Origin of the sequence: Salinicola avicenniae (assembly GCF_023736115.1) — a bacterium.
Taxonomy (GTDB): domain Bacteria; phylum Pseudomonadota; class Gammaproteobacteria; order Pseudomonadales; family Halomonadaceae; genus Salinicola; species Salinicola avicenniae.
Genome location: NZ_JAKQZC010000005.1, coordinates 1 through 114530 on the forward strand (window position 1 = coordinate 1; position 114530 = coordinate 114530).

The 114530-nt window shown below is 62.4% G+C and carries 111 protein-coding genes and 1 tRNA gene; 68 read left to right on the forward strand and 44 right to left on the reverse strand.

Going from position 1 to position 114530, the window contains the following annotated elements; genetic code table 11:
* The 12 genes from MC381_RS12075 to MC381_RS12130 form a co-directional block, all read left to right on the forward strand.
* Positions 1-923: elongation factor 1-alpha C-terminal domain-related protein (locus MC381_RS12075; RefSeq protein ID WP_445380966.1), on the forward strand; the 923-nt coding region annotated here is incomplete at its 5' end.
* Between the two features lie 90 nt (positions 924-1013).
* Positions 1014-1739 (forward strand): sulfotransferase family 2 domain-containing protein, encoded by a 726-nt coding sequence (locus tag MC381_RS12080; protein WP_251978008.1) that lies wholly within the window; start codon positions 1014-1016, stop codon positions 1737-1739.
* 90 nt (positions 1740-1829) lie between these two features.
* Positions 1830-2771, forward strand: coding sequence for a hypothetical protein (locus MC381_RS12085; protein ID WP_251978009.1), 942 nt, complete (start codon positions 1830-1832; stop codon positions 2769-2771).
* A 38-nt stretch (positions 2772-2809) separates the two neighbouring features.
* The gene (locus MC381_RS12090; RefSeq protein WP_251978010.1) at positions 2810-3967 is read left to right on the forward strand and encodes a hypothetical protein; all 1158 of its coding nucleotides are present in this window, start codon (positions 2810-2812) and stop codon (positions 3965-3967) included.
* 4 nt (positions 3968-3971) lie between these two features.
* A complete protein-coding gene (locus tag MC381_RS12095) occupies positions 3972-5057 on the forward strand; it encodes a glycosyltransferase family 4 protein (RefSeq protein ID WP_251978011.1) in 1086 nt (361 codons plus the stop codon).
* The gene (locus MC381_RS12100; RefSeq protein ID WP_251978012.1) at positions 5050-6267 is read left to right on the forward strand and encodes a capsular polysaccharide export protein, LipB/KpsS family; all 1218 of its coding nucleotides are present in this window, start codon (positions 5050-5052) and stop codon (positions 6265-6267) included. Before MC381_RS12095 ends, MC381_RS12100 begins: the two co-directional genes overlap by 8 nt.
* Before the next feature lie 19 nt (positions 6268-6286).
* Positions 6287-7132 carry a 3-deoxy-8-phosphooctulonate synthase gene (gene kdsA / locus MC381_RS12105; RefSeq protein ID WP_251978013.1) on the forward strand — a complete coding sequence of 282 codons (846 nt, stop codon included), beginning with the start codon at positions 6287-6289 and terminating at the stop codon, positions 7130-7132.
* Positions 7129-7686 (forward strand): KdsC family phosphatase, encoded by a 558-nt coding sequence (locus MC381_RS12110; RefSeq protein ID WP_251978014.1) that lies wholly within the window; start codon positions 7129-7131, stop codon positions 7684-7686. Before kdsA ends, MC381_RS12110 begins: the two co-directional genes overlap by 4 nt.
* A gap of 414 nt (positions 7687-8100) precedes the next feature.
* Positions 8101-9033: a KpsF/GutQ family sugar-phosphate isomerase gene (locus MC381_RS12115; protein ID WP_251978015.1), complete on the forward strand. Its 933-nt coding sequence runs from the start codon at positions 8101-8103 to the stop codon at positions 9031-9033.
* A 75-nt stretch (positions 9034-9108) separates the two neighbouring features.
* Positions 9109-9705: an adenylyl-sulfate kinase gene (cysC, locus tag MC381_RS12120; protein WP_251978016.1), complete on the forward strand. Its 597-nt coding sequence runs from the start codon at positions 9109-9111 to the stop codon at positions 9703-9705.
* 62 nt (positions 9706-9767) lie between these two features.
* Positions 9768-11129, forward strand: coding sequence for an undecaprenyl-phosphate glucose phosphotransferase (locus MC381_RS12125; protein ID WP_251978017.1), 1362 nt, complete (start codon positions 9768-9770; stop codon positions 11127-11129).
* A gap of 114 nt (positions 11130-11243) precedes the next feature.
* Entirely contained in the window at positions 11244-11417 is a 174-nt protein-coding gene (locus MC381_RS12130) for a hypothetical protein (RefSeq protein ID WP_251978018.1), read from the forward strand.
* A 235-nt stretch (positions 11418-11652) separates the two neighbouring features.
* Here the strand turns inward: MC381_RS12130 and MC381_RS12135 are convergent, their stop codons facing one another.
* From MC381_RS12135 to MC381_RS12150, 4 genes are all read right to left on the reverse strand, one after another.
* Positions 11653-14022, reverse strand: coding sequence for a hypothetical protein (locus MC381_RS12135; protein ID WP_251978019.1), 2370 nt, complete (start codon positions 14020-14022; stop codon positions 11653-11655).
* Positions 14023-14184: 162 nt separating this feature from the next.
* Entirely contained in the window at positions 14185-14544 is a 360-nt protein-coding gene (locus MC381_RS12140) for a VanZ family protein (protein ID WP_251978020.1), read from the reverse strand.
* Between the two features lie 147 nt (positions 14545-14691).
* Positions 14692-15420: an LrgB family protein gene (locus tag MC381_RS12145; protein ID WP_251978021.1), complete on the reverse strand. Its 729-nt coding sequence runs from the start codon at positions 15418-15420 to the stop codon at positions 14692-14694.
* Positions 15417-15785: a CidA/LrgA family protein gene (locus MC381_RS12150; RefSeq protein ID WP_251978022.1), complete on the reverse strand. Its 369-nt coding sequence runs from the start codon at positions 15783-15785 to the stop codon at positions 15417-15419. Before MC381_RS12150 ends, MC381_RS12145 begins: the two co-directional genes overlap by 4 nt.
* A 224-nt stretch (positions 15786-16009) precedes the next feature.
* Here MC381_RS12150 and MC381_RS12155 point away from each other — a divergent pair.
* Positions 16010-16086 (forward strand) — tRNA-Pro (locus tag MC381_RS12155).
* A gap of 205 nt (positions 16087-16291) precedes the next feature.
* On the opposite strand, the gene MC381_RS12160 is transcribed toward MC381_RS12155, so the two are convergent.
* Both MC381_RS12160 and MC381_RS12165 read right to left on the reverse strand, forming a co-directional pair.
* Complete coding sequence (locus MC381_RS12160; RefSeq protein ID WP_251978023.1) at positions 16292-16657, reverse strand: hypothetical protein; 366 nt, start codon at positions 16655-16657, stop codon at positions 16292-16294.
* A gap of 279 nt (positions 16658-16936) precedes the next feature.
* Complete coding sequence (locus MC381_RS12165) at positions 16937-18391, reverse strand: SLC13 family permease (protein WP_251978024.1); 1455 nt, start codon at positions 18389-18391, stop codon at positions 16937-16939.
* A gap of 220 nt (positions 18392-18611) precedes the next feature.
* Here MC381_RS12165 and cysQ point away from each other — a divergent pair, with 220 nt between their 5' ends.
* The 12 genes from cysQ to MC381_RS12225 all read left to right on the forward strand — a co-directional run bounded on the left by cysQ (position 18612) and on the right by MC381_RS12225 (position 29687).
* Positions 18612-19427: a 3'(2'),5'-bisphosphate nucleotidase CysQ gene (gene cysQ / locus MC381_RS12170; protein ID WP_251978025.1), complete on the forward strand. Its 816-nt coding sequence runs from the start codon at positions 18612-18614 to the stop codon at positions 19425-19427.
* Positions 19428-19487: 60 nt separating this feature from the next.
* Positions 19488-19970 (forward strand): DUF2489 domain-containing protein, encoded by a 483-nt coding sequence (locus tag MC381_RS12175; RefSeq protein ID WP_251978026.1) that lies wholly within the window; start codon positions 19488-19490, stop codon positions 19968-19970.
* Positions 19971-20369: 399 nt separating this feature from the next.
* Positions 20370-21251, forward strand: coding sequence for an OmpA family protein (locus MC381_RS12180; RefSeq protein WP_251978027.1), 882 nt, complete (start codon positions 20370-20372; stop codon positions 21249-21251).
* A 355-nt stretch (positions 21252-21606) separates the two neighbouring features.
* Positions 21607-23517, forward strand: a complete 1911-nt coding sequence (gene thrS, locus MC381_RS12185) for a threonine--tRNA ligase (RefSeq protein ID WP_251978028.1) — start codon at positions 21607-21609, stop codon at positions 23515-23517.
* 34 nt (positions 23518-23551) lie between these two features.
* Positions 23552-24091: a translation initiation factor IF-3 gene (gene infC, locus MC381_RS12190; protein ID WP_264297444.1), complete on the forward strand. Its 540-nt coding sequence runs from the start codon at positions 23552-23554 to the stop codon at positions 24089-24091.
* Between the two features lie 91 nt (positions 24092-24182).
* Positions 24183-24377 carry a 50S ribosomal protein L35 gene (gene rpmI / locus MC381_RS12195; RefSeq protein ID WP_251978029.1) on the forward strand — a complete coding sequence of 65 codons (195 nt, stop codon included), beginning with the start codon at positions 24183-24185 and terminating at the stop codon, positions 24375-24377.
* A gap of 37 nt (positions 24378-24414) precedes the next feature.
* Complete coding sequence (gene rplT, locus MC381_RS12200; protein WP_251978030.1) at positions 24415-24765, forward strand: 50S ribosomal protein L20; 351 nt, start codon at positions 24415-24417, stop codon at positions 24763-24765.
* A 147-nt stretch (positions 24766-24912) separates the two neighbouring features.
* Complete coding sequence (pheS, locus tag MC381_RS12205; RefSeq protein ID WP_251978031.1) at positions 24913-25932, forward strand: phenylalanine--tRNA ligase subunit alpha; 1020 nt, start codon at positions 24913-24915, stop codon at positions 25930-25932.
* A gap of 28 nt (positions 25933-25960) precedes the next feature.
* Positions 25961-28345, forward strand: a complete 2385-nt coding sequence (pheT, locus tag MC381_RS12210; RefSeq protein WP_251978032.1) for a phenylalanine--tRNA ligase subunit beta — start codon at positions 25961-25963, stop codon at positions 28343-28345.
* Between the two features lie 28 nt (positions 28346-28373).
* Positions 28374-28682, forward strand: a complete 309-nt coding sequence (gene ihfA / locus MC381_RS12215) for an integration host factor subunit alpha (protein ID WP_251978033.1) — start codon at positions 28374-28376, stop codon at positions 28680-28682.
* Positions 28683-28842: 160 nt separating this feature from the next.
* Positions 28843-29304, forward strand: a complete 462-nt coding sequence (locus MC381_RS12220; protein WP_251978034.1) for a flavodoxin — start codon at positions 28843-28845, stop codon at positions 29302-29304.
* Complete coding sequence (locus MC381_RS12225) at positions 29301-29687, forward strand: hypothetical protein (protein WP_251978035.1); 387 nt, start codon at positions 29301-29303, stop codon at positions 29685-29687. The genes MC381_RS12220 and MC381_RS12225 overlap by 4 nt, the downstream gene beginning before the upstream one ends.
* A 95-nt stretch (positions 29688-29782) precedes the next feature.
* Here the strand turns inward: MC381_RS12225 and ppnN are convergent, their stop codons facing one another.
* A complete protein-coding gene (ppnN, locus tag MC381_RS12230) occupies positions 29783-31147 on the reverse strand; it encodes a nucleotide 5'-monophosphate nucleosidase PpnN (protein WP_251978036.1) in 1365 nt (454 codons plus the stop codon).
* 53 nt (positions 31148-31200) lie between these two features.
* The gene (locus MC381_RS12235; protein WP_251978037.1) at positions 31201-31488 is read right to left on the reverse strand and encodes a YfcL family protein; all 288 of its coding nucleotides are present in this window, start codon (positions 31486-31488) and stop codon (positions 31201-31203) included.
* Between the two features lie 300 nt (positions 31489-31788).
* On the opposite strand from MC381_RS12235, the gene MC381_RS12240 reads away from it, so the two are divergent.
* The gene (locus MC381_RS12240) at positions 31789-32709 is read left to right on the forward strand and encodes a LysR family transcriptional regulator (RefSeq protein ID WP_251978038.1); all 921 of its coding nucleotides are present in this window, start codon (positions 31789-31791) and stop codon (positions 32707-32709) included.
* Between the two features lie 120 nt (positions 32710-32829).
* Here the strand turns inward: MC381_RS12240 and gcvP are convergent, their stop codons facing one another.
* Both gcvP and gcvH read right to left on the reverse strand, forming a co-directional pair.
* Positions 32830-35730: an aminomethyl-transferring glycine dehydrogenase gene (gene gcvP / locus MC381_RS12245; protein WP_251978039.1), complete on the reverse strand. Its 2901-nt coding sequence runs from the start codon at positions 35728-35730 to the stop codon at positions 32830-32832.
* An 85-nt stretch (positions 35731-35815) separates the two neighbouring features.
* Positions 35816-36217 carry a glycine cleavage system protein GcvH gene (gene gcvH / locus MC381_RS12250; RefSeq protein ID WP_251978040.1) on the reverse strand — a complete coding sequence of 134 codons (402 nt, stop codon included), beginning with the start codon at positions 36215-36217 and terminating at the stop codon, positions 35816-35818.
* Between the two features lie 606 nt (positions 36218-36823).
* Between gcvH and MC381_RS12255 the strand changes: the two genes are divergently transcribed.
* Together MC381_RS12255 and gcvT are read left to right on the forward strand one after the other, a co-directional pair.
* Positions 36824-38221: an alanine/glycine:cation symporter family protein gene (locus MC381_RS12255; RefSeq protein ID WP_286009743.1), complete on the forward strand. Its 1398-nt coding sequence runs from the start codon at positions 36824-36826 to the stop codon at positions 38219-38221.
* A gap of 41 nt (positions 38222-38262) precedes the next feature.
* Positions 38263-39375, forward strand: coding sequence for a glycine cleavage system aminomethyltransferase GcvT (gene gcvT, locus MC381_RS12260; RefSeq protein ID WP_251978042.1), 1113 nt, complete (start codon positions 38263-38265; stop codon positions 39373-39375).
* Between the two features lie 264 nt (positions 39376-39639).
* Here gcvT and MC381_RS12265 read toward each other — a convergent pair whose 3' ends face one another.
* The 5 genes from MC381_RS12265 to yihG form a co-directional block, all read right to left on the reverse strand.
* On the reverse strand, positions 39640-40293 hold the full coding sequence (locus tag MC381_RS12265; protein ID WP_251978043.1) for an alpha-ketoglutarate-dependent dioxygenase AlkB family protein: 654 nt from the start codon (positions 40291-40293) through the stop codon (positions 39640-39642).
* Positions 40290-40841 (reverse strand): phosphatase PAP2 family protein, encoded by a 552-nt coding sequence (locus tag MC381_RS12270; protein WP_251978044.1) that lies wholly within the window; start codon positions 40839-40841, stop codon positions 40290-40292. Before MC381_RS12270 ends, MC381_RS12265 begins: the two co-directional genes overlap by 4 nt.
* Positions 40810-41967 (reverse strand): glycosyltransferase family 4 protein, encoded by a 1158-nt coding sequence (locus tag MC381_RS12275; RefSeq protein WP_251978045.1) that lies wholly within the window; start codon positions 41965-41967, stop codon positions 40810-40812. The genes MC381_RS12270 and MC381_RS12275 overlap by 32 nt, the downstream gene beginning before the upstream one ends.
* Before the next feature lie 136 nt (positions 41968-42103).
* The gene (locus MC381_RS12280; protein ID WP_251978046.1) at positions 42104-42925 is read right to left on the reverse strand and encodes a murein hydrolase activator EnvC family protein; all 822 of its coding nucleotides are present in this window, start codon (positions 42923-42925) and stop codon (positions 42104-42106) included.
* The gene (gene yihG / locus MC381_RS12285; protein ID WP_251978047.1) at positions 42925-43800 is read right to left on the reverse strand and encodes a 1-acylglycerol-3-phosphate O-acyltransferase, YihG family; all 876 of its coding nucleotides are present in this window, start codon (positions 43798-43800) and stop codon (positions 42925-42927) included. Before yihG ends, MC381_RS12280 begins: the two co-directional genes overlap by 1 nt.
* On the opposite strand from yihG, the gene MC381_RS12290 reads away from it, so the two are divergent.
* Complete coding sequence (locus tag MC381_RS12290; protein WP_251978048.1) at positions 43799-44080, forward strand: hypothetical protein; 282 nt, start codon at positions 43799-43801, stop codon at positions 44078-44080. The two genes, yihG and MC381_RS12290, sit on opposite strands and share 2 nt — an antisense overlap.
* A 126-nt stretch (positions 44081-44206) precedes the next feature.
* Positions 44207-45535, forward strand: coding sequence for an MFS transporter (locus tag MC381_RS12295; protein WP_251978049.1), 1329 nt, complete (start codon positions 44207-44209; stop codon positions 45533-45535).
* Between the two features lie 143 nt (positions 45536-45678).
* Here the strand turns inward: MC381_RS12295 and MC381_RS12300 are convergent, their stop codons facing one another.
* From MC381_RS12300 to MC381_RS12320, 5 genes are all read right to left on the reverse strand, one after another.
* Positions 45679-45948 (reverse strand): GrxA family glutaredoxin, encoded by a 270-nt coding sequence (locus MC381_RS12300; RefSeq protein WP_251978050.1) that lies wholly within the window; start codon positions 45946-45948, stop codon positions 45679-45681.
* A 163-nt stretch (positions 45949-46111) separates the two neighbouring features.
* Positions 46112-46936 (reverse strand): inositol monophosphatase family protein, encoded by an 825-nt coding sequence (locus MC381_RS12305; RefSeq protein WP_251978051.1) that lies wholly within the window; start codon positions 46934-46936, stop codon positions 46112-46114.
* A 290-nt stretch (positions 46937-47226) separates the two neighbouring features.
* The gene (locus MC381_RS12310) at positions 47227-47763 is read right to left on the reverse strand and encodes a response regulator transcription factor (protein ID WP_374708173.1); all 537 of its coding nucleotides are present in this window, start codon (positions 47761-47763) and stop codon (positions 47227-47229) included.
* 37 nt (positions 47764-47800) lie between these two features.
* The gene (locus MC381_RS12315; protein ID WP_251978052.1) at positions 47801-49072 is read right to left on the reverse strand and encodes an ATP-binding protein; all 1272 of its coding nucleotides are present in this window, start codon (positions 49070-49072) and stop codon (positions 47801-47803) included.
* A gap of 290 nt (positions 49073-49362) precedes the next feature.
* Positions 49363-49572, reverse strand: coding sequence for a hypothetical protein (locus MC381_RS12320; protein WP_251978053.1), 210 nt, complete (start codon positions 49570-49572; stop codon positions 49363-49365).
* 295 nt (positions 49573-49867) lie between these two features.
* On the opposite strand from MC381_RS12320, the gene MC381_RS12325 reads away from it, so the two are divergent.
* The 3 genes from MC381_RS12325 (at position 49868) to MC381_RS12335 (ending at position 52891) form a co-directional block, all read left to right on the forward strand.
* The gene (locus MC381_RS12325; protein ID WP_251978054.1) at positions 49868-51457 is read left to right on the forward strand and encodes a peptide chain release factor 3; all 1590 of its coding nucleotides are present in this window, start codon (positions 49868-49870) and stop codon (positions 51455-51457) included.
* 162 nt (positions 51458-51619) lie between these two features.
* Positions 51620-52105: a large-conductance mechanosensitive channel protein MscL gene (mscL, locus tag MC381_RS12330; RefSeq protein ID WP_251978055.1), complete on the forward strand. Its 486-nt coding sequence runs from the start codon at positions 51620-51622 to the stop codon at positions 52103-52105.
* A gap of 3 nt (positions 52106-52108) precedes the next feature.
* Positions 52109-52891, forward strand: coding sequence for a TatD family hydrolase (locus MC381_RS12335; protein WP_264297437.1), 783 nt, complete (start codon positions 52109-52111; stop codon positions 52889-52891).
* Between the two features lie 89 nt (positions 52892-52980).
* Here MC381_RS12335 and ygfZ read toward each other — a convergent pair whose 3' ends face one another.
* A complete protein-coding gene (gene ygfZ, locus MC381_RS12340; protein ID WP_251978056.1) occupies positions 52981-54012 on the reverse strand; it encodes a CAF17-like 4Fe-4S cluster assembly/insertion protein YgfZ in 1032 nt (343 codons plus the stop codon).
* 145 nt (positions 54013-54157) lie between these two features.
* Here ygfZ and MC381_RS12345 point away from each other — a divergent pair, with 145 nt between their 5' ends.
* The 8 genes from MC381_RS12345 (at position 54158) to MC381_RS12380 (ending at position 62952) form a co-directional block, all read left to right on the forward strand.
* Complete coding sequence (locus MC381_RS12345) at positions 54158-54355, forward strand: hypothetical protein (protein ID WP_251978057.1); 198 nt, start codon at positions 54158-54160, stop codon at positions 54353-54355.
* 48 nt (positions 54356-54403) lie between these two features.
* Positions 54404-56434: an excinuclease ABC subunit UvrB gene (gene uvrB, locus MC381_RS12350; protein WP_251978058.1), complete on the forward strand. Its 2031-nt coding sequence runs from the start codon at positions 54404-54406 to the stop codon at positions 56432-56434.
* 32 nt (positions 56435-56466) lie between these two features.
* Positions 56467-57294 (forward strand): endonuclease VIII, encoded by an 828-nt coding sequence (gene nei / locus MC381_RS12355; RefSeq protein WP_251978059.1) that lies wholly within the window; start codon positions 56467-56469, stop codon positions 57292-57294.
* A 194-nt stretch (positions 57295-57488) separates the two neighbouring features.
* Entirely contained in the window at positions 57489-58994 is a 1506-nt protein-coding gene (locus tag MC381_RS12360; protein WP_251978060.1) for a fumarate hydratase, read from the forward strand.
* Positions 58995-59227: 233 nt separating this feature from the next.
* Complete coding sequence (gene cls / locus MC381_RS12365) at positions 59228-60649, forward strand: cardiolipin synthase (RefSeq protein ID WP_251978061.1); 1422 nt, start codon at positions 59228-59230, stop codon at positions 60647-60649.
* A 91-nt stretch (positions 60650-60740) separates the two neighbouring features.
* A complete protein-coding gene (locus MC381_RS12370) occupies positions 60741-61658 on the forward strand; it encodes a LysR family transcriptional regulator (RefSeq protein ID WP_251978062.1) in 918 nt (305 codons plus the stop codon).
* A 108-nt stretch (positions 61659-61766) separates the two neighbouring features.
* Positions 61767-62741: a YihY/virulence factor BrkB family protein gene (locus tag MC381_RS12375; RefSeq protein ID WP_251978476.1), complete on the forward strand. Its 975-nt coding sequence runs from the start codon at positions 61767-61769 to the stop codon at positions 62739-62741.
* Positions 62680-62952, forward strand: coding sequence for an acylphosphatase (locus MC381_RS12380; RefSeq protein WP_251978063.1), 273 nt, complete (start codon positions 62680-62682; stop codon positions 62950-62952). Before MC381_RS12375 ends, MC381_RS12380 begins: the two co-directional genes overlap by 62 nt.
* A 20-nt stretch (positions 62953-62972) precedes the next feature.
* Here MC381_RS12380 and MC381_RS12385 read toward each other — a convergent pair whose 3' ends face one another.
* The 3 genes from MC381_RS12385 to MC381_RS12395 are packed head-to-tail and all read right to left on the reverse strand — an operon-like array spanning position 62973 to position 65866.
* Positions 62973-63920 carry a nucleoside hydrolase gene (locus MC381_RS12385; RefSeq protein ID WP_251978064.1) on the reverse strand — a complete coding sequence of 316 codons (948 nt, stop codon included), beginning with the start codon at positions 63918-63920 and terminating at the stop codon, positions 62973-62975.
* Positions 63921-63978: 58 nt separating this feature from the next.
* A complete protein-coding gene (locus MC381_RS12390) occupies positions 63979-64932 on the reverse strand; it encodes a ribokinase (protein WP_251978065.1) in 954 nt (317 codons plus the stop codon).
* Complete coding sequence (locus MC381_RS12395; protein WP_251978066.1) at positions 64916-65866, reverse strand: D-2-hydroxyacid dehydrogenase; 951 nt, start codon at positions 65864-65866, stop codon at positions 64916-64918. The genes MC381_RS12390 and MC381_RS12395 overlap by 17 nt, the downstream gene beginning before the upstream one ends.
* A 361-nt stretch (positions 65867-66227) precedes the next feature.
* Between MC381_RS12395 and MC381_RS12400 the strand changes: the two genes are divergently transcribed.
* From MC381_RS12400 to MC381_RS12460, 13 genes are all read left to right on the forward strand, one after another.
* On the forward strand, positions 66228-66506 hold the full coding sequence (locus MC381_RS12400) for an FmdB family zinc ribbon protein (protein ID WP_251978067.1): 279 nt from the start codon (positions 66228-66230) through the stop codon (positions 66504-66506).
* A gap of 158 nt (positions 66507-66664) precedes the next feature.
* On the forward strand, positions 66665-68446 hold the full coding sequence (gene aspS / locus MC381_RS12405) for an aspartate--tRNA ligase (RefSeq protein ID WP_251978068.1): 1782 nt from the start codon (positions 66665-66667) through the stop codon (positions 68444-68446).
* Positions 68447-68824: 378 nt separating this feature from the next.
* Positions 68825-69364: a crossover junction endodeoxyribonuclease RuvC gene (gene ruvC / locus MC381_RS12410; protein ID WP_251978069.1), complete on the forward strand. Its 540-nt coding sequence runs from the start codon at positions 68825-68827 to the stop codon at positions 69362-69364.
* 61 nt (positions 69365-69425) lie between these two features.
* The gene (gene ruvA / locus MC381_RS12415) at positions 69426-70028 is read left to right on the forward strand and encodes a Holliday junction branch migration protein RuvA (protein ID WP_251978070.1); all 603 of its coding nucleotides are present in this window, start codon (positions 69426-69428) and stop codon (positions 70026-70028) included.
* 6 nt (positions 70029-70034) lie between these two features.
* Entirely contained in the window at positions 70035-71069 is a 1035-nt protein-coding gene (ruvB, locus tag MC381_RS12420; RefSeq protein ID WP_251978071.1) for a Holliday junction branch migration DNA helicase RuvB, read from the forward strand.
* Positions 71066-71476 carry a tol-pal system-associated acyl-CoA thioesterase gene (ybgC, locus tag MC381_RS12425; protein WP_251978072.1) on the forward strand — a complete coding sequence of 137 codons (411 nt, stop codon included), beginning with the start codon at positions 71066-71068 and terminating at the stop codon, positions 71474-71476. The genes ruvB and ybgC overlap by 4 nt, the downstream gene beginning before the upstream one ends.
* Positions 71477-71501: 25 nt before the next feature.
* The gene (tolQ, locus tag MC381_RS12430; protein ID WP_251978073.1) at positions 71502-72179 is read left to right on the forward strand and encodes a protein TolQ; all 678 of its coding nucleotides are present in this window, start codon (positions 71502-71504) and stop codon (positions 72177-72179) included.
* A gap of 14 nt (positions 72180-72193) precedes the next feature.
* Positions 72194-72634: a protein TolR gene (gene tolR, locus MC381_RS12435; RefSeq protein ID WP_251978074.1), complete on the forward strand. Its 441-nt coding sequence runs from the start codon at positions 72194-72196 to the stop codon at positions 72632-72634.
* Positions 72635-72643: 9 nt separating this feature from the next.
* The gene (gene tolA, locus MC381_RS12440; RefSeq protein WP_251978075.1) at positions 72644-73729 is read left to right on the forward strand and encodes a cell envelope integrity protein TolA; all 1086 of its coding nucleotides are present in this window, start codon (positions 72644-72646) and stop codon (positions 73727-73729) included.
* Complete coding sequence (tolB, locus tag MC381_RS12445; protein WP_251978076.1) at positions 73729-75054, forward strand: Tol-Pal system beta propeller repeat protein TolB; 1326 nt, start codon at positions 73729-73731, stop codon at positions 75052-75054. The genes tolA and tolB overlap by 1 nt, the downstream gene beginning before the upstream one ends.
* A 48-nt stretch (positions 75055-75102) precedes the next feature.
* Positions 75103-75615, forward strand: a complete 513-nt coding sequence (pal, locus tag MC381_RS12450) for a peptidoglycan-associated lipoprotein Pal (RefSeq protein WP_251978077.1) — start codon at positions 75103-75105, stop codon at positions 75613-75615.
* Between the two features lie 18 nt (positions 75616-75633).
* Positions 75634-76455, forward strand: coding sequence for a tol-pal system protein YbgF (gene ybgF, locus MC381_RS12455; RefSeq protein WP_251978078.1), 822 nt, complete (start codon positions 75634-75636; stop codon positions 76453-76455).
* Positions 76456-76514: 59 nt separating this feature from the next.
* Complete coding sequence (locus tag MC381_RS12460) at positions 76515-77273, forward strand: YciK family oxidoreductase (RefSeq protein ID WP_251978079.1); 759 nt, start codon at positions 76515-76517, stop codon at positions 77271-77273.
* Positions 77274-77334: 61 nt separating this feature from the next.
* Here the strand turns inward: MC381_RS12460 and MC381_RS12465 are convergent, their stop codons facing one another.
* On the reverse strand, positions 77335-78042 hold the full coding sequence (locus tag MC381_RS12465) for an HAD-IA family hydrolase (protein ID WP_251978080.1): 708 nt from the start codon (positions 78040-78042) through the stop codon (positions 77335-77337).
* Complete coding sequence (gene ubiG, locus MC381_RS12470; protein WP_251978081.1) at positions 78039-78779, reverse strand: bifunctional 2-polyprenyl-6-hydroxyphenol methylase/3-demethylubiquinol 3-O-methyltransferase UbiG; 741 nt, start codon at positions 78777-78779, stop codon at positions 78039-78041. The genes MC381_RS12465 and ubiG overlap by 4 nt, the downstream gene beginning before the upstream one ends.
* A gap of 354 nt (positions 78780-79133) precedes the next feature.
* Between ubiG and galU the strand changes: the two genes are divergently transcribed.
* Positions 79134-80021 carry a UTP--glucose-1-phosphate uridylyltransferase GalU gene (gene galU / locus MC381_RS12475; protein WP_251978082.1) on the forward strand — a complete coding sequence of 296 codons (888 nt, stop codon included), beginning with the start codon at positions 79134-79136 and terminating at the stop codon, positions 80019-80021.
* A 4-nt stretch (positions 80022-80025) separates the two neighbouring features.
* Positions 80026-81306 (forward strand): nucleotide sugar dehydrogenase, encoded by a 1281-nt coding sequence (locus MC381_RS12480; protein ID WP_251978083.1) that lies wholly within the window; start codon positions 80026-80028, stop codon positions 81304-81306.
* A gap of 31 nt (positions 81307-81337) precedes the next feature.
* Here MC381_RS12480 and MC381_RS12485 read toward each other — a convergent pair whose 3' ends face one another.
* Positions 81338-81928: a Fe-Mn family superoxide dismutase gene (locus MC381_RS12485; RefSeq protein WP_251978084.1), complete on the reverse strand. Its 591-nt coding sequence runs from the start codon at positions 81926-81928 to the stop codon at positions 81338-81340.
* A 264-nt stretch (positions 81929-82192) separates the two neighbouring features.
* Here MC381_RS12485 and MC381_RS12490 point away from each other — a divergent pair, with 264 nt between their 5' ends.
* From MC381_RS12490 to msrA, 4 genes are read left to right on the forward strand one after another with little or no spacing between them, the layout of a single operon-like run.
* Complete coding sequence (locus MC381_RS12490; RefSeq protein ID WP_251978085.1) at positions 82193-83209, forward strand: hypothetical protein; 1017 nt, start codon at positions 82193-82195, stop codon at positions 83207-83209.
* Between the two features lie 4 nt (positions 83210-83213).
* Complete coding sequence (gene tamA / locus MC381_RS12495) at positions 83214-85052, forward strand: autotransporter assembly complex protein TamA (RefSeq protein ID WP_251978086.1); 1839 nt, start codon at positions 83214-83216, stop codon at positions 85050-85052.
* Positions 85016-89215, forward strand: a complete 4200-nt coding sequence (gene tamB, locus MC381_RS12500; RefSeq protein WP_445380967.1) for an autotransporter assembly complex protein TamB — start codon at positions 85016-85018, stop codon at positions 89213-89215. Before tamA ends, tamB begins: the two co-directional genes overlap by 37 nt.
* Before the next feature lie 54 nt (positions 89216-89269).
* The gene (gene msrA, locus MC381_RS12505; RefSeq protein ID WP_251978088.1) at positions 89270-89908 is read left to right on the forward strand and encodes a peptide-methionine (S)-S-oxide reductase MsrA; all 639 of its coding nucleotides are present in this window, start codon (positions 89270-89272) and stop codon (positions 89906-89908) included.
* 73 nt (positions 89909-89981) lie between these two features.
* On the opposite strand, the gene MC381_RS12510 is transcribed toward msrA, so the two are convergent.
* From MC381_RS12510 to can, 9 genes are all read right to left on the reverse strand, one after another.
* Entirely contained in the window at positions 89982-91001 is a 1020-nt protein-coding gene (locus MC381_RS12510) for a hydrolase (protein WP_251978089.1), read from the reverse strand.
* A gap of 11 nt (positions 91002-91012) precedes the next feature.
* Positions 91013-92347: a Xaa-Pro dipeptidase gene (pepQ, locus tag MC381_RS12515; RefSeq protein WP_251978090.1), complete on the reverse strand. Its 1335-nt coding sequence runs from the start codon at positions 92345-92347 to the stop codon at positions 91013-91015.
* Complete coding sequence (locus MC381_RS12520) at positions 92331-93257, reverse strand: LysR family transcriptional regulator (protein ID WP_251978091.1); 927 nt, start codon at positions 93255-93257, stop codon at positions 92331-92333. Before MC381_RS12520 ends, pepQ begins: the two co-directional genes overlap by 17 nt.
* 71 nt (positions 93258-93328) lie before the next feature.
* Positions 93329-94378: an ABC transporter ATP-binding protein gene (locus tag MC381_RS12525; RefSeq protein ID WP_251978092.1), complete on the reverse strand. Its 1050-nt coding sequence runs from the start codon at positions 94376-94378 to the stop codon at positions 93329-93331.
* Between the two features lie 12 nt (positions 94379-94390).
* Positions 94391-95407: an ABC transporter ATP-binding protein gene (locus tag MC381_RS12530; RefSeq protein ID WP_251978093.1), complete on the reverse strand. Its 1017-nt coding sequence runs from the start codon at positions 95405-95407 to the stop codon at positions 94391-94393.
* A gap of 4 nt (positions 95408-95411) precedes the next feature.
* Complete coding sequence (locus MC381_RS12535) at positions 95412-96356, reverse strand: ABC transporter permease (protein ID WP_251978094.1); 945 nt, start codon at positions 96354-96356, stop codon at positions 95412-95414.
* A complete protein-coding gene (locus MC381_RS12540) occupies positions 96353-97339 on the reverse strand; it encodes an ABC transporter permease (RefSeq protein WP_251978095.1) in 987 nt (328 codons plus the stop codon). The genes MC381_RS12535 and MC381_RS12540 overlap by 4 nt, the downstream gene beginning before the upstream one ends.
* 16 nt (positions 97340-97355) lie before the next feature.
* On the reverse strand, positions 97356-98942 hold the full coding sequence (locus tag MC381_RS12545) for an ABC transporter substrate-binding protein (protein WP_251978096.1): 1587 nt from the start codon (positions 98940-98942) through the stop codon (positions 97356-97358).
* Positions 98943-99170: 228 nt separating this feature from the next.
* Positions 99171-99812 carry a carbonate dehydratase gene (gene can / locus MC381_RS12550; RefSeq protein ID WP_251978097.1) on the reverse strand — a complete coding sequence of 214 codons (642 nt, stop codon included), beginning with the start codon at positions 99810-99812 and terminating at the stop codon, positions 99171-99173.
* Positions 99813-100032: 220 nt separating this feature from the next.
* Here can and gorA point away from each other — a divergent pair, with 220 nt between their 5' ends.
* The 4 genes from gorA (at position 100033) to MC381_RS12570 (ending at position 104179) form a co-directional block, all read left to right on the forward strand.
* Positions 100033-101415 (forward strand): glutathione-disulfide reductase, encoded by a 1383-nt coding sequence (gene gorA, locus MC381_RS12555; RefSeq protein ID WP_251978098.1) that lies wholly within the window; start codon positions 100033-100035, stop codon positions 101413-101415.
* A 375-nt stretch (positions 101416-101790) separates the two neighbouring features.
* Entirely contained in the window at positions 101791-102369 is a 579-nt protein-coding gene (gene ectA / locus MC381_RS12560) for a diaminobutyrate acetyltransferase (RefSeq protein ID WP_251978099.1), read from the forward strand.
* 53 nt (positions 102370-102422) lie between these two features.
* Complete coding sequence (gene ectB / locus MC381_RS12565) at positions 102423-103688, forward strand: diaminobutyrate--2-oxoglutarate transaminase (RefSeq protein ID WP_251978100.1); 1266 nt, start codon at positions 102423-102425, stop codon at positions 103686-103688.
* Positions 103689-103783: 95 nt separating this feature from the next.
* Complete coding sequence (locus MC381_RS12570) at positions 103784-104179, forward strand: ectoine synthase (RefSeq protein WP_251978101.1); 396 nt, start codon at positions 103784-103786, stop codon at positions 104177-104179.
* 110 nt (positions 104180-104289) lie between these two features.
* Here the strand turns inward: MC381_RS12570 and cyoE are convergent, their stop codons facing one another.
* From cyoE to cyoA, 5 genes are read right to left on the reverse strand one after another with little or no spacing between them, the layout of a single operon-like run.
* Entirely contained in the window at positions 104290-105183 is an 894-nt protein-coding gene (cyoE, locus tag MC381_RS12575) for a heme o synthase (protein WP_251978102.1), read from the reverse strand.
* Between the two features lie 8 nt (positions 105184-105191).
* Positions 105192-105527, reverse strand: a complete 336-nt coding sequence (gene cyoD, locus MC381_RS12580; RefSeq protein WP_251978103.1) for a cytochrome o ubiquinol oxidase subunit IV — start codon at positions 105525-105527, stop codon at positions 105192-105194.
* 1 nt (position 105528) lies between these two features.
* Positions 105529-106146, reverse strand: coding sequence for a cytochrome o ubiquinol oxidase subunit III (gene cyoC, locus MC381_RS12585; protein ID WP_251978104.1), 618 nt, complete (start codon positions 106144-106146; stop codon positions 105529-105531).
* A 2-nt stretch (positions 106147-106148) separates the two neighbouring features.
* Positions 106149-108131, reverse strand: a complete 1983-nt coding sequence (cyoB, locus tag MC381_RS12590; RefSeq protein ID WP_251978105.1) for a cytochrome o ubiquinol oxidase subunit I — start codon at positions 108129-108131, stop codon at positions 106149-106151.
* Between the two features lie 4 nt (positions 108132-108135).
* Positions 108136-109254 carry a ubiquinol oxidase subunit II gene (gene cyoA, locus MC381_RS12595; RefSeq protein WP_319022844.1) on the reverse strand — a complete coding sequence of 373 codons (1119 nt, stop codon included), beginning with the start codon at positions 109252-109254 and terminating at the stop codon, positions 108136-108138.
* Between the two features lie 528 nt (positions 109255-109782).
* On the opposite strand from cyoA, the gene MC381_RS12600 reads away from it, so the two are divergent.
* Genes MC381_RS12600 through yidD form a run of 3 tightly spaced genes read left to right on the forward strand, consistent with a single transcriptional unit; the run spans position 109783 to position 110983 of the window.
* On the forward strand, positions 109783-110226 hold the full coding sequence (locus tag MC381_RS12600) for a transcriptional repressor (protein ID WP_251978106.1): 444 nt from the start codon (positions 109783-109785) through the stop codon (positions 110224-110226).
* A gap of 49 nt (positions 110227-110275) precedes the next feature.
* A complete protein-coding gene (hisI, locus tag MC381_RS12605; RefSeq protein ID WP_251978107.1) occupies positions 110276-110719 on the forward strand; it encodes a phosphoribosyl-AMP cyclohydrolase in 444 nt (147 codons plus the stop codon).
* 9 nt (positions 110720-110728) lie between these two features.
* Positions 110729-110983, forward strand: a complete 255-nt coding sequence (gene yidD, locus MC381_RS12610; RefSeq protein ID WP_251978108.1) for a membrane protein insertion efficiency factor YidD — start codon at positions 110729-110731, stop codon at positions 110981-110983.
* A 9-nt stretch (positions 110984-110992) separates the two neighbouring features.
* Here yidD and MC381_RS12615 read toward each other — a convergent pair whose 3' ends face one another.
* A complete protein-coding gene (locus MC381_RS12615) occupies positions 110993-111421 on the reverse strand; it encodes a SufE family protein (RefSeq protein ID WP_251978109.1) in 429 nt (142 codons plus the stop codon).
* Positions 111422-111605: 184 nt separating this feature from the next.
* On the opposite strand from MC381_RS12615, the gene MC381_RS12620 reads away from it, so the two are divergent.
* A complete protein-coding gene (locus MC381_RS12620) occupies positions 111606-112577 on the forward strand; it encodes a DNA-binding protein (protein ID WP_251978110.1) in 972 nt (323 codons plus the stop codon).
* 27 nt (positions 112578-112604) lie between these two features.
* On the opposite strand, the gene MC381_RS12625 is transcribed toward MC381_RS12620, so the two are convergent.
* Positions 112605-113591 carry a TAXI family TRAP transporter solute-binding subunit gene (locus MC381_RS12625; RefSeq protein ID WP_251978111.1) on the reverse strand — a complete coding sequence of 329 codons (987 nt, stop codon included), beginning with the start codon at positions 113589-113591 and terminating at the stop codon, positions 112605-112607.
* Positions 113592-113761: 170 nt separating this feature from the next.
* Entirely contained in the window at positions 113762-114349 is a 588-nt protein-coding gene (gene nfuA, locus MC381_RS12630) for a Fe-S biogenesis protein NfuA (RefSeq protein WP_251978112.1), read from the reverse strand.
* Positions 114350-114530: the final 181 nt, after the last annotated feature.

Below are 114530 nucleotides of genomic sequence, written 5' to 3' on the forward strand. Positions count from 1 at the left end.
TGGATCTGGTCGATTATTCCGAGGCTCGGTTCAACGAGATCGTCGCCGAGTACCGTGAATTCGCCGAGAAGCTCGACGCGAAGGACATCCGCTTCGTGCCGATGTCGGCGCTGGAGGGCGACAACGTCGTCAACAAGAGTGAGCATCTGTCGTGGTATGCCGGTCCCGCGTTGCTCGAATTGCTCGAGACGGTCGAAGTGGCCCACGACGCCAATCTTTCCGACCTGCGCCTGCCGGTGCAGTACGTCAACCGCCCGAACCTCGACTTCCGTGGCTACTGCGGTACGCTGGAAGCGGGCATCCTGCGGCCGGGGCAAACGGTCAAGGCGTTGCCGTCGGGCAAGCAGTCGACCGTCGAGCGAATCGTGACCTACGACGGTGATCTCGAGGAGGCCTACCCCGGGCAGGCGATCACCGTGACGCTGACGGACGAGATCGATATCTCTCGCGGCGACTGGCTGGTCGCGGCGGATGCCGAAGTCGCTCAGTCGAGCGCGTTGGAGGCGGATATCGTCTGGATGCACGACACCGCCCTGGAGCCAGGGCGGCTCTACGACTTCAAGATCGGTACCCAGGAGATCGCCGGTAAGGTGGCGAGTATCGACTATCAGATCGACGTCAATACGCTCGAGCAGCGCGAGGCGGACCAACTGCCGCTCAACGGCATCGGGCGCTGCCGTGTGGAGCTGACGGCGAGCGTGCCGCTGGATGACTACCGCAAGAGCCCGGGGACCGGCAGCTTTGTGGTGATCGACCGCCTGACCAACATTACCGTGGGGGCGGGTCTGATTCGCGGGGCGGCAGAAGGCGCCGCGATCAGCGGTGAGGTCGACTGGCAGGCCTTCGAACTCGAGTTCAATGCCTTGATCCGCAAACATTTCCCGCACTGGGAAGCCAAGGACATGCGCGCCTTCCTCAAGTGATCGCGAGGCCGGCCGCACGGCGGCCGGCCTTTGAATGACTCGCTTTCGATCTCGTCATCGGCTAGCGCCGCTTTCTCAAGGAGGGAACCCATGAGCCTGCTGATCCAGTCTCGCTACTATCTGAAGAAGAATCGCCTGGCTCGCTCGCTGATTCTTGGCATCAATGATCGCCTGCCGCTGGAAGTGAAGGACAAGCTCTTTCGCAATCTGGTCAATCCCTATTCGGAGCAAGAGACGCGTAACAAGGTCATTTTCGTCCACGTGCCGAAGACCGCCGGCAACAGCATCTTCCAGGCGCTGTTCGGGGTACCTGCCCACGGCCACGATGAGGCCATGAAGTACCGTCGCTATGACGCCGCCAAGTTCGACGAATACTACAAGTTCGGCTTCGTACGGCATCCGCTGGACCGGCTGGTGTCGGCCTTTGTCTATCTGCAGAAGGGCGGTATCGGCCGCTACGACGCGGCCTTTCGCGACAAGTATCTGTCGCGTGTCGAGAACTTCGAGCAGTTCCTGAAACTGATGGCGCGCGACAAGCGCTATCGCCGCAAAGTCATGCAGTGGATTCACTTCCGCCCGCAGGTCGCCTTCCTATGCGATGCGCAGGGACAGCCCGCGGTCGATTTTGTCGGTCGCTACGAGAACATCGAACAGGATTATCAGCGTATCGCCGCGGATCTCGAGCTGGGTGAGGTATCGCCGCTGCAGGTGGTCAACCGGACCGAACGCCAGGATTTCCGCCAGTACTACAACGATGAGCTGGAGGCGATCGCCGGCGATCTCTACGCCGACGACCTGCGCACCTTCGGCTACTGAGGTTTCCGTCAGGGAAACCCCGGCGCCGGCACCCCCTCGCCGTGCGCCTTTCGCTCTGGATTCTTCGGCCACGAAGGCAAGATTTCTCGCATGAAATGCTATCTCCATCTCGGCGTCCACAAGACGGCGACTTCCAGCCTGCAGAAGAACGTACTGGAAACCCTGCCGGAACAGTACGCTTACCTGGGGGTTCGTTACCCCCGCGCGACGCGCCAGTGGCCGCTCTACACGTCGCTGATCCATGCCGTCTGCCGGGCCGGCGTCGATGAGTTTCTGCATGACGCACCGGCACTGCGTGAGCAGCTCGAAGCGGCCGGCCGCGAAGTTTCCGGTGACGAAGCTTCCGGTGGCGTGGTGATCTCCGATGAACTGCTGTCTACCGGCGGGGAGGAGTTCTTCGGCGGCCAGACGACGGTGCGCGAACGGCTGCAGCGGCTGGGGCATCTGCTGGCCGGCTTCGAGCTGCGCGTGCTGGTCACGATCCGCCGTCAGCCGGACGCCATCTATTCGCTGTTCGTGCAGAAGTACAACTATCTGCCGTCGCGCTATCGCGTCTTCGAAACCTTCTATCAGGCATCGGATCTGCTGGCCTACGACTATGCCGCCTATGCCGAGGCCATCGCCGAGGACCTCGGCACGCGCGCCATCTTCCTGGCCGATTTTCACGATATCCGCTCGGGCCGCTATCTCGCTACCGTTGCCCGTTGGCTGGAGCGCGACGCCGTCGCGACCCAATCGCTGACGCAGGAGAAGAAGCGGGAGAAACGCGGTGGCGGCGTCGAGATCGATCGCGTCTCGCTGGGCTATCGTCTGAAACGCCTGCTGCCGACCGGTCTGGTGCATCTGCTGGCACGCTCGCGACTGGGTCAGGCCGCGCTCAAGCCGCTCTATCGCCGGCTCGAGCGCGTGAAGACCTCGCGTACCACCACGTTGCCGGCGTTGTCGCCGGACATGGCGGCGCGTATCGATCGCGACTTCGAGGCCTCCAATCGGCGTCTGCACGACCGCTACGACATCCGCTGGCACAGCTGAGCCGGTGGTATCGCGCTAACGGAATAGCGAGTGACATCTTGGTAATCAATGCAAAACGGCTGTTCGTGGCGGTGCTGATCATCTTCGCCATTGCGTTGCCGAAGTCGGGTGTCGCCGTCGGTGGGATCCCGCTCAATACCATCTATCTGATGATCGCCATGTCGTTCCCGGTGCTCTTCATCAAGGCGATGCTGGGGACCGGGCAGCTGGCGCGACAGGACCGCTACTCGATCTACATCTGGCTGCTGGTGCCGTTCTGGCTGCTGTTTCTGGCGGTGACGCTGATCAACGGGATCGCCAATATCGGCGTCTATGTCGGCTATGTCATGGCACTGATCATGGTGCCGATCTTCTTCTACATCTGGTCGAAGCGGCTATCGCCGGAAAATCTGCAGTATCTGCTGGTCTGCCTGCGCAACTGCATCCGCTTCGCGATCGGCTTCGGGTTGTTCCTGTTCGTCTACAAGATCGGTACCGGTCAGTATCTGTCCGTGCCGCTGCTGACCACGACGCTCGGTGCCGAGAAGACGCTGGAAGCGAAGATGAACGACCGCGGGGGCATCTTCAAACTGTTCTCGACCTACAACAACGGCAACATCTACGCGGTCTGCATGATCATGCTGCTGCCCGTCTACACGGCGATCGAGAAGAGTCGAGTCTGGGTGCTGCTGCTAATGCTGACGATCATGCTGACGCTATCGCGTACCGCCTGGGCGCTGCTGCTGGTCTACTGCGTGTTCGAGTATCTGGTGTTCAACAAGGCGATCTCGGTCAAGAAGTTGATTCTGATCTGTTTCGCGCTGTGCCTGGTGGTGCCGGGGATCATTGGCCTGCTGGGGCTGATGGGACGGGATATCACTTTCCTGTTCGACAGCAAGCTTGGGGGGCGGGCGGCGTATCTGGAGTATTTCTTCAATGCGGGACTCATCTCGCAGACGCCGCTCTACTGGTCTTACGAGATCCCCTACGTCTCCATCGCCGAATTCGTCGGGTTGATCGGCCTGCTGCCGTTCCTGATGTTCTTCTCCAACATCGTGATGGCTCGCAGCCTGTTCGACGTGAGCCGACCAGTCAGTCGAGCGGCTTCCATCGGCTGCGTCATGTACTGGGTGGCGACGTTCTCGGACGCCGCCCTGGTGCTGGTACCGACCTTCATCATCTATTGCCTTCTGGTAATGCTCTCCTTCAGTGAGTGATCCCATGAAAATCATGCATGTCTGCGAGACGGTGACGGGCGGTATCGCCACGTACCTGAACAACGTCGTGGCCGAGCAGGCGAGTCGCCCCGAGGTGCAGGCGGTATCCGTGCTGCTGCCCGGCGATCAACTTGAGGAGATCGTGCTACCGCGCAGTCCGGCGCTGGACGACAAGGTGCGGCTGCATGCCTTCGCCGGCGAGAAGCGACTGCAGCGGCTGCGTCACCTGGCGATGCGCCTGCCGCGTGCCATCGCCGAAGATGGCCCGGACGTGGTTCACGTGCACAGCACGTTCGCCGGATTTATGTGCCGGGCGTTGCCGGTATCGTTGCGCGGGGCGCGTCTGATCTACCAGCCGCATGGCGTCGCGTTCGACCCGCACCGAATCACCGGCGCGAAGCGCCATGTGATCCAGTGGGTCGAGCGCGCGCTCTACGCGCGGACCGACGGCGTGGTCGCGATCTCGGCCTACGAACAGGCGCTGCTTGCCGGGGCCGGCATGGGCGAGAGAACGCAGCTGATCAAGAACTGCGTACGCGATACGCAGGAGCCGGTCGCCGAGGGGTCTAAGGAGGATTTCTATCTGTTCGTCGGGCGTTTCGATCGTCAGAAAGGATTCGATCAGCTCTACGCCTGCTGGGGCGAGGATCGCCCCATGCTCAAGGTCGTCGGTGGCAACGTCGTCGATGCCGACACGAGCTTCGCACCACGCGACAACATGGCGTTTCTCGGCTGGCTCGATAACGCCACGCTGGACGGGTTGATCGCCCGCGCCAAGGCGCTGATCGTGCCGAGCCGCTGGGAAGGCTTCGGGCTGGTGGTTCTCGAGGCCTATCGCAATGCGACGCCGGTGATCTGCTCGAATCGCGGCGCGCTGCCTGAGCTGGTCCGCGACGGCGAGACCGGATTCGTGTTCGATTTCGACGATTTTTCGGCGTCGCTCGCCTCGGTGATGGAGCGCTTCGATGCGAGTGATCAAGCGGCCATGGGCCAGCGCTGCCGCACCTGCTACGAGCGGGAATTCTCGCCGGCCAGCATGAATACCGAGCTTCTCAAACTCTATCAGGACAATGGACAGGTCTATGTATAGCCACGTGCTCATCAATATTTCGAACCCCGAAGACTATCGCTTCTTCAAGCGGGTCTTCGCGGCGCCGAATGCCAAGGGCTGCCGGATCGACTTCGTGGCCAACAACCTCATCATGTATGTCTATCTCAAGCTGAAGCGCGAGACTGTGTTCATGCCGCGCCGCCGTCAGGGGCGTACCTGCCGAGAGAACAATTTCAGCATCCTGACCGGGCGGTTGACGCCGGCACAGGCCAACCGGGTCTACTCCGGATTCTTTGAGTTCATCGAACGCGAGCAGCCGAAACACGGCTGGGATCTCTATATCCTGCCGAGCGGGCGTCTGGCATCGCAGTCGGCGCTGGCCGACTTCGCACGCGTCCACGGCATCGACCTGCTCTACACCGGGTACGGCAATATCGGCAACAAGACTTTTGCCGATCCGCAGGGCACCGACATGCAGTCCTATCTTTATGATCATGTCGAGGTACTGGATACGTACCCGGTCGATCTGGAAGCGTTCCGTCATTGGAAGCGGGAGTACACCACGGCACGGATGAAGAAGCATGTGATCGGCCAGGCGCGAAAGCTGGATTTCAAGACGGTCCTGCAGAAGTTCGTGCAGGTCGTGGGTTGTCGCCTCGAGGCGCTTCTCGGCTACGCCGGTGAAAACGCCTACGGTTTCGACGAACTGAGCAAGCTGCGCAAGGCCGACGACGTGGCGCTCGACAGCATGGCGTGGGATACCCCGTACCTGTTTTTCCCGATGCAGGTGAGCACCGATGCGCAGATCATTCTCAACTACCACAAGGAGAGCGTGATCGACGGGCTGAAGGACGCCATCGCCATGGCGCGGGAAAAGGGGCTCAAGCTGGTGATCAAGCCGCATCCGGCGGAGATCAACCAGGCGATTCCGTCGATTCTTTCCCGACTTCGCGACGAGCACGGCTTTCTGATCGTCAACGAGAACACCTTCCAGCTGCTAGACAAGGCGGCCGAAGTGGTAACGATCAATTCCACGGTCGGTCTGGAAGCGCGCCTGCTCGACAAGCCGGTTACCTTCCTCGGCAATACCTTCTATGCCCAGTTCAGCGAGTCGCGGCTGGCCGCCTATATCGATCACTATCTGGTGAACGAAGACTATTTTCAGGATACTCCTTTCAGCGAGGCAAACTTCGCCAAGCTGATGGAGCGCGCAAGATTGCATGTTCTAGACCGCAGTAAAGTGGCCTGATGAAAAGCGAGGTAGCTTGATGAAAACCGTTCCGATTGCCGGACTCGAGGTGGCGAATGACGCCCCGTTCACGCTGTTCGGCGGCGTCAACGTGCTGGAGGATCTGGAGAGCACGCTCAAGGCCTGCGAGGCCTATGTCGAGGCGACGAACAAACTCGGCATTCCGTATGTGTTCAAGGCTTCCTTCGACAAGGCCAACCGCTCGTCGATCCACTCCTTTCGCGGGGTCGGACTCGATGAAGGACTGAGAATCTTCGAGACGCTCAAGCGCGAATTCGGTGTGCCCGTGATTACCGATGTACACGAGATCGAGCAGGCCAAGCCGGTGGCGGAAGTGGCCGATGTTCTGCAGTTGCCCGCTTTCCTGGCCCGTCAGACCGACCTGGTCGTGGCGATGGCGCAGACCGGTAAGCCGATCAATATCAAGAAGCCCCAGTTCCTGAGCCCCGGCCAGGTGAAGAACATCGTCGCCAAGTGCGCGGAAGCCGGTAACGAGCAGGTCCTGCTGTGCGAGCGGGGCAGCTGCTTCGGTTACGACAATCTGGTCGTCGACATGCTCGGCTTCCGCGAGATGATGGATGCCAGCAGCAACGCCCCGGTCATTTTCGACGTGACCCATAGCCTGCAGCGCCGAGAGGCGAGCAGCGAGGCTTCCGGTGGGCGCCGCCGTCAGGTACTGGAGCTGGCGCGTTCGGGCATGGCGGTCGGGCTGGCAGGGCTGTTCCTCGAGGCGCATCCGGATCCCGATCACGCGCGCTGCGACGGCCCTAGCGCGCTGCCGCTGGACAAGCTCGAGCCCTTCCTTGCCCAGATCAAGGCCATCGATGATCTGGTCAAGGGGCTGCCGGCGCTCGAGATCGAATGATGACCGACGTGGATCCTCGCGCCAGCGTCGAGCTGGTACTTTTCGATGTCGACGGCGTTCTCACTGACGGCACCCTGTTGATCGGCCCCGAAGGCGAAGCGCTCAAGCCGTTCAACGTGCGCGACGGTGTCGCCGTCGGGCTGCTGCGTCAGCACGGCATCCAGAGTGGCGTGCTGTCGGCCAAGGCGAGCCAGCCGTTGAAGACACGGGCTTCTCAGCTCGGCATGGATGTCGTCAAGGTCGGTTTTCACCACAAGCTCGAGGCGATTCGCGAGATTGCCGAGGAGACCGGGATCGCTGCGGAGGCCATCGCCTTCGTCGGCGATGACATCATCGACATTCCGGTGATGAACGTGGTCGCCGTGGCCTACGCGCCGGCCGATGCGCACCCGCTGGTGCTGGAGTCTGCCGATCACGTGACCGAAGCCTGCGGCGGGCGCGGTGTCGCGCGCGAAGTCGCCGAGTCGCTGCTGGCCGCTCGCGGGCTGTCGCTGGGCGAAATGTACGCCCACCTGCTGGGCGACCCCGACTCGCTGCGCGGCGTCGTGCAGTAACCAACCGCAGGGCGCGTCTTCCGCGACGCGCCCTGGACCGGGCCTTGCCCGGTCGCTGTCGCCGTGACCCGCCCTGGGTGACGGCGTTTATCTCATCGTCATAGTTCCAGGAACTGGCGGCGTCATCGGCCGGCCCCGTGCCGCATCTGCCGGACGTGCCGCCGGCGTCGTTGTCTTTCCGTGATCCCCGTGGTCAAGCGACCGATATCGGCAGCCCGCCTTGGGCAGCCGGCGTGCACGCTCCCGCCTCGATCACGCCATACGCGCAATCCCGGTCGTTTGGCGACCGCTTGCGTCCGCGGGGCTTGTCTCGGCTTGGCCCGGGGATCACGTCGCGGCCGGTACCGTGTTGCTCTCGGTACTCCGTCGCTTGGCATCACTTCGACCTCGAACGTCAGCGCAAGGGAGGGAATCATGAACCTGGAATATCTCGAAACGGCCCGGCAGGTCTTCGTCAAGGAAGCGGAGTCGCTGCTGGATGTCTCGCGCAAGCTGGACAACGACTTCGCGACGGCCGTCGAAACCATTCTGAAAACGCCTGGCCGCGTGATTATCTGCGGTATGGGCAAGTCCGGCATTGTCGGGCGCAAGATCGCGGCCACGTTGGCCAGTACCGGAACGCCGAGCTTCTTCATGCACCCGGGAGAGGCGTATCACGGTGATCTCGGCATGGTGACCGAGCACGACGTCTTTCTGGCAATCTCGAACTCCGGCGAAACGGAAGAAGTGCTCAAGCTGATTCCCTATCTCAAGGACAACGGCAACTATCTGGTCGGCATGACCGGCAACCGCGATTCGACGCTCGCCCGAGCGTCCCACAGCCATCTGGATATCGGGGTGGTCGAGGAGGCGTGTCCGCTGCAGCTGGCACCCACGTCATCGACAACCGCGACGCTGGCGATGGGCGATGCGCTGGCGGTCACCCTGATGAAGGCGCGCGACTTCCAGCCGGAGAACTTTGCCCGTTTTCATCCCGGGGGCTCGCTGGGACGACGACTGCTCAGTCGCGTCGAACACGAGATGCGCAGCGAAAACCTGCCAGTCGTCGACTCCGACGCCGAGGTGCTGGATGTGATTCAGGCGATGTCCCGTGGCCAGCTGGGCATGGCGATCGTTCGGCACAACGACAGCTGGGGGATCATCACCGACGGCGATCTGCGCCGCGCCGTGGAGAAGTACGGTGAGTACGTCTTCTCGCGCAAGGCCTACGACTTCATGACGCCTCAGGCCTCGCGGATTTCTCCGCTGGCGCGGGTCGAGGACGCGCTGGCCCAGATGGAGTCGAGGCAGATCAACGCACTGCTGGTATTCGACCAGGACAAGCTGGTCGGCGTATTCAAGAAATAAGTGGCCGGAAGCCGCCGGGGCATGGGTCCCGGCGAGATCCTCCGAGCCAGCTATCACATGGACGAGAGAACACGCATGAGTGACAACACCGTTTGGCATGCCCATAAGATCTGCCGGCAACATCGAGAGTCCCTGAACGGGCAGCGGTCCTGTCTGCTCTGGTTCACCGGGTTGAGTGGGTCAGGCAAATCGACCATCGCCGGGGTGGTGGAAGAGCGACTGCATGCGCTGGGCAAGCTCACCTATCTGCTCGACGGCGACAACGTGCGCAAGGGGATGAACGGCGATCTGGGCTTTTCCGACGCCGATCGGATCGAAAACATCCGACGTATCGGCGAGATGTCCCGACTGTTCGTCGATGCTGGCGTGATCACGCTGTCTGCTTTCATCTCTCCGTTTCGTTCGGAGCGCGCGGCCGTGCGCCAGCTTCTCCAAGATGGCGATTTCATCGAGGTCTTCATCGATGCGCCGCTGGACACCTGCGAGAGCCGCGATCCCAAGGGCCTCTACCAGCGCGCGCGTAGCGGCGAGATCAGGAATTTCACCGGCATCGATTCTCCCTATGAGGTGCCTGAATCGCCCGAGCTTCACGTGATCAACGATGGCACACGATCGCCGTCTGAAGTCGCGGCGACGGTGGTGGACTACCTGCGCGACCGGCGTTTCATCTGAGTCGTGCGCGCGTCCTTCGAAGATGATTCAAGGGTTACCGGTAGGGTAACGGGAGAACGAGAGTGAAAAGCCTGAATCCTGTCAGACGGCTGGCCCCACTGATCGATGTGATCGCGATCGTGCTGGCCGGTATCCTGGCCAACGAAATTCGCTTTCAGACCTCGCGGCTCGATAGCGTCAATGCGCTGGTGCTGATCGTCATGGCGCTGGCGGTGGTACTGATGAACCTGTTCGGCGGCGGCTACAGCAAGTGGCGGTCCACGCGGCTGCGCAGCCGCATCTATCGTCTCCTCTGGGTCTGGGCGGCGGTCTTTGCCGCGGTCAGCGTGCTGATGTATCTGCTCAAGCTGTCGGAGTCGGTCTCGCGCCAGTGGCTGGTCTTCACCTTCATGCTGTCGTTCTGTCTGGTGGCGGCGTCACGGGCGCTACTGATGATGCTGGCGCTCTATCACCACAGCAGCATCAAGCATCGGCGCAAGGTGTTCCTGGTCGGACCGGAGGAGAATCTGCTGGATGTTGCGCGCTCGCTGCGCCAGAACCAGGAGCAGGGCTACGCCATCGCCGGGGTCTGCCGCGGGCGGGTGCTGCGTGCGGAGAAAGCGCCGCGCAACCTGGCGCGGCGTGTGGAGAATTCCGGTGCGGACGAGGTCTGGATCTGTCTGCCGGTCTCCGAGGGCGAGCACGTCAAGGCGATCATGTACAACCTGCGCCATCTGCCGCTCGAGATCCGGTTCATTCCGCACTTCGCGGATATTCCGTTGCTCAATCATCGCGTCAGCCACATCGCGGGCACGCACGCGATCGATCTCAGCGTCAGCCCGATCTCGGGCAGCGCGCTCTGGATCAAGCGTCTGGAAGATATCGTGATTGGTGGTCTGATCCTGCTGCTGATCGCGCCGGTCTGTCTGGCCTGTGCGCTGGCGGTCAAGCTATCGTCGCCGGGGCCGGTGCTGTTCAAGCAGCTACGCACGGGCGCCAACGGCCACGATGTGCAGGTCTACAAGTTCCGCTCGATGAAGGTCCACGAGGAGTCTTCGGGGCAGGTCTCTCAGGCAACTCGTCGGGATCCGCGTATTACTCGCGTCGGTGCTTTTCTGCGGCGTACGTCGCTGGACGAGCTGCCGCAGTTCATCAACGTGATTCAGGGGCGCATGTCGATCGTCGGCCCGCGCCCCCACGCGCTGGCGCACAATGAGTACTACAAGGATCTGGTCGAGTCCTACATGCAGCGTCACATGGTCAAGCCGGGTATCACCGGTTGGGCCCAGGTGCGCGGTTTCCGCGGTGAAACCGATACGCTTGACAAGATGCAGGCCCGGGTGGAGCACGATCTCTGGTACATCAATAACTGGTCGCTGCTGCTGGATCTGAAGATCATCTTTCTGACGGTCTTCAAGGGCTTCACAGGTAACAACGCCTACTGATGGCCGGCCCGACGAAAACGAGCGACCGGCAATTCGCCGGTCGGCACCTTGCCACGAAAAGCGGTTATGCCTGATCGGGTCTGATCACCGCAACCGTCAAGTAAGGAGACAGAGATGGCACTGACGCGTCGCCAGTTTCTGCGTACCAGTGGCAGCACCTCACTGCTGCTGATGTTCCCGTCGCTCGCCGCGGCACGTCCGGCGTCGACGAGTGCCAACGGCCCCGCGACTCGGCCGCCGAGCGGCCTGCGGGTGCCAAGCGAGATGGGGCCGGTCGTGCTCCGCTAGGCAAGGGCCCGCTACGTGAGCGCCGCGAGTCGCGCGGCTTTTCAGCCTACATCTTTTCCTCCCCCCGACACTGCCCGCCTGATTTCACGCTTCACGGATAACTGCCGGTCTTCTCGACCGGCTTACCCTCACCATCGTTATTCCCTCACCATCGTTCTTTACCCTGCCGCTCCGCCCAGATGATCCTCATGCGGGGACCGCACCTTCCTGTTCTTTTCTCGCCGGCCGTCCGGCTTCACGAGCGTTCCGCTTTGGCGACCTCAATACCGAAGCGCAGTGCCGCATAGTCGGTATCGCTGCTATCGCCCCATGACTCAACGTCGACTGCCTGGAAGCGCAGGTCGCGATTGTCTCTCGCATCGAGCTGGATCGGGTCGCCGCCGGCGATCTGGTTAACATTGAAATCGACGATTCGGCTGCCGGGTGCCACCAGATTTCGGGTCAAACGGAAGGCGTGGCCGGGATGCCTGCCGGACTGACGTGCGTCGCAGAGCGCTAGCGAGACATCCACGCCCGGCGTCTCGATGCGCAGATCGTCGAGGTCGAAGATCGATACGCCTCCGTACGCGCGCAGCTGAACAAGCAGGGGGATCACGCCCGCGGGCTGTTCCACCTTCGACTGGATGGTGCCGCCTTTCCAGCAGGCGTAATTGGCACTGTTGGCCCCCAGGGCCACCAGCACATCGCCGTCGCTGGCCTGGCGTGTGAAAGTAAAGCGGTTGTCCTGGAAGTATTGCGCCTTGGCATTGCTGTGATCGCGCATATCGACGACCACGTCATCGTGCGTGATATTGCGGTAGGTGACATCGGCCCAGGAGTCGACGATAACGGCACCGAAGCCATCGCCGTCATAGAGGAACGCGCCAGTGTCGAGCGTGACGTCCTGGTCATAGTCCGGGTCCTCGAAACCGGCGAGGCGGCGGAACATCGTCTTGCCCAGGCCAGGGTCGAACTTGGGCTCGGCGAATCGGGCATGAATCGATGATGAGTGGCGTGTCTGGCGGGCGACGAAGTTCTTGATCACGTTGCCGCGGGTGGCATAGAAGATGGAGATGTTGAAGTTGGCGGCGTTCTCTGAATAGATGCCGTCGAACAGGCAGTAGGTGCAGCCTTCGAAGTCGAAGGCGGTGTCGCTGACCTCCTTGGCGCTGCAGCCGAATACCTTGACGTTGTGCGCGTTGTTGAAATAGATCGCGCCGTTGGTCCAGCGGCAGTGGACATCGCTGATGTAGCCGTCACGCAGGCGGCGCATCCAGCGCAGTTCGCCGCCCTTGCCGGGGCGCGCCGAGCCGCCCCAGCCGGAGACGTTGCAGTAGTCCATGTGGACATGGGTGGCGGAGAAATCGCGCACGAAGTTAAGCCGAATCGCATTGGCGCGCTTGCTGTCGCCCGGGCGGTAGGTATAGCGACCGGCACCGCCGGAGAGATGACTGATCCGGATGTTTTCGCTCAGATCGTCCGGCACGTCGGGATTGAAGCCGGCGAGGACCGCGTTGTCGGTCTCCGGATCATCCTTGGCGTCGCGAATCGCGTAGCGGCCATTGATCTCCAGCTCGTGAAAGATCTTGAGGCCGCCGCAGCGCACATGATGAATATCGGTATAGGTGACGTTGCGGACGTTGACCATGGCAACCGCCCCGCGCGCGAAATCGGTCGCCTCGAAGACCAGCCCGCCGAGGTGAATGTCGCGACTGAAAGCCGCGCCGAGGTCGCCTTCGGGGCGGCCATTGGCCCAGGCATCGACCACATGGGGCTCACGTAGCCAGAACAAGCCGTCGTTGAAGGCTTCGGCGACGTAGTCGCTGACGATACGGCTGTTCGATTGGGCACCGTCGCCAATCAGCTTGGTGCCGCTACGGAGGCGCAGGCGGGTGGCGCCGACGTAGAGGCCGCCGCCATAGGGCAGGTCGGGCAGGTACTTGGTCCGGTAGGGCGTGCGATCGAGTGTTTCCTGCAGCCAGGCGGATTCGTCGGTCGCGGTGGCGGAGTCGCCGCGATAATCGGCGCGAAAGCCGACTTTCAACAGATTGATATCGTGACTGTCCTGGGTGTAGGCGGCACCGTCGTCGGCCCACACCGTCAGGGCATGATAGTTGTCGTCCAACTCATGGGGGCGGGCGACCCAGGCGGTTTCGCCGGCCCGTGCCGGATCGTCCAGCGCCACTCGGCGGCAGAAATCGATATTCAGCTCGTAAGGCAGGTCGCGGTGGAAGCGGCGGCAGATCAGATGGCAGCCGTCGGGGATTCGGTCTCCTGCCTGTGCCCGCAGCGCGTTGACGGAGTCGAGCACCATCAGACGCTGGTCGAGCGCTTGTGCCAATGACTGCACACCACTGGCAGAACTCACCGCATCCTGATCGAAGAACTGCACACCGAGGCGCTGTTCACCGGCGGCGCTGACGACTTCCAGCCGGTAGTGGCCATTGGGAGCGCCGAACTGTATCTGGCCTTCGGGGCCTGCCTGAAACGGGTTGGCGAGCGGTTCGCCGCTGGCGTCCTGCAGCGTCGGCGCGAGCGTTTCGCCGTCCTCGCTAAAGACACGCACCGTGGCGCCAGGTATGACCTGACCATCCTGGCCCTGAGCGAACAGGGTTTTTACTTCCATGTCGACCGTCTCCTGTGAAGCGCGAGTGCTGGATCGATTATCCGAATCCGCACGCGGGTTGGGAGTGGAGAGTTGTTGGCGTTTTGTTAGGTAATGTCCCTAGTGCGTTGGTACCGTGCCTGGGCGGGGGAATGACGGGAGAGGGCGCGGTTGGCGAGGAGATCAGTCGGTGCGGCGCGATGAGAGCAGGGCCAGCGTCCAGCCGCACGTGGCGCCCAGCATGTCGATGCCGACATCGCTCAAGCGCGGATGGCGTAATGGGGAAAACTGTTGCAGAAATTCGGTGGCGAGCGCCGGCACCAGGCAGATCAACAGCGGCAGCCAGATCGGCAATCGTCGCAGGCGCTGGCTCAGAAGGAACGCGAGCCCGACGAACAGCGTGAAGTGCGCGACCGGCTGGATCAGGTTGCCTAGCCCCAGGCCTCGCTGGATGGCTGCCTTGGCATCGCCTGGCATCAGGGTGCCTACGATCAGGATGAGTCCCAGCCCGGCCAGGGCGCTCGTCGTCTTTGAAACTCTCATGACGCTACCTCGTTGATTCTCAGCCCTTGTCGGGCCAACCATGGACCGCTGGCCTGCTGGCACGGTTCCGTTGCCGAGTGTTGCGAAGCGTCAGGTTTTGACAATCCAGGGCTGGAGAATCAGCGTCAGACAGTCGGAATCCGACAATCAAAGTCCAAAAAGATGTATCAGTGGCGGAAGCAGGAACGCCGTTACCAGGCCCGATAGCCCCATTGCGAGCCCCGAGAAGGCACCGGCCACTGCGCCGAGCGAGGCGAAACAGTGGGCCGTGCCGAAGCCGTGCGCAGCGAGACCCATCGAGTAGCCCTGGACCGTCGGGTCGTTCACGCCGGTCAGCCGGAAGATCCAGGGGCCCACGATGCAGCCGACAACGCCTGTCAGCAGGACAAGGCCGGCGGTCAGCGAGGGGATGCCGCCGATCTTCTCCGCGATGCCCATGGCGATCGGCGAGGTAACCGATTTCGGCGCCAGTGACAGCACGGTTTCCGGCGTGGCGCCGAACAGCAACGATATGCCGACGGCCGAGACGACAGCCGTCACAATACCGACGCCAGTGCCGATCGCGATGGGCCACAGCATGCGCCGGACGCGCTCGCGATGGTCATAGAGGGGAATGGCCAGCGCCACGGTCGCTGGGCCGAGCAGGAAATGCAGGAATTGGGCCCCCTCGAAGTAAGTCGCATAATCGGTGCCCGTGAGAACGAGGAAGCCGATCAACAGGGCGATGGCGACGATAACCGGATGCAGCAGCGGTGAGCCGCCGGCCAGCCGATTGATGCGCGTCGCGACATAGAAGGCGACCAGTGTCGCGAACAGGTTGAGCAGCGGACTGGCCGAGAGATAGACCCAGATCTGGGTGAGGCCAAGATCACTCATGTATCGGACTCCCCGGTGGTCTTGCCGCGGCGTGTCAGCCGGTGGAGTGTCTGGCTGGTGACCAGCAGGGTAACGGCAGTCGAAACCACCAGTGTGATGGCCAACACGCCGAGTTCGCGGCTGATCAGTCCGAAATGCTGTATCAGCCCAACGCCAGCCGGTACGAACAGCAGCGTCAGATACTTGAGCAGGCCTTCGCCCATGGTGCGCAGGCTATCCGGCACGCTGCCGCGCACGATCAAGCCGATCAGGAGAATCAGCATGCCCAGTACCGGACCGGGGATCGGAAGGCTCAGGGCGCGGCTGATGACCTCGCCGCAGAATTGGCAGCCAAGCAGGAGGCTCATCCCGATGATCAGCGACATATGGAGATCCTTGAAGACTTTAGTCTTAGAGCAGGCATTGTACGCGTTGGGACCTGCAGGCGACGAGATGGAAGGGGCGGTTTCGTGGCGGTGTGACTGCACCATCGTGAGACGTGCACGCAACCATTTGAAAAAAAAGCCTAATGAACCGCTTTTCATTTTCCGAAACGCAAGGTAGTATACGCTGCGTTTCGCGGATGACCGTTACGGAAAGCGCGAAAAGTCGGAGCGTGGCGCAGCTTGGTAGCGCGCTGCAATGGGGTTGCAGAGGTCGCAGGTTCGAATCCTGTCGCTCCGACCAGATATCGAAAAAACCGCCATTCGGCTTCGTCGGATGGCGGTTTTTTTTGGCGCCTCGCACGCGCAGATGCTTTCCCTTGTCTATCGTCTATCGCTTGCCTGGCACCTCACGTCCGATCTTGCTGGCTTGGTAGCCGCCACCGTCGTAGTCCGGTGGCGTAGGGCGACTCACGCCAGCCAGCGGCGGGGCGACTGCGAAGGCGTGTTCATTGCGGATGCGTGTTCATATAGACGCGCACCGCATCCATGGTCGTGCGCAGATCGTCGCAGAAGGCCTGTGACGGGTCGAATTCGGCGCCGCTCGCCAGCTGCTTCATCTCGTCGCTGTGATCGGCAACCTGTCCGGACTCTCTCAGGCCGCGGGCCATGCTCGCCATCTGGTTTTGCGTAGTTTGCGGGTTGTCGCTGGCCGAAAGGTAGCTGTCGATCTGGCGAGTCTGCTGCTGGATCTGCTGTCTGAGCGTTGCCGAGCTGCAGTCGTCGGCAGCCCAGACGGGCAGGGCGAAAAGTGGCAGGGCGAAAAGTGACAGGTTGCAGATCGTCAGCCAGCGGAGAGAGCGGGAAGTGAACACGGCGGGATGGCCTCGCGACAGTGGACTAGTGATGGGAGTCCGGCCGACCCTATCGGTCGGGTGGTCTGGATCGGGTGCGCGCCACTATGCCAGCTCGGCAAGGCGGGAGGCCAGTTCGATGCGGTTCTGGGCTTGGTCGGCTTCGTGAGGTGTGTAATCAGCCGTCGACGCGGTGGTTGAGCGCCAGGATCTCGTACGGCAGGGGGCGCTGGTGGGAGATTTGCCGGAGGCGGCCTCGACCGCGCGTCAAGCGCGGGCCGAGGCCGGCGTGCCGGTAAGCTACAGCCAGAAGAGTTCGATCAGGCCCAGGCAGATCAGCGTGACCAGAACGGTGCCGACGACGTTGAGCAGGAAACCGGCGCGAATCATCGATTGAATCTTCATGTGCCCGGTGGCGAAGACGATGGCGTTCGGCGGCGTGGCAACCGGCATCATGAAGGCACAGCTGGCCGCGATGGCGGCCGGTACCGTGATCAGCAGCGGGTCGACGTCCAGCGACATGGCGAGCGCGCCGAGCAAGGGGAGAAAGGCGGCGGCGGTTGCGGTATTCGACGTCAGTTCGGTAAGGAAGATGATCACCACGACGATCGCGCCGATCAGCAGCAGTAGCGGCAGGACGCCGAAAACGCCGAGCTGATTGGCGATCCAGTCGGCCAGCCCCGAGCCGCTGATATTGCCGGCGAGCGCCAGGCCGCCACCGAACAGCAGCAGAATGCCCCAGGGCAGGCCGGATGCGTCTTCCCATGCCAGTAGCGGACGATGTCGCTCGTTGCCGCTCGGGATCAGGAACAAGGCGACGCCGGCAAACAGCGCGACGGAGGTGTCGGATAGCCAGTCGATGCCGAGATCGTTGAGCAGGGGGCGTGTCACCCAGGCCAGCGCGGCCAGCAGAAAGACGATGCCGACACGCGCCTCGGCGGCGCTCAAGGGACCGAGTTTGCTCAGCTCGTCACGAATGACGTTGCCGTCACCGTCGTCAAGCTTGAGCTGGAAGCCACCACGAGTCAGCCACCACCAGGCCGCTGCCATCATGGCGATGCTGACCGGTAGGCCAATCACCATCCATTGGGCAAAGCCGAGCTCGATGTTCTGCTCGCTGGACAGATAGCCGGCCAGAATCGCGTTGGGCGGGGTGCCGATCAGCGTGGCAATACCACCGATGCTCGCTGAATAGGCGATTGCCAGCAACAGCGCGGTCGCGTAGCGCGAGACTTCGGCGCGGTCGGCGCCGGTAAAGAGAGAGACCACCGACATGCCGATCGGCAGCATCATGATCGCGGTCGCCGTGTTCGAGACCCACATGCTGATGAAGCCGGTGGCCAGCATGAAGCCGGCAATCTGCTGTTTGGGCTTCTGGCCGACCACGTTGAGAATGCGCAACGCGATGCGTCGATGCAGGTTCCAGCGCTGCATGGCGATGCCGAGCAGAAAGCCACCGAGAAACAGGAAGATTGTCGGGTTGGCGTAGCTGGTGGCCGTGCTCTTGAGATCGGCGATGCCCAGTGCTGGTGCCAAGGGGATCGGCAGCAGCGAGGTGGCCGGGATGGGAATGGGCTCGGTCGCCCACCAGGTGGCCAGCAGCAGTGCCAGGCCGACGCAGTGCCAGGCGGCAGGTTCCATGCCGGCCGGGGCCGGCAAGAACTGTGTCAGGAGGATCCAGATCGGTCCTAGCACCAGACCGATTCGCGCGGGTAGTGCCGGGGCACTGGCCGTCTGGGCCGATGTCTCCGTCATCGTGAATTCCTTTTCTCTGCGGCAGGATGTCGTTTTATTCTACTTAAGCCGTAGGGGCTGCCGCTGTCAGTTGTGCTTAGCCTTTGGTCTAATGATGTCGGTCGCGTTCGTGTCTCGAGTCATGTCGAAGCCTCGGCGGCGATGGGAAATGAACCTGTGCAGGAGTCGCGGTGATGCGGGAAGTTCTGACAACAAGAGCGGTGCCGGTCGTGGGGGCGTCATGACGCCGTCATGGGAAGCGCTGGTCGCTCCGCTTGTGGCACTGTGCCGCGAGGCCGGCGACGCCATCGAGGCCGCGCGCCGTGGTGGAGTGGAGACTCGCTGGAAGGCGGATGAGAGTCCCGTCACCGCTGCGGATCTCGCCGCGCACCGCGTGCTGATACAAGGTCTCCCGGCACTGGGGGAGGCGTGGCCGATCCTGTCAGAGGAATCCGCGGCGATCCCCTGGGAGACACGGCATCGTTGGACGACCTACTGGCTGGTCGACCCGCTGGACGGCACCAAGGAATTTCTGCGTGGGTCCGATGAATACACCGTCAACGTGGCGCTGGTTCACCGTCAGCGTTCGATACTCGGTGTCATTGTCAAAGCCGCGACTGCCGAGGTCTGGGTCGGGGAGCCCGAGAGGGGGGCCTGGTATCAGGCGTCGGCCGGTGCGGATTGGCGGGCCTTGAGAGTGCGGGCTGCCACGCCTCCTCGATTGGTCGTGAGTCGCTTTCATCGGGGGCGTCATACGCAGGCGCTGATCGAGGCGCTCGACGGGGCAAGTGTCGAGCCGCTTGGCAGCTCGCTCAAGTGCTGTCGTATCGCCGCGGGCGAGGCCGATCTCTATCCGCGCTTCGGGCCAACCAGCGAGTGGGACACCGCCGCCGCGCAGGCGGTTCTGGAAGGTGCCGGCGGCTCGCTGGTTGATATGCGGACCTGGCGGCCGTTGCGCTACAACACGCGTGAAACCTTGCTGAATCCGCCTTTTGTTGCCTGTGCCTCCTTGTCGGCCGAGTGGCGGCTGCAGTTGCCGATACCGGATCAGCCGTAGTGAAGCCAAGGCCTGCTTCCTGTTACTCTCTGAGCCCCTTTCAACGCGGCGCTATACGCTATGTCGTCTTTTTTAGCCTGGATTTTACTGACGCTCGCGGTACTGGTTGTCGCCGGTCTCGCGCTCTATGCCTGGCGACTGTGGCGCGAGGTCGATCGCCGTAAAACATTTCGGCAGGCGGAGATCGCGCGAGCCAATCGCAATTGTGTCGAGAGCCTGGATGCGCTCTCCCAGGCCATGATCGGGCGCCAGATCGACCTGGTCGAGGGGGCGCTGCGTTGTCGCGTGCTGCTCGACATCATCGACGGTGACCTGATCGAGCGGGAGCCCTGGCAGGTGCTGGCCGAAGTGCATCAAGAGGCGGCCCACCTGAAGACGCATCAGTCGCGTCGCGAGCTGACGCCCCGTCAACGTCACCGGGAAGACCTCGAGCGCGAGGCGATTGCTTCGCGTCATGAAGTTCGCTTGCACGAGGCGGCTCGCGAACTGCAATCTTTCTGTCGCGAACAGCAGGGAACCCCGCGCTTTCATGAAGTGAAGTAGCAAATTGCGACTTTCGTTTTAAGCAGGAAAGTCTCGCCTGACCCTGGCTGACTTTCGCCGGCGATGGCCGGTTGTCACCTGGCTCATCGGGGCGGAATTTCGCGCCTCAATCCTAGGTTTCCCTTTGCCAAACCGATAAATAGTGCTAAAAAAGAACAGTGTTTCCCGACGCGGGTTTGCATCCCGACGCGGAATCGACAATCTTGTTACGGAGCTGCAAAGAATGGGGACAATGGGAACATTGACTCCTGCTGGAATCGGTCGGAGGGCAGGCCGATGACAGCTTTCTTTGTCATTGCGAGAAAGATCCACTTTCTCTCGATGAAATCGGCTTCTATACTCGAAGCCGCTGGGTAACGCCCGTTACAACTAGCGCTGTGTGTTAAGAAGGAGTCTTACATGAAAAAATCAACGACTGGCTTGCTGCTGGGCTCTGCTCTGGTAGTCGGTCTTTCTGGTTGTGCCAGTTCCGGCATGGAATCCACCAGCAGCTCTTCCGATCAGGCTTGGTACCAGTCGCCGTTCGTCTGCGGCCTGGCCGGCGGTCTGATCGGTGGTGGTATCGGCTACGCCTCTAGCGGCGATTCCGACGAAGATACCGGTGCGGCCATTGGCGGCGTTGCCGGCGCAACGGCGGGTGCACTGCTGTGCGCCGACTACTCGTCCGACGTGATGGACAGCGACGGCGACGGCGTGCCCGACGACCGTGACCAGTGCCCGAACACGCCGGCTGGCGTGGCCGTGGACGCAGTCGGCTGCCCGCTCGACACCGACGGTGACGGCGTGCCGGACTACATGGACCAGTGCCCGGGTACCCCGGCCGGCGTTGAAGTCAACGCACAAGGCTGCCCGCTGGACTCCGACGGTGACGGCGTGCCGGACTACCAGGACCAGTGCCCGAACACCCCGGCCGGTGCGGAAGTCAACTCGCTGGGCTGCCAGGAAGACCTCGTGCTGCGCGACGTGAACTTCGAGTTCGACTCCGCCACGCTGACGTCCACCGCCGAGTCCATCCTGGACGACATCTCCGAGAAGCTGAACGCCAACGATACCCTGCGTATTCGTCTGGAAGGCCACACCGATTCCGTCGGTCCGGCAGCTTACAACAAGGAGCTGTCCCAGCGTCGCGCCGACTCGGTCAAGGATTACCTGGTCGAGAAAGGCTTCAACGCTGACAACATCACCACTATCGGTTACGGCGAAGAACAGCCGGTCGCCAGCAATGAAACTGCTGAAGGCCGTGCCGAAAACCGTCGCGTTGAACTGGGCGAGTGGGAATAAGTTTCCGCTAGCACACTTCGATGTTGAAAAGGGGCGCCTTCGGGCGCCCCTTTTTTCGTTGGCGCGCTTTTTCGTAGGTGCGCTTGCCGTGCCGTGTCTAGCTGGCAGAGACCTGTTTCAGGTATGCGGCCCTGCCTGCCGCCGAAGTCGCCATGTTGGGCGGGCGTGGCAAAGCGCGTGGCGCGCTGTTAGGCTACGTGCCGGCATTCCGATAGGAGCGCCAGTCATATCACGATCCTGCGCGCGCGAGGTCGCTGGCCAGTATGCCGGCGTATCGTGGCAGGATTGTCCCCGCTTTCTCGACGAGTTCACGTGATCCTTGGTGTGGACCACCACTGAACGTAAGGACGTTTTCATGCCCATAGTAAGTCTGCCGGACGGCAGCCAGAGAACCTTCGATCAACCGCTCACCGTGATGGAGTTGGCCGAATCGATCGGACCGGGGCTGGCCAAGGCCTGCATTGCCGGCAAGATCGACGGTGTCGAGGTGGATGCCGCCGATGTCATCGAACGTGATGCCGAGGTCGCTATTCTGACCGCGCGTGACGATGAAGGTGTCGCGATTATTCGTCACTCCTGCGCGCATCTGTTGGGGCACGCCATCAAGCAGCTCTATCCGACGGCAAAGATGGCCATCGGTCCGGTGATCGATGATGGCTTCTACTACGACATCGACTTCGAGGAGACAATCTCTTCCGAAGATCTTGAGGCGATCGAGGCGCGCATGAAGGCGCTGATCGAGCAGGATTATGACGTCGTCCGTGAGTACGTCGATCAATCGAAGGCGCTGGAAACGTTCGTGGCGCGGGAAGAGCCGTACAAGCAGGAGATCGTCGAGAGTATTCCCGAAGGCGAGACGATTCGTCTCTACCATCATCAGGAATATATCGATATGTGTCGTGGGCCGCACGTGCCCAACACGCGCCATCTGAAGGCTTTCAAGCTGACCAAGCTGGCTGGCGCTTACTGGCGCGGCGATTCGACCAAGCCAATGCTGACACGGATCTACGGGACGGCCTGGGCTGACAAGAAAGCGCTCAAGGCCTATCTGCAGCGACTGGAGGAGGCCGAGAAACGCGACCATCGCAAGCTGGCGCGCCGCTTCGATTTCTTCCATATGCAGGAAGAGGCGCCGGGCATGGTGTTCTGGCATCCGCGCGGCTGGACGCTGTGGCAGGCGGTCGAGCAGTACATGCGGGGCGTCTACCGTAGTAGCGGCTATCAGGAGATCAAGTGTCCGCAGGTGATGGATGTGTCACTGTGGAAAAAGTCCGGGCACTGGGACAATTACGCCGAGAACATGTTCTTTACCGAGTCGGAGAAGCGTGAGTACGCGCTCAAGCCGATGAACTGTCCTGGCCATGTGCAGGTCTTCAATTCTGGTCTACGCAGCTACCGCGAATTGCCCATTCGCTACGGCGAGTTCGGGGGGTGCCATCGTAACGAACCCTCCGGTGCGCTTCACGGCATCATGCGAGTGCGTGCCTTTACGCAGGACGACGGCCATGTGTTCTGTACCGAAGAGCAGATCGAGCCGGAAGTCACGGCTTTCCATCGTCAGGCATTGAAGGTCTACGAAGACTTCGGCTTCGAGGATATCGCGGTCAAGATCGCGCTGCGTCCAGAGAAGCGCCTGGGGAGCGACGATACATGGGACCGCGCCGAGGGGGCGTTGCGAGCGGCGCTGGGCAACTGTCAGGTCGAGTGGCAGGAGCTACCCGGTGAAGGTGCGTTCTACGGTCCCAAGATCGAGTACCACATGAAGGACTGCCTCGGTCGCGAGTGGCAGGTCGGTACGATGCAGGTCGATTTCATGATGCCGGGGCGCCTCGGCGCACAGTACGTCGCCGAAGACGGCTCTCGCCAGGTACCGGTCATGCTGCACCGTGCCATCGTCGGCTCGATGGAACGTTTTGTTGGCATCCTGATCGAACACTATGCTGGTGCCTTGCCGCTTTGGCTCGCGCCGGTGCAGGCCGTCGTACTCAATATCACGGATGCGCAGCGCGATTATGTCGAAAAAGTCGCGAAACGCTTGCGCGAAGCCGGATTCCGGGTCGACTCGGACTTGAGGAATGAGAAGATCGGCTTTAAAATTCGCGAGCATACGCTGCAGAAGATTCCTTATCTGCTGGTTGTTGGCGATAAGGAAGTTGAATCGGGTGCTGTTGCGGTGCGTACTCGATCCGGTGAGGATCTGGGTTCCCTGTCCATCGATGCGCTGTTGGTGCATCTGCAACAGGCAAGCCAGCCGGATTCCCATTGAGCAGCAACGTTAATCGCCACACGGAGATCTAACGATCAAGCGTAATAATCAGCGCGGGCGCCCCCAGGAAAAGCGCGCGCCCATCAATGACCGTATTCGCGCAGACGAAGTTCGACTCATCGACGCAGAGGGTGAGCAGGTGGGGGTTGTCCCCATGAACGAGGCGCTCGAGCGCGCCGAGGAAGCCGGTATGGATCTCGTACAGATTTCCAACGCCGATCCGATCGTCTGCAAGATCATGGATTACGGTAAATTCCTCTTCGAGCAGAAGAAACAGAAGTCTGCGCAGAAGAAGAAAACCAAACAGATTCAGGTCAAGGAAGTGAAATTCCGGCCTGGCACGGATGAGGGCGACTATCAGGTTAAGCTCAAGAACCTGATTCGTTTCCTCGAAGGCGGTGACAAGGGTAAGGTCACGCTGCGTTTCCGTGGTCGTGAAATGGCACACCAGGACATCGGCCGCAAGCTGATGGAGCGGATTGCCAACGACCTCGAGGAACTGGCGACCGTCGAATCCTTCCCCAAGATGGAAGGCCGACAGATGATCATGATCCTCGCACCCAAGAAGAAGTGATCCGACGGCGTTTCGAACGGGAAGCGGCGAGCTTAAGGGCTTGCCGCTTTCGGCCTCGGGTTTTCTAAAAAATCGGACCGGAGTTCTACTCATGCCGAAAATCAAGACCAACAGTGGCGCTGCCAAGCGCTTCAAGAAGACTGGTAACGGCTTCAAGCACAAGCAGTCTTTCCGTAGTCACATCCTGACCAAGAAGTCCACCAAGCGTAAGCGTCAGCTGCGTGGCATGAAGCAGGTTCACGCTGCCGACAAGCAGCTCGTCAACCGCATGCTGCCCAATCTGTAAACACTTGGTCGTCAGTCTTTAACGTCAGGAGAGTACTATGTCCCGCGTCAAGCGTGGTGTCGTCGCACGTCGCCGTCACAAGAAAGTTATGAAGCAGGCCAAGGGTTACTACGGTGCGCGTTCGCGCGTGTTCCGCGTAGCCAAGCAGGCCGTTATCAAGGCCGGTCAGTATGCATATCGCGACCGTCGCCAGCGCAAGCGTCAGTTCCGCGCGCTGTGGATTACGCGTATCAACGCTGCCGCTCGCAACAACGGCATGTCCTACAGCCGTTTCGTGGCGGGCCTGAAGAAAGCGGGCATCGAGATCGACCGTAAGGTCCTGGCCGATCTGGCCGTTCACGAAAAAGCGGCCTTCACGGCACTCGTCGAGAAAGCCAAGGCTGCGTGAGCAGGTCGTCCCGCGTCTCTGAGAGGCAGCGGATAGCCTGACCGATCAGGGGAAGAGCAGCCGCTCTTCCCCTGTTTTTTTATCTCGCATCGCCACTTCGGCAAGACCGAGGGCGCTGCGCAACGAATGACAAGCGGAGCTTGACGGATGGATCATCTTCCTGCCCTGGTCAGCGAGGCGAGCGCGGCAATCGCCGCGGCCGATAACGCCCAAGCGCTCGACCAGGTGCGCGTGCGTTTTCTGGGCAAGAAAGGCGAGATCACGGCCTTGCTCAAAGGGTTGGGGCAGTTGCCGGCGGAAGAACGTCCCGCTGCTGGCGAGCGGATCAACGAGGCCAAGCAGGCGCTCCAGGACGAGCTCGAACAGCGCAGGCAGGTGATCGAGCAGGCCGCCATGCAGGCCAAGCTCGAGGCAGAGCGAATCGACGTGACGCTACCCGGCCGTGGTGAGGTCAATGGGGGCCTGCATCCGGTGACGCAAACACTGGAGCGCATCGAGTCGCTATTTCAGCGTATCGGTTTCGATGTGGCGGTTGGCCCCGAGATTGAGGACGACTTCCATAACTTCGAAGCCCTCAATATTCCAGCGCATCACCCGGCACGGGGAATGGCCGATACGTTCTATTTCGATGCCACCCGTCTGCTGCGTACGCACACCTCGCCGGTCCAGGTGCGAACGATGCAGTCACAGGAGCCGCCGATCCGGATCGTCTGTCCGGGGCGAGTCTATCGTAGCGACTCCGATCTGACCCATACGCCGATGTTTCATCAGGTCGAAGGACTGCTGGTTGACGAGAATGTCAGTTTTGCCGACCTGAAAGGTACGATCGCCGATTTTCTGCAGGCATTCTTCGAGCGTGATGATCTCGAAGTCCGTTTCCGCCCCTCCTACTTCCCCTTCACCGAGCCCTCCGCCGAGGTCGATATCCAGTGCGTGATGTGTCACGGCGACGGCTGCCGCGTCTGCTCGCAGAGCGGTTGGCTCGAGGTGCTGGGCTGCGGCATGGTGCATCCGGAAGTCTTTCGTCATTCCGGTATCGACGCCGAACGCTACACCGGCTTCGCCTTCGGCATGGGGGCGGAGCGCTTGGCCATGCTGCGCTACGGCGTCAACGATCTGCGACTGTTCTTCGAGAACGATCTGCGTTTCCTGCGTCAGTTCCATTGAGCCCCAGCCCCAGTCAAGGAGTATCAAGATGAAGTTTTCCGAAGCGTGGCTGCGCGAGTGGGTCTCTCCCGAGCTCGACACGCAGGCCTTGGCCGATGCGGTGACGATGGCCGGGCTCGAGGTAGATGCGGTCGAGCCGGTAGGCGCCGTCTTCGATGGTGTCGTCGTAGCGGAGGTGATGGCCAAGGCGCCCCATCCGGATGCCGACAAGCTCAACGTTTGTCAGGTCGAGGACGGTAGTGGCGAGCAGGTGCAAGTCGTCTGCGGCGCCCCCAATGTCGACGTCGGTCAGAAGATTCCTTTCGCGCGTGTCGGTGCAGTACTGCCGGACGATTTCAAGATCAAGAAAGCAAAACTGCGCGGAGTCGAATCGCGCGGCATGATCTGTTCAGCCTCCGAGTTGGGGCTGGAGGAAGAGCGCTCCGAAGGGATTCACGTGTTGCCCGCGGATGCCCCGGTCGGCCAGGATTTCCGCGCCTGGCTGCAGCTCGACGACCACACGATCGAAGTCGACCTGACGCCCAATCGCGGGGACTGTCTTAGCCTTCGCGGCATGGCGCGCGAGGTGGGGGTGCTGACTCGGGAGGCTGTGACGCCACCCGCCATGCAGGCGGTTGCGCCGCAGCATGACGAGCGCTTTCCGGTGGACATCCAGGCCACCGAACAGTGTCCGCGCTACCTCGGTCGCGTGCTGCGCAATGTCGACTTGAGTGCGCCGACGCCGCTATGGATGGTAGAGCGGCTGCGGCGTAGCGGTATTCGCAGCATCGATGCCGCGGTCGACGTGACCAACTACGTGATGCTCGAGCTCGGCCAGCCGATGCATGCCTTCGACCTGGACCGGCTCAGTGACGGTGTGGTCGTGCGCCAGGCATCGGAAGGGGAGTCTCTGACGCTGCTCGATGGCCAGACGGTGGCGCTCTCCACGGAAACGCTGGTCATTGCCGACGGCACCGGCCCCCTGGCGCTTGCCGGTATCATGGGTGGCGAGAATTCCGGCGTCGCTGCTGGCACGCGCCATCTCTTCCTGGAAGCCGCGTTTTTCACGCCGCTTGCGGTAGCTGGCAAGGCACGTGAGTACGGTCTTCACACGGATGCGTCGCACCGCTTCGAGCGCGGCGTCGATCCGGCGCTGACGGCGATGGCGATGGAGCGCGCAACGACACTGCTGATGGAGATCGTCGGCGGTGAGCCCGGCCCGGTCATCGAAGCCGGTGTCGATGGCATCCCGTCGGCGATGCGCGCCAACGTACGGTTGCGTCGAGCGCGTCTCGATGCCTGCCTGGGGGTGTCGCTGCCAGCGGATGAGGTCGCGGATATCCTGACGCGTCTCGGAATGGTGGTCGAGACTGGCGAGTCCGGTTGGCAGGTGGACGTGCCGAGTTGGCGTTTCGATGTGGCCATCGAAGAAGATCTGATCGAGGAGCTGGCGCGCATCCATGGCTACAATCGCCTGCCGGTTCGCCGCACGCAGGCGCTCCTGGCACTCAAGGCCGATAACGAGGCCGAACAGCCCTTGCGTCGTCTACGCCGTCATCTGGTGTCGCGCGGTTATCAGGAGGCGGTGACCTATAGCTTCGTCTCGCCTGATCTGCAGGCCCTGCTGATGCCTGACGCGATCTCGCCGACACTGGCTAACCCGATCTCCAGTGACATGTCGGTCATGCGGTATTCGCTCTTCCCGGGATTGATCAAGGCCCTTCAGCACAACCTCAATCGCCAGCAGCAGCGGGTGCGCCTATTCGAGACGGGGTTGGTCTTTCAAGGGGAGCTGGATGCGCTGGTTCAGACATCGATGCTCGGTGGCCTGATCTGCGGGCCGCGCGCTGTCGAGGGCTGGTCGGCCGGGCGGGAGGCGGTCGATTTCTTCGATCTCAAGGGTGACCTGGAGAGCCTGCTATCGATCGGCGGTGGTCTGGACGAATGGTCGTTCGTCGCGGACACGCATCCCGCACTGCATCCGGGACGCAGCGCCCGTCTGTATCGTGGCGAGCAGGCGGTGGGCTGGATCGGTGCGCTGCATCCGGCGGTTCGCTCGCAGCTCGGGATCAAGCCGGAGGTCTATCTCTTCGAGGTAGACCAGGACGCGGTGATGGCAGGCCAGATTCCTCGTTTCCAGCCGCTCTCTCGCTATCCGGAAGTCCGTCGTGATCTGGCATTCGTGATGCGCGATGAGGTGGCGGTCGAGTCGTTGATGCAATCGATCCGCCAGCAGGCGGGCGAATGGCTGGTTCGGTGGCAGTTGTTTGACGTTTATCAGGGGCAGGGTGTGCCCGAGGGGCACAAGAGCGTTGCCTTGGGCTTGACCTGGCAGCATCCTTCGCGCACTCTCAATGACGAGGAAATCAATCAGTTAATCGCAGACGTGGTGGAAACGGCCCAGTCGCGTTTCGGGGCTACGCTGCGGAGTTGATCTGTCATCCTGCGCGAAGGGAGCCACCATGGGAGCGCTGACGAAAGCTGAACTGGCGGAGCATCTTCACACCGAGCTGGGTTTCTCCAAGCGGGAAGCCAAGTATATGGTGGAAACGTTCTTCGAGGAGATTCGTGGCTGTCTGCGCGAAAACGAGCAGGTGAAGCTCTCCGGGTTCGGCAATTTCGACCTTCGGGACAAACGGGAGCGTCCCGGACGCAACCCGAAGACCGGAGAAGAGATTCCAATCTCGGCGCGCCGTGTCGTGACCTTCCGACCCGGTCAGAAGCTCAAGGCCAAGGTCGAGAGTTTCGATGGTGAGCTGCAGGAGGAGTAGTGCTTCCTGGTGGCTGATCTGACCGCCCGTCAGCATCCGCTGGCGGGCGGTTCTGTTTTCGGCCAGGGAAGGCCTAGGCAGTAGGGGCCGGGAGGCGTAGGGCCGGGCGGGGCAGATATGCTAAGCTCCGGCGCACATGATGAACTGGCGAATGTGCGCTATGCCCAAGCTGAAAATCTACGTTGGTACCGTCTACGGCGGTGCGCTCGATGTGGCCGAACAGGTCGCCCCGCTCTTCGAGCAGACCGGCTACGAGGTAGCCGTGGTCGAACAGCCTTCCTTGCAGGATCTGGTCGACGACATGCCCGATCTGGCGCTGTTCTGCGTCTCCACCACCGGTAGCGGTGACTTTCCCGGCGATATCGTGCCTTTTATCCGCGAGCTCAAGGCGAAGACGCCGGCGCTGACCTCGCTGCGTTATGGGCTCATCGCCCTGGGTGACAGCTCCTACGCCGAGACGTTCTGTGGCTCCGGCAGGGCGCTCGATGCCTTGCTCGAGGATCTTGGCGCGCAGCGCCTGGGCGAACGTCTGGAAGTCGATGCCATGGAGACTTTCATGGCGGACGATGCGGCGCTGCCCTGGGCCGAATCGTGGATTGAAGCGCACGGGTTGCGCGCATGAGTCGCGAGGAGTCGCCTGCGACCAAGGCGCTCAATGCGACGCGCTGGAGCACCCTGTTCGGGCTATGGCTCGTCATGCTGCTGTCGCTGCCGCGCTATTGGCTGGCCGGCGACACCACGCGTCTGACGCTGCTCGCTGGTCTGCTGGTTGCCGTCGCCGTGGCGCTATTCGGATTCTGGCGGGTGATGGCGCAGGCGCAGCGTCAGCGATGTCCGGCAGCCTTGCGCCACCTGCTGGTCTGCCTGGTCATCGGTGAAGGGTTGATGCTGGCCTGGCACGTGACCGATGCGGCCGCCTCGCACTGGGCCGTCGTACTCTCCCAGGGGGCAGCGCTGGGGTTGCTGTTGCACGTGGTCGTCCGCCTGTGGCGCCGGCGTCGATAGTGCGGCTCTGGCGTGCAAAACTGGCGTGAAAAAAGAGAACGGCGAGCCTATTGGCTCGCCGTTCGCGTTTTCGCTTGGCAGTATCGTGCGGCGTATTACCCCAGCGTATAGCAGGGCACGTACTCACTGCCTGGTAGCTTCATGCGGCCTTGGGCGACGAACGAGGTTAACAGATCGTCGAGCTGGCTCATCAGCGCCGGCTCCGCATGCAGACGGAAGGGGCCGCGTGCTGCAATGGCACGCACGCCGGGCTCCTTGACGTTACCGGCCACGATGCCAGAGAAGGCGCGACGCAGGTTGGCGGCCAGTTCGTGGACGGGCTGGTCGTGGTGTAGCGCCAAGTCCGCCATGGCTTCGTGTGTCGGCTCGAACGGTTGCTGAAAACCGCGCTCGATGGTCAGCCGCCAGTTGAAGTAGAAGGCGTCGTTCTGTTCGCGACGAAATTCCGCGACTTCATTGATACCTTCGCGCATCAGGCGTGCAACGGTGATCGGATCGTCGATGACGATCCGGTAGTGGCGGCGGACTTCCTCGCCGAGCGTGTAGCGCAGGAACTCATCGATGCGATGGAAATAGTCGCGGGCGCTGGCGGGACCGGAAAAGATGACTGGAAAAGGGATATCCCGGTTGTCCGGATGCATCAAGATGCCGAGGAGATAGAGAATTTCCTCCGCTGTCCCTACGCCGCCGGGAAACACCACGATGCCATGACCGACGCGCACGAATGCCTCGAGGCGCTTCTCGATATCCGGCATGACCACCAGTTCGTTGACGATCGGGTTGGGCGACTCGGCGGCGATGATGCCCGGTTCAGAGATCCCCAGATAGCGGCTGCCCAGGCGGCGCTGTTTGGCATGCGCGAGGTTGGCGCCTTTCATTGGCCCCTTCATGGCGCCGGGGCCACAGCCGGTGCAGATGTCCAGTCCGCGCAGCCCCATGTGGTAACCCACGCCCTTGGTATAGTTGTACTCTTCCCGCGTGATCGAATGTCCGCCCCAGCACACCACCATGCTCGGTTCCTGCGCGGTCCGCAGCGTGCTGGCATTGCGCAGGATATGAAAGACGGCGTTGGTGGCGCCTTCGTTGGTGTCGAGATCGAATTTCGGATTGTTCTGGATCTCGTTATAGACGTAGACGATATCGCGCAGTACCGCCGAGAGCTGCTCGCGCACCCCGCGGATCATGCGGCCGTCGACGAAAGCGCAGGCCGGGGCATTGGAAAGCTTCAGGCGGATGCCGCGATCCTGCTGCAGCACTTCGATATCGAAATCCTTGTAGGCTTCCATCACGGCGAGCCCGTCATCCGTCGGGGTGTCGCAGTTGAGTATCGCCAGCGCGCAACGTCGAAGCAGATCATGCAGGCCGCTGGCTGAGGTGTCTCGCAGGCGGTTGACTTCGGACTGCGACAGGACTTCCAGACTTCCCTCGGGAGAGACGATGGTCGATAGCGTCTCTGGCATGGGCGACATCCTCGTGCGGCAAAGAGTACGGATAGGAAGGGTAGAGCGGGATCTCAGCGGCCGGTCCGGGCGACCGCGGTCTGCCACAAGGCGGCGATCTGGTCGCGGTCGGCCTCGCTCATGTTGTCCTGAGCGAAGGTGCTCTCCAGCCACTGCCAATAGGTGGCATCGAAGTCTTCGGGGGTGACATCGGCGGGATCGTACTCCGCCATTTCCTGCACCAGACCGATCTGGGGAATCATGTAGCCCAGCGCGAAAAGGTCCTGGTCATCGGCGTTGGCTTCCATCGCCAGGAGCGTTTCCTGGACCGATCTGGCGCGCTGTGCAAAGGGATCAGACATAAGTTTTACTATCCAACGGTTGAGGCTCGAACATGCTAGCACGTGCGGTCGGTGGACGCAGTCTGCCGCGCCTCCTCTGTGTGCGGCTCTGTAAACGGAGAAGCTCATGGGGGGGGGGGCGCCGGGCGGGCGCTATCGACCAGCCAGCAATGGGTCCATCGCACGAGGCGGTGCGTCACGCGCCATAAATTGCTATAATAATGACTCCCCGAGGTCACAATAAGGCGTTATCGGAAAGCGAGCTATCCGATAGCCTTGCCGCGTCCCGATTGACATATCCCTTGAGCGATCCGCGTCTTCATGTTCAACGCCCAATATTTTCGAACCTACATGATGCTCGTCGAGACGGGCAGCTTTACGCAGACGGCCCGTAAGCTGGACATGACTCAGCCCGGTGTCAGTCAGCATGTGAGAAAACTCGAGGAATATCTCGGGCGCTCGTTGTTGAACCGTCACGGCCGGCGCTTTTCGCTCACGGATGCCGGGCGTCGGGCCTACGATTACGCGGTCAAGCTATTCGCCGAGCATGAGCATTTCCGCCACTCGCTCGACGATGATTCGCCCGATAGCGGCGAATGCCGTATTGCCTCGCCGGGCAGCGTCGGCCTGATGTTCTATCCGTTTCTGCTCGGCTACCAGCAGATGCATCCGGGGCTGACCGTCAACTACAGCTTCGCCTTCAATCATGAGATCGCGCAGGATGTCGTGGCCGGTCGCTATGACGTGGGTGTAGTTACCGAGGTCAGCAAGCATCCCGACCTCAGCTACGAGGCGTGGCATCAAGAACCGCTCTGCCTGGTCGTGCCGGCGGATTTCGCCGGCACAAGCTTCAGCGAGCTACTGGCACTGGGGTTCGTCAACTATACCGACGGCAACAACAATGCCAGCCTGCTGCTGCGTAGCAATTTCGGCGGTGAGTTCCGCAGCATGAATCATTTTCCACGCCAGGGTTTTACCAACGAGGTTGGTCAAGTGCTCGACGCGGTTGCACGTGGGCTCGGCTTTACGGTCGTTCCGCGCCCGGTGCTGGAGACGTCTCCCTGGCAGCGTCAGGTCAAGGAGCTAACGCTGGATCAACCGGTCTACGAGACGCTGCATCTGGTGTCGCGTTCCGATGTCGAACTGCCCAAGCGCTATCGTCAGCTGCTGGACACCTTTCGCCAGCAGCGTCTCAATTCGCTTTACGGCTACAGCGAACTGCCGGCGATGGGTCCGGTCTGACGGGCGACAGGCCAGCGCCAGTGCATCGTCGACCGGGTATGTCCTAACGCCAACGGCCGCTCGAGGAGCGGCCGTTGGCGTTTCTGTCGGCGTGTGGATGCCACGCTTGAGGCCGGTGGCTCAGGAGAGCTCGCGGTAGGCATCGATCGGCGGGCAGCTGCAGATCAGGTTGCGGTCGCCGAAGACGTTGTCGACCCGGTTGACTGCCGGCCAGTACTTGGCTTCGCGTACCGCTTCCGTCGGGAAGGCTGCCAGCTCGCGAGAGTAGGGTCGTTTCCAGTCATCCGCCATGATATCCGCCATGGTGTGCGGTGCGAGGGTCAACGGATTGGCGTCCTGCGGCCATTCACCGGCTTCGACGCGGGCGACTTCGGCGCGAATGGCGATCATCGCCTCGCAGAAGCGATCGAGCTCGTAGCGCGACTCGGACTCGGTCGGCTCGACCATCAAGGTCCCGGCGACCGGGAACGACATGGTCGGGGCGTGGAAGCCATAGTCCATCAGGCGCTTGGCGATATCCTCTTCGCTGATACCGGAAGCGGCTTTCAGCGGGCGCATGTCGAGGATGCATTCATGGGCGACGGTGCCATTGGCGCCCTGGTAGAGCACCGGAAAGTGGCTCTCGAGGCGACGCGCGATGTAGTTGGCATTGAGGATGGCCAGTTCCGTGGCCTCACGCAGCCCGCGCGCGCCCATCATCTTGATGTAGGCCCAGGAGATCGGCAGGATCGAGGCGCTGCCATAGGCTGCGGCGGAGACCGCGCTGGCGCTTTTTTCGATACCTTCCTGCGGCGTCATGACGTGGTTGGGCAGATGGGCGGCCAGATGCGCCTTGACGCCAATCGGCCCCATGCCCGGGCCGCCACCGCCATGTGGAATGCAGAACGTCTTGTGCAGATTCAGGTGCGAGACGTCACCGCCGTAGTCGCCGGGGCGACAGAGACCGACCTGGGCGTTCATGTTGGCGCCGTCGATGTAGACCTGGCCGCCGTTGTCGTGGACCAGCTGGCAGGCTTCGCGAACGTTCTCCTCGAAGACGCCGTGCGTCGACGGGTAGGTCAGCATGATCGCCGAGAGGCGGTCGCGGTGCTGACTGGCCTTGGCTGCCAGGTCATCGATGTCGATATTGCCGTCGCGGTCGCACTCGACCACCACCACCTTCATCTGCGCCATCGCGGCCGAGGCCGGATTGGTGCCGTGGGCAGAGCTGGGGATCAGGCAGATATCGCGATGCCCCTCACCGATGGCGTCCTGGTAGCGGCGAATGGCGACCAGGCCGGCATACTCGCCCTGAGCCCCGGAGTTGGGCTGCATCGAGATCGAGTCATAGCCGGTAATTTCGACCAGGAAATCGCTCAGCTCGGTGATCATCTGGCGATAGCCTGTCACCTGCTCGTTCGGCGCAAACGGATGGATGTTGGCGAATTCGGGCCAGGTGATGGGGATCATCTCGCTGGTGGCATTGAGCTTCATGGTGCAGGAGCCCAGCGGGATCATCGCGTGGGTCAGCGACAGATCGCGATTCTCCAGGCGCTTGAGATAGCGCAGCATCTCGGTTTCGCTACGGAAACGCTCGAAGTTCGGGTGAGACAGGAACGGTGTCTGGCGACGGTAAGTCACTGGGATGCCACTCTGGTTCTCCGCGACCGCCTGGCGGTCCAGCTCGCTGACCGAGAGGCCATGCTCCTCGCCGATGAGGACATCGAACAGCTCGCCAAGGTCGGCGGCCGTCGTGGTCTCGTTGAGGCTGACGCCGACTTCACCGTCCCGTGGGTAGCGAAGATTGATTTCGCGGGTCAGCGCGCGGCCCTGAATGCGATGGCTGTCGACGCCGGTCAGCGTCAGAGTATCGAACCAGCTGTCGTGCTTGAGGGCGATGCCGTGCTGCTTCAGGCCCTGCGCCAGCAGCGTGGTCAGGCGATGAATGCGCGTTGCGATGGTGCGCAGCCCTTCGGCGCCATGATAGACGGCGTAGAAACCGGCGATATTGGCCAGCAGGGCTTGCGCGGTACAGATATTGGAAGTCGCCTTCTCGCGGCGGATGTGCTGCTCGCGGGTCTGCATGGCCATGCGCAGCGCGGGGCGGCCGCGACTGTCCTTCGATACGCCGATGACGCGACCGGGGAGTGAGCGCTTGAGCGCTTCACTGGTGGCGAAGAACGCCGCGTGCGGGCCGCCATAGCCCATCGGCACGCCGAAGCGCTGGGAGTTGCCAAGCACGATATCGACGCCCATGGCGCCGGGTTCCTTGAGCATCACGAGGCTCATCAGGTCGGCGGCGACACACGTCATGATCTGGCGCGAGCGGGCATTCTCGACGAGCTGTTCGATCGCCTTGATATCGCCGTCGGTGCCAGGGTACTGCAGCAGGGCGCCGAAGACTTCCTCGTCGGCGAGCTGGCCAGCTGGCGCCACCACGAGCTCGAAGCCCAGGTAGGCGGCACGGGTGCGCAGTACATCCAGGGTTTGCGGCAGCACGTCGTCGGCGACGAAGAAGCGCGAGGTCTTCTGCTTCTTGTTGGCACGGCGACACAGTGCCATCGCCTCGGCCGCCGCGGTCGCCTCGTCGAGCAACGAGGCGTTGGCGATCGCCATGCCAGTCAGATCCATGACCATTTGCTGGAAATTGAGCAGCCCTTCGAGACGCCCTTGCGCGATTTCCGGCTGGTAGGGCGTGTAGGCCGTGTACCAGCCAGGGTTTTCCAGCACGTTGCGCTGAATAATGGCCGGCAGATGCGTGGGGTGATAGCCCTGCCCGATATAGCTCTTGAAGACCTTGTTCTGACGGGCAAGCCCGCGCAGGTAGTCAAGGGCTTCCGACTCGCCGCGGGGGCCGTCCAGATCGAGCTCGCCATCGAGGCGGATGCCGCGTGGAAGGGTGCGATCGATCAGCGTTGCCAGGGAGGTCATGTCGAGCGTGGCAAGCATCTCGGTGACGTCGTCCCGGGTCGGCCCGTTGTGGCGCTGGATGAAGTCGCCGTGGTTGGCCAGGTCGGTCAGCGGGAGGGTATCGGTGGGCATAATCAGTCCAGCAAGGTGGCAATAGGAGAAGTAGGCCGCCGTCACATCAGCGACGGGCGGCCTGGCTGGTGATGATGACGTGCGATCAGCCGTCGTCTTCTTCGGCGGCTACCAGATCCTTGTAGGCGTCGGCCGACATCAGCGATTCCAGATCACCCTGGTCGGCAAGCTGCAGCTTGAGAATCCAGCCCTCGCCGTAGGGAGAGTCATTGACGGTTTCGGGGGTATCTTCGAGCGTTTCGTTGACCTCGACGATTTCGCCTGCCAGCGGGGCATAGAGATCGGAAGCCGCCTTGACGGACTCGATCACGCCGAACTCGTCGCCGGCGTCCAGCTCGCGGCCCGCCTCCGGCAGCTCGACGAAGACCACGTCGCCCAGTGCTTCCTGCGCATGGTCGGTAATGCCAACGGTAACGGTTCCGTCGCCGTTGTCCTGAACCCACTCATGGCTATCGGTATAGAACAGGTTGTCGGGAATTTCGCTCATGGGGTTTCCTATAAGAAACGTTTTTTCTGTGGAAGATATTGTGTGGGCATTATGCCTCAATCCGATGGCGATTGGCATAGGCTCACGTCTCACACTGGCTAAGACACGCGCGCGACCTGAATAGGTTGAGCCTAGATTACGCCGTCGTCCAGCCCTGCGTCGAGTGTCACTGATGCCGTCGCCAGCGTAAGGGTACGGCCGCGGTCCAGAGCCCTGGCCATGGGGTTGGCGAGCAGCCTCCGGTAGCTTGCCGCTATGGTCATCGTAGGCGTGAATGGGAGAAATGTGTTTCGTATTGGAAACACAGAGGCTTTTCGTTATCGTACTTGGCTTCGGATGCTCGCCATCGGTTGGCGCTAGCCAGGTCGTCCGGAGGCCAAGTGATTTGACCGCCAGCCAGTCAAGTCAGACGGACAGGCTCGAGATGTCGATGGTTGGCCGGTAGCCAAACCGAGAATGAGCATAAGAGAAAAAGAGAAAGAGACCATGGGCTCATTGTGAATCTTCAGTCGAATCCTCTATCGTTCCTCCGCTTTACCCGAAGAAGGCCACTTCGAGGGGCCTCACAAGGGCGCTTCGGCAGGTGGCAGGAACAATAATGCGACGATGGAGTGTGATGTGAACGAGCTCAATGCCATTTTTGGCGTCATCAACGGGGTCGTCTGGGGCCCGCTGATGCTTATCCTGCTGTTTGGCGTGGGGATCTATCTACAGGTCGGATTGAAGTTGATGCCGATTCGCAAGCTGAGGCTGGGGTTCAGCCTGCTCTGGCAGGGGCGCCGCGGTAGCGCGGAGGCTCGCGAAGACGGCGAAATCTCGCCCTTCAATGCGCTGATGACCGCCTTATCGGCTACGATCGGTACCGGCAATATTGCAGGTGTTGCTACGGCGATCGTGCTTGGCGGGCCTGGCGCCGTATTTTGGATGTGGCTGACGGCGCTGGTCGGGATGGCGACCAAATTTGCCGAAGCGGTGTTGGCGGTACGCTACCGTGAGACCGACTCTCGCGGCGATCACGTCGGCGGGCCGATGTATTACATTCGTAACGGCTTGGGCAGGCGTTGGGCATGGCTGGGCGGTTTGTTCGCGTTCTTCGGGGCAGTGGCCGCCTTCGGCATCGGTAACACCGTGCAGGCCAACTCGGTCGCCGATGCCATGGCGACATCGTTTGGCGTGCCGACCTGGTTGACCGGTCTGGTGATCATGCTGCTGGCCGGTGCCGTTATCCTTGGCGGTATCAAGCGTATCTCGCAGGTCGCCGGCAAGCTGGTTCCGTTGATGGCCGTGGCCTATATTCTCAGCAGTCTTGTCATCCTGTTCGTCAACGTCGACCAGATCGGTGGGGCGCTGTCGCTGATCTTCTCCCATGCCTTCCAGCCGATTGCTGCCAGCGGTGGTTTCGCCGGTGCCGCGGTGGCCGCCGCGATTCGCTTCGGGGTGGCACGAGGCATCTTTTCCAACGAAGCGGGGCTGGGTAGCGCTCCCATCGCGCACGCCGCGGCGCAGACGCGCAACCCAGTGCGTCAGGGGCTGATCGCGATGCTGGGCACCTTCATCGACACGCTGGTTGTCTGCACCATGACGGCGTTGGTGATCCTGACCTCGACGCATTGGCTCGAGGGGGAGAGCGGTGCCGGCCTGACCGCACTCTCCTTCGATAGTGGCATGCCAGGGGTGGGACAACATGTCGTGGCGATTGCGCTGTCGGTCTTCGCCTTTACCACGATCCTCGGGTGGTCCTTCTACGGCGAGAAGTGCTTCCAGTATCTTTTCGGTGACAAGGCGATCGTCGCCTACCGCCTTATCTTCGTGCTGGCGGTGCCGGTGGGCGCGATGGCCAAGCTCGATTTCATCTGGCTGGTAGCGGACACTTTCAATGCGATGATGGCCATTCCCAATCTGATCGCGCTGGCGCTGTTGTCGCCGGTGGTATTCAAACTCACTCGTGATCACTTCGCTGGCAGGCCAGTGCTGCCGGGCGAGGATCTGCAGCGGCGCGAGTGACAAGCGCTGCGGCGACCTATTCCATTCGAACGGAGAGACCGATGACCGACCTCAAGCAGACGCCCTTGCATGCCCTTCACCAGGAGCTCGGTGGCAAGATGGTCCCCTTTGCCGGTTACAGCATGCCGGTGCAGTTTCCGCTGGGGGTCAAGAAGGAACACGAGCACACGCGTCGGGCGTGCGGACTGTTCGACGTCTCGCACATGGGGCAGGTTCGGATTACCGGCCCGGCGCCCGCTGCGGCCATGGAGACCCTGGTCAGCGCCGATGTCGTCGGCCTGGCCGAGGGCGGGCAGCGCTATGCGCTATTCACCAACAGCGAGGGTGGCATCACGGACGACCTCATGATCGTCAATCACGGCGATTCGCTCTATGTCGTCGTCAATGCGGCTTGCAAGGAGCAGGACGTCGCGTTGATGCGTACCGGGTTGGGCGCGGATCACGAGGTGGAGGTGCTTGACCGTGGATTGCTGGCGCTGCAGGGGCCGCAGGCTGCTGACGTAATGCGCAGGCTCTGCCCGGCAGCCTGCGAGCTGGTTTTCATGCAGCATGCGCGTTTTTCGATTCTGGACAGCGATGTCTGGATCAGTCGCAGCGGCTATACCGGGGAAGACGGCTTCGAGATCTCTGTGCCGGCAGAGGATTCGGATGCGCTAGCGCGTTGGTTCCTGGCGCAACCGGAAGTCGAGCCGATTGGTCTGGGCGCTCGGGATTCGCTGCGCCTGGAGGCCGGTTTGTGTCTTTACGGCCATGATATCGACGATACCACGACGCCCGTCGAGGCAAGTCTTGTCTGGGCCATCGGCAAGGCGCGCCGCGTCGGTGGGGAGCGCGAAGCCGGGTTCCCCGGGGCGGATCGCGTGTTGCACCAGCTTCAGGCGCGCGATCATCGCCGGCGCCGTGTCGGGCTCTTGGGTGAAGGGCGTGCCCCGGTGCGCGAGGGTACCCGACTGCTCGATGTCGAGGGTCGCCAGGTCGGACAGGTGACCTCCGGCAGCTTTGGTCCCAGCGTAGGTGCGCCGGTGGCCATGGCATATGTGGATGTCGACTCGGCCGACAAAGGGACGACGGTCTATGCCGACGTGCGTGGCAAGCAGCTGCCCATGAGGGTTAGCGCCATGCCATTTGTCGAGGCGAACTACTACCGCGGGTAAGCGCCCTTTTTTGTAGTTTATACCGTTATCCATTGCGGCCTCATTCGACGAATGAGGCCGTTTTCTTTTCTTGTCAGCATGACCGTACCAGTGCGCGTCGATCGTGCCGGCGCAGGCTCTGCTGTTGAGGATCAGAGACTGGCCGGGGCGTACCGACACGCCAGGTCTCGGTCAGACTGGCGTGAATTCATCTCGGTGGCGAAAGGACAAGGCTTGGCGAGTTGGCCGAGCCGAAGAGACGCGAGGTATCCCGCCGATGGGCAATCAGCGTACGCAGCGGAAAGTCAGGTTGATTCGGACGCCGTCGATGGCGCGGGGCGCAAGCGCGTGCTGCCAGCGGGCCTGACAGCCGGGCCCCATAAGCAGGAGGCTGCCGGTGGGCAGCCAGACATTGAAGGCGTTGCCCGGGCGCCTGTCTTTTTCGCGAAACCGCAGAGGCCGCTCGCTGCCCAACGAGATCGAGGCCACGATCGGATCGTTGCCCAGTTCCGGCTCGTCGTCGCTGTGCCAGCCCATGCGCTGCTCACCGCCGTCGTAGCGGTTGATCAGCACGCTGTTAAACCCGTCGCGCGGCAGGCCAGCGGCGCGTAGGGCCTCATCGATCCGTGGGCGGAGTGCATCGATTTCCGGGTGCCAGCTCTCGGGTTCCAGTGTCCTGCCGGAATAGCGGTATCGCGCATCGGTATCCCCCATCCAGCACTGCGAGCGCGGAATGCGATGTGCTTTGCCATAAAGGCGGATGGTTGGCGAGGTCCACGGAATCTCCTGTTCCAGGCGTTGCTGCAGCGTCGTCGCGAGTGCGGGGGATAGAAATCCAGGCAGCAGTGCCAGCAGGGGATCAGCGTTGATACGTTGCCAGCCGCCGCACTGGCCCTGGGGCGATGACGCCGAGGTGGGTCCTGAGCGCCTTGAGGTCACAGCCATTCCGGCATCAAGGCGAGGCTGGCCCAGGCGAGTAGGGCGCCGATAACGCCGCCGACCATGACGTCGCTGAGGTAGTGGAGCCCGAGAACAACCCGTGAGGCGGCGATCAGGCAGGCTAGAGGAAAGACGATAGGCAGCAGGACGGGCGTCGTGGCCGTGGTCAGCAGGGTGAACAGTACGGCATGGAGCGTATGGCCACTGGGAAAGCTGTAGCGATCCACCGGAGGTACGCTACATGGGATCGTCGTGAACGTGACGAAGGGGCGCTCGCGGCAGAGTCGCGTCTTGAGCAAGCGATAAAGCAGGGCGGAAATGCTCGCGGTGAGGCCCCACCAGGCAGCGACGAGCCAGCCACGGGGCCCGAGAAAAATCGGGTGGACCAGCGCCACCACGACCCAGGCCGGCCAGTCGCCGAGACGGCTGGCCCAGCGGAACAGCCATAGCGTTGGTGGATGCCCGGAGAACGCCGCCAGACGATGACTCAGTCGGCTTTCGTAGCGGTCTAAGCGTTCAAACGTGAGACGTGGAGTGCGCTGCGACATGCTGGGGCCTCTGAACCTGGATCAGTTGAGCAAGGAAGCGGTCGCCGACACGTGCCCAGTCGAGCGTGGCCGCCCGCTCTCGGGCTTGCCTGCCGAGCCGTGCGTAGGTGGCCGGCTGCCGGCATAGTTCGCTGGCGGCGTCGAGAAAAGCCTGGTTGTCGCCCGGGGGGATCAGGCGGCCGTTTCGTTGGTCGACAATCAGCTCGCCGGCGGCGGCGTGTTCGAAGGCGACAACGGCGAGGCCACTGGCCATGGCTTCCGGTACCACGTTGCCGAAGGTCTCCGAGAGTGACGGGAAAACGAAGATGTCTGCGCTGGCATAGTGACGAGCTAGCGCGTCGCCGTTCTGGAAGCCGGTGAAGATTGCCTCCGGCAGTCGCCGAGTCAGTGTCTTGCGTGCCGGACCATCGCCGACCAGCACCTGTACCAGCGAAGGATTGCTGCGCTGCATGGCAGCCATGGTGTCGGCCAGCAGGTCGATGTTTTTCTCCGACGCGAGACGCCCCACGTAGAGCGCTACCGGCTGATGGGGGCCAACTCCCCAGGTCCGACGCAGGTCGTCGTCGCGATGGGCCGGGGCATAGCGCGCCGCATCGACGCCGCGCGCCATGATCGAAACTTGGTGATAGCCGCTGCGCTCCAGCGACTGTTTCTGGGCGGCCGTGGGCACCAGCGTAGCGTCGCAGCGATTGTGGAAGTACCGCAGTCCGGCGCGCGCGATCGGTACGCTCCAGCCGAGGTGATAGTTGGCTGCGTACTGGTCGAAATTGGTATGAAACCCACTGACGACAGGCAGCTTGAGGCGGCGAGCGGCACTGAGCGCAGACCAGCCCAGCGGTCCCTCGGTCGCAATGTACACGGCGTCCGGCCGTTCCTCGCGCCACAGTTTGGTCAGTCGACGGCGACAGGGCAGGCCGACGTGAACGTCGGCGTAGATGGGAAGGGCCACGCCGGGTACCTGAACATCGCGCTCGACGAGGCTGTCACGTGCCCCATCCGCAGGCGTCGGTCGAATTAGCTGCAGGGCGATGCCCTTGGCGGCGAGGTGTCCGGCGAGATGGCTCAGCGTGTGAGCGACACCATTGACCTCGGGGCTCCAGGTTTCACTGACCAGGGCTATGCGCATCGTTACCACTCCCGTCCGCGGCGCCGGCCCATCGATGTTCGGTGGCCCGTCAGCCGCGCTTGATCCTGTGCTCGATCGTGCGTGTCGCCGATGACGGCAATGCGTCGGGCGTATGACGATTCCATGACACCCAGATTCAGCGTAGCACGCGTGCGGGATCGACGGGTTTGCCACCGTGACGAAGGTCGAACAACAAGTGATAGCGCTGGTTGCCGCCATCGCGAGCGATCTCGCAGAGCGGCGTGCCGGCGCTGACCTCCTGGCCGACGTTGACGAGCAGCTTGTCGCAGAATGCGTAGACGCTTTGCATGTTGTCCGAGTGGTGGACGATAACGACCTGGCCTAGCTGGCGCATGCCGCTGGCAAAGCGCACGCTGCCATTGCTGGCGGCCTTGGCGGTTGCCGCCGAAGTCGTGGTCAGCAGCATCGGTTGAAGGGTGCCGTGGGCATCCTTGCCGAAGCGGCGTGCGACCCGATAATCCGATAGGGGCCACTCCCAGTGACGTGCCGAGCCGGGTAGCGGACCAGGATCGGGCAACGTGCGTGAGGCGGGGCGCGACGATCCGCCGCTTCTGCTGGCTACCGCCGCGCCGCCCAACGGGACCTGGATCAGCTGCCCGACGGCCAGAGCCGAGGGACTGATGCCCGGATTGGCCGATTGAAGGCGTGCTGGATCGGCACCGAAACGTCTGGCGATGGAGTAGTAGGTGTCGCCACGGCGAACCTGATAACGATAGGGGCCGCCGCCGGGTGCGCGTTCCTGTCGCGATGGCAGCATCAAGCGTTGCCCGACGGCCAGCCGGCGCGAATCCACGCCGGGATTGAAGCGCTGCAGCCGCAGTAGCGGTATATCGGCACGCTGGGCGATTTTGCCCAGCGTGTCGCCGCGCTGAACGGTGATCCAGCCGTTATGTCCCTGACTGAAGCCGCCGCTGCTGGCGCAGCCGACTAGCAGCATCAGTCCCAGGAATAGGAGGAAAGCGCGTGATCTTTTTCCTGCCACAGAGAGTTCAACCATAGATAGAAACGTTCCTTGTAAGCGGCATCGTCGTGTCGGCCGTCCTGCATCCAGGCAGGTTGTTCGAGCGAGCGAGCGACGATCGCGATCTCGCCTTCGCGGCCACACAGGAAATCCCAGAAGCGGGGCGCGGGTCGGCGATAGTGCAGCGTGACATCCAGAATCCCGTCCAGCCTGGGTCCGAGCAGGCCAATGACCTGGGCGATGCCGCCAGCCTTGGGGCGCAGCAGGTGGTGGTAAGGGCTTTGCTGTTGCTGCTGCTTGGCCGGCGTGAAGCGCGTCCCCTCGACGAAGTTGTAGATGCACATCGGCATCTCGCGAGCGTGATCGCACATGCGCTGAGTGGCTTGGCGGTCGCGCTCTGCCAGTTTCGGATTGCGCGCGAGTCGTTCGCGACTGTAACGACGCATGAAGGGGAATTCGAGTGCCCACCAAGCCAGGCCGACGATCGGCACGAGGATCAGCTCGCGCTTGAGAAAGAACTTGGGCATGGGCAGGCGGCCGGTGAAGACGTACAGCATGACCAGAATATCGGTCCAGCTGCGATGGTTGGCGATGACCAACCACCATTGGCGAGTGGTGAGCGTTGAGGGAATCGAGGCATGAATCTGTGGATGAATCCAATAGCGGATCCAGACATTGTTGGTACGTATCCAGGCCAGGGCCACGCGGTGCAGTCCGCCAAGAACCCACAGGCGCCAGCGACGGGTCGGTGTCAGTAGCTTGACCAGGGTCAGCACGGTCAGCGGGACGCCCCAGAACAGGGTGTTGGTCACCAGCAGCAGAATGCTGACTGCCCCCTTGAGGCTCGACATGCCATTCTCCATCAAAGACTTGAAGCAATGTTACTGGAATGTCGCGGAGCTGCACAGCGCGTCATCGGGGCTGGCTTTTGTCAATGGCAAAGCGGGGGCGTTGCCCGCATCATGCCATGCTGTTGATATGAGTTTCCTGGTTGTCGAAAAACTGACCAATTTGAGAGGGGTCGCCTCAGGATCGCCCGTCGTTACGGTCAGCCACTGGAAATACACAGCGTTATCCACAGAAGATGTGAATAATTCGTTGCGCTTTGGAGTCATCCGAGAGACTGGATGAATAGGCTCGGAAGGGCCGCGGGAACTTGTTAGACTGCCGGCCCTTTTTCGGTGGGGACCTGGGCGCTCGATCGTCGGCGATGTGTCTGCGCTCACCCGTCGTGATCCTCAGTGCTCGGAGACCCCTTTGCGTTCTTTGCCCGCGACTCTTCCCATTCTCTTCCTCTGCGAGATCAGCTTCCTGCTGGGACATGGTCTGATCATGACGCTGCTTGGGGTGCGCATGTCGCTGGAGGCCTTTCCATCGCAAATGGCAGGCCTGCTGATGTCATGCTTTTCGCTTGGCTTTGTTGCCGGCAGCTATTGGTTGGAGAAGCGTATTCGCAGCGTCGGGCATATCCGTGTCTTCGCGGCCTGTGCTGCGCTGCTGGCCGTAACCGCGATCCTTCATGGCCTGTGGGTCAATCCTTGGGCATGGCTGGTCTGGCGGCTCTTCGGGGGCGCCGCAACCGCGGGCCTGCTGATGGTCATGGAGTCCTGGGTCTCCGGGGAGTCGACCAACGAGAACCGCGGTCGGATCCTGGGCTGGTACCTGGTGATTTCGACACTCTCTTTGGCCGGCGGCCAATGGATGCTCAACATGGCGGACCCTGGCACCTTCGTGCTGTTCTCCGTTGCCGGGATCCTGTTTGCGCTATCGCTCGTGCCGCTATCGATTCATCGTATCCATGGCCCGCTGCGCTCGAGCCATGATGTTTCCGCCAAGATTTCGTTGCGAGCGCTCTTTGCCCGGGCGCCCGTTGGCTTGGTCGGGGCCTTCGTCGCCGGGATGATGGTCCAGGCCTTCTTCGCCATGACGCCCTACTACGGTCAGGAGATCGGGCTCAGCACGGCCGAGACCGCCCAGTTCATGTCGATTACCACCCTGGTGGCGCTGATTGCGCAGTGGACGCTCGGACGTGTCTCGGACCGTTTCGATCGACGCAAGGTGATCCTCTGCATGGCAGTGGTCATGACGATCTCCGGCGTCCTGATCACCGTGGCGGCGCGTTCCAGCTACTGGCTGCTGGTGTTCGTCGCCAGTTTTCACACGGCGATGTTGCATACGCTCTACTCGCTCAGCCTGGCACACACGCACGATTGGCTGGCGCCGGAGGAGACCATACAGGCCAACGCCAAGCTGCTGATGTGCTACGGCGTGGGTTCCGTGGTCGGGCCTTTCAGCGCGTCGCTCATGATGGAAACGCTGGGGCCGGACGGGCTCTGGCTGTTCCTTGGCGGCGCGGCCATGACGTTGGCGCTTTTTATCGTCTATCGATTATGGCGGCGAGAGCCGGTCAAGTCGCTTGAGGAGCAGGAGCCCTATACGCCGATGGTGCCGCTGGTCGAGTCGACGCACTATCTCAACGAGCTGGATCCGCGTCAGGGTCCGGTGCAGCTGGAGCTGGCGCTAGAGCGAGCCTGGGACGAAAAGGCGGCAGAAGCGACGGCTGACAACGCGGGGGCAATGGCTTGAGGCAGGTGACAACGGAGCTGGGGCAGGAAGCCAGCCCCTATGTCGGGAGCCCATTGTTTGGCATTCATCAACGACAAGACCCGCCAAGAAGGCGGGTGTTGTGTCTCTAGGGCACGCGTCACTCAGGAGAGGGGGCGTTTGACTCAGGCATTCTCCGGCATCAGGGCCTGATCGCGGACATACTGGTCGAACTCGGTGAAGCCGCCGATGTGAGTCTGGTCGACAAAGATCTGCGGCACGGTCTCCACCGGTTTGCCGATCGTCTTCTCCATGTCGGCTTTGGTGATGCCCTCTTCGTGAATATCGATGTAACGAAAATCGAAATCGTCGCGCGCTTCCTTGAGTTTTTCGGAAAGCTCTTTGGCACGAACGCAGAATGGGCAGCCGGGACGGCCGAAAATGACGGTCAGCATCGATGAATCTCCTGTCGGCTTCAGGCGGGGGGCCTGCCCCTGTCTGAAGGAAATTGTCGGTTCGAGAAGAATATGAGGGTTATTCTTTCGTATTAAACCCGGGCCAGCCAATAGAGTCTTGCTAAACCCGCCATTACGACGGGCTATGGTGATGTCTGGCCGATCAGTCCGTCTCGACGCGTTTGCCGGCATCCGCGTCGCGCAGCAGATTGCCCAGGGTTGCGTGGATGCCGACGGCGCTGACCAGCAGGTTCTCGCCGTAGAGGTCCGCGGGCAGGTTGTCCGGGCAGGGATAGAGATGGCCCGTTCGGGCGCCTGCCTCGCGAGCAATCAGCAACCCTGCGGCAAAGTCCCATGGCGAGACGCTTTCGTAGTAGGCATCGAGCTGGCCGCAGGCAACATGGCAAAGATCCAGTGCCGCCGAGCCATTGCGACGGATATCGCGACAGGCATGCACCACATGGTTGAGTCGCCGGATCAGCGGCGCCCGTTTGTCTCGGGCATAGGGAAACCCTGTCGCGACGAGGCTGCGCTCAAGCTTTTCCGCCGGACTGGTGCTGATCGATTGCTGATTGAGCCAAGCACCTTCGCCTCGCAGGGCCGTGAAGGTTTCGCCCAGAAACGGAGCGTGGACCACGCCGGCCTGAAGCTCGCCATCATGTGCCCAGGCGATCGAGACCGCGACATGGGCGTGGCCGTAGGCGAAGTTGACCGTGCCGTCGATCGGATCGACGATCCATAGCGCGCCGGGGCGCTCCAGTTGACTGCGGTCCGGTGTCAGCTCTTCGGTCAGCCGGGCTTCGCCCGGCGCCAGGGCTTCGAGCTCGTCGGCGATCATCTGGTCGACGGCGACGTCGACTTCCGTGACCAGTTCGTCGCCACCCTTGTATTGGTGAGAGAAATTCTGCTGCTGACGAGCCTCGACGATCATATCGCCTGCGCGGCGAGCGATGCGAACCATGTGCTGGAGGCGTTCGGCCAATTCCATAAGCGTTTCCGAGCGAGAGAATGGGGGCGAGTCGAGTGCGACCTTCGCCGTAAGCAGGATACCCAACTGCGCCTCGATCGGAAAACTTGCCGAGTGGCGGGGTGCAAGAAGCCCCGGCTTGGGGAGTCGCGGCGAGGGGCAGATCATGGCACGATCTCTGATTGATCATCAGACGCCGCCGCTGTCACCGATTGCCGCGCGTACCGGGAGTCTCAAGGCGCAGAGAGCTCGAAGGCACGCGGCTGGGCGATATGACATGCCCACTCGTCGCGATGGGGCGGCGGGCTGATTCAGCGCCGTACCGGCCGCTTCTGCAGTTTGCGCTGCAGGGTGCGTCGATGCATCCCCAAGGCTCGCGCGGTGGCGGAGATATTGCCGTCGTGCTCTTGCAGTACCTTTTGGATATGTTCCCAGGTCACCCGGTTGACGGACGGCGGGTTATCGGCGATCTCGACGTCCGCGTCTCCGCTCTCACGCTCCAGCGCTGCCAGAATCTCGTCGGCATCGGCCGGCTTGCAAAGATAGTTCACCGCCCCCAGCTTGATCGCCTCGACCGCCGTGGCGATGCTCGAATAGCCGGTGAGCACAACGACATGGCAGTCCGGCGCGATATCCAGCAACGCCGGTAGGATCTTGAGGCCGGAGTCCGATTCGAGCTTGAGATCGAGTGTCGCCAGAACCGGGGGCATCTCCCGCGCGGCATTCAGCGCCTCCTCCTGCGTGTGCGCGACGACGACGTCATAACCGCGGCGGCGCATGGCGCGTTCCATGACAAAGCAGAACTGTTCGTCGTCGTCGACGATCAGCAGGCGCTCTTGTTCACTCATCAGCGAATCCTCTTTCGACAGGTGGATGGCAGTGGCATTACAGGCTTTCACCGGCCTGGACGCGAGGTAGCTTGACCTCGGTCAGCGTGCCGCCTTCCTCATGGTTGTAAAGGCTCACGCCACCGCCGAAGCGGTTGATCGTGGCGTGAGTCAGGAACAGGCCAATGCCCATTCCCTTGCTCTTGGTGGAGACGAAGGTCTCGCCTAGCTGGTCGGCGATCGACAGGGGGACGCCCGGGCCGTGATCGCGAATATCGATCACGATCTCCTCGGCGTCCCATTCGAGGCTGGTGACGACCGAGTTCGGGCTGGCATCGGCCGCATTGTTGAGCAGGTTGATCATGGCCTGCTCGAGTGTCGCGTCGACGGCGATCCAAGGCTGCCCGCGGCGCGGCGGGATGTCGAGCTGGTGATTGACGTCCGGGCGCAGGACCAGCCAGCGCTGAATCAGATTTTCCAGCCAGGGAATCGCGCGCAGCGTCTGGGGCTTTTCGAGTCGGCGCCGGTCCGCGTTGGCCACCAGGTTTTGCAGGCGCTTCTTGCAGGTGTCAACCTGCTGGCGAAGCATGTCGATATCTTCCTGCATTGCCGGCTGATCGGCGGTTTCGTGGCGCATCTCGTTGAGCAGTACGGCCATCGTCGACAGCGGCGTGCCCAGTTCATGCGCCGTGCCGGCTGCCTGCGTTGCCACGGCCAGTATCTGTTCGTTGCGAAGTGCTGCCTCGCGCGTGCGGGAAAGCGTCATGTCCCGGCGGCGGAGGGTCTGCGCCATCTTGGAGATGAAGAACGTGATCAGACTGCCGGAGAGGATGAAGTTCAGCCACATGCCGAGCGTATGCAGCGGCACGCCGGCGAACGCCATGCCGCTCGTCAATTGGGGCACCGGCTCGTAGAAGAGCATCATGAAGGTGTAGCTGACCGCCGCGGCGAGCGCGATGATCCAGGCGTAGGACCACGGCAGGGTGGCGGCCGCAATCGCCAGCGGCACCAGCAGGTAGGTAATGAAGGGGTTGGTCGAGCCACCGGTGTAGTAGAACAGCAGGCTAAGGCCGGCGATGTCGATGAGCCAATGCAGCAGATATTCCGTGTCGGTCACGGCCCGAGGGCGTCCGAGTCGCCACCAGGTGGCGACGTTGAAAAGCCCCATCGCCACTATGATGGCGATGATCGGTAGTACGTGGAGCTGAAACTCCAACACCTCGATGCCGAAGATGATGGCAGCGAGGAAGCCGGTCCAGGTAATGCCGCGCACGATCGTCAAGCGAACCAGATTGCGATTCGGCGTCGAGAGAGGGAGCGGCTGCAACATGGTTTCTAGGGTCTCTCCGGGGCAGATAAGGCGATGTCGGTATCGACTTTCGACCGTGTCGCCGGTGCCGATCGTCTCGCTCATGTTAGCGCACGCCGAGCGCGCGCGTGAGGCCGCGGGGCGTCCGGGGACGCCTGAAGGCAGCGCCCGATTGTCGCAGGCGCGCTGCCGGAGAGCTAGATGTGGGGGCCTGAAGACGAGGAAGGGAGCCGCTGCCGCCGACGCTCGACAGTGGCCTGTCAGGGGTCAAGTCGGTCCCGACCTCGACGCCTGAGTGCGTTCGGTGGCTGTCAGGCCCGGCTGCAGTGTACGTCGTAGACGATATTGCCATTCGCCAGACACAGGCGCTGGACCGCGTCGTCGGGATTGTTGTCCACGGCCACGCCGTCAATGGTCGACTGCATGCCGAAGGCAGCTGCGTGGTCGGCCTGGTTGAGGCGAACGCTGTCGCCCTGGCGAAGCGGTGTGTCGTCGTGGTCATATCCGAGAATCCGGTTCATGAGCCTGGTTTCCTGTATCGATGAGTTGACGCCTGATGTCTGACGCCGGCCCGCGCAGATAGATAGGACGGGGAAGGCTTGAAAGGTTGCCAGAGATCGTTGCCGTTGATTCAGCGGGTTGCCGTCTCGGATGCCGGCTGTTCATGGCTTTGGAGCAAGCGGTGTGGCGGCAAGGTACGGTGCGCTACAACTCCACGGGAGCAACGCGTACAATCCCGGCATCTCCGATTCCACGCGCCCCGCGCTCAGGCGTTTGATCCTCGACGCGCGCTCGCGCTCAGCCAGTGAAGCCTTCATGTCAGATACCCAGATCGCCCAGGAAGCGGCGCTGCGCCGCACCTTCGCTATCATCAGCCACCCCGATGCGGGCAAGACCACGATCACCGAGAAGATGCTGCTGTTCGGGAATGCGATTCAGCTGGCGGGCTCGGTGAAGAGCAAGCGCGACGAACGGCATGCCACATCTGACTGGATGAAGATGGAGCAGGAGCGCGGTATCTCCGTCACCACGTCGGTCATGCAGTTCCCCTACAACGGCCGCGTGGTCAACCTGCTGGATACGCCGGGCCACGAGGACTTCTCGGAAGATACCTACCGCACGCTGACCGCGGTCGACTCCGCGTTGATGGTGATCGACGGCGCCAAGGGCGTCGAGGACCGTACCGTCAAGCTGATGGAGGTCTGTCGCCTGCGCACGACGCCGATCCTGACGTTCATCAACAAGATGGATCGCGAGACCCGCGATCCCATCGAAGTCATGGACGAGATCGAGACCGTCCTCAATATCCAATGTGCGCCGATGACCTGGCCGATTGGCATGGGGCGGGCATTCAAGGGGGTCTACCACCTCTACGACGACGTGATTCATCTTTATACGCAGGGGCAGGGCAACCGGGTCCCCGAAGACAAGCGTATCGAGGGGCTGGATAGCGCCGAGGTAGACGAGGTGCTGGGCGAGAGTGCGGCGGAAGAGTTGCGTATGGAGGTCGAGCTGGTACGCGGCGCTTCCCACGAGTTCGATCTCGAAGCCTATCGGCGCGGCGAGCTGACGCCGGTCTATTTCGGTACGGCGATGGGCAATTTCGGCGTCCGTGAGATGCTCAACGGGTTCGTCGAGTTTGCGCCGGCGCCGCAGCCGCGGGAAACCGATCTGCGCGAAGTGGTGGCCGACGACGGCCGCTTCACCGGCTTCGTGTTCAAGATCCAGGCCAATATGGATCCCAAGCACCGGGATAGGGTGGCCTTCCTGCGTATCTGCTCGGGCAAGTACGAGCGCAACATGAAGATGCGCCACGTGCGGATCGGCAAGGATGTCAAAATCGCCGATGCTTTGACCTTCATGGCCTCCGACCGTGCGCACGTCGAGGAGGCCTGGCCGGGCGACATCATCGGGCTGCATAACCACGGCACGATCCAGATCGGAGATACCTTCTCCGCCGGCGAGACCATGCGCTTCCTTGGCATCCCGCACTTTGCGCCGGAGCTGTTTCGTCGCGTTCGGCTGCGTGACCCGCTGAAGATGAAGGCGCTGCAGAAAGGCCTGCAGCAATTGTCGGAAGAGGGCGCGACCCAGGTGTTCATGCCATTTGACAACAATGACCTGATCGTCGGTGCGGTGGGCACGCTGCAGTTCGATGTCGTCGCGCATCGTCTCAAGGAAGAGTACAAGGTCGACTGCATCTACGAGCCGGTCAATGTCAATACGGCCCGCTGGATCTACTGCGATGATGCCCGCCAGCTCGATGAGTTCCGGCGCAAGGCGAGCACTAACCTGGCCTGGGATGGCGGTGACTGCCTGACTTATTTGGCGCCGACGCGGGTCAATCTGCAGATGACCCAGGAGCGCTGGCCCGATATCAAGTTCCGCGCCACGCGCGAGCACTGAGAACCGCAGCCGCGCGCGGGCGTTCGACTTGCCGCCCGAGGGAGGCTAGCTCATGCTGATGTCGCCGATGACGGTTTGGCGTTATCGGCGTAGCAGAGGCGAGCGCCCGACACCGGTCGGTCGTTCACGGCGTCGGATATCCATCACGAGGAGAGAGCACCGATGGCTTCCCAATTCCTGAAGGAGTTTCGCGAGTTCGCCGTCAAAGGCAATGTCGTCGACATGGCGGTCGGTATCATCATCGGCGGCGCATTCACGCTGATTGTGCAGAGTCTGGTGAAGAACGTGATGAACCCGCTGCTTGGGCTGCTGATCGGTGGGGTGGATTTCGCGAACTTCTTCGTCGTGCTCAAGGAGGGCGACGTTGCCGGCCCTTATCCTTCGCTGGCGGCGGCGCAGTCGGCAGGCGCGGTGACGCTGGACTACGGTCTTTTCCTCAATGCGGTGATCAGCTTTGTCATTGTCGCCTTTGCCGTCTTCCTGCTGGTACGCAGTATCAATCGCATGAAGCGCGAGGAGGCGGTGGCGCCCAAGGCCCCCACCGACAAGGCGTGCCCTCATTGCTTCATGACCATCCCGCTCCAGGCCACCAAATGTGGCCACTGCACGGCGGATCTTCCGGTGACGGACGCCTCGACGCCTGCCTAGACCGTGACTCTCGATGCTCGGCTGTTCGACGCCCACTGTCATCTCGATGACGAGCGCTTCGTCGGCGACCATGAGGCGATGTTCGCGCGCGCGCAGGCGGCGGGCGTTGAACGCTTCATGGTGCCGGGAACGTCTCGTCAACGCTGGGACGCGGTGCTGGCGCTGGGGCATCGTGACGACGTGTCGGTCGGTCTGGGATTGCATCCCTATTTTATCGAGCAACACCGGGAGGAGGATATCGAGGCGCTGGCGGCTGCGTTGCAGTGCCATGGCGGTGTGGTCGCCGTTGGTGAATGCGGTATCGATGCACGCTTCGAAGAGACACTCGCGCGTCAGTGGGTGTTGTTCGATGCGCAATTGAAGCTGGCGAAACAGTTCCGGCTACCCGTGGTCATCCACTGCGTGCATGCCAACGACCATGTCGCCAAGCGGTTACGGCAGCTGGCGCTACCGGCCGGCGGTCTGATTCACGCCTTCAGTGGTAGCGAGCAGCAGGCGAGGCGGTTCCTCGAGCTGGGCTATCGCCTCGGTCTAGGCGGTGCCGTGACGCATGAGGGCGCCAAGCGTCTGCGGCGCACGGTCCAGGCGCTGCCGGACAGCGGCTTCGTGCTCGAGACGGACAGCCCGGACATGCCGCCGGCGGGTCGCCGAGGCAGGCGCAACGAGCCGGCCAACCTGGTCGAGACGCTGGCAGTCGTCGCGATGCTGCGTGGGCAGTCTCCGGCGCACGTGGCGCGCTGTGCCTGGCGCAATACGCTCGAACTGTTCCGGCTGCCGGTCGATTAGGGCGACTGCCGGTGGAATAGGGCGGCCGTCCCTTCTCCCTTGGCCTCTCCGTTGAGCCGCGTGGCCCGGTGCCGCGAGTCTTGCGGGGCCTAGGCGGAGGTCGCTGCCACGGCGTTTTCCGGGTCGAGCCGCTCGAGAGCGTAAGGCAACGGCTGGCGCGTCAGACGGCGGCTATCGACCTCGAGCGCAGCCGTTTCCTCCACGCTCGTATTGAGCACTGCCAGCACCAGGCAGCTGTCGCCGGTGCTGACGGCCTGAAAGATTTCGCCAACCCGTTTCTCGTCGCAGCGGATATCGCTACCCACGTCAGGCGGTGTGGCGCCGTCTAGCCGGGCGATCTGCAGCCGCCGCTTGACCTGACCGCGGAAGTGAGCGCGCGCCACCACTTCCTGCCCGGTATAGCACCCCTTGCGAAAGCTGATGCCGCCCAGGGCTTCCCAGTTGATCATCTGCGGTAGCAGGCTATCGCTGTGCGCGGCTGTCAGCCAGGCGACGCCGGCCTCGATATCTGCCTGCTGCCACAGCGCCGTGCCGGCTGGCTGGTGGTCCTGGCGCAGGCGATTCCAAGTGTCGATGGCCTGCGGCGGCGTCAGGGCAAGCAGCACGCGCGGGCTTGGACCGGGCTGACGCAGCAGGACGTGCTCGGCAGTTGCCTGCATGTGCCAATCACCAGTGGGCACGCCTGCGTCGAGCGTTTCGGGGGCGCCGATGACACCCAGTAGCGCCAGGTCGTCGCGCTGGCGCAGCTGGACCTTGTAGAACGGCGCGTACTTGCCGAGCTGGGTGGCCAGCGGCTCGCACAGCGAGGCGTGCAGCAGCAGCCAGTAGCGTTCCGGCGCGACCTGCAGCAGCTCAGCGTTGGCAATCATGCGTCCTTTCGGTCCGCAGAAGGCGGTCAAGGGCGCGAAATCACCGTTGGCGTGGTCGGTGTGGGCGCTGGCCTGGCCCTGCAGAAAGCGGGTGGCATCTGCGCCCTCGCACTCGAGAATCGCCAGATGCGAAAGTGGCACCAGGTAGTGTCCGGTGGAGGTCTGCGCGTTGGCGTCAGCGGGAAATTGCCACTGGCCGGTGTCGGTCTGCGAGCCGCCCTGAGATGTCAGATGCGCCTTCCACTCGTTCATGCGAACTCTCCATTGAGGTCAGGTGTGTCGCGGCGACGACAATTGCCCCTCAAGATGGTGGCGAAGCGGGCGTATTGCAACGGCCGGTCCGGGGTCGGCGTGCTATTCTTGCCGGTTGATGTATTTCATGAGAAGAGAGAGCGAGATGGCACAGATCAACCTCACCCTGCAGGGGCTTTCCACGGCCGACGACATTAATCGTGTGACCACGGCGCTGATGATGGTCGACGGCGTCGACAGCGTGGACATCGGTCGCGACTGGGCCGAGGTCGAAGGTCGCGTCAGGCGCGAGGCACTGGTCGCGGCGGTGAAGGCTACCGACAGCCGATTTTCCGCACGCTAGGCGCACGCTCCCCTTGAAGGTCGATGATTCGGACCCTAAATACTGCCCATGAGCAAATCTTTCAAGATTCATTCGAATTACCAGCCGGCCGGCGATCAGCCGGCCGCGATCGAGAGCCTGACCCGAGGTCTCGAGGCCGGTCTGTCGCATCAGACGCTGCTGGGGGTGACGGGGTCGGGCAAGACCTTCACCATGGCCAATGTGGTCGAACGCCTGCAGCGTCCGACCATCGTGCTGGCGCACAACAAGACGCTGGCGGCGCAGCTCTACGGTGAATTCAAGTCGTTCTTCCCGGATAACGCCGTCGAGTATTTCGTCTCCTACTACGACTACTACCAGCCAGAAGCGTACGTGCCCTCGTCGGACACCTTTATCGAGAAAGACGCCTCGATCAACGAGCATATCGAGCAGATGCGCCTGTCGGCGACCAAGGCGCTACTCGAGCGTCGCGACGCTCTGATCGTGGTGTCGGTCTCCGCGATCTACGGTCTCGGTGACCCCGAGCAGTACATGAAGATGCGGCTGCACTTCAATCGCGGCGAGGAGATCGACCAGCGCAGTTTCCTGCGCCGGCTGGCGGAGCTGCAGTACACCCGTAATGACAGCGATTTCCGGCGCGGTACCTACCGCGTGCGCGGCGACGTGATCGATATCTTTCCGGCGGACGCCGAGGACGAGGGCGTGCGTGTCGAGCTGTTCGGTGACGAGATCGACTCGATCCGTCTGTTCGATCCGCTGACCGGTGAGGTTCGCGGGCAGGTGCCGCGCATGACGATCTATCCGAAGACACACTATGTGACGCCGCGCGACACCATTCTCTCCGCGGTCGAGTCGATCAAGGGCGAGCTGGCGGAGCGGCTGGACTATCTGCGCAAGCACGAGCGGCTGGTAGAGGCACAGCGTCTCGAGCAGCGCACGCTCTACGATATCGAGATGATGCTCGAGCTTGGCTATTGCAACGGCATCGAGAACTACTCGCGCTATCTTTCGGGACGCGATCCCGGGAAGGCGCCGCCGACCTTCTTCGATTATCTGCCGGACGATGCGCTGTTGTTTATCGACGAGTCCCACGTCAGCGTGCCGCAGGTCGGCGGCATGTATCGCGGCGACCGCTCGCGCAAGGAGACGCTGGTGGAGTACGGCTTCCGCCTGCCGTCGGCGTTGGACAACCGACCGATGACTTTCGAAGAGTGGGAAGGCATCGTGCCGCAGGCGGTGTTTGTCTCCGCGACGCCGGGCCCCTACGAGCAAGAGCACGCCGGCCAGGTCGTTGAGCAGGTCGTCCGTCCGACCGGGCTGCTCGACCCGGAGATCGAAGTGCGCCCGGCGAGCACCCAGGTAGATGACCTGCTTTCCGAGATTCGCAAGCGGCTGGATGTCGCCGAGCGCGTGCTGGTCACGACGTTGACCAAGCGCATGGCGGAGGATCTGACCGAATACCTCGACGAGCACGACATACGGGTGCGCTATCTGCACTCCGATATCGACACCGTTGAGCGTGTGGAAATTATCCGCGATCTAAGGCTTGGCAAGTTCGATGTCCTGGTTGGCATCAACCTGCTTCGCGAGGGGTTGGATATTCCTGAAGTGTCTCTGGTCGCCATTCTGGATGCCGACAAGGAGGGCTTCCTGCGTGCCGAGCGTTCGCTGATCCAGACCATCGGGCGGGCAGCGCGTAACGCCAACGGCAAGGCGATTCTCTACGGTGATCGGGTGACCGACTCCATGCGCAAGGCGATCGATGAGACCGAGCGCCGCCGTGCCAAGCAGATTGCGCATAACGAGCGCCACGGTATCACGCCTCGAACCGTCACCAAGTCCGTGGCCGATATCATGGAGGGCGCGCAGGCCCCGGGCCGCAAGGGCGGACGCAAGCGAACCGAGCAACTGGTCGCCGAAACCCCGGGAGAGTATTCCCGCGAGGCCTTGGGGCAGATGGATGCCACCCAGCTGACGAAAGAGATCGGCCGGCTCGAGGATCGCATGCATGAGGCGGCGCAGAACCTCGAATTCGAGCAGGCTGCCAAGCTGCGTGATCAGACTCAGACGCTCAAGGCGCGGTTGCTGGAGCTGGGCTGAGGCGAGAAATTAGGTTGAGGCGAGGGTAAGGCGTGCCAGAAGGGCCGGAAATACGTCGGGTCGCAGATCGGCTCGGCCGTATACTGATCGATCGCCCGCTGACCGAAGTCTGGTTTGCCTATCCCGAGCTGGCCCGGCAGGCCGAGGCGTTGTCGGCAGCGCGAGTGGCGGCCGTCGATAGCTGGGGCAAGGCGCTGCTGACGACCTTTAGCGATGGCCAGGTGCTCTTTTCCCACAATCAACTCTATGGTGTCTGGAAGGTGCGGCGGCGAGAGCGGCCTTCACGCAGTCGCCGCATACTGCGCGCGAAACTGGTCACCGAAACCCATGCCGCAGAACTGTTCAGCGCGTCCGATATCTCCTTGTGGACGCAGGAAACCCTCCGTGAACAGCCGTTCATCGCCCGGCTCGGGCCGGATCTCCTGACGCACGAGCTTTCCCCGGCAGCGGTGGTCGAGCGACTGCTGTCCAAACGCTTTCGCGGGCGCGGGCTGGGAGGGCTGCTGCTGGATCAGCAATGTCTGGCGGGCGTGGGTAACTATCTGCGCTCGGAGATTCTGTTCTATGCGGGCCTGCCCCCCGGTGTCCGGCCGATGCAGCTGTCTGACGAAGCCGTTGAGCGACTGGCCGGTGTGATCATCGAGACAACGCTTCAGGCGTATCGAGAGGCCGGTGTCACCAACCGGCCGGCGTGGCGTCGACCGCTGCAGGCGGCCGGACATCCCCGGTCGGTCTGGCGGCATGCGGTCTTCGGCCGGGACGGCGAACCTTGCCATGCCTGCTGCACAACCGTGGATCGTCAGTCGGTCGCCTCCCGGCGCCTCTACCGCTGCCCGCGCTGTCAACCCGACCACCCCTGATAGGGTAAAAGCACTGGCTTTCCATGATCGCGAATGCTGAATCAAAATAAAGTTATACCGTTATCTCGCGTCGACTTTATTGTCGACAACTGCCCAACCCCTGAACGTTGCGTTATCATCTCGAGCGATTCGTCATCGACCCACAGGCGATCCGACCTGTCGGGCAATCACCGTGACCAGCCAGGAGTACCGAGATGACCGTGATCCGTCAGGAAGATCTCATTCAAAGCGTCGCCGATGCGCTGCAGTACATCTCCTATTATCACCCCAAGGATTTTATCGAGGCGATGCATGCCGCGTATCAGCGGGAGGAGAATCCGGCTGCACGTGACGCCATTGCCCAGATCCTGATCAATTCGCGGATGTGTGCCACCGGTCATCGGCCGATCTGTCAGGACACCGGTATCGTCACGGTCTTCGTCCACGTGGGCATGAACGTGCGCTGGGAAGCCGAAATGAGTCTCGATGACATGGTCAATGAGGGGGTGCGCCGCGCCTACACGTTGCCAGACAATGTCCTGCGTGCCTCGGTGCTGGCGGACCCGGACGGCCAGCGCAAGAATACCGGTGACAATACGCCGGCGATCATTCACCACAAACTGGTGCCGGGCGATACGGTGGAGATTCATGTCGCCGCGAAGGGCGGTGGCAGCGAAGCCAAGTCGAAGTTCGCGATGCTCAATCCTTCCGATAACGTTGTCGACTGGGTGCTGGAGCAACTGCCGAAGATGGGCGCCGGCTGGTGCCCGCCGGGCATGCTGGGTATCGGCATTGGCGGAACGGCGGAAAAAGCCATGGAGCTGGCGAAGGAGTCGCTGCTCGATCCGATCGATATCCAGGCGTTGCAGGCACGGGGGGCGGAGAACCGTGCCGAAGAACTGCGCCTGGAGCTGTTCGACAAGGTCAATCGCACCGGGATCGGCGCGCAGGGGCTGGGCGGCTTGACCACGGTACTCGATATCAAGGTCAAGGATTACCCGACGCACGCGGCCAACAAGCCGGTGGCGATCATTCCTAACTGCGCGGCGACGCGGCATGTCCACTTTTCTCTTGATGGCACCGGCGCGGCAACGCTGCCCGCGCCGAAGATCGACGACTGGCCGGAAATCACCTGGGAAGTCGGCGAGGGTGTCCGTCGCGTCAATCTCGATACGCTGACCCCAGAGGCTGTGCGTGAATGGCAGCCAGGGGATACCGTGCTGCTATCCGGCAAGCTGCTGACCGGGCGCGATGCCGCGCACAAACGGATGGTCGACATGCTGTCCCGCGGCGAGCCGCTGCCGGTAGATATGAAAAACCGCTTTATCTACTACGTCGGGCCGGTCAACCCGGTTGCCGACGAAGTTGTCGGTCCGGCCGGCCCGACGACGGCCACGCGCATGGACAAGTTCACACGCACCATGCTCGAGGAAACCGGGCTGCTCGGCATGGTCGGCAAGGCGGAGCGTGGCCCGCTGGCGATCGAGGCGATTCGCGACAATCAGGCGGTGTATCTCATGGCCGTTGGCGGCGCAGCTTATCTGGTGGCGCAGGCGATCAAGAAGGCCGAGGTAGTGGCATTCGACGATCTCGGCATGGAGGCCATCTACGAGTTCGAAGTCGAGGATATGCCGGTGACGGTCGCGGTCGACCACCAGGGCACCTCGGTGCATCAGACCGGCCCTGCCAAGTGGAAGGAAATCATCGCCGAGCGCGTTTGACACGGGGTGGTAGTGTCGATCTCGTGGCTTCGGCAGACAAGGCGGGCGCTGAATCGCTGGTCTCGAGAGAGTTCTTTGGAGAGAGCCCCTGTGGGGCTCTCTCTTTTTTTCGGTATGATGACGCCGGAAGGCGCTTGCTCATGCCCGCGAACCGGGTGCCGGCAGGGCGTCGACGGCACACGGATTCGGGGTGGGAGACGGGTGATGGCGCACGGAAGCGCAGGGTGGCGAGCATGACGTGGATCCTCGGGGTGTTTCTGTTTCTCTCGCATGTTGCCGGTATCCTCACCGCCATCTTTGCGCTGATGTCGAGCCGTACCTCGCAGGGCGCGATTGCCTGGATCGTCACGCTGGTCAGCTTTCCCTACTTTGCCGTGCCCATCTTCTGGGCGTTCGGCCGTCCGCGTTTTTACGGTTATGTGTCGGCTCGCGGCGAGCGCGATACGGTGCTGCGTCAGGTTTTGCAGCGCTATCGTCCCTACATGGAGCCTTATACCTCGCGGCCGGAAGCGGTCAGCGGGCGTATTCGCGCGGTAGAGCAGCTGTCGATGATGCCAATGACACGGGGCAATCGGGTCGACCTGCTGGTCGATGGCGAGGCGACCTTCGAGAGCCTGTTCGATGGCATCGATCGGGCGGAAGAGTACATCCTCGTCCAGTTCTTCATCGTGCGCGCCGATGAGATCGGCCTGGCGTTCAAGCGTCGCCTGATCCATCAGGCGGAGCACGGCATCAACGTCTACTTCCTGTACGACGAAATCGGCAGTCGCGGCCTGCCGGGTGGCTATCTGCGCGACCTCGAGGAGGCTGGTGTTCGCGTTTCGGCGTTCAATTCGTCGCGGGGCTGGCGGCACCGGTTTCAGATCAATTTCCGCAACCACCGCAAGATCGTGGTGGTTGACGGTCGGGAGGGCTGGACTGGCGGTCTCAACGTCGCTGACGAGTATCTGGGGCGTGTCGAGCGCTACGGACATTGGCGGGATACCCACGTGAAACTGCAGGGGCCCAGCGCACTGGCTTTGCAGGAGGCGTTCTGGGAAGACTGGTACTGGGCCACCGGTGCCATCCTCGCGCTGCACTGGGTCGCATACCAGATCCCGGAGGCGTCCCAGCACGTTGCCATTGTGCCTTCCGGGCCGGCGGATGGGCGCGAGACCGCCAGTCTACTGGTCCAGCATGCGATCCACGGGGCGCGGCATCGGCTTTGGGTGACCAGTCCTTACTTCGTGCCCGACCATGGCGTGCAGGATGCGTTGATCCTGGCGGCGTTGCGGGGGGTGGACGTTCGCGTGCTCATACCGGAGCGGCCCGACCATCTGCTGGTGTTCCTGTCTGCCTTCGCCTTCCTGCCGGAAATGATCGCCAACGGCGTCAAGATCTATCGCTACCAGCCCGGCTTTCTTCATCAAAAGACGATGCTGGTCGATGATCACACGGCGATGGTTGGCACGGTCAATCTCGACAACCGGTCTTTTCGGCTCAATTTCGAGGTCACGGCCTATGTGCCGGATAAGACCTTTGCCGCCTCGGTGCAGGCGATGCTGGAGCAGGATTTTGCCAGCAGCCGAGAGGTGACCGCACAGGAGCTCGCCGACCGGCCGATGTGGCGAAAACTGGTCTCGCGGGCAACCTACCTGCTGTCACCCGTACAATGACGATAATGTTGGCTGACACGCCCCGAGAGGCGTGATCGCTCGAGTCGGCGCGCCAGCGCCTTGTTGGAATCACGATCGCTGAGGGAACGCATTGAATCTGGAAACGAAATGGCTCGAGGATTTCGTGGCGCTGGCCAACACGCGCAGCTTCTCGGCGTCCGCACGACAGCGGCACGTGACCCAGCCCGCATTTAGTCGCCGAATTCGCTCGCTCGAGCAGGCGATCGGCGCCACGCTGGTGGATCGTTCGACAACGCCGGTCAGCCTGACGTCCGAAGGCCAGCTATTTCTGGTCACGGCGCGCAATATGGTCGAGCAGCTCAATGACAGCCTGGCGCATCTGCGCGGCCTCGCCATGGACAACGAGGCGCTGGACATCGTGGCGGCGCATTCGCTGGCGTTGGCCTTCTATCCGCGGTGGATCTCGCGCCTGCAGAAAGGGGTCGGAGAGCTGCCAACGCGGCTGGTGGCGATGAACGTCGGCGATGCCATTCATGTGCTACGGGAAGGTAACTGCGATCTGATGCTCGCCTATCACGATCCCTACGCGACGATGCAGCTGGATGCCGAGATATTTCCATCGTTTTCGATCGGGCAGGTGAAGATGATTCCGGTCAGCGTGCCGAATGCCCAAGGCGAGGCACGCTTCTCCTTCGACGGTGAGGGCGCGATCCCCTTTCTTGCCTATACGCAGGGCGCATTTCTGGGGCGCAGCGTGCGCATGCTGCTGAAGAACGAGCCGGCGCGGATGCGCTTGAAAACAGTCTATGAAACGGCCATGGCCGAGGGACTGAAGGGGATGGCACTGCAAGGCGTCGGGCTTGCCTGGATACCCGACTTCTGCATTCGTGACGAGCTGGCGGCCGGCAAGCTGGTGCGAGCCGCGGGCGAGAGTTGGGATATCCCCCTGGAAATCCGGCTCTATCGCTGTTCGCTGGTTCACAAGCCTGGCGTCGAGAAACTATGGCGGCGGATGATGAAGTTGCCCAGTGATTTTCTGCGGGCGTGAGACCCCGAGCGTTCAGGGTCATCGTCTAGACTGCGGATAGTGCCCATGGCGAGCGGACGGACGGCCGCCGCCATGGCAACGCGGGTCGATAACGGAGACATCGAGTCTATGGTGGAGCTTGCCAGGTTCTGGTTTCGGGTGGTTCGCGACTCGGTTCAGCTGTGGCTGGATCGCAATGCCTTTAGCTACGCCGGTTCCCTGGCGTTCTACACGCTGTTCTCCTTGGCGCCCACGATCATCATTGCGGTTAGTGTCGTCGGGTTGTGGCTCGGTGAGGATGCTGCGCGCGGCGAGATCGTGGCGCGCCTGCAGGATACGCTAGGGCCCTCCGCGGCCCGCGCAGTCGAAGATGCCGTTGCCCAGTCAAGCATCCAGGCGTCGGGTATTCTGCCAACGCTGGCCGGTATCGGGACACTGTTGGTCGGGGCCACGACGGTGTTCGGGCAGATGCAGTTTTCGCTCAACACGATCTGGGGCGTGGCGCCGCATCCGGATCGCAACAGCGTCTGGCTGTTTGCCAAGAAACGCCTGCTGTCGCTGGCCGTGGTGCTGGCTATCGGCTTTGTGCTGCTGGTGTCGCTGGTGCTGGGCGTGATCCTGCGGGCGACCTTTCGCTACGCCGGCGACTGGGTGCCGGGGAGCGGATTGCTGCTGTCGGCGGCGGAGTTCGGTCTGTCGATCGTCGTCGTGGCCATGTTCTTTGCCGCGATCTTCAAGGTGCTTCCCGACGTGGTGCTGAGCTACCGCGATGTGGTGCTCGGGGCGCTGGTCACGGCCGTCCTTTTCGTCATCGGCCGCAATGCCATTGCTGCCTATCTCGCGCACACCGCGACGGCTTCCACCTATGGTGCGGCGGGGTCGGTCGTGCTGGTACTGCTATGGGTCTACTACTCCTCGCTGATCCTGTTGTACGGTGCGGCTTTCACGCGCACGCACGTGGTTGCGCGCGGGCGGCATATCGTTCCCCGCAATACCGCCGTGCTGCTGCGGCAGGAAGTGATCAAGAAGGAGGATCTGGCACATGACCAATCGGACCATCAAGGCGCTGGTGAGCGGGCGCGTTCAGGGCGTGAGCTTCCGTGAGTATGTGCGGCGAGAGGCGGAACGGTGGGGCATTACCGGTCACGCTCACAATCTCGAGGATGGGCGTGTCGAAGTGGTCGCCTGCGGTGAGGCGACCGCGATTGCCGAGCTGATCGACAGGCTGTGGTCGGGGCCGCCGGCGGCCGATGTGACCGATGTCGCTGTCGAAGAGGCGACCCTGGCGGCGCCGGCAAGCTTCACCACCGGGTAGCCTGGGTCGCCGCATGGCGGTCACTCGGCGGTTAGTGTCTCTACCATCCACTGAATGACCGCCGGCCCGTCGGCGTTCAGGCAGACATCTGCCGCGACGCTACGGGTCCAGCGGTCGTCGACGAACTGTCGCGAGGCCGGTGCCATGAGGGTCTGTCCTTCGGCCAGTCCTTCGGTGACCACGCTCAAATAGCCGCGTTCGACCTGGAACAGCTCCGGTTTCAATAGCCAGACCAGTGCACAGCTGTCGTGCGGGCAGCAGCCGTCGATGCCCTGTGCCTGCTGGTAAAAGTCTCGATAGAAGGTGTAGCTCTCGCCCAGGATCTTGCCCAGCTCGCCCTGGGCGGCGGCAATCTTCTCCATGCTGGTCGGATCGAGAACGCAGCGATGTGTGGCGTCGAGGCCGACCAGTGTCAGTGGCCAGTCTGCCTGCAAGACGCGCGCGGCGGCGTGCGGGTCATTGAAGATATTGGCTTCGGCCACCGGCGTCACATTGCCGCCTTCGCGAATCGATCCGCCCATGATCACGACGCGCTTGACCTTCGCCACCAGCGAAGGGTCAAGCTGCAGGGCAGCGGCGAGGTTGCCAAGTGGGCCGACCGCGACCAGGACAATCTCTCCCGGGCGCGCGTTGACCTGCTCGACAATGAACGCTGCCGCACTCTGTGAAACAGCCTGTGTCGTCACCGGCGGCAACGGCATGTTGCCCAACCCGTTATCGCCGTGGATATGACCGGGAGGCGGATTTTTCGGTTTGACCAGTGGCGCGGAAGCCCCTTGGGCCACTGGGATCGATTGCCCCGCCAGTTCTGCCAGCAGCAGGGCGTTGTGCGTTGCCGTTTCGATGGTGACGTTGCCGAAGGTGGTCGTCAGTCCGAGTAGTTCGATGTCGGGGTGCGCCAGCGCGATCGCGATGGCCTGGGCATCATCGATGCCGGGGTCGGTGTCGAAAATGATCGGTGTGGACATGGGTGCCTCTGAACGCTCGTGTCTGAATGGGCTTGAAAACGACGCTGGGGTGGGGCGGCTACGTCGTCGAGTGGCGCGTGAGTGCCAGCGTCGGCATCGAGCGCAGCGCTGCCTCGACGTCGGCCATCGGCGGGATGCTGGGGGCTGCGCCGGCAACCTGCACGCAAAGCGCCGAGGCGGTCGTAGCGAGACGGAGCGCGTGTTCGACATTCGCGTCGCGCTGACGGGCAGCCATGAAGTAGCCGATGAACGTATCGCCGGCGGCGGTGGTGTCCACGGCCTTCACCCGATGCGCGGCGACTTCGATATGGCAGTCGGCATGCCGGTAGTGAACGCCGTCGCTGCCAAGCGTCAGGACGATTTCGACGTCCGGCAAGCGGCCCGTGAGGGCCTCGAGCAGGGCGTCGGCCGAGGCATCGGGGGCCCGCTCCGCCAGCGCGGCGGCTTCGCCGCGATTGAGGAAGAGCGTCTGACATAGCGTCAGCGGCAGCTCGGATACCTCTGGCGTCAAGGGGGCCGGGTTGAAGGCGATGGCGAGTCCGCGCGCCGCCGCGAGACGCAGGATCGAGGCGGGGGCGTTGCATTCGTTCTGCATTAGCAGCCAGCCGCCGGGTTCGGCGCCCCCGACGAGCTTCTCCAGATCGCTTTCGGTGAAGCCGTGATTGGCACCGGGATAGAGAATGATCGCATTCTCCGCCGCATCGTCGACCTGGATCAGCGCGTGACCGCTGGGGTCGTCAGTCAGCGCGATCTGCGCGATATCGACGCCGGCTGCCTCGAGTGGCTCGAGCGCCCAACGATCGGCCTGCGCCAGTCGTCCCCAGTGGCTGACCTGACCATCGGCGCGCGCCAGCGCCAGCGACTGATTCGCGCCCTTGCCGCCCAGAACGCGGCAAAAGCTAGCACTGGCGAGCGTCTCCCCGGGCTGCACCAGATGCGGGACGCGATAGACATAGTCGATATTGATCGAGCCGTAGTTGTAGACCGGGGCGTGGTCACGGGTTGGGCGCATGCGAATGCCTCCAGGCGCGCAGGTTGTCGGCGGTCAGTTCGATGACCCGCTGACGGGCCTCTGGGGTGATCCAGGCATTGTGCGGGGAGACGATCAGGTTGAGCGGTTCCTCCAGCGCGTCGAGCAGCGCGTGGCCGTCGCGGGGAGGTTCCGTCGGCAGGGTGTCGACGGCCAATCCGCCCAAGTGGCCGTCGCGCAGGGCGGCCAGTGCGGCGTGTTCATCGATGATGCCGCCGCGCGCGCAATTGACCAGCAGTGCTCCCGGCTTCAGGGTCGCCAGCGCCGAGGCATCGATCAGCCCGCGCGTGGCCTCGGTCAGCGGACAATGCAGGCTGATCACGTCCGCCTCGGGCAGCAGCGACGTCAGCGATGGACGAGAGTCCTCGGCTTCTTTGCCGGGACGGGCGGCGAACGTCACGCGCATGCCGAACGCCTCGCCGAGCTTGGCGACGGCGCTGCCCAGTACGCCGCTACCGACGATGACCAGGTGCTTGTCGGCGAGCTGCAGCGTAGGGTGGTCGAGGAGGCAGAAGATATTGCTGCGCTGCCAGGCACCAGCCTTAACGTCTTGCTGGTAGCGGGGCAGCTGCGCGGCCAATGCCAGCATCAGCATCAGGGTGTGCTGGGCGACGCTGGCGGTCCCGTAGGCGGCAACGTTGCGCACCACGATGCCGCGTCGCTCGGCCGCCGCCATATCGATATTGTTGGTGCCAGTCGCGAGCACGCAGATCAGCTTCAGCGACGGCAGTGCATCGAGTGTCTCGGCATCGAGCACCACCTTGTTGGTCAGCGCCACCATGGCGCCGGCCAGGCGGTCGCGCGTCGCCTCGGGCGGCGTCAAGGGATGAATATCGAGATCGTCGACGAGTGCGCGTACCGGCGCCAGGTCGATATCCTCGCCAAGCGAGGCGGCATCCAGAAGAACGGCTTTCATGCGCTTTTCCTTTTTCGCGGAAGCAAGAGGCAGGAGTACGCGGTGCAGCACAGTGCGATCGAGTCCTGCAGTGCGTTGGCGTCGACGACGACAGTGGATTCCTCAACCGGTAATATTGCCCGTGACCGGTTGCTGCGCGCTATACTATGCGGCTTTCGAGCGCGGCTTGAAAAGCGGACAGGCGTCACGGTCGCGAACGACCCGCTTGGAAATTCCGGCGGCAGCCCCGATTTGACAGGCAAGCCGCGGTTTGGCGGCGACGTTGGATCACGTATCCGCGAAAGCCCGCGCGGTGCGTCATGACAGCAGGGTGGCGCTGGCGTCTTTTGCAGGGCGACACCCGTTACAGAGCGACAAAACCATGCCCATCTACGAATATGAGTGCAAGGCCTGCGGTCACCGTCTGGAAAAACTGCAGAAGGTGAGCGCGGCGCCACTGACCGACTGCCCGGCATGCGAACAGGCGGCCCTGGCTCGGCTGGTGTCGGCGGCCGGTTTCCGTCTCGCAGGCGGCGGTTGGTATGAAACCGACTTCAAGTCGGGCAGCAAGAAGAATCTGGCAGGCGATGGCGCCAAGCCGGCAGCTTCCGGCGACAGTGGCGGTGCCAAGAGCGGCGGAGAAAGCAAGGCGTCGGCGTAGGCCCGACGTCAGCCGCGCTCGGAAGACGCTACCGTGCGGCCGCCCGGAGGGCGAAGGCGTGACTTCCGAGCAAAGCGCTCACTTTATGAGCCTTGGCTCAACATACGAGTCGGGGCTCAACATACGAGTCAAAGTATTCACCATTACTAGGATCCAGCATGCGCAGTCATTATTGCGGCCAATTGAACGAATCCCTGATCGATCACGAAGTCACGCTTTGCGGGTGGGTGCATCGCCGCCGCGACCACGGCGGAGTCATTTTCCTGGATATGCGCGATCGTGACGGTATCGCTCAGGTCGTGGTGGATCCGGACACGGCGGATGCGTTCGCCAATGCAGATCGTGCCCGCGGGGAGTACGTACTGCGTATCGTCGGTCGCATCCGTCTACGCCCCGAGGGCACCCAGAATCCGAACATGCCCACCGGCATGATCGAGGTGCTGGCGAAGCAGGTCGATGTGCTCAATACCTCCGCCACGCCGCCGTTCCAGCTCGACGAGCATGGCAAGGTCGGCGAAGAGGTGCGTCTCAAGCATCGCTACATCGACCTGCGTCGTCCCGAGATGATCGAGCGCCTGCGCCTGCGTTCGCGGATCACTCACAGCGTGCGGGCCTATCTCGAGAACGAGGGATTCCTGGATATCGAGACGCCCATCCTGACGCGAGCCACACCGGAAGGTGCACGTGACTATCTGGTACCAAGCCGGACGCACGACGGGCATTTCTTCGCCCTGCCGCAGTCACCGCAGCTGTTCAAGCAGCTGCTGATGGTGTCCGGTTTCGACCGCTACTATCAGATCGCCAAGTGTTTCCGTGACGAGGACCTGCGTGCCGACCGTCAGCCGGAGTTCACTCAGATCGACCTGGAAGCGTCGTTCGTCGACGAGCAGGACATCATGGGTACGACGGAGCGCATGATCCGCGAGCTGTTCCAGAGCGTGCTCGATGTGTCGCTGCCCGAGTTTCCGCGCATGCCCTACAGCGAAGCGATGCAGCGTTACGGCTCCGACAAGCCGGACCTGCGCATTCCGCTGGAGCTGGTCGATGTCGATGACCTGATGCAGTCAGTGGACTTCAAGGTCTTCTCCGGTCCGGCGAAGGCCGACGACGGCCGGGTGGCGGCGCTCAAGGTGAGCGGTGGCGCCAAGTTGTCGCGCAAGGAGATCGACGAGTACACCAAGTTCGTGGGCATCTACGGCGCGAAAGGGCTGGCCTGGATCAAGGTCAACGAGCGCGCCAAGGGGCTAGAGGGCCTGCAGTCGCCGATCGTCAAGTTCATGGAAGGCATCGTCGAGCAGCTGCTGGATCGCGTGGGCGCCGAGGATGGCGATATCATCTTCTTCGGTGCGGACAAGACGCGTATTGTCAACGAGGCCATCGGCGCGCTGCGTGTCAAGCTGGGCGAGGATCTCGACCTCTACACCGCCGAATGGGCACCGCTGTGGGTGGTCGACTTTCCGATGTTCGAGGCCGACGACAACGGCCGCCTGTCGGCGCTGCACCATCCGTTCACGGCGCCTTCCTGCTCGCCGGAAGCGCTGAAGGATTCCCCGGCCACGGCGCTGTCCCGCGCCTACGACATGGTGCTCAACGGCACCGAGCTGGGTGGTGGCTCCATTCGTATTCACGACCAGGCGATGCAGCGCGCGGTCTTCGACGTCCTGGGTATCGGTAAGGAAGAAGCGGAAGAGAAATTCGGCTTCCTGCTCGACGCCCTGCAGTACGGTGCGCCGCCCCATGGTGGCCTGGCCTTCGGTCTCGACCGCTTGGTAATGCTGATGACCGGTTCGCGCACGATCCGCGATGTCATCGCCTTCCCCAAGACCCAGAGTGCCGCGGATCTGATGACCGACGCACCGGGTGAAGTCAGTCAGCAGCAGCTGCGTGAACTGCACATCCGGCTCCGCCAGAAGGCGCAGCCGGAAAACAGCGGCGAGTGATCTCGCCACGATGACGACACCGGCGCCCTGAGTGGCGCCGGTGTCGTTTCTGGGCGACGGTGCGTGTCGTATCGACGCTGGATCGAGGCGAGCGGACGCATTCGTGCGTCGAAACAGGAGACCGACCATGCTCAGTTATTGCAGCCTCAGCAGTTGCCGGCTCAGTCTTAGCCCATCGGGGCGCATTCAGATCACCAGGGTGGGGCGAGAGACTGTCGTGGCTAGCGATGAATGCCTGGTCGGGGGGCAAGCGCTCACCGTCGTGGGCAGGCGACAGGTGTTGTTCCAGGACCCGGTGCGGCGAGGCGGTCTGCCGGTGGCATGCATCGATGCCGCGCCGACGCCGGTGCGTGCGACGGCTCCCGGGGGCGCGCACCGATGATTCTTCTCGGTATCGATCCCGGGTCGCGGGTCACCGGCTATGGCGTGATCGATGTCAGCGGCAAGCCACGTTACGTTGCCAGTGGTTGCCTGCGTATCGATGGGCCCGATCTGGCCCAGAAGCTGGCACGCGTCTACGCCGGCGTCAGCGAGCTGATCGCTCTGTATCGCCCGAGTGAGTTCGCGATCGAGCGGGTCTTCATGGCCAAGAACGCCGACTCGGCGCTGAAGCTCGGGCAGGCAAGGGGCACAGCGGTGGTGTGTGCCGCCAACCACGGCCTGGCCGTCCACGAATATGCCGCGCGTCAGGTCAAGCAGGCGGTGACCGGCAACGGTGGTGCGGACAAGGCGCAGATCCAGCAGATGGTGACGGCGCTGCTGTCGCTGGATGGCCAGCCGCCCGAGGATGCGGCCGACGCACTCGCCATTGCGCTGACCCACGGTTATGCCCGTCAGGGGCTGGCAAGTGTCGCATCCAGGCGACGGGGTAAATCGGCGCGAGGCGCGCGGTGGCGCGACTTCAAGCCCGACGAGTGAGCTAGTCAGTCGAACCGGCGATGCGTATAGTGGACGCCGAAACGGCAAGGGCAACGAACGCATGATTGGACGCCTGCACGGCACCCTGTTGGAAAAGCTTCCCCCCTGGATCGTCATCGATGTGAACGGCGTCGGCTACGAGCTGGAAACGTCGATGACGACGCTTGTCTCGCTTCCCGGCACGGGTGAAACGGTACGTCTTTACACGCATCTCAGTGTGCGCGAAGACGCGCATCTGCTTTACGGCTTTGGCAGTGACGAAGAGCGCCAGTTGTTCCGGGCATTGATCAAGGTCAATGGTGTGGGACCCAAACTCGCCCTGGCGATCCTCTCCGGCATGGATCGCGATGCATTCGTCAACTGTGTCATGGAGGACGATAGCAAAGCCTTGACCAAGCTGCCGGGCGTCGGCAAGAAGACAGCCGATCGCCTGATTGTCGAGATGCGTGATCGTTTCCCGCACTGGCAGAAGGGGCAAGGCTCGCTGCTTGACGGCCCCGCGCCAATGCGGCCTCAGGCTGATCCGCAGGCGGATGCCGAGGCGGCACTGGTCTCGCTCGGCTACAAGCCGACAGAGGCCTCGCGCATGCTGTCCGGGCTCGATCTGGATCAGCCCACCGAGGCGCTGATCAAGGCGGCACTGTCACGCCAGCTGGCCGGGTAACGCGTCATGATCGAACCCGACCGCCTGATCGCGGGCCAGCCGCAGCAGGGCGAACAGCAAGTCGACCACGCCATCCGTCCGCGTCGCCTCGGTGACTACATCGGCCAGCCGCGCGTGCGCGAGCAGCTCGATATCTTTATCGCGGCGGCACGTCAGCGTGGCGATAGCCTGGACCACACGCTGGTATTCGGGCCGCCCGGTCTCGGCAAGACGACGCTGGCGAATATCATCGCGGCGGAAATGGGCGTCGACATCAAGTCCACTTCCGGGCCGGTGCTGGAGCGGGCCGGCGATCTCGCGGCGATTCTCACCAACCTGCAGCCGGGCGACGTGCTGTTCATCGACGAGATCCATCGCATGTCTTCCTCGGTCGAGGAGGTTCTCTACCCGGCGATGGAGGATTTTCAGCTCGATATCATGATCGGCGATGGCCCGGCCGCACGTTCGATCAAGCTCGATCTGCCCCAGTTCACGTTGGTCGGGGCGACGACGCGGGCGGGTCTGCTGACGGCGCCGCTGCGTGATCGCTTCGGCATCGTGCAGCGCCTCGAGTTCTACGCGATCGACGAGCTGAGCGAGATCGTTTCCCGCTCCGCCCGCTTGCTGGGTGTCTCCAGCGATGCCGACGGCGCGCGCGAGATTGCGCGTCGTGCGCGCGGCACGCCCCGGATCGCCAACCGGCTCCTGCGCCGGGTGCGTGACTTCGCCGAAGTCAAGGCCGACGGCGCGGTCACGGCGCAGGTAGCCGACCAGGCGCTCGACATGCTGAATGTCGATAGCTACGGTCTCGACCATATGGACCGCCGGCTGCTGCTGGCGATGATCGAGAAGTTCGACGGCGGCCCGGTCGGCGTCGACAGCCTGGCAGCGGCAATCGGCGAGGAGCGGGATACCATCGAGGACGTCATCGAACCCTATCTGATTCAGCAAGGCTTCATGATGCGTACGGCGCGCGGACGCGTCGTCACGCGCTCGGCCTATGGCCACTTCGGCATGGTCCCGCACGAGCAGGCACCGACCGGCGGCGAGGAGGGGGCGTGAGCGAGTTCCGCTTTCCGGTCAAGGTCTACATCGAGGATACCGACGCCGGCGGTATTGTGTACTACGTTAACTATCTGAAATTCATGGAGCGGGCCCGCAGCGAGTGGTTGAACGCGCTGGGGTTCGGTCAGCGTGAGCTGCTCGAGCAGGGTGTACAGCTTGTCGTGCACTCGCTCAGTTGCCGCTACGCTCGCCCCGCGCGCCTCGACGACACGCTGGAAGTCAGCGCCGGCGTGGCGCGCCTGGCAGCCTGCTCGCTGCGGTTCGAGCAAGCCGTTCGGCACCGCGGGGATACATTATGCGAAGCGACGGTCGATATAGCCTGTGTCGACGCGCAACGTTTGAAACCGATGCGTTGGCCCGGCGCGCTGCGCGCGGCACTGACGCCAGACATTTCCAGCCAGTGATTCGAGGATTTTCGTGAACGACTCCATGTCCATCCCCCACCTGATCATGAACGCCAGCCTGGTGGTCCAGCTGGTCATGCTCCTGCTGCTGGCGGCATCCATCGCTTCCTGGGTCGTCATCTTTCAGCGCAGTTTTGCCCTGGCGCGAGCCCGCAAGGCACAGAAGGCCTTCGACGAGCGCTTCTGGTCCGGTATCGACCTCAACGAGCTTTATCAGGACGTTCCCGAGCAGCACGAGGCGCAGGGCGCCGAGCATGTCTTCCGCGCCGGGTTCCGTGAATTCAATCGACTGGTACCGAAGACGCGCAGCAGCGAAGCGGTGCTGGATGGCGTGCAGCGCTCCCAGCGTGTGGCGCTGTCGCGTGAAGAAGATCGTCTCAATGCCAACCTGACACTGCTGGCCACGGTGGCATCCGCCAGCCCGTACATCGGCCTGTTCGGGACCGTCTGGGGCATCATGGGCTCGTTCCAGAGTCTGTCGATGGCGCAGCAGGCCACGCTCTCCACTGTGGCACCCTGGATCGCCGAAGCGCTCGTGGCGACCGCCATGGGGCTGTTCGCGGCCATTCCTGCCGTTATTTTCTACAACCGTCTCTCGGCCATCGCCAGTCGTCTGCTCGGCGATTACGAAGATTTTGCCGAAGAATTCCACTCGATCCTGCACCGCAATCTGCAGGGTCGTGGCAGCAATCAAGCAGCCTGAGCCGGAGATTCGACATGGGTGGTCCCTATAGCCGACACCACCGGCGCAAACCGATGGGCGAGATCAACGTCGTCCCCTTTATCGACGTGATGCTAGTGCTGCTGGTGATCTTCATGATCACCGCGCCGATGCTGACGCAGGGGGTACAGGTCGACCTGCCTCAGGTGACGTCCGAGCCGATCGACACCGACGAGCAGGAGCCGATCATCGTGTCGGTCGACAGCCATGGCGACTACTTCATTTCGCTGGGCGACCAGGACAAGGCCGTCGATCTGCAGACGGTGGGAGATCAAGTCGTCGCGATCCTTGAGCGCCGGCCGAACACGCCGGTCATGGTGCGCGGGGATAGAAATGCGTCCTACGGTCAGATCGTGACGCTCATGAGCACGCTGCAGATGGCGGGTGTGGCGAACGTCGGATTGATCTCCGAGCCGCCCCAGAGCGACAACGGTTAAGGAGTCAGCATGGCGAAGCGAACGCGCCGTGTCGGCTACGGTCTGCCGGTGGTTCTGGCGGTTGGGGTGCATGTCGTGGCGCTGCTGCTGACCATGTTGCGCTTGCCGGATAGCGAGGTGACGCCGACCTCCTCTTCGGTCGTGCAGGCAACCTTGGTCAGCGATGTGACCGCAACCGATCAGGCCCAATATGCAGAAGCGTCACGGGCCAGGAATGCTCAGCAGCAGGCTGAAGATCAGGCTCAGCAGCAGGCGGCGGAGGCAGCCGAAGCCGAGGCACGTGCCGAAGCGCAGGAGCAGGCGCGTGATGCCCAGGCGGCTCAGGCCCGCGAGGAGGCCGAGCGTCGCCAGCAGGTGGCAGCCGAAGCGGCAGAACGTGCAGCAGCGGCCGAGGCGGAGCAGCGCGAGGAAGCCGAAGCGGAACGCCAGCGGCAGGCCGAGGCGGAGCGCGAGGAAGCTGAAGCGGAACGTCAGCGGCAGGCCGAGGCTGAGCGCAAGCGTCAGGAAGAAGAGGCCGAACGTCAGCGCCAGGCCGAAGCGGAGCGCAAGCGCCAGGAAGAAGAGGCCGAACGTCAGCGCCAGGCTGAAGCGGAGCGCAAGCGCCAGGAAGAAGAGGCCGAACGTCAACGCGAGGCCGAAGCGGAGCGCAAGCGCCAGGAAGAAGAGGCCGAACGCCAGCGCCAGGCCGAAGCCCGGCAAGAGCAGGCTGCCGCAGAAGCCGCCGCGGCGGCCAGCCGCGACGCGCTCAACGACTCGATTGCCAGCGAGCAGGAGCGCATCGCCAACGCGCAGCAGTCCAGCCAGGCGTCGAACAACTTCATCAATCTGGTGAAGCGGGCGGTGGAAGATCGCTGGCACCTGCCGTCCAACGCCGCGAATGGCTTGGTCGCCCAGGTCCGGGTCCGTCTGGGGCCGTCCGGAGAGCTGTTGGCAGCTAGCATCACCAGCAGCAGCGGCAACCCGAGCTTCGATCGTTCGGCGACACAGGCGGTGGAAGCCGCCGCGCCGTTCCGTGAATTGCAACAGCTGGATGCTGGTCTGCAACGGCGCTTCCGCGATTTCAATCTGAGATTCACACCCGGGGATATACAGTGATGAAACGATGGACCTCTCAAGGATGGAAGGCTCTGGCCACCGGCTGGTGGGTGTCGCTGATCCTGCTGATCGGCCTGACAGGCACCGCCCAGGCGCAGGACCTGACCATCGAGATTACCCGTGGCAGCGACCAGGCGACGCCGATCGCCGTCGTGCCGTTCGAGTTCGAGGGGCAGGGCGGTCTCTCGGAAGATATCGCGCGAATCGTCAGCGATGATCTGGAGCACAGCGGGCAGTTCGCGCCGTTGAATCGCAGTGCCTTGATCTCGCTGCCGAGCAGCAGCGAAGACGTTTACTACGATGACTGGAAGCGCGTCGATGCACGCTATCTGGTCGTCGGCAAGGTCGAGCCGCAGGGTAGCGATTACCGTATTCGCTACGAACTGATGGATGTGTTGGGCGGCAATCGCATGCTGGGCGAGACGCTGGTCTCTCGCGACGGCAATTTGCGTGGCAGCGCTCATTACATCAGCGATCAGATCTTCGAGGCGATCACCGGTATCCGTGGCGCGTTCTCCACGCGTATCGCCTATATCTCCGCCAGCGGTAGCGGCGACAATGCCCGTTATGCGCTCTATGTTGCCGATGCCGACGGCCATAACGGACAGCAGGTCCTCTCTTCGGATGATCCGTTGCTGTCCCCGTCATGGTCGCCGGACGGCCAGAAGCTGGCCTATGTCTCGTTCGAATCCGGCAATTCGGCGATCTACGTGCAGAATGCGGCGACCGGCGAGCGCGTGCGCCTGACCTCGTTCCGCGGTATCAACGGCGCACCGGCCTGGTCGCCCGACGGCCGCAAGCTGGCGATGTCGCTTTCCAAGGACGGACAGCCCGAGATCTACGTCATGGATCTTGCGTCCCGTCAGCTTACGCGTCTGACCAACAATCGGGCGATCGAGACCGAGCCCGAATGGTCGCCCGATGGCCGCTCGCTGATCTTTACCTCCGACCGCAGCGGGGCGCCCCAGCTCTATCGCATGCCGGCCGGCGGCGGCCAGGCCGAACGCCTGACATTTACCGGCAATTACAATTCCGATGGTCGCTTCGCGCCGGACGGCGAATCGATCTACATGGTGACGCGTGATGACAGTGGCTATCACGTTGCCAAGCAGGACCTGGAGACCGCTCGTGTCACGGTCCTGACCGAGTCGCGCTGGGATGAATCACCCAGTGTCGCACCGAATGGCACCATGGTAATCTTCGCTACCCAGCAAGGGTCGCAAGGGGTGTTGGGGGCAGTCTCTTCCGATGGACGCGCGTCCTTCCGACTGCCTTCACCGCAAGGCGATGTACGCGAACCCGCGTGGTCGCCGTTTTTGAACTAAACGACTACAGTCATTAGTGTCATTCGATATCCGAGCAAGGAGATCACAATGCAATTCAAGACCCACGCCAAGACGTTAGCAGTCGCGCTGTCCCTAGCCGTAGTGGCGGGCTGTTCTAGCAGCGGCGGTACCCAGGAAGGGAATATGGATGGCACTGCCGGTGGAACTTCCGGCCAGGGCATGACCACCGGTCAAAGCACTTCCGGCTCCCAGATGGGCGCTGGCGAGCAGATGCCGAGCGTCGACACCATCTACTTCGCGTTCGACAGCGAAGAGATTCGTCCGGAGTTCGAATCCGTGCTGAATGGCCACGCGCAGTACCTGATGGCCAACCCGAACACCAACGTGACGCTGGAAGGCTATGCCGACGAGCGCGGTACGCGTGAATACAACCTGGGTCTCGGCGAGCGCCGTGCACAGGCGGTCGAGCAGTACCTGACCGTCCAGGGTGTTTCCCCGTCGCAGGTCGACATCGTCAGCTACGGTGAAGAGCGTCCTGCCGTTCAGGGCCACACCGAAGAAGCTTACGCCAAGAACCGTCGCGTCGTGTTCTCGTACTAAGTACCGGCGGAGACAAGCATGAAACACGGTCTGAAAAGACTGTGCGGCGCGGGAGCCTTGGTGCTCCCGCTGTCCGTATGGGCTCAGCAACCGGTCGTCGAGGACCTGACAGGTCCCTCGGGCGGCTTCTATAGTCAGACAGAAGCGCGTGAAAGTGGCGGCGGCACGCTGACGATCCTTAATCAGCTGCAGGACAATCGTCAGCAGATTCAGCAGCTGCGAGGTCAGGTCGAAGAGCTTCGCTATCAGCTCGAGCAGCTCAAGCGCCAGACCCAGCAGCAATATCTCGATCTGGACGATCGCCTCTCGGGCGGCACTGCCGGCTCGCCGCCGGGCAGCGGTAGCGTCGATAGTGAAACGGCCAGCCAGGTCAGCGAAGGTGCCGAAGGCACGTCCGATGGTGCCAGCGACACGGCTGCCAGCGCCGGTTCGGGTGCAACATCGGCAAGTCAGAGTGGCGGCGGTGAAGGGCGCGAGGCCTATCAGGCAGCCTTTCAGCAGGTTCAGGCGCGAGAATTCGACGCCGCGATCGATGCCTTCAACCGATTCCTCTCGGATTATCCGCAGTCCAGCCTGGTACCCAATGCCCATTACTGGCTGGGCGAGCTTTACTCCGCACAGTCGCAGTTGGATGACGCCTCGAGCGCTTTTCAAAGCGTGATCGACGACTATCCGCAAAGCAACAAGGTACCGGATGCGCTCTATAAACTGGGGCTGCTCAAGGCGCGCCAAGGGGATTCCCAGGCCAGCCGCGAGCTGCTGACGCGCGTCCGAGACAACTACCCCGACAGCAATGCTGCGCAGATGGCGGGTGACTTCCTTAACCAGATGGGCAGCTGACGGATGATCGACCTGTCGGCGGTAGGCACTTACCGCCGGATGGGCCGGGAGGAAACCTCATGACTTGCCACATCGACTACCAGGCGCCGTCGTCCCTGCTCGAGGGGCGTGTCATTCTGGTGACAGGGGCCAGTACCGGCATCGGCCGGGCGGCGGCCATGGCGTACGCGCGTCACGGCGCGAGCCTGGTGCTGATCGGCCGCAGCGTAGCGCGGCTCGAGGTCGTCTACGATGCCATCGAGGCGGCGGGTGGGCCTCAACCGGCGATCTTCCCGCTCAACCTGGAAAGTGCGACGTCTCAGGATTACGCGTCGCTGGCCGCTCATCTTGAAAGCGAATTCGGGCGGCTCGACGGCTTGCTGCACAACGCCAGCGTCCTCGGTGAGCGCCTGCCGGTCGCCGAGGCCGATCTCGAGACCTGGGCGCAGGTGATGCAGGTCAACTTCACGGCGACATTAGGCCTGACCCAGGCATTGCTGCCGCTGCTCGCGAGGTCGGAAAGTGCTTCGGTCATTTTCACCTCATCCAGTGTGGGCCGACGTGGGCGCGCCTGCTGGGGGGCATACTCGACCTCGAAGTTCGCCACCGAAGGGTTGATGCAGATCCTGGCTGACGAGCACCGTGATGGTGCCATCCGCTTCAATTCGATCAATCCCGGGGCGACGCGAACGGCCATGCGACAGGCCGCCTACCCGGACGAAGACCCGGCCATATTGCGCACGCCCGAGGAGATCATGCCGACCTATCTCTGGCTGATGGGCAATGACAGTGCCACGGCCAACGGTGAGGCATTCGACGCGCAGCCCCCCAGACACTGAACTCTCGCGCGTCGTCTTCTCTGCCATTCTCTTCCCGCACCTTGGCGTTGTGTAGACCGCCTCAGGTCGGTTTTCGGCCGTCTATCTCGTGTGTCGGGCGATCAAGCCAGCCTGCCAGGTGATCCGATAGGGCGGTCGACGTCTCGAACCAGCAATCTGCTGGCCAATTGTCGGTGGTCTCTTCTGTGGGGATATAGCCGTAGCGCACCGCGACTGCATACATCTCCGCGGCTCTCGCCGCCTGCATGTCGCGGCGGTGGTCGCCGACGTACCAGCAGGCCGTGGGCGCGACCTGCAGCTGCCGGGCAGCCAGCAGTAGAGGGGCAGGGTCCGGTTTCTTCACCGGCAGGTCGTCGGCGCAGAGCAGACTCCCCGGCTTCAGGCCAAGCGTTTCCACCAGTGGCACGGCGTACCGCCTCGGCTTGTTAGTGACGATTCCCCAGGCTCGGCCGGCGGCTTCCCAGCGAGCCAATAGGGGCTGGAGCCCGGGGAACACTTGGCTATGGATCGCCACCGCCTCCGCATAACGTTCCAGCAGGAAGTCTCTGGCAGCGGCGTGCGCTGAGTGCGTCGGCTCGAGACCCAACGCCAGCGTCACCAGGGCACTGCCACCATTGGAGACCTGTTGCCGGATCGTCTCATACGGTAGGCGAGGCAGGTCGTGGTGGTCACGCAGGCGATTGGTGGCCTCGGCCAAGTCCGGCGCGGTGTCGACCAGGGTGCCGTCGAGGTCGAACAGCACCGCCTGGGGCGTCGGCGCCGAGCTCATGCCGTTTCCGTCGCCGGACCCTGCCATTCGGGGCAGGCATGGACCATGTAGTTGACCGAGACATCGCTAGCGGTCAATCGGTAGCGTCGAGTCACCGGATTGTAGGTCAGGCCAGTCTGGTCCTGCAGTCTCAGGCCCTGTTCGCGGCACCAGGCCGAGAGTTCGGAAGGGCGAATGAACTTGCGATACTCATGGGTGCCGCGAGGCAGAAGGCCAAGGACATACTCGGCACCCAGGATTGCGAAGGCATAGGCTTTCGGATTGCGGTTGATGGTCGAAAAGAACAGATGGCCGCCGGGCTTGACCAGTTTGGCGCAGGCGCGAATCACCGAGCCGGGGTCGGGAACATGCTCGAGCATCTCGAGGCAGGTCACGACATCAAACGAAGCCGGCGCTTCCTCGGCCAGCGCTTCTACGCTGATGTGGCGGTAGTCCACCTCCACGCCGCTTTCCATCTGATGCAGTCTGGCGACCGCGAGCGGCGCCTCGCCGAGATCGATACCGGTCACGTTGGCGCCGCGCTGTGCCATCGCCTCGCTGAGGATACCGCCGCCGCAACCGACGTCGATCACTCGCTTGCCGGCCAGCGAGACATGCCCATCGATATAGCCCAGTCGCAGCGGGTTGATATCGTGGAGCGGCTTGAATTCGCCTTCGCGGTCCCACCAGCGACTGGCCAGGGCATCGAATTTGGCGATTTCGGCATGGTCGACATTGTCGTGATGCGGTCGTGTCATTGACGAGGATCCTTCCCGGGATGATCGGCGTGGCGGGGTTGGCACGGCGATAGACGAGGTGCTGGTTGCCATGTCGCGCCACTTGGCTTTGCAATAGTCTACTATGGACACGTCAATGACCGGATGCCATGCCGTCAAAAAATCGCCGCGCCATTTTCGATTGTGCCCGGCGGAGCGGCGTTCGCGAACCACAGTCAAGTTCGTCGTCGCGACGATGGATCGCCAAAGCGTCACCGGATGTCGCCATACTGCGACTGTGCTTTCGCTTTATAGATCGTTAAGCTATTTCGAGGACGCGATTTTCAGAATGCTGATCATCGTTGATTTCATACCCAGGAAGGGAAGGACTAGAAAATGATTCGCAAGGCCGTACTGCCCGTAGCCGGATTCGGCACCCGTTGCCTGCCAGCCTCCAAGGCGATTCCCAAGGAGATGATCACCATCGTCGACAAGCCGGTGATTCAGTACGTGGTCACCGAGGCGGTGAAGGCCGGCATCAAAGAAATCGTTTTGGTCACCCACTCCTCCAAGAGCGCCATCGAGAACCATTTCGACAAGCACTTCGAACTCGAGAATCAGCTCGAGGCCAAGGGCAAGGACGAGCTCCTAGACGAGCTGCGCAACATTATTCCGGACGACGTCAATATCATCAGCGTGCGTCAGCCTGAAGCACTGGGGCTGGGCCATGCCATACTCTGCGCGCGTCCCGTCGTCGGCAACGATCCGTTCGCCGTGCTGCTGCCCGACGTGCTGATCGATGACGACAATCGGCCGCAGAACGATCTCGCCGGCATGATTGCCGCCTACGAAGAGACCGGCAAGGCGCAGATCATGGTCGAGACCGTGCCGCATGAACTGACCTACAAGTACGGTATCGTGGCGCTCGAGGGCGATGAGCCCGCACCGGGTCAAAGTGCACCGCTGACCGGCATGGTCGAGAAGCCGAAGGTCGAGGAAGCGCCATCGACGCTGGCAGTGATCGGTCGTTACCTGCTGCCGGGCGAGATTTTCCCCATTCTTGCCCAGACCGCTCCCGGTGCCGGTAACGAAATCCAGTTGACCGATGCTATCGAGACGCTTCGTCAGTCCAGCGGTGCCGCGGCCTATCGCATGCAGGGCCAGACCTATGACTGCGGTAGCCAGTTGGGCTATCTCGAAGCGACGCTGGCTCTGGGCAAGAAACATCCCAAGCTCGGCGACGGCTTCCGCAAACTGATCCAGCAATACGCGTCCGAGGACTGAATCCATGCGGGTGGTCGTACACGGTAGCGAACTGGCAGCGGCCACCGCCGCTGCGGCGTTATGCTCGGTGGGGCATCAGGTCAGCTGGATGCCGCACGCTGAGTTTCCCTGGCAGAGCCTGAAGGACGCCGACTGGCTGGTCAGCGAGCCGGGGCTCAAGACGCAGATCGAAACGGGCGAGGCGTCCGGCCAGCTGACGCTGGTCGATGCGGTACCTGCGGACCTGGATGCCGACATTCACTGGCTGGCGTTGTCACCGGATCAGCGCGAGGCGGCCGAAGCCTATGTGGCACAGGTGCCCGGGCAGCAGACGACACCGCTGGTGATCGTTAACAACTCCACGTTCCCTGTCGGCCAGACGGAGAAGCTGGAGGCGCTGCTCGGTCATAGCGGTCAGGTGGCGGTGGCGCTGCCCGACCGGATCGAGGAAGGGCGTGCCTGGGATACCTTCACGCGGCCGGCGCACTGGCTGCTGGGCAGCGAAGACGAGTGGGCCACCCAGCAGATTCGTGAACTGCTGCGCGCCTTTAACCGCCGCCACGAAGTGTTTCAATTGATGCCACGTCGGGCTGCCGAGTTGACCAAGTTGGCCATCAACGGCATGTTGGCTACCCGTATCAGCTTCATGAACGAACTCGCCGGTCTGGCGGATTCTCTCGACGTGGACGTCGAGTACGTTCGTCAGGGCATGGGCGCAGATACGCGCATTGGTTTTGAATATCTCTATCCGGGATGCGGGTTCGGTGGTCCCAGCTTCTCGCGCGACCTGATGCGTCTCGCCGATGTCCAGCACTCTACCGGGCGGGAATCTCATCTGCTCGAGCACGTGCTCGATATCAACGAGGGCAAGAAGGAAACTCTGTTCCGCAAGCTGTGGAATCATTTTCAGGGTGAACTGTCCGGACGCACAGTGGCGATCTGGGGGGCCGCATTCAAGCCAGGCACCGCGCGCATCGACCATGCGCCGGTGCTGACCCTGCTGGAGGCGCTGTGGGCGCAGGGCGTGACCGTACGGGTTCACGATCCGGCGGCGTTACACGCACTTCGTGAGGTTTACCCGGATCAGCCGCAGTTGACGCTGTGTGAGGGGGACTTCTATGCCGCCTGCGAGGGGGCGGATGCCCTGATGCTCGTTACCGAGTGGAAATGCTACTGGAACCCGGACTGGCGTCGGTTGCTGCAGGCCATGAATACGCCGCTTATCCTCGATGGTCGGAACATCTACGATCCGACCTATGTTGCCTCCCGCGGGTTTGTCTACCGCGGCATCGGCCGCCGCGCTTAAGCGCTGTCGACCCGCCATCATGTGTGGCGGGTCAGCTATCCACCTCCACGCCGAGCTGGGCGAAAGCCCAGTTCAGGTGGGGCCACAGCGCATCGAAGTAGCGTCCGGCATCCTCACCGAAGTCGATACGCCGTGCCTCGGGGCAGAGCGTGACAGCCAGCAGCGGCGTCGCCTGCTCGAGGCGCACGCCTGCGGCGCCTACGCGCAGGTCAAGCGTTCCATCGCGTTCGCGTGCGAGCCAGCTCCAGCCTTGCGCAGACGCCTGGGTAACGATACTGGCCCGCCACCGCTCCCGAAGGGCGCCAACGCCACCGAAATCGCTGACGATACGCTGCTCCAGCCATTCGCTGGGCAGCACGCTCCAAGGTGTCAATGAGTGCCAGAATACGGTCAGGTTCCAGGCTTCTGCCGCCGCGAAACGCGTCGCCGGATCGGCGGCATCAGTCAGCGCTGCCAGAGAGTGTCGGTTACCGACGGAAACGAGGGTGTTGAGACGATCCAACTGGCGGCGATGATAGTGGCTGTAGAGCAGATCTACCTGCGCGCGCGACCATGCCGGCTCCAGCGAGTGGCGCTCGAATGGCAGGGCGGGAAGCTCGAAGGAAAAATTCGAAACGGACATGATATTCGCGGTCGAGTGAGGTGGCACGCATGCTACCGCGAACGACCCTCGTGTCGCCAATGGCGGCATCCGATCCGGCCATCGTGTCGTATCACGACAGGGCGGCGCTGCCAAGCCTAGGCTTTGCGGCGGCTTTCACGTAACGTGACCGGCAGGTCGATAGACTCGGCCGAGTTTTCATCCGATGCCTGCCTCCTCGGGCATCGGGTTTCATCCGGATCTCTCCCGCGGACCGCATCCCCATCGGTAAGGTATACGACGGCAATGCCACCACACTCCGACGACCATCGCGTCAACTCCATCGTACCCGACAGCAGCGACAGGGCGGTTCATCGTGGCTCTGCTCGCCATGCTACCCCGTCTCCAGCGTCACCCGGTCGCCGTTCGCCGCGCGTCTGGCCGCTCTGGCTGCTGATACTTTGCCTCATTGCCGCGCTGGTCGGCGGGAGTTGGTATTACCTCCAGGCGCAGAGAATGCAGGATGCGCGTCTTGATCGCTTCGATCAGCGCCTGGAATCGACCGGCAGCACGCTCGACGCTTCCGGCGAGAGCCTGCGCGCGGAATTCGACCGTCTGCAGGATCAGCTTGAAGCCACCCGAGCGGCGGTCGGCAGCCTGGAGACGCGAGTCGCCGATTCACAAGATGACGCGTCGTTGGATGCGCGTCTGCAGGCACTCGAAGAAAGTGACGACAATACGCGAGCGCTGATCGGTGCCTTGCAAGCCTCTTATGCGGCGCTGGAAAGCACCGGCCAGAGCGAGCGAGCCGCGTTGGCGAGCCGACTGGATTCGATCGAACACGCGCGGCAGCGCGACGGCGAGCGTCTCGAGGCCCTGTCGCAGACGCTGGACGAGGCCCGCGAGCAGCGTGAAGCGCTCGCCGCTCGGTTGGAAACAGCCAACACGCAGCGGGCGCAGCTCGAGGCGCGCCTGGACGAGCTGGGGGGCGGTGATGCCGCAAACGTCGATCAGCTGTCGCAACGAGTCGATAACTTGGTCAGTCAGGTGAACAGCCTGAGCGAGCAAGCGTCGCCGTCTCAGGAAAGCGTCGATCGCCTGCGGGATGCGGTAACGGAACTTCGTCAGGGGCAAACGGCTCTCAATGCAGGAATGGAGTCGCTCCAGTCTCGTCTCGACGCGTTGCCGAGCGGTGTCAGCGAGTCTCAGCTTCGCGAAATCCGCGAACGTGTGGGGTCGCTCGAGGCCAGTCGTTCTCAGCTGACGCGCCGTGTGACGTCGCTGATTACCGATGTATCCAATCTGCAGCGTGGCGGGGGTTGATCGCATGTCGCAACATCAGGTCCTACGGATGGGACTGCTCTGCCTGACGCTGCCGGTTGCCGGGCAGGGATGGGCGCTGGAGGTCACGGTGCAAGGCATCGGCGGTGCGCCGGCGGACAACATCGTCAATATGCTTTCCGAGCTGGATGCCGACAGTCAGGCCACTCGCGAGCGTCTTGACGGTGTCGTGCGTGACCGTACCGAGCAGGCGCTGCAGGCCTATGGCTATTATGACACGTCGCTGGCCACGCGTTATCCGGATGACGACAACGAGCGGGTGGTCATCCATGTGGATGCCGGCGAACGTACCACCATCACGCAGCTGGCCGTCTCCCTCGAGGGCGATGCCGAGCATGATGAGGCTTTCGACACTGCGATGGCCGGCAATCCGCTGAAGGTTGGTGATCCGCTGGTGCATTCCCGCTATGACGGTTTCAAGGGGCAGCTTTCGACGCTGGCTCTGGAACGCGGCTACTTCAATTCGCGCTTTCGTCAACAACGCATCGAGGTACGCCCCTGGGAAAGCAGCGCCCGGATCTTCCTCGACTTCGACAGTGGCACCCGCTATCGCTTCGGCCACGTGCGCTTCGACGGCAGCCAGATCGAGCCGCATCGCCTCGAGAACATGGTGCCGTTCGCCCCGGGCGACCCTTATCTGGCTGGCGACCTGGCCGAACTCAATCAAAACCTGGGGCAGACCGAGTGGTTTCGCGGCGTGGCGGTCCGCCCTCGGGTCAACGAAGACGCACCGCCGACGCCCAGCCGCTGGTGGCGCGAGTCCACGGGGCGAGACATCATCGAAGATCCGTCGCGGGTGCTGGGCGGGCCAGGGCTACGTGTGGCGCGCGAACTGACGGACACACACCCCACCGTGGTCCCGGTCGATGTCGAGCTGACGCCGGCTGATCGCCATCAGTTCGAGGTCGGTATCGGTTACGCCACCGACGTCGGTCCGCGCACGCAGTTTTCCTGGACCATGCCGTGGCTCAATCGCTACGGGCATAGCCTGACCAATTCGCTCTACCTTTCCGGCCCTGAGCAGCGCTTCAACGGTGAGTATGTCATTCCGCTGGCCAACCCCCTGCGGGACAGCTATCGCGTGCGCTACGGGCTCAAGAATATCGATAACGAGGATACGCAGAGCCTGGAGAGCTCGGTGCAGCTGGCCCGGCACTGGGAGTTTGCCAACGGCTGGGAGCAGGACCTCTACTGGCAGACCACCTACGAGGACTTTACCCAGGCCGATCAGGATGATGCCGTTCTGCTGCTCTATCCTGGCATCAGCTGGACACGCACTCGCAAGCGTAACGACAGCTTTCCGACCTGGGGCGATCGCCAGCAACTGACGCTGGAGTGGTCCGACCCTGCCTGGGGCTCCGACGCGCGCTTCGTGCGCAGCACGTTCAGTTCTCACTGGGTGCGTATGCTCGGCCGTGAGAACCGCTTTGTCGGCCGTCTCGGCGGCGGCGCGATGGCGACCAACACGTTCGATAAGGTGCCTCCCTCGCTGCGGTTCTTCGCCGGTGGCGATCAGAGCATTCGAGGTTACGATTACGAGAGTCTGTCGCCAGAGAACGATGACGGCGAACTGCTCGGTGGTCAGCATATGTTGACCGGCAGCGTCGAGTACCAGCGCCATATTACCGGCAACTTCTGGAGCGCTACCTTTGTCGATACGGGCAATGCCTTCGACGACTGGTGGCCGGAAACCCTCAAGACCGGTGCCGGTGTCGGCGTACGTTGGATTTCGCCTGTCGGACCGATCCGTTTCGATATTGCCCACCCGTTTGACGACGAGGAGGATTCTTGGCGTCTCCATTTCTCCATCGGACCGGAATTCTGATTCGGTTAGTTCTTTTTTTGGTCCTCTGGTTCGTCGGTCTGCTTCTGGCGCTCGCCGGAACGGCGCTGTCGCCTTGGGGCAGTCAATGGCTCTTCGAGCAGGCACAGTCGCGAGGCTGGGTTCAGGCCGAGCGCTTTGCCGGGGCACCGCTGGATGCGCTGACTCTCGAGGGTTTCACGCTGACGGCGGGTACGCTCGATGTCTCGATCGACTACCTTCATCTCGCCTGGGCGGACGACTGCCTGCTCTCGGGACGCCTCTGTCTGGACGATTTCACCGTCGAGGGCGCTCGTGTGCGGGGCGGCGAGAGCGCAAGCGAGCCGCCGCCGGCAGCCGCCGAGGCAGACTCGGGGGGAGGGTTACCGGCATTTTCCGTACCGCTGCCGATCGAGATCCGTCGCGTGCGGCTCAATGATGTCGGCATTCAGCTCGCCAACGGCACGGATCTTCATTGGGCGCACTTCGAGACCGGCGCCACGCTGTCCGGCTCGCGCGTGTCGCTGAAACCGACCACGCTGGCGGAAACTCGCGTGACGCTGCCGGCAAGCGAGGAGGATCACCGCTCGCTGGGCGACACGCTGGCTTCGCTCGAGCCCGGCCCGGGCGTCGTCAGCAGTGCCGCCATCGAGAGTGCCCGGACGCTGCACGAAGATGCCTCTCGGCGAGATCCCGCCGCCGTTTCGGCGGACAACGAGGGCGCGGCTTCCATGACGAGTGCTGTCGTCGCGGACGGCGGGCTGGATGGTCCGCTAACGCCGTTGACACTCGCGGCGGCCGCCAACGTTTCCGGCGCTAGCGCGTCGGCGGAAAAACCGCCGCTGGCCGGGGTGATCGAACGGCAGCTGCGAGTGCTTCAAGAGCAGCTCCCGGATTTTACGCTGCCTATCGAGGTCGAGATCCCCAGTCTGGTGATTAGCGATGCGCGCTTGGACGGTCCTTCACCGCAACGGCTGGATCACCTCGAACTGGCGGCCTATGCCATCGATCACAAGGTAGAAATTCGACGTCTCCGGCTCCGGTCGCCGGAAGCGGATGCCGACCTGCGCGCGGAAGCCGATTTGACAGGGGATTTTCCGCTCTCCCTGCGGCTTGACGCCCGACTCAAGCGGACGCCGATTTATGGGCAGACCGTATCATTGGATATCGATGGCGATTTGACCGACCTCGACGTTGCGCTCCAGACTTCGGGCAACGCCGAGGCCTCGCTCGATGCCCATCTGAATCTCATGGCAGAGACGCTGCCGTTTTCGCTTGCGCTTCAAGGGCGGGCTCTGCGCTGGCCGTTGGCATCGCGCGACTTCGCACCGTTCACCGACCTGGCAGAAGGGCTCGATGAATCGGCCATTCTCGTCGCCCGACAGCTTCACGGTATCGCGTTGGAGACCGATGGCGATTCGGCGCCCTACCGGCTTGATCGCCTGTCCCTACGGGCCGAGGGCGATCTCTCCGGGTATCAGGCCAATCTTGAGCTGGCGGGCCAGGGTCCCGAGCTGCCTCCGGTGACGCTATCGTTGGCCGGCCGCGGCGATCTGGCCCAGTTTCACTGGCAGCCGCTCGACGTCGCCAGTCAGAACGGCACTTTGGCGAGTACGGGAACGGTGCGTTGGACGCCGACGCTGTCCGCCAGCGTCGATCTGAATCTCTCGCGATTGCCGCTGCAGGCATTCACCCAGGCGGTCAGCGGTCAGTTGAATGGTCAGGCTCGTCTGGCGTTTGCCATGGCCCCGGAGGGCGGCTGGCAACTCGCCTTGCCGACATTGGCGATCGATGGCCAGCTGCAACAGCGGCCATTGCGTCTGAATGCGGCGCTGGATGGCAACAGTCAGATGCAGTGGAACATTCGGCGACTGGACCTGCGGCAGGGCAATAACCGCCTGACGGCCAGCGGACGACTGGATGAACGCATCCAACTCGATGGCCGGGTCGATGCGCCCAATCTTGCCTCGATCCTGCCGCAGCTTGCCGGCACGCTGCAAGGCGCGTTCCACGGGCGGGGGACGCTGGAACGACCGCAGATCGATCTGCAACTGCAGGGGGATAACGTAGCATTCGCGCAGAACCAGCTGCAGCGCCTGACGCTGTCCGCTCAGTCCGCGGGCACGCAGGATCCGACGTTCGAGGTCGATCTTGACGCGGACGGTGTCGAGGCCGGCGGGCAGCGTCTCGAGTCACTGGCCCTCGATCTGAGCGGACGCCTGTCTCAGCACCAGCTATCACTGGCGCTCATCGGTGGTGAAGGGCTGCCAGTCTCTCGCGCATCGCTGGAGCTGCAAGGTGGCTTGAATCTCGACAGCCAGCGCTACCGGGGGCATCTCGCGCCACTTGCCGTCTCGACCGACTACGGCGATCTCGCGCTGCGTGAGGCGCTCGACTTTACTGCCAATCTTGCCACCGCCAGCGCGACGGTCGAACCCTTCTGTCTCGACCGCCGGCAGGGTGGCGCACTCTGTCTGACCGAGCGCATGAATGCCTCCGCGGATCAGGGGCGGGCCGCGCTGTCGCTCGAGGAGGTGCCCATGGCGCTGCTCGACGCCTTTCTGCCCCAGGGGTGGCAAGCCGACGGTCGTACCGACGGACGCCTGATCGCCAGCTGGTCCCGCGGCGGGCAGGCATGGGCGGCAGCGGCCGATATCGACAGCCAGGTGGCCGTCAGTGGTGTCGATGCGCGGGGCGCGGCCTGGCAGGTGCCGGAAGCGGCGCTGTCACTATCGCTGGAAGCCAACCAGCGTCAGGTGCAGACCCAGCTCGAGCTGTCACTTCAGGATGCCGGACGCTTGCGACTGCAGGCGCAGGTGGATGACCCGGCCGGCGCCGGTACGCTGCAAGGCCGATTGCAGCTGGAAAATCTGCGTTTCAGTCCCTATCGCCCACTGGTGGCCGGTATCGATCAACTCGAGGGCGCTCTCGATGGCGATGTGGCCTTGGGCGGCAACCTCGCCATGCCCTCGCTTGACGGCAACGTCGAGATTCGCGATGTGCGTGTCCGCGGCGGCGTCTCGCCGGTCGCGATCACCGACGCCCGTCTGCAGATGGCACTCCGTGGCCAGACCTCGACGCTGGAAGGCCATGTGCAGAGCGATGATGGCCGCCTCGAGCTCGATGGCGACGCGGACTGGTCGGATCCGGCCAACTGGCGCGCCAATGCGTCTATCGATGGCCAGGAGTCGCCGCTGCTGATCGCGCTGCCGGCCTACGGCCGACTTCGGGTGGCGCCCGATATCCAGATTCAGGCTCTCCCGCAGCGTCTGCGAGTGCGTGGCGATGTCAATGTGCCCTGGGCGCGGTTGGACATCGGGCAGCTTCCAGCGTCGGCCCAAGCACCGAGCAGCGATACGGTGATCATCAGCGAGGAGGAGGATCGCCAGCAGCGAGCTGCCGCAGCGGCCGAGGCCAACGATCAAGGGGCCGATACCGCGCAGGCGCTGGCCGACGCTGGCATGCAGCTCGATGTACTTGTCGATCTGCATCTTGGGCCGGACATGCAGCTCGAGGCCTATGGCCTCGAGGCGGGGTTGCAGGGAGAGCTGCAGGTGAGACAGGGCACGGGGCCCGTGCAGCTATTCGGCGACGTCAATCTCGTCGATGGTACCTACACGTCTTTCGGTCAGGATTTGATCATTCGTCAGGGGCAGGTGCTGTTCAGTGGGCCGGCGTCGCAGCCCAGCCTGCGGTTCGAGGCGATCCGCAATCCCGATACCACGGAGGACGACGTCATTGCCGGCCTGCGCGTGACGGGGCAGGCCTCCGCGCCGCGCTTGACGATCTTCTCCGAGCCGGCGATGACCGAGAGTCGCGCGCTCTCCTATATTCTGCGTGGGCGGGCTCCCGAGGATTCCGGTAGTGGCGACGATGCGCTGACCTCGGCATTGATCGGGCTGTCGTTGTCGCAGACCGGCAGCGCTGTCGGACAGGTCGGGGAGGTATTCGGTGTCGAGGATCTGAGTCTCGATGCCTCGGGGGCGGGTGACGATAGCCAGGTGGTTGTCAGCGGCTACGTCTTCGACGACTTGAAGGTGAGCTACGGCGTCGGCATATTCTCTCCTATCGCCGAGCTGACGCTGCGCTATCGCCTGATTCAGAACCTCTACCTGCAGGCGGTCTCAGGCGCTGCCCAGGCGCTGGATCTCATTTATACCTTCAGTCTGGGGCGCAGCGGCCCCTGACACTGCCGTCGGCGGGCTCGCCACGCCGACGGCGCTCTCACTTGGAGTCAACTCATGTTCTCGCGACGTCCCGATTCCCTGCCCACCGCGGAGACCGCGCTACCCGGGCGCGACGCGCCGCTTCAGATTAGCGGCCAACATCTCGTCAGCGGTGAGTCGATGCACCCGCCGTTTCCGGAAGGGTTCGAATACATTGTCCTGGGTCTGGGCTGCTTCTGGGGCGCCGAGCGTCTGTTCTGGCAGACCCCCGGGGTCCATGTCACGGCCGTCGGGTACGCTGGTGGCATCACGCCCAACCCCACTTACGAGGAGACCTGCACCGGGCTGACCGGCCACGCTGAGGTAGTTCTGGTGGTCTACGATCCCGCTCGGCTATCGCTGGATCAGCTACTCGGTCTTTTCTGGGAGGCGCACGATCCTACCCAGGGCATGCGCCAGGGCAACGATCAGGGAACGCAGTATCGCTCGGCGATCTATACCACCGACGAGGCACAGTTGCAGGCGGCCCGGCAGAGCCGCGACGCCTACCAGCACGCGCTGAATGCACGAGGCTTGGGTGACATCACGACCGAGATTCGAGCGCTGGAGACGTTTTACTACGCCGAAGAGATGCACCAGCAGTATCTGGCACGCAATCCCAACGGCTATTGCGGACTCAAGGGAACCGGCGTGACCTGTCCATTGCCGGCCTGAGCGTCGCGAGAAGCGGCCGATGGCTTGCGGTGGCTTGCGCCCCGAGAGCCCTGTTGTTGTCAAACCACTGCTGTCAGACCACCGTGGTTGGCTGTCGTGCCAGGGCCGCCGGTGCCCATTGCCGTAGCTGCGCCGCCACCCGGCGCGACAGCCAGGAGCGCAGGCGGCCGTCACGGGCCTCGATATAGCCGACGTGGCCGCCATGGCCGGCGACTTCCACGCGAACGCTAGGCGAGGGCGCGGGAAGGCGCGAAAAGAGATCTCTCGGCATGAAGGGGTCGTCGTCGGCGTGCAGTATCAGCGTCGGCAGCTCGATCTCGCCCAGCAAGGGGCCGGCCGATGCCCGTCGATAGTAGTCGCTGGCCGACTGGAACCCATGAAGAGGCGCCGTGACATCGTTGTCATAGGCCCAGAACGTATCCAGCTGGCGAATCTGCGGTGCCCCGATGGTCAACGGTAGCGGCGTCGTTTCGAGGCGCTCGAGAACCTTGCGTTTCAGCGCGTTCAGCAAGTGACGCTGATAAAGCCGGGCCATGCCCTGGTTGAGGGTGTCTGCGCTGGCCGCCAGGTCGAGCGGCGCATTGATGGCAATGGCACCGGCCAGCGGCAATCCGTCACCACCTTGCTCGGCCAGCAGCTTGAGCAGCATATTGGCGCCGAGCGAGACCCCGGCGCAGACCATCAACGCCTGGGGGTAACGCTGCGCCAGCTGGCCGATGATCCAGTAGGCATCGGCTGTATCCCCCGAGTGGTAGGCGCGAGGTAGACGATTGGGTGCCTGCCCGCAGCCGCGGAAGTGCATCAGCACGGCACGCCAGCCGGCCGTGCCGGCGGCGTACAGGAGATCGCGCGCGTAGGGTGAGTCGAAGGAGCCCTCGAGCCCGTGGAACAGCAGAAAGATGGGGGCCTCGGGGCTGGCCGGCGCCGGGCGTGCCCAGGCCAGTTCGACGAAGTCGCCGTCCGGCAGATTGACGATTTCCGTATCGCGCGCGAGCGCCCGGCGCGGTAGCAGCCTCGGTAGTAGCGTCTGCACGTGGCGGTTGCGTAATCCCGGCGGTGCGCGGAAGTCAGCCGATACGATCGGGCTTGCCATGGCGAGAGATCCTAGTCGTCGTCGTGGCGCCCACCTCGAGTGAGATTGTCGTGGCCGTGCGCCGTGATATAGACGTTGTCCTCGATCCGGATGCCGCCATGATCGGCCAGTCGATCAACCGTCTGCCAATCGACGCTGTGGCGGGTCTCGCCTTGGCGAAATGGCTCGAGGAGCATGGGGATAATGTAGAGCCCCGGCTCGATCGTCACCACCATGCCAACGTCGAGGTGACGGGTAAAGCGTAGCGCCGGATCCTCGTCAGGCGGCGGTAACAGTGCGCCACTGGCATTCGCCTGACGGCCACCGACATCGTGGACCTGCACGCCGAGGCTGTGCCCCAGGCCATGGGGGCAGAACGCCCGTGTCAGCCCGCCTGCCACGGCGGCTTCGGCGCTCCCCTTGAAGAGCCCGGTTTCCGCCAGCAGGGTTGCCAGGTGCCAGTGCATCTCGCGGTGGAGCTCGACGAACTCCACATTTGGCGCCAGTCGCGCGATCAAGCGCTGCTGATAGCGGCTCACGCCCTCGATCAGCGTCGTGAACAGCGGATCCGCCGCCGCGCCAGCCGCGGTGCGGGTGATATCCGCGCAGTAGCCGGCATGGCGATGGCCGGCGTCGACCAGCAACGCATTCGCGCGTGTGGGCGGGGTGATGTCGTAGTGCTGGTAATGGAGCGTACCGGCATGCTGATTGATGCCGACAATGTTCTGATAGGGCACGTGCGATTCGCGCTGTCGACTCGCCGCCAGATAAGCCAGCTGGATATCGAGCTCTCCGGCGCCTGCCAGGAAGGCTTCCCGGGCTGCCGCGTGGCCGGCCAGAGCCCAGCGGTTGGCGGTGCGCAACGCGTCGCGCTCGTGCTCGTCCTTGTAGAGGCGCAGCTCGTCGAGCGCGGCGATGAGATCCGGTGGGTTGCAAATCACGCCTTGGGGAAGCGCAAGCCCCGCTACGTCCCCCAGCACCGCCAGGCGCTGACTGTCGCCCGGCGGTAACGGCATACCCAGACCGTCGCGCAATGGTTCCGGCGAGAGTCTTTCGGCCAGTACGCCGGTCGGCGGTGGCGTTGGCAAATGCCAGAAATCCGCCGGAGCATGGTAGTACCAGCGGGGGCCCTGACCGAGGAGCACGAACAGCCAGTCGTGGGCATTCTGCGCGGCGCCGGTCCAGTGCACGAAGTGCCCATAAGCGGCGAACGAGCTCTCCTGATCATCGCCAAACAGCGTGCGGGGGGCGCCGCTGTAGATAGCCACGCCATCGTAGCCGCAGCGGGTCAGGATCTCGTCATAGGCCGCCTGCAGGCGGGTAAGATGGGCATGATGGCGTTGTTCAGCGTCAGTGGAAGGGGGCATCGGCGAAGGACTCCTGAATACGGGTCAACAGGTCGGGTAGCGAAGGATGGCGACTATCGTGACGGAAATAGAGCCGCAATGTCAGCGGCACGTCCCAGCGTTGATCGCCGGCCCGTGTCAATTCTCCGGTTTCCAACTGGTGGCGCACCGTCCGCCATGGTAGCCAGCCAAGCCCATAGCCCTCCTGCACCAGCTCGCGGATATTCGATGTCTGAACATTCTCATTGAGCGTCGTCAGATGAATTTCCTGTCGCGAACGGTGCCAGTGAGCGTCTAGCGCGGCAGCGATCAGACCGCTGGCATGATAGGCGATGTGCGGTAACGGTTGGCGTTTGTCTCCGGGTAGCGAGAAACGGGCGCTACCGTTGAGCCCGGCGGCACTCACGGGAATCAGGCGCTCTTCGCCGATGTCGAGATAACGCAGACCACTGAGATCCAGATTGAGCTCGGTGCGTTCCTGTGGCCAGTAGCATAAGGCGAGATCGACCTCGGCGCGTTCCAGCGCTTGAAAGTAGTCGCCGATCAGCCAGCCGGTTGCACGCAGGTAGGGTTCCACCTGCTGCGTCAGCCCATGGCGTTGAAGCCAGTCGGGAAGAAACTGCGTGAGCAGGCTCTGCGAGGTTGCCAGCTTGACGCGGGAAGTATCTTCGCGCTCGAGATTCCGCAATCGTTCGCGGGTCAGGCGTACGCGCTCGGTAATTTGCCGACACAGCATCAGGAACTCCTCGCCGGCGGGCGTTAGTCCCAGCGGCAGCGACTGACGGTTGACCAGCGTCGCCCCCATTGACTCTTCCAGCAGCTTGATGCGTCGCGAGAACGTCGGCTGTGTCACGTTCTGCAGATCGGCCGCACGCGAGAAGTGGCGTGTTTCCGCCAGGACGATGAAGTCTTCGAGCCAACGTAGTTCCATGATGCTCTCTAGCGTGAATCATGCGGTTGTCGGGAGCTGTGGAGCGGCCGAGCGGAGAAACGACCGAACATCTACAGGCGCTTCTCTTCGACGCCATGACAGGCGACCCAGCGATCGGCCGCATTGTCTAGCTCGACTAGCGCAGGGGCTTCCCGGCGGCAGCGCGTCGTGGCATACGGGCAACGGTCGCTGAAGGCGCAACCTGGCATCGACGACGCGGCGACGCCGGCTTCCGGTAGCGGCCGGCAGTTTCGGTCGTCATCGATCCGGGGCATGGCCGCGAGCAGGGCATGCGTATAGGGATGGCGTGGGCTGGAGAACAGCGTTGCCGGATCGCTGATCTCGCATAGCGTGCCCCGATACATGACTGCGACTCGCGTGGCAAAGTGCTCAACGACGGCGAGATCGTGGGTAATCATGACAAAGGTCAACTGACGCTTCGTCTGAATCTCTGCCAGCAGATTGAGGACCTGAGCCTGTACCGAAACATCGAGCGACGACACCGGTTCGTCGGCGACGACGAATTCGGGATTGAGGATCAAGGCGCGAGCGATGGCGATCCGCTGCCGCTGGCCACCCGAAAATTCGTGGGCATGGCGGCTTCCCCATTCCGGCGACATACCGAGGTCTGCCATCAGCGCTTCGACAGCCTCCCGTATGCGTCCACGTGTCCAGTCGCGATGGTAAACGCGAAGCGGCTCTTCCAACATGCTGCGCACGCTGAGTCGCGGATTCAGGGACGCGTAGGGGTCCTGGAAGATCATCTGCATACGGCGCCGATAGGGTCGCCGCTGGGCGGTGCCAAGATGGTCAATGCGCTTGCCGTCGTAGTGGACTTCGCCATGGCTGGGGCGAGTCAAGCCCATGATCAGTCGGGCCAGGGTGGATTTACCGCAGCCCGATTCGCCGACGATACAGCAGACATCGCCCCTCTGGATGTCGAGATCGACACCGTCCACTGCTTCCAGCGATCTCGTCGGTTGTCGCCCAGTCCAGGAGCGGGCGCCGCGTAAGGCATAGCGCTTCTGCAACTGGCGAACCCGCAGCAGGGGAATATCATCGCCGGCAGGGCGCCCGACCTGGGCCAACGGGGGGTATCCGCTGTCGAGAAGGTTATCCATCGTCGTCATATCTCATGTCGATGTCTCCTCGAAAGTCGGTATTTCGTGCAGTTCACGAACCCAGTGGCAGGCGACCCGCCCCTCGCCGGCGCTCTCCAGTCGGGGGGCGCGCGCCAGACAGTCCTCGCGAGGCGTTCCGTCATCGTGAAAACGGTAGGGGCAGCGTGGATGAAACGCGCATCCGACCGGCGAATCCAGCGGATCCGGCAGCGGCCCCGGGATCTGGCGTAGCCGCTGGCGAGGCGGTGTCAGTTGAGGCAGGGCATTGACCAGGCCCTGGGTGTAAGGGTGCTGCGCATCATTGATGAGCACGCGCGTCGGCCCCTGTTCGACGATGCTTCCGGCGTACATGACGAGTGTGCGCTGCGTCAGCTGGTTGATGACGCCGAGATCGTGACTGATCAGAATCAACCCGACATTGTGCTTGTCGCAAAGCTGACGCAGCAGGGCAATGAGGTTGGCTTGCGTGGTGACATCGAGCGCCGTGGTGGGCTCGTCGGCAATGATGATATCGGGATCCAGCAGCAGCGCGATGGCAATGACCACGCGCTGGCGCATGCCGCCGGAAAGCTCGTGCGGATACTGGCGCAGACGCAGCTCGGGCTCCGCAATCTGGACGTGGCCGAGACGGCCTATTGCCAGCGCTCTGGCTTCCCGGCGGGTGAGTCGTCGGTGCGCATGCAGCGTCTCGACCATCTGCTGGCCGATGGTCAGCAGCGGGTTGAGCGTCATCATCGGATCCTGAAAGATCATCGCCAGACGGCGCCCGCGTAGACGACGCAGGCGTCGCTCGGAGAGGCCGACCAATTCCTGGCCTTCGAAACGAATGCTGCCGGCGTTGATGAACCCCGGACGAGAGAGCAGGTTGAGCAGGCTGAAGGCCAGTACCGACTTGCCTGCGCCGGACTCGCCGACAATACCCAGCCGCTCGCCGCGCTCCAGATGGAAGGCGACACCACGCAGTGCCTGCAGGGGTTGCTGGCGCATCGGGAACTGCACGTCGAGGCCGTTGACTTCGAGCAGGGCCATGTCGCTAGTCCTTGTACCGTCGGGGATTCATCGTATCGCGCAGCCAGTCTTCCAGGAGGTTGATGGAGAGCACGAGAACGACGAGAAACAGGCCCGGAATCAACGTAATCCACCATGAACCGGATTGCAGGTAGTCGAATCCGGACTTGATCAACGAACCCAGCGAAGGCTGGGTTTCCGGCATGCCGAGACCGAGAAACGAGAGCGCCGCCTCGGTCATGATGGCGTTGGCGATCTGCACCGCCGAGATGACGAGGATTGGCGAGAGGACGTTCGGCAGGAGGTGTCGCAGCATGATTCGGCGGTGGGAAAACCCTAGCGTTCGCGCGGCTTCGACGTAATCCTTGCGCGTTTCGGCAAGCACGCTGGCCCGGACCGTTCGCGCGAACTGTGGCCATTCGCTCAGACCGATGATCAGGACCAGCATGAGCACGGCGTAGTCGCCATAGAAAGCCCCGCCGAACGCCGCCTTGACCACGGCGCCGGCCACGATCGCCGTCATCAGAGTGGACAGCGAAAGCTGGATATCCGTCAGGCGCATGATCAATGCATCGACGCTGCCGCCCCGGAAACCGGCCAGCAGGCCGAGTCCGATGCCGACCAGCGCTTGCAGCAATACCGCACCGAAACCGATGGCGACCGAGACTCGAGCCCCGTAGAGAATGCTCGACAGCATGTCGCGTCCCTGCGCATCGGTGCCCAGCCAATGGGCTGTCGTGCCCCCCGCAACCCAGAAAGGAGGCAGCTCCGAGTCCAGCAGGCGGATCTGTGCCAGATCGTAAGGGTTGCTCGGCGCGAGCCAGGGGGCCAGCAGGGCAGCGCCCAGCAATAGCGTCAAGATCAGGGCACAGAGCCGTGCCAGGCGATCACGCCGCCAGCGGTAGGCGAAATGGGAGCCTTGCAGACGCTGCCAGTGTGGCGCCAGTCTCGTCGTCGGGAAGCGCTTCATGGTGTCCGCCCGTTCAGCTGAATGCGAGGGTCGAGCCACAGATAAAGCAGATCGATCACGACGTTGGTCACGACCAGAATGCCCCCCATTACCATGAGATAGGTGACCAGCAGGCGGATGTCCGAGCGTTCGATGGAATCGAGAAACATTAGCCCTAGCCCCGGCCATTGGAAGACAGTTTCCGTCAGCAGGGTATAGGCAGCCAGCGTCCCGAACTGCATGCCGCCGATGGTCATGACCGGCAGCAGCGCATTCTTCAAGGCATGGACAAAATAGATCCGCGCGGAGGAAAGTCCCTTGGCTCGCGCAAACTTCACGTAGTCGCTCTCGAGGACCTCCAGCATCTCGGCTCGGATCAGACGAACGAACAACGGCAGCATGACTGACGCCAGCGCGGAGGCCGGCAACAGCAGATAACCGAGTCCCTGCCACGTGGAGAAGTTGGTGTACCAGCTACCCCAGACATGAACCGGATTGCCTCGCCCGTAGGCCGGCATGCCGCCGTCGGTGGATAGCAGGGCGTTGAGCCAGGCGCCCCAGTCTGTTCCCGGCGGGAACGGAGTGACGTTGACGCCGATGGCGAAGAGCTGGATCAACAGAATGGCAGTGAGGAAGACCGGCATCGAGATGCCGATGGCTGAGCCGGCCAGGCAGCAACGGGCCAAGAGGCCACGGGGGCGAATCGCCGTGTAAACACCCAGCGGTATCGCTAACAAAAGGGTCAGCAGGGCGCTGGTCATGAAGAGTTCCAGCGTTGCCGGCAGGTAGCGGACGACGATATCGAGCGCGGGTTCGTGAAAGAAGGCGGAGTCGCCGAAGTCGAGGCGTAGTGCCGCGGCGGCGAATTGCAGGTAGCGCTGCCAGATGCTGTGCTCGGCGGGTACGGCAGGCTCTAGGCCGTCCAGTAGGGCGAACCCGATCACGCTGATCGCGCCCATGACGAGAAGGGTCTGCGCAAGGCGCCGGAGCAGGAAACCCATCATGTCCTCTGTGCTCGTGTCATGGCGTGTCGACCACGACGTCGCCGAGATAGGGCATGTTCATGACGTTGACGACACGCTCGATGTGCACGCGCTCGCCAGCAGCCCAGGTGAGATTGGGCCAGTAGAGCGGGATGAAAGGCGCATCGTCATGGATGAGACGCTCTGCCCGTCGCAGCAGTGCGCTTCGGCGGGTCGAATCGGTCTCCAGGTTGGCGCGACGGACGAGCGCATCCACGGCAGGCCGACAGTATTCGCTGGCATTGTAGCGACCCGCCCCCGTCTCGCTATCTGGGCAGAAGGTCAGGTACTCGAAGAAGTTGGCAGAGTCTCCGGTGTCCGAATACCAGCCCAGCATCATGATATCGGCGGCGCGGGCGTCGTACTTCGACCAGTACTGGTTCTTGGGCAGTGTGGTGAATTCGACATCGACGTTGATTCTCGCCAGCATCGCCGAGACGGCCAAGGCGACCTGGGCGGTCTGAGCGTCATTGACGTATCGGTTGTTCGGCGCCATCAAGGTGACCTGGAAACCGTCGCCGTAGCCCGCCTCCTGCATCAACTCACGGGCTCGTGCCAGGTCATAGCGAGGCGTCAGGTCGCTGTCATGGCCGGAGTATCCCGTGGGCGACATCTGGGCCGCCGGTGTAACCGTGCCTTTCAGCAGTCGGTTGGCAATGGTTCGCTGATCGACGGCATAGGCGAAGGCCTGGCGCACCCGCCGGTCGCGAAACGCGGGGACTCGCGCTTGATTGAGTTGCAGCATGGTGATCCGGTTGCCCGGCATGGTGACCAGACGCACGCTGTCCTCGCGCTGGATTCTCGGCAAGGCCGTCGACGGTACCGGCGAGATGAAGTCGACGTCGCCGGAGAGCAGCGCCGCGACCCGCGTTGCATCCTCGGCGATGGGCGTCAGCGTGATGTGATCGACGTTGCCCGGTGACGCTTCATCCCAGTAATCCTCGAAGCGCGCGAACTCGGTCCGTACGCCGGGCTCGCGCTCGATCACGCGGAAGGGGCCCGTACCGGACAGGTGAGTGGCCGCGAAGGTATTGCCATTCTTGATGATCTCATCCTTGTCGTGTCCTTCTCGGGTCGTACCGCTATAAAAAGCACTATCCATGGGAAAAATGTAGGTCGCCAGATTGAGTAGCAGGGGATAGGGCTGGCGTGTATGCAGTTCAACGGTGAAATCGTCCAGCGCGCTGACGCGATCGAGCGGCGAGAAAATGGCGCGAAAGTCGGGGCTGCGCTGAAGGCGTTCGACGGTCCAGACCACGTCCCGGGCGCGAAGCCGATTACCCGAATGAAAACGGACGCCGTGGCGCAGGTGCAGACGCAGGGTCCGGCTGTCGATGCGTTCCCAATCGGTGGCGAGACGGGGTTCGAAGTCGAGGTGCCGGTCCCAGCGAATCAGCGGATCGAACGCCAGGTGAGCCAGCTGCAGCATGCCGATATTGAGCTGCTCGTGGATATCCAGCGAGAGCGGATCGGTATCGTAGGCGACGCGCAGTGTGACGCCGCTATCGGTCGCCTGGGCCGGTGGCGTGACAAGACAGAAGAGCCCACCCAGCAGCAATGCAGGCAGGAGGGAGATCAGACGCATCGATAGGCCGTTTGTTGTTATTGGCGATGATTGATGATGGGCGCGGTCAGCATAGCCGGCATGACGTCGACAATGGCTGGAGTCGCCGAGCGCGACTGTTGACCGACGCCTCGTCGAATCACCCTATCCGGCGCGAGAGGGCGGGCCAATCGAAATTTTCTAGGGGGGCATGCATTGATTGAATGAACGCCCGAGGCCGCGTTGGCGGCACTCGGACGGCCTGGCGAGTCAGTCAGCCGGCGAGAAAGTGGGCTGAATGCGGATACCGCTTGTCTGATCGGCACGGCTGACGGTACAGCCCATGTCGTTCACGCGTCCATCCTTGAGTCCGTAGACCCAGCCATGGACCGAGAGGGGTTGCCCCCGCTCCCAGGCGCGTTGAATGATCTTGGTTCGGCAAAGGTTAGCGACCTGCAGGCGAACGTTGTGTTCGCACATGCGATCAACCTGTTCCTCCAGTGGCAGGGCTTCCAACTGGGGACGGTGTTGCTGGTAGAGCTCGCTGATACTGTGCAGCCAGTAATCGACGATGCCGTGTTCGCCGCCGGTGATGGCTGCCTTGACGCCGCCGCAGCCGTAGTGACCGACGACCATGATGTGCTTGACCTTGAGGACGTCGACCGCGAACTGAACGACGGACAGAGCGTTCATATCGTTGTGATAGATCAGGTTGGCGACGTTGCGGTGAACGAAGACTTCACCGGGTGGCAGGTCGACGATCTGGTTGGCCGGCACACGACTGTCGGAGCAGCCGATCCACAGATAATCAGGGTTCTGCTGCGTGGAGAGGCGCGGGAAGAACTCCGGATCCTGCTGCTGAATCTTGTCGGCCCACTGCCGATTCTGCTCGAGAAGGGTTTCGATGCTCATGGGAGTAACCTGAAATACCGGGTTGCGCGAACGTCTAATGTCGCTTTGGAATCAAGAATTCTAGGACATTCCGGCGGCATTTCGTAGTGAGGCCCTCGCCCGATACGCTGGGTCGGCAGCGTTTTTGTCTTTTTATATCACCTCGATAGTCGCTGGCTTTTCCGCCGCAGGATCGGGACTGGTATCATCGCGACATCATTTATCGAGGAGTTGCACTTTGGTGAATCACGAGGCGAGTTACGACTACGATCTGTTCGTCATTGGCGCCGGTTCCGGCGGCGTCCGTGCAGCGCGGACGGCAGCGGCGGCCGGCGCCCGCGTGGCTGTGGCCGAGGATCGTTACCTTGGCGGCACTTGCGTCAACGTTGGCTGCGTACCGAAGAAACTCTACTCCTACGCGGCGCACTTTCATGATGCGTTCGAGGAGAGCGCTGGCTTCGGCTGGACGCTGGCGCAAGCTCCGAGCTTCGACTGGGCCACGCTGCGTGACAACAAGGTCGAAGAGATCAAGCGTCTCAACGGTATCTATAACCGGCTCCTCGATAACGCGGGTGTGACGCTGATCAACGGCCGCGCCAAGGTCGTCGATGCGCATGCCGTCGAGATCAACGGTGAGCGGATCAGCGCCGAGAAGATTCTTGTCGCCGTTGGCGGATGGCCCTGGACGCCGGAATTCGAGGGCAGCGAACTGACGGTCAATTCGAATCAGGTCTTCGATCTCGATAGTTTCCCCCAGCGCTTCCTCGTGCTCGGCGGTGGCTATATCGCTGTCGAGTTCGCCAGCATCTTCAACGGTCTCGGTGCCGACACGCATCTGGTCTACCGCGGCGAGCTGTTCTTGCGTGGTTTCGATAATGAAGTCCGCGAATTCACACGCGATGAGATGGCCAAGAAGGGCGTCAACCTGCACTTCGAGACCAATATTCAGCGTATCCGTCAGGTCGAGACCGGTCTCGAGGTGACGTTGACCGATGGCGAACAGCTCGAGGTGGACGCTGTGCTGTCGGCGACGGGGCGCAAGCCGCATCTGGCCGGCCTCGGTCTCGACACGCTGGGTGTCGAGCTCAACGCGGACGGTACGCTGAAGGTCAACGAACGCTACGAGGCCTCCGTGCCCTCGATCCTTGCGCTAGGGGATGTGATCGGCGGTCCGGAGTTGACGCCGGTGGCGCTGGCCGAAGCGATGCATCTGGTTCAGCATCACTTTCCCAAGGACGAGAGCGATGGGGCGCCTGGACCACTAGATTACGACGATATCGCGACGGCGGTGTTCTGCCATCCGAATATCGGCACGGTGGGGCTCTCCGAGGAGGAGGCACGTGCGCGCTACGGGGCGGTGCGCATCTACAGCGCGGATTTCCGGCCGATGAAGCACACGCTGTCGGGCAGCGACGAACGCTGTCTGATGAAGTTGGTCGTCGACGATACCAGCGACCGTGTGGTTGGCGCCCATATGGTCGGTGAGGAAGCCGGCGAGATCATTCAGGGCCTGGCTATTGCCGTCAGGGCCAAGCTCACCAAGCGGGATTTCGATGCCACCGTAGGGATTCATCCGACAGCAGCCGAGGAGTTCGTGACCATGCGCAGCGTGACGCGTCGCTGACACATCGATGTCATCCCGCCCCCTGAGAATGGCCGCCGCAAGGCGGCCATTCTCGTTCTGGCCCCGCCGGCCGCTGACGTTTCCTGCGGATTTCTTTGACACCGGCTTGTCATTGTCATGTTGTCCACGGCTCATGGTGTCCACGGCTCATGTTGTCCACGACGCTTCGCGCCAGACGCTGGGTGACTGGCATCATCGAGTCGCCGACGAGGCGGCAACTTGAGATGGGTCGGCTAGACTAAGAGCGTCAGCCAAGTTCGGTTTTCAGTATATAAATATTATTTATTGAAAGAGCTTGGGTGGATAACCGCCCGTTTGAAGCTTCGCTGACTCGCTGTTATCCTATCAATCAAATTCGCCATAGCGATCAGGACGATGACCAATCCCAACCCGGCATTCACGCCTTCGGCAGATCTCGCCAAGCCTACCGTGGCTGACGCTGTCGTCGGCAAGCCTGACATGCCCTTGTTTATTCGTAAGCCAACGACAGAGGACGGGTGGGGGATCTACGAACTGGTCAAGGCGTGCCCGCCGCTGGATGTCAATTCGGGCTACGCTTATCTGCTGCTGGCGACTCAGTTCCGCGATAGTTGCGCCGTCGCCACCACCGAGGATGGCGAGATCGTTGGGTTCATCTCCGGTTACGTGAAAGCGGCAGCACCCGATATCTTTTTCCTCTGGCAGGTCGCCGTAGGCGAGAAAGCCAGGGGGACCGGGCTGGCGCGGCGCTTGGTCGAAGCGGTGCTGACACGACCGGAGCTGGCGGGGGTCAATCATCTGGAAACCACGATCACGCCCGATAATCAGGCATCCTGGGGACTGTTCAAACGACTCGCCGCACGCTGGCATGCGCCGCTCATCAGCCGCGAATACTTCTCGACCGATCAACTCGGGGGCGAGCACGATCCGGAGAACCTGGTTCGGATCGGTCCGTTCGACCCGCAACACATCTAGAGCCGGCGGCCAGACCGTCGCGCTTATCACGTATTGCCAACCAGGGAGGTTGTATGCAGACGCAGATTCTTGAACGCATGGAGTCCGAGGTACGCACGTATTCCCGCTCCTTTCCCATCGTCTTCAATCAGGCCAAAGGTGCACGCCTGACGGCGGAAGACGGCCGCGAATACATTGATTTTCTCGCCGGCGCCGGCACGCTCAACTACGGTCACAACCACCCGAAGTTGCAGGAAGCGTTGGTCGAGTACATCACGTCGAATGGCATCGTCCATGGCCTGGACATGTGGACGGCCGCCAAGCGGACCTATCTGGAGACCCTCGAAGAGGTCATTCTCAAGCCGCGCGGCCTGGATTACAAAGTGCACCTGCCTGGCCCGACCGGCACCAATGCGGTCGAGGCAGCCATCCGCCTGGCGCGTGTTGCCAAGGGTCGTCACAACATCGTGACCTTCACCAACGGTTTCCACGGCGTCACGATGGGAGCGTTGGCGACGACCGGCAATCGCAAGTTCCGTGAGGCGACCGGTGGCATCCCGACCCAAGGCGCGAGCTTCATGCCGTTCGACGGCTATCTCGGTGAGGGTAACGACACTCTGGATTACTTCGAGAAGCTGCTGGGTGACAACTCCGGCGGGCTCGATATTCCGGCTGGTGTGATCATCGAAACCGTGCAGGGCGAAGGCGGTATCAACCCGGCAGGGCTGGACTGGCTGAAGCGCCTCGAGAGCATCTGCCGCGAACACGATATTCTGTTGATCGTCGACGATATCCAGGCCGGCTGCGGTCGTACCGGCAAGTTCTTCAGCTTCGAGCATGCCGGTATCGTTCCCGACATCGTCACCAATTCGAAATCGCTGTCGGCCTACGGGCTGCCGTTCGCTCACGTGCTGATGCGCCCAGAGCTGGATAAGTGGAAGCCGGGTCAGTACAACGGCACCTTCCGCGGTTTCAACATGGCCTTCGTCACGGCTGCCGCTGCGCTCAAGCACTTCTGGAGCGATGACAAGCTCGAGCGTGACGTGCAGCGCAAAGGGCGGATCGTCGAAGAGCGGTTTGCCAGCATCGCCGCCTGGCTCACCGAGCAGGGGCATCCTGCCAGCGAACGTGGGCGCGGCCTGATGCGCGGCATTGATGTGCGCACCGGCGAACTGGCCGACAAGATTACCGCGAAGGCATTCGAGAACGGTTTGATCATCGAAACCGCTGGCCATGATGGTCAGGTGATCAAGTGCCTTTGCCCGCTGGTCATCAGCGATGAAGACCTGCTCGAAGGGCTCGATATTCTCGAGCGCAGTGCCAAGGAAGCGCTCGCCTGAGATCGAGCGGCGTCAACCCGCCCCGGCGGCCCTGCGAGGTCGCCGTTTTTCTGTCATCTCAAGCGTCAATTTCAGCGAAACAGGAGTAGTCATCGATGATCGTTCGCAATCTGGAAGAGTGCCGCAAGACCGACCGCTTCGTCGAGGCGGAGAACGGCAACTGGGACAGCACCCGTCTGATGCTGGCCGAAGACAACTGCGGTTTTTCCTTCAATATCACGCGGATTCATCCGGGTACGGAAACCCATATTCACTACAAGAACCATATCGAAGCCGTGTTCTGCTACGAAGGCGAGGGCGAAGTTGAAACCATCGCTGATGGCAAGGTCCATACCATCAAGGCCGGCGATATGTATCTGCTGGACCAACACGACGAACATTGGCTGCGAGGGAAGGAGAAGGGTATGACGGTGGCCTGTGTCTTCAATCCGCCACTGACCGGCCGCGAAGTGCATCGCGAGGATGGCTCCTACGCACCGCCGGAAGATTGAGATCTCATTCAAGGCCGCCATCCTGAGCAGCCGGAACGTAAAAGACCGCCGAATCGGCGGTCTTTTTTTGTTCAAGAGAGGAGAACGTGCTGGTTGTTGCGCCAGGCAATTCAGCCCATCGTGAACGAGACGAGCGGTTCGGCGACTGGCAGCCGACTGTCGACCGACATCATGACGCTAAGTGCGGTCACCACCATGATCGAAATGCCGAACACCTTACGCGCCCAGGCCACGTTGTCCGATGCACCGTAGCCACGTAACGTGATACCCAGCCAGTAGAGTCCGACCAGCACGGCAACTACCGCGTAGATCCATCCTGTATAGCCGGCCACGCTCAGCATGACCGAGGAAATCACGAACAGGGCCGTGTAGATCACGATGTGGTGCTTGGCCACGCCGATGCCATGCTTGACCGGCAGCACCGGAATGGATGCCGAGGCGTAGTCGTTGAAGCGAAATATCGCGATCGCATACGAATGCGGCATCTGCCAGATGCTGAAGATGATCAGCAGGAGCAGGGCGCCGAGATCGAAGGTCCCCGTGACGGCACAGTAGCCGATCACCGGCGGCGAGGCGCCGGAAAGGCTGCCGATCAGGGTACCGTAGACCGAGTTGCGCTTCAGGTAGAGGCTGTAGGCGCCGACATAGATCGCGAAGCCGAAGGCGGCGAAACCCGTCGCCAGCGCCGTGGTCTGCCAGGCCAGCAGCCCGAAACCGGCGATGCCCAGCAGCGTACCCAACACCAACGCCACGGGGATCGAGATCTGACCCGTCACCATGGCGCGCGTCTGCGTGCGCGCCATGTGCTGGTCGATATCGCGATCGATCACGTTATTGAAGACGCAACCGGACGCCACGACCAACGAGGTGCCTAGCACTGCAGCCAGAAACAACAGAGGCTCGAAATGGCCACCGGCGGCCAGAAAATAGCCGCCGATGACTGTCACGAGATTGCCGAAAATGATGCCGGGTTTGGCCAGCAGCAGATAGGGCTTGAGCGCCATCTGCGAACTTAGCCGCCGAGCATCATGTTGACGTGGATGTTGTGCATGATCCATAGGGAACCTACAACGATCATCACCAAAATACCGATGGTGAAGACGAACGAGATCACGTTCCAGCCGCCTTCGGCCTTGGTATTCAGGTGCATGAAGAGGATGAGCTGCACCAGTACCTGCGCGACGGCCGTCACGACGATCGTCACCATCATCACCGGTACGCTGAAGCTGCCGGTCATGACGACACCGAAGGCGATCAGTGTCAGTACGATCGAGAGTACGAGACCAATGATGTAGGACTTGTAGCTGCCGTGACTGGCGCCGTCATGTGAAGTGTGAATATCGCTCATGTCACATGGCTCCAAACAGGTAGACGAATGAGAAGACGCAGATCCAAACGATGTCCAGGAAGTGCCAGAACAAGCTCAGGCAGAGCATGCGAGGCTTGGTCACGCTGTCCAGTCCCCGCTTGGAAATCTGGATGAACATGATCGCGATCCAGATCAGGCCGAACGTCACGTGCAGGCCGTGGGTGCCGACCAGCGTGAAGAAGGCTGACAGGAAAGCGCTGCGATCCGGACCGGCACCTTCGACGATCAGGTGATGGAATTCATAGACTTCCATCGCCACGAAGCCGAAGCCAAGCAGGAAGGTGACCGCCAGCCATTTCAGGACTGCGCCGCGGTCGCCGGCGTTCTGCGCGAGCGCCGCCATGCCGAAGGTAAAACTGCTGATCAGCAGCAGGAAGGTCTCGACGAGAACGAAGGGCAGCTCGAAGAGTTCCTTGCCTGTCGGGCCGCCGGCAGTGGCGGTAGCCAACACGCCGAAGGTCGCGAACAGGGTGCCGAAGATCACCAGGTCGCTCATCAGGTAGATCCAGAACCCGAAGACCTTCATTGCGCTGGCGTCGTGATGCTCATGCCCGTCGTGGGCATGAGCGTCATGATTGCTGAGAGTGTCGGTTGCCATGATTAAGCCTGCATCTCCAGCCGTTTGTGATATTCACGTTCCGTCCGCTCAACTTCATCGGCATGCACGTGGTAGTCGATGTCGTCGTTGAAGATGCGGAACATATAGGTCGCGAAAATACCGATCGCGCTGACGCCGACCAGCCACCAGATGTGCCAGATCAGGGCGAAACCGAAGACGATGCTGATGACGCCGATAATCGGGCCCTCAGTGGTGTTTTTCGGCATGTGAATGTCTTCGAACTTGGTTGCCAGCTCACGCTTGAAGCCACCCGGCTGCTGCTTCATCTCCCAGAAGCTGTCGATGGAGTCGACGGCTGGCAGGAAAGCGAAGTTGTATTTCGGGGGCGGAGAGGAAGTGGCCCACTCCAGCGTACGGGCATCCCACGGGTCACCGGTCAGGTCACGATTTTTCTCGCGATCACGAACACTGACAACCAGTTGGATAACGAGACAGGCGATACCCAGCGCGATGATGACGGCACCAACCCAGGCAACGATCATCAGCGGCTGCCATTCGGCCTGCTCGTAGGACTGCATGCGACGCATGGCACCGAAGAAGCTCAGCGCGTAGAGCGGCATGAAGGCAAGGTAGAAACCGACCAACCAGCACCAGAAGGAGCGCTTGCCCCATTTTTCGTTCAGGGTGAAGCCGAAGGCTTTCGGGAACCAGTAGGTTAGACCGGCCAGCATGCCGAAGACCACGCCACCGATGATGACGTTGTGGAAGTGAGCGATGACGAAGAGGCTGTTGTGCAGCACGAAGTTCGCGCCCGGCACTGCCAGCATCACACCGGTCATGCCGCCCAGTGTAAAGGTGATAATGAAGCCGATGGTCCAGAGCACCGGAGAGGTGAACTGAATGCGGCCACGATACATGGTGAACAGCCAGTTGAAGATCTTCACGCCCGTCGGCACGGCGATAATCATCGTCATGATGCCGAAGAAGGCATTGACGTTGGCGCCGGCACCCATGGTGAAGAAGTGGTGCAGCCAGACGATAAAGGAGAGTACGGTAATCGCCGCAGTCGCCCAAACCATGGTCTTGTAGCCGAACAGACGCTTCTTGGTGAAGGTCGCGATGACCTCGGAGAAGACACCGAATGCCGGCAGGATCAGGATGTAAACTTCGGGGTGGCCCCAGATCCAGATGAGGTTGACGTACATCATCTGGCTGCCGCCCATGTCATTCGTGAAGAAGTTCATGCCCAGGTAGCGGTCCAGCGTCAGCAGGGCGATCGTCACGGTCAGGACCGGGAAGGCCAGAATGATCAGAACGTTGGCACAGAGTGCAGTCCAGGTGAAGATCGGCATGCGGAAAAGCGTCATGCCCTTGGTGCGCATCTTCATGATGGTGACGAAGAAGTTGATACCGGTCAGGGTGGTACCGATCCCCGATATCTGTAACGCCCATATCCAGTAGTCCACACCGACGTCGGGACTGTATTGCAGTTCCGAGAGTGGTGCATAGGCCAGCCAGCCGGTCTTGGCAAATTCGCCGACGACCAGGGAGATATTGACCAGGACAACGCCCGCCGCCGTCAGCCAGAAGCTCAGGTTGTTCATGAACGGGAAGGCGACGTCGCGAGCCCCGATCTGCAACGGCACGACCAGGTTCATCAGGCCGATGACCATGGGCATGGCGACGAAGAAGATCATGATCACGCCATGGGCGGTGAAGATCTGATCATAGTGGTGGGGTGGTAGATACCCCTCGGCGCCACCAGCCGCTATGGCCTGCTGGGTACGCATCATGATCGCATCGGCAAAGCCGCGGACCATCATGACGAGGGCTACGAGGAAATACATGATACCGAGCTTCTTGTGGTCGATCGAGGTGATCCACTCACGCCACAGGTAGCCCCACTTGCGATAATAGGTGACGAGCCCGACCACCAGGGCGCCGACGATCCCGATGACCGCCGCCGTCACCATGATGATCGGCTCGTGATAGGGAATTGAATCTAAGCTGAGTTTTCCGAACATGACGTTACTCCGCTGCCTGCGCACTCATGGGCGTGGACTGCTCCTGTGATTCGTTGTGCTCACCATGATTGACCGAGCCATGCGAATCCTGGCCCGACTTGAAGCTCCGGATCAGGTTTTCATAGAGATCAGGCGAGACCTGAGAGAAGTATTCCACCGGGTTGTCGATCGACTCTTCTGCCAGTTCGTTGTAGTCCTCCGGGAACATCATGGTCTCGGAAGATTGACCAACCTGGTCGATCCACGCATCGAAATCTTCCTGAGAAGTGACGTGCGTATCGAACAACATCTTCGAGAAGCCTTCGCCACTGTAATGCGTGGCACGTCCCGTGAAGGTGCCGATCTCGTTGGCTTCGAGATAGACGTCGTTGTTCATGCCGGCCATGGCGTAGATCTGGCTACCAAGGGTCGGGATCATGAACGAGTTCATGACGGTGCCCGAGGTCACCCGGAAATGCACCGGGGTATCGACCGGAAGGGCGATTTCGTTGACGGTCGCGACACCCTGTTCCGGATAGATGAACAGCCATTTCCAGTCGAGCGAGATGGCGTCGATGGTCAGCGTCTCTTCATCACTCGCGATCGGCTTGTGGGGGTCGTAGGAGTGGGAGGTCTGCCATGTCAGGATGGCCAGGAAGAAAATGATGACCGCCGGAATTGCCCAGACGAACACCTCGATGACATTCGAGTGCTCCCAGTTGGGCGTGTATTTCGCAGCCAGGTTGGTCCCGCGGTATTTCCAGGCAAACAGGATGGTCATGACGATGACCGGTATCACCACGATCAACATGAGGCCAAAGGCCGTGATGATCAGTGATTTCAGACCCTGGCCTATGTCGCCGGTCGGGTCCATCAGCGCCGAGCCACAACCGCTCAGCAATAATGGCGCGGTTAGCCACGTCATCACACTCAAATACTTGAGGGAGTTCCTTTTTCTCATCTCACGACCCCAGTGGAGGAAAGCTTTTCGGCCCTGCAACAACGGCAAGCCGGCTGCATCATACAGTGCCTGCCAGGGCTGACAACTCAGATGCGACGTCCGGGGCTCGCTCCGGCGTCGGATATCGGTCGCCAACGAAGTAGGGATTTCGCGGTCGGCATTGTACCCAAAAAATCCCGTCACGCAGACTAACCAGCCATAATCCGTCGAGCAGTGTGTCGATTTGTCGCAGGGCGTTGTCGTCGTTTGTCAGAGTGCGGCGTCAATGCCCGCCAGAGGCGGCGTAGCCACGATCCAGGCGCCCACAGAGTGTACGCGCCAAGCCGGACTGTGGATGCAGAAATCTCATCGATTGTCGTTCGAACCGGAACCTACACGTGGCTGGCTTGTCGCGCGACCTTCGATACGGCGGCCCTGACCGGGTATTGCCAAAGCGGGCGTGTAGCAGTCGGCTACGATGCCGTGCGCCAGTACCATCTCGCTAACTCGCTCCAAGGAGCCGCATCTGGGCGGGAACCGTAACGACTTGCGCGCACTGACCTGTATTTCGCATAATATATATTATGTTAAATAATGGTTATGACTTTTGATCCCAGGTCCTCCGGTGGCTCCCGCATGACTGAACGCGTAGACTGTCCGCCTTCTTCAATGAACTTGTCGAACGCCCGTTTCTGTCGCAACGGGCGTTCTACCGTAGCTCCGGAACTTTCGATGCTCGATTCGGATACCCTGCTCAAGCAGGCAGATCAACAGTGTCAGGAACGCGGCGTTCGTTTCACGCCCATCCGCCGTCGTGTCCTGGAGATGATTTCCAGTACGCCAGGCGGTCTCAAGGCCTATGATCTGCTGGACCGTCTATCGGACGAACACGCCGCCGCCCGGCCGCCGACCGTCTACCGGGCGCTCGATTTTCTGATCGAACAGGGTCTGGTGCATCGGATCGAGTCGCTCAATGCGTATATCGCGTGTCCTTGTCCTGATCACGTTCACCGTTTCCAGCTTTTGATCTGCCGCCATTGCGGGCGTGTCGAGGAGCTGCACCAAGATGCCGTTGGTGAGCTGCTGTCGAGTACGGCGCGAGAACGCGGCTTCACTATCCAGCGTCAGACGATCGAGCTACTCGGGATCTGCGATGACTGCCGAGAGTCCGCCTGAGCGATTCCGCACGCGCCACTACCTGATTTCAAGAGTCACGAGGAATGCCATGTCCGGTCTGTTTCATGAATTGGAGCGTTCGTCGCCCGGGACTCGCGTCGCCCTGAACGAGTTGCTGGAAGCGGCACGCTGGAATCCGGAAGGCCTGGTTCCGGCCATCGCTCAACAGCACGATACCGGTGAAGTGCTGATGATGGCATGGATGAATCGCCAAGCCCTCGAGGAAACGTTGACGAGCCGTCAGGTGTGCTACTGGTCGCGCTCGCGACAGCGATTCTGGCGCAAGGGAGAAACCTCCGGCCAGCGTCAGCGGCTGATTGAAGCCCGATTCGACTGCGATGGTGACACGCTGTTGCTCAAGGTCGATCAACAAGGGCCGGCTTGCCATACCGGACGTCGGGACTGCTTCTATCTGCGTCTGGATGTGGAGCAAGCGGAGGTCGACCAGGCACCGCTGATCTCTCCTGAAGCCCTTTACGGGCGAGACAGCTGAGCCGAGACGATGATCGGCCGACTGGTTGCCTGGCTGATGACGGCGCTGATCCAGTGCTATCGCTACGGGATCAGCCCCCTGCTCGGTCCTCGCTGTCGTTTCTGGCCTACCTGTTCAAGCTATGCGCTGGAAGCCATTCGCCTTCATGGCCCGTGGCGTGGTGGCTGGCTGGCCATCAAGCGCATCGGCAAGTGTCACCCATTGCATTCAGGCGGCGTGGATCCCGTGCCGGAACCGCGCTGCTGTCAGGCCCCTGACGACTGAATCGCGATTTCAGTGTCTGACGGTTTCCGCATCCGCACGTTGTGCGACGGCGTAGATCCGTTCGAGCATGGCATGCAGACCGTTGCTGCGCGTTGGCGATAGATGCTTGTCGAGCCCCAGTTCGTTCAGGAATGTTGGCTCGCTGGCCGTAATCTCCGCCGGCTCGCGGTTATCGTAAATGCGCATCAGGATGGCAATCAGCCCACTCACGATGGCGGCATCCGAGGTCGCTCGAAAATGCAACCGCCCTGCTTCTTGAGTCGAATACAGCCAGACGTTTGACTGACAGCCTTCTATCTTGAACTCCGGTGTTCTCGCGGCCTCCGGATACTCCGGTAGCTGTTTCCCCATATCGATGATGTATTGATAACGATCCATCCAGTTATCGAACATCGAGAACTCGTCGGCCAATTCGGCCTGGGCCTGTTCGGTACTCATAATCTCTCCCGGTCAACGACCTCTTATTATACGGGCTGTCGGAGTACGACCCCAACGTTTCGAGTCGACTCCCCTATCAGGCCTTACAGTTTGTTACGTATCCCTCTTACGTAAATGACGTATGCTGAGACCGAAAGTGGGCATCAGACCCGCCATCACGATATAGCACGCAAGGGAATCCCGCATGGCACGTAACGGTATCCGCTATGACGATGTCTGTCGCGCCGTCGACTCGCTCCAGCAGCGTGGCGACGCGGTCAGCGTCCAGAAAGTTCGCGAGTTCCTGGGCACCGGGAGCTACACCACGATCAGCGACCACCTCCGCGAGTGGCGCCTTCGCCAAGGCGGTGATGCAGCGCACGCCATCCCGCGTAACCTGGATCGTCCCGAGTCGCTGGACGCATGGGTGGCCGATATCTGGGACAAGGCGCAGCAGGCGGCGTACGAGAAGCTTGCCGTCTATCGTCAGGAGGCAGACGAACAGATTCGTGAAGCCGACGAAGCCAGTCACCGTGCCCGTCGCGAGTGCGAGGATGCGGAGCAGCGGCTGGAGGCGCTCAACGAACATATGCTGCGCCTGCAGGAACGCTTCGAGAACAAGACCACGGAGGCTGCGCATCTACAGGCCGAGCTACAAACCTTGAAGTCGGCCCAGAGCCAGCAGCAGAAACGTATCAATCAGCTAGAACAGGCATGCCAGCGACATCAGCAGAGTCTCGAACAGTCCGAGAAGAATCATCGTGAAGCGACGGCCAAGCAGCAGCAAGCGCACCAGACCAAGCTGGCCCAGGAAGAAAAACGCCACGAGTCAGCCGAATCCCGCCTGATGAGCCTGCTGGACGACGCACGTCAGGAGCGGCTGAAGCAGGAAAAGCAGTATGAGCAACGCTTGGCCTCGCTCGATCAGCGCTGCGAGCGCTTGCAGCTCGATCTGAACGAACAGCGCCGTCAGTACGGTCAGCTGCAGGAATCCCAGCGTAACGAAAAGGCGCACATGGAGCAGGTCGAGAGCGAGAAACGCGTCAGCGACGACCGCTTGCGCACGGTGCAGCAGGAGAAGCAGCGCCTGGAAAGCGAGCTGAAAAATCTGCGCAACGCCAATCGGGAGCTGCACGAGCGGTTATCACGCGCCGCCCTGCCGCCGACGGCCTCCTGAGGTTCTTTCCTTTTCTAGGGTTCTTCCCTACTTTCCCGCCTGGCCCGTTGCTGGCAGCAGGCCCTTCTCTTCGTAATAACGCCGCGCCCCTGGATGCAGGGGCGCGGTGAGCCCTGCCGTGACCATGGCCTCGGGTGAAAGGGTCGACAGCGACGGATGGGCCTGCCTGAAAGTATCCAGATGATCGAACACTGCCGCCACCAGATCGTAAATCTGCTGCGCGTCTACATCTGCCCGGGTTATCAGCGTGGCCCGCACACCGAAAGTGGCAGTGTCTTCCGGGGTATTGGCATAAGTCCCCCCGGGGATCGACGTCAGACTGTAGAAAGGCGCGCGGGTCAGCAGCGCGTCGACGTCCGCCCCGGCGACCTCGACCAGATGGGCGTTGCAGCGTCGTGTGGCCTCATCGATCGCCTGCGAGGGATGGCCGACCACGTAGAAAAACGCATCCAGTCGGCCGTCGCACATGACGCTTGTCATGTCGGCAGGCCGAAGCTCGGCAGCGACATCGTAGATGCCCTCGGTTTCGCCCCGGATGTCGAGCAGCGCGCTGAGGGTGGCGCGATGCCCGGAACCGGGGTTGCCGACATTAACGCGGTGCCCGGCCAGGTCATCGAAGCGCTGGATGTTCGGTGGCGTTGCTACGACCGTGAAGGCTTCCGCGTGCAGTGAAAAAAGCGAGCGCAGCTCCGGGCTCGGGCCGCTGTCGTAGAACTCACCCTCGCCGCGAAGCGCGGCATATTGAATATCGGACTGGACGATGCCGACATCGAGATCACCGGTGCGCACGCCTTGGGCGTTGTAGATCGAGCCGCCCGTGGAGAGGGCCTGACAGGCCTTGCCGGTCGTTTCCTGGTAGCGCTGGCAGATGGCCCTGCCCTCGGGCAGATAGACACCGGCTGCGCCGCCCGTGCCCAGCCGGAGCGCTTCGCCGGCGTGAGCGTCGCTGACGCTCGCGATCCACACCGCGATGGCACCCAGGAGGTGAGCCGAAAGAGATTTGGCGTGCGGCATGAGGCTCCCCGCGGTCAGTGGTAGAAGCCCTATCGCTATCATTGGACGGGGAAAAGCACAATGCTTTCAATCGGCCGGCAACAGATTGCCGGCCGATAGACGTTTGAGTCGCCAAGCAATGCTGGCGTTCTCAGCCTTTACCGCACGCGAGAAGTCGGCGTTCGTAGGGATCAGTAGTAGGCGTTGGTAGTATCGGTGTGGTCGGTAACGTCGCGGATACCTGCAAGCTCCGGAATTCGCTCCATCAGCGTACGTTCGACGCCCTCTTTCAGCGTCAGATCGACCGCGGCACAGCCCTGGCACCCCCCGCCGAACTGCAGCACGGCGACCGGCTCTTCCGTCAATTGGATCAGCCGGATCTCACCGCCATGGGCTGCCAGCCCCGGGTTGATCTCACTGTAGAGGATATAGTTGATGCGATCTTCCAGCGGGCTGTCGGCGTTGACCTTGGGCATCTTGGCATTGGGCGCCTTGATCGTCAGCTGGCCACCCATGCGATCGGCGTTGAAGTCGACCACTGCCTCTTCCAGGAACGGCACACTGTTCTTGTCGAGAAAGACATCGAACTTCGGCAGCGACAGTTTTTCATCGCTGGGCTCTTCTTCGCCGGGGCGGCAGTAGGCCAAGCAGGTTTCCGCGTAAGGCGTGCCCGGCTGGGTGATGAACACACGGACGGCGATATCGTCGACATCCTGCTTGGCCAACAGTTCGGCCAGATACTCCTGACCGCTTTCGGTGATCTGTATCGGTTGACTCATGACTCTGAGAACTCTGCTTGAGATGTGCTGCTATGGTAGGAAAAAGCGCCTACCAAGACAATCCCGAGTGATTTAGTCAAGAAAAACCGACGCGCGAGGATCACCCCGCTTGCCGAGCCCTTTGCATGGCTCTCTTCGCGCTAGACGCTTTCTGATATCCTGTCGCCCCCGCGCGTGGCGC

Coding starts and splice junctions, on each gene's coding strand:
- MC381_RS12145 (WP_251978021.1), bottom strand. CDS start 15,420: ATGAGTGATCTTGGCCTCACCCAGATCTGGGTCTATCTCTCGGCCAGT.
- MC381_RS12080 (WP_251978008.1), top strand. CDS start 1,014: ATGAGCCTGCTGATCCAGTCTCGCTACTATCTGAAGAAGAATCGCCTG.
- MC381_RS12525 (WP_251978092.1), bottom strand. CDS start 94,378: ATGGATAACCTTCTCGACAGCGGATACCCCCCGTTGGCCCAGGTCGGG.
- MC381_RS12620 (WP_251978110.1), top strand. CDS start 111,606: ATGGCACGTAACGGTATCCGCTATGACGATGTCTGTCGCGCCGTCGAC.
- ruvC (WP_251978069.1), top strand. CDS start 68,825: ATGATTCTTCTCGGTATCGATCCCGGGTCGCGGGTCACCGGCTATGGC.
- cysQ (WP_251978025.1), top strand. CDS start 18,612: ATGACGCCGTCATGGGAAGCGCTGGTCGCTCCGCTTGTGGCACTGTGC.
- MC381_RS12180 (WP_251978027.1), top strand. CDS start 20,370: ATGAAAAAATCAACGACTGGCTTGCTGCTGGGCTCTGCTCTGGTAGTC.
- MC381_RS12395 (WP_251978066.1), bottom strand. CDS start 65,866: ATGAAAGCCGTTCTTCTGGATGCCGCCTCGCTTGGCGAGGATATCGAC.
- ectA (WP_251978099.1), top strand. CDS start 101,791: ATGACCAATCCCAACCCGGCATTCACGCCTTCGGCAGATCTCGCCAAG.
- pheT (WP_251978032.1), top strand. CDS start 25,961: ATGAAGTTTTCCGAAGCGTGGCTGCGCGAGTGGGTCTCTCCCGAGCTC.
- MC381_RS12310 (WP_374708173.1), bottom strand. CDS start 47,763: ATGAGTGAACAAGAGCGCCTGCTGATCGTCGACGACGACGAACAGTTC.
- galU (WP_251978082.1), top strand. CDS start 79,134: ATGATTCGCAAGGCCGTACTGCCCGTAGCCGGATTCGGCACCCGTTGC.
- MC381_RS12510 (WP_251978089.1), bottom strand. CDS start 91,001: ATGGCAAGCCCGATCGTATCGGCTGACTTCCGCGCACCGCCGGGATTA.
- msrA (WP_251978088.1), top strand. CDS start 89,270: ATGTTCTCGCGACGTCCCGATTCCCTGCCCACCGCGGAGACCGCGCTA.
- MC381_RS12140 (WP_251978020.1), bottom strand. CDS start 14,544: ATGAGAGTTTCAAAGACGACGAGCGCCCTGGCCGGGCTGGGACTCATC.
- ygfZ (WP_251978056.1), bottom strand. CDS start 54,012: ATGAACGAGTGGAAGGCGCATCTGACATCTCAGGGCGGCTCGCAGACC.
- ectB (WP_251978100.1), top strand. CDS start 102,423: ATGCAGACGCAGATTCTTGAACGCATGGAGTCCGAGGTACGCACGTAT.
- can (WP_251978097.1), bottom strand. CDS start 99,812: ATGAGCATCGAAACCCTTCTCGAGCAGAATCGGCAGTGGGCCGACAAG.
- MC381_RS12480 (WP_251978083.1), top strand. CDS start 80,026: ATGCGGGTGGTCGTACACGGTAGCGAACTGGCAGCGGCCACCGCCGCT.
- MC381_RS12485 (WP_251978084.1), bottom strand. CDS start 81,928: ATGTCCGTTTCGAATTTTTCCTTCGAGCTTCCCGCCCTGCCATTCGAG.
- thrS (WP_251978028.1), top strand. CDS start 21,607: ATGCCCATAGTAAGTCTGCCGGACGGCAGCCAGAGAACCTTCGATCAA.
- MC381_RS12400 (WP_251978067.1), top strand. CDS start 66,228: ATGCCCATCTACGAATATGAGTGCAAGGCCTGCGGTCACCGTCTGGAA.
- MC381_RS12625 (WP_251978111.1), bottom strand. CDS start 113,591: ATGCCGCACGCCAAATCTCTTTCGGCTCACCTCCTGGGTGCCATCGCG.
- ppnN (WP_251978036.1), bottom strand. CDS start 31,147: ATGCCAGAGACGCTATCGACCATCGTCTCTCCCGAGGGAAGTCTGGAA.
- MC381_RS12255 (WP_286009743.1), top strand. CDS start 36,824: ATGGAGTGTGATGTGAACGAGCTCAATGCCATTTTTGGCGTCATCAAC.
- MC381_RS12175 (WP_251978026.1), top strand. CDS start 19,488: ATGTCGTCTTTTTTAGCCTGGATTTTACTGACGCTCGCGGTACTGGTT.
- ybgF (WP_251978078.1), top strand. CDS start 75,634: ATGAAACACGGTCTGAAAAGACTGTGCGGCGCGGGAGCCTTGGTGCTC.
- MC381_RS12380 (WP_251978063.1), top strand. CDS start 62,680: ATGACCAATCGGACCATCAAGGCGCTGGTGAGCGGGCGCGTTCAGGGC.
- MC381_RS12275 (WP_251978045.1), bottom strand. CDS start 41,967: ATGCGCATAGCCCTGGTCAGTGAAACCTGGAGCCCCGAGGTCAATGGT.
- MC381_RS12390 (WP_251978065.1), bottom strand. CDS start 64,932: ATGCGCCCAACCCGTGACCACGCCCCGGTCTACAACTACGGCTCGATC.
- MC381_RS12095 (WP_251978011.1), top strand. CDS start 3,972: ATGAAAATCATGCATGTCTGCGAGACGGTGACGGGCGGTATCGCCACG.
- ruvA (WP_251978070.1), top strand. CDS start 69,426: ATGATTGGACGCCTGCACGGCACCCTGTTGGAAAAGCTTCCCCCCTGG.
- cls (WP_251978061.1), top strand. CDS start 59,228: ATGACGTGGATCCTCGGGGTGTTTCTGTTTCTCTCGCATGTTGCCGGT.
- MC381_RS12465 (WP_251978080.1), bottom strand. CDS start 78,042: ATGAGCTCGGCGCCGACGCCCCAGGCGGTGCTGTTCGACCTCGACGGC.
- MC381_RS12320 (WP_251978053.1), bottom strand. CDS start 49,572: ATGAACCGGATTCTCGGATATGACCACGACGACACACCGCTTCGCCAG.
- MC381_RS12165 (WP_251978024.1), bottom strand. CDS start 18,391: ATGACGGAGACATCGGCCCAGACGGCCAGTGCCCCGGCACTACCCGCG.
- MC381_RS12290 (WP_251978048.1), top strand. CDS start 43,799: ATGCCATTCTCCATCAAAGACTTGAAGCAATGTTACTGGAATGTCGCG.
- cyoC (WP_251978104.1), bottom strand. CDS start 106,146: ATGGCAACCGACACTCTCAGCAATCATGACGCTCATGCCCACGACGGG.
- MC381_RS12100 (WP_251978012.1), top strand. CDS start 5,050: ATGTATAGCCACGTGCTCATCAATATTTCGAACCCCGAAGACTATCGC.
- MC381_RS12535 (WP_251978094.1), bottom strand. CDS start 96,356: ATGAAGCGCTTCCCGACGACGAGACTGGCGCCACACTGGCAGCGTCTG.
- MC381_RS12280 (WP_251978046.1), bottom strand. CDS start 42,925: ATGCTGCTAGTCGGCTGCGCCAGCAGCGGCGGCTTCAGTCAGGGACAT.
- tolQ (WP_251978073.1), top strand. CDS start 71,502: ATGTCCATCCCCCACCTGATCATGAACGCCAGCCTGGTGGTCCAGCTG.
- MC381_RS12615 (WP_251978109.1), bottom strand. CDS start 111,421: ATGAGTACCGAACAGGCCCAGGCCGAATTGGCCGACGAGTTCTCGATG.
- pal (WP_251978077.1), top strand. CDS start 75,103: ATGCAATTCAAGACCCACGCCAAGACGTTAGCAGTCGCGCTGTCCCTA.
- MC381_RS12490 (WP_251978085.1), top strand. CDS start 82,193: ATGCCACCACACTCCGACGACCATCGCGTCAACTCCATCGTACCCGAC.
- yidD (WP_251978108.1), top strand. CDS start 110,729: ATGATCGGCCGACTGGTTGCCTGGCTGATGACGGCGCTGATCCAGTGC.
- MC381_RS12240 (WP_251978038.1), top strand. CDS start 31,789: ATGTTCAACGCCCAATATTTTCGAACCTACATGATGCTCGTCGAGACG.
- MC381_RS12085 (WP_251978009.1), top strand. CDS start 1,830: ATGAAATGCTATCTCCATCTCGGCGTCCACAAGACGGCGACTTCCAGC.
- MC381_RS12600 (WP_251978106.1), top strand. CDS start 109,783: ATGCTCGATTCGGATACCCTGCTCAAGCAGGCAGATCAACAGTGTCAG.
- tolB (WP_251978076.1), top strand. CDS start 73,729: ATGAAACGATGGACCTCTCAAGGATGGAAGGCTCTGGCCACCGGCTGG.
- MC381_RS12305 (WP_251978051.1), bottom strand. CDS start 46,936: ATGGAATTGGCCGAACGCCTCCAGCACATGGTTCGCATCGCTCGCCGC.
- rpmI (WP_251978029.1), top strand. CDS start 24,183: ATGCCGAAAATCAAGACCAACAGTGGCGCTGCCAAGCGCTTCAAGAAG.
- ubiG (WP_251978081.1), bottom strand. CDS start 78,779: ATGACACGACCGCATCACGACAATGTCGACCATGCCGAAATCGCCAAA.
- MC381_RS12540 (WP_251978095.1), bottom strand. CDS start 97,339: ATGATGGGTTTCCTGCTCCGGCGCCTTGCGCAGACCCTTCTCGTCATG.
- ruvB (WP_251978071.1), top strand. CDS start 70,035: ATGATCGAACCCGACCGCCTGATCGCGGGCCAGCCGCAGCAGGGCGAA.
- MC381_RS12110 (WP_251978014.1), top strand. CDS start 7,129: ATGATGACCGACGTGGATCCTCGCGCCAGCGTCGAGCTGGTACTTTTC.
- MC381_RS12270 (WP_251978044.1), bottom strand. CDS start 40,841: ATGTCGCAGCGCACTCCACGTCTCACGTTTGAACGCTTAGACCGCTAC.
- pepQ (WP_251978090.1), bottom strand. CDS start 92,347: ATGCCCCCTTCCACTGACGCTGAACAACGCCATCATGCCCATCTTACC.
- nfuA (WP_251978112.1), bottom strand. CDS start 114,349: ATGAGTCAACCGATACAGATCACCGAAAGCGGTCAGGAGTATCTGGCC.
- MC381_RS12220 (WP_251978034.1), top strand. CDS start 28,843: ATGCCCAAGCTGAAAATCTACGTTGGTACCGTCTACGGCGGTGCGCTC.
- MC381_RS12130 (WP_251978018.1), top strand. CDS start 11,244: ATGGCACTGACGCGTCGCCAGTTTCTGCGTACCAGTGGCAGCACCTCA.
- MC381_RS12570 (WP_251978101.1), top strand. CDS start 103,784: ATGATCGTTCGCAATCTGGAAGAGTGCCGCAAGACCGACCGCTTCGTC.
- cysC (WP_251978016.1), top strand. CDS start 9,109: ATGAGTGACAACACCGTTTGGCATGCCCATAAGATCTGCCGGCAACAT.
- tolR (WP_251978074.1), top strand. CDS start 72,194: ATGGGTGGTCCCTATAGCCGACACCACCGGCGCAAACCGATGGGCGAG.
- gcvT (WP_251978042.1), top strand. CDS start 38,263: ATGACCGACCTCAAGCAGACGCCCTTGCATGCCCTTCACCAGGAGCTC.
- MC381_RS12150 (WP_251978022.1), bottom strand. CDS start 15,785: ATGTCGCTGATCATCGGGATGAGCCTCCTGCTTGGCTGCCAATTCTGC.
- MC381_RS12315 (WP_251978052.1), bottom strand. CDS start 49,072: ATGTTGCAGCCGCTCCCTCTCTCGACGCCGAATCGCAATCTGGTTCGC.
- cyoD (WP_251978103.1), bottom strand. CDS start 105,527: ATGAGCGATATTCACACTTCACATGACGGCGCCAGTCACGGCAGCTAC.
- MC381_RS12360 (WP_251978060.1), top strand. CDS start 57,489: ATGACCGTGATCCGTCAGGAAGATCTCATTCAAAGCGTCGCCGATGCG.
- gcvH (WP_251978040.1), bottom strand. CDS start 36,217: ATGAGCGAAATTCCCGACAACCTGTTCTATACCGATAGCCATGAGTGG.
- MC381_RS12520 (WP_251978091.1), bottom strand. CDS start 93,257: ATGGAACTACGTTGGCTCGAAGACTTCATCGTCCTGGCGGAAACACGC.
- pheS (WP_251978031.1), top strand. CDS start 24,913: ATGGATCATCTTCCTGCCCTGGTCAGCGAGGCGAGCGCGGCAATCGCC.
- MC381_RS12225 (WP_251978035.1), top strand. CDS start 29,301: ATGAGTCGCGAGGAGTCGCCTGCGACCAAGGCGCTCAATGCGACGCGC.
- yihG (WP_251978047.1), bottom strand. CDS start 43,800: ATGTCGAGCCTCAAGGGGGCAGTCAGCATTCTGCTGCTGGTGACCAAC.
- cyoE (WP_251978102.1), bottom strand. CDS start 105,183: ATGGCGCTCAAGCCCTATCTGCTGCTGGCCAAACCCGGCATCATTTTC.
- MC381_RS12325 (WP_251978054.1), top strand. CDS start 49,868: ATGTCAGATACCCAGATCGCCCAGGAAGCGGCGCTGCGCCGCACCTTC.
- MC381_RS12300 (WP_251978050.1), bottom strand. CDS start 45,948: ATGCTGACCGTCATTTTCGGCCGTCCCGGCTGCCCATTCTGCGTTCGT.
- ihfA (WP_251978033.1), top strand. CDS start 28,374: ATGGGAGCGCTGACGAAAGCTGAACTGGCGGAGCATCTTCACACCGAG.
- MC381_RS12115 (WP_251978015.1), top strand. CDS start 8,101: ATGAACCTGGAATATCTCGAAACGGCCCGGCAGGTCTTCGTCAAGGAA.
- MC381_RS12545 (WP_251978096.1), bottom strand. CDS start 98,942: ATGCGTCTGATCTCCCTCCTGCCTGCATTGCTGCTGGGTGGGCTCTTC.
- MC381_RS12530 (WP_251978093.1), bottom strand. CDS start 95,407: ATGGCCCTGCTCGAAGTCAACGGCCTCGACGTGCAGTTCCCGATGCGC.
- aspS (WP_251978068.1), top strand. CDS start 66,665: ATGCGCAGTCATTATTGCGGCCAATTGAACGAATCCCTGATCGATCAC.
- rplT (WP_251978030.1), top strand. CDS start 24,415: ATGTCCCGCGTCAAGCGTGGTGTCGTCGCACGTCGCCGTCACAAGAAA.
- MC381_RS12235 (WP_251978037.1), bottom strand. CDS start 31,488: ATGTCTGATCCCTTTGCACAGCGCGCCAGATCGGTCCAGGAAACGCTC.
- mscL (WP_251978055.1), top strand. CDS start 51,620: ATGGCTTCCCAATTCCTGAAGGAGTTTCGCGAGTTCGCCGTCAAAGGC.
- MC381_RS12385 (WP_251978064.1), bottom strand. CDS start 63,920: ATGTCCACACCGATCATTTTCGACACCGACCCCGGCATCGATGATGCC.
- tamA (WP_251978086.1), top strand. CDS start 83,214: ATGTCGCAACATCAGGTCCTACGGATGGGACTGCTCTGCCTGACGCTG.
- cyoB (WP_251978105.1), bottom strand. CDS start 108,131: ATGTTCGGAAAACTCAGCTTAGATTCAATTCCCTATCACGAGCCGATC.
- uvrB (WP_251978058.1), top strand. CDS start 54,404: ATGAGCAAATCTTTCAAGATTCATTCGAATTACCAGCCGGCCGGCGAT.
- tolA (WP_251978075.1), top strand. CDS start 72,644: ATGGCGAAGCGAACGCGCCGTGTCGGCTACGGTCTGCCGGTGGTTCTG.
- MC381_RS12345 (WP_251978057.1), top strand. CDS start 54,158: ATGGCACAGATCAACCTCACCCTGCAGGGGCTTTCCACGGCCGACGAC.
- gcvP (WP_251978039.1), bottom strand. CDS start 35,730: ATGCCCACCGATACCCTCCCGCTGACCGACCTGGCCAACCACGGCGAC.
- MC381_RS12135 (WP_251978019.1), bottom strand. CDS start 14,022: ATGGAAGTAAAAACCCTGTTCGCTCAGGGCCAGGATGGTCAGGTCATA.
- MC381_RS12460 (WP_251978079.1), top strand. CDS start 76,515: ATGACTTGCCACATCGACTACCAGGCGCCGTCGTCCCTGCTCGAGGGG.
- MC381_RS12375 (WP_251978476.1), top strand. CDS start 61,767: ATGGTGGAGCTTGCCAGGTTCTGGTTTCGGGTGGTTCGCGACTCGGTT.
- kdsA (WP_251978013.1), top strand. CDS start 6,287: ATGAAAACCGTTCCGATTGCCGGACTCGAGGTGGCGAATGACGCCCCG.
- hisI (WP_251978107.1), top strand. CDS start 110,276: ATGTCCGGTCTGTTTCATGAATTGGAGCGTTCGTCGCCCGGGACTCGC.